The 112331-nt window shown below is 59.5% G+C and carries 111 protein-coding genes and 2 tRNA genes (2 of these 113 cut by a window edge); 52 read left to right on the top strand and 61 right to left on the bottom strand.

Going from position 1 to position 112331, the window contains the following annotated elements; genetic code table 11:
- Positions 1 to 1028 carry the 5' portion of a 4-hydroxybenzoate 3-monooxygenase gene (pobA, locus tag ICY20_RS03875; RefSeq protein WP_194937100.1) on the bottom strand. Its footprint begins 157 nt before the window's first position, so 1028 of the gene's 1185 nt are visible here — the first part of the coding sequence; its start codon is at positions 1026 to 1028; its stop codon lies beyond the left edge, outside the window.
- A gap of 189 nt (positions 1029 to 1217) precedes the next feature.
- On the opposite strand from pobA, the gene ICY20_RS03870 reads away from it, so the two are divergent.
- Entirely contained in the window at positions 1218 to 2096 is an 879-nt protein-coding gene (locus ICY20_RS03870) for a helix-turn-helix domain-containing protein (protein WP_159962119.1), read from the top strand.
- 129 nt (positions 2097 to 2225) lie between these two features.
- Here ICY20_RS03870 and ICY20_RS03865 read toward each other — a convergent pair whose 3' ends face one another.
- Both ICY20_RS03865 and ICY20_RS03860 read right to left on the bottom strand, forming a co-directional pair.
- Positions 2226 to 2405 carry a hypothetical protein gene (locus tag ICY20_RS03865; RefSeq protein ID WP_159962120.1) on the bottom strand — a complete coding sequence of 60 codons (180 nt, stop codon included), beginning with the start codon at positions 2403 to 2405 and terminating at the stop codon, positions 2226 to 2228.
- A 100-nt stretch (positions 2406 to 2505) separates the two neighbouring features.
- Complete coding sequence (locus ICY20_RS03860) at positions 2506 to 3411, bottom strand: LysR family transcriptional regulator (RefSeq protein WP_194936966.1); 906 nt, start codon at positions 3409 to 3411, stop codon at positions 2506 to 2508.
- Between the two features lie 107 nt (positions 3412 to 3518).
- On the opposite strand from ICY20_RS03860, the gene ICY20_RS03855 reads away from it, so the two are divergent.
- Together ICY20_RS03855 and ICY20_RS03850 are read left to right on the top strand one after the other, a co-directional pair.
- Positions 3519 to 4385, top strand: a complete 867-nt coding sequence (locus ICY20_RS03855) for an MBL fold metallo-hydrolase (RefSeq protein WP_159962122.1) — start codon at positions 3519 to 3521, stop codon at positions 4383 to 4385.
- Between the two features lie 34 nt (positions 4386 to 4419).
- Positions 4420 to 5034 carry an NAD(P)-dependent oxidoreductase gene (locus ICY20_RS03850; protein ID WP_159962123.1) on the top strand — a complete coding sequence of 205 codons (615 nt, stop codon included), beginning with the start codon at positions 4420 to 4422 and terminating at the stop codon, positions 5032 to 5034.
- Positions 5035 to 5185: 151 nt separating this feature from the next.
- On the opposite strand, the gene ICY20_RS03845 is transcribed toward ICY20_RS03850, so the two are convergent.
- Positions 5186 to 6058, bottom strand: a complete 873-nt coding sequence (locus ICY20_RS03845) for a LysR substrate-binding domain-containing protein (protein ID WP_194936965.1) — start codon at positions 6056 to 6058, stop codon at positions 5186 to 5188.
- Positions 6059 to 6170: 112 nt separating this feature from the next.
- Here ICY20_RS03845 and ICY20_RS03840 point away from each other — a divergent pair, with 112 nt between their 5' ends.
- The 4 genes from ICY20_RS03840 to ICY20_RS03825 all read left to right on the top strand — a co-directional run bounded on the left by ICY20_RS03840 (position 6171) and on the right by ICY20_RS03825 (position 11611).
- Positions 6171 to 7796, top strand: coding sequence for a 5-guanidino-2-oxopentanoate decarboxylase (locus tag ICY20_RS03840; RefSeq protein WP_194936964.1), 1626 nt, complete (start codon positions 6171 to 6173; stop codon positions 7794 to 7796).
- Positions 7793 to 9235 (top strand): aldehyde dehydrogenase family protein, encoded by a 1443-nt coding sequence (locus ICY20_RS03835; RefSeq protein ID WP_194936963.1) that lies wholly within the window; start codon positions 7793 to 7795, stop codon positions 9233 to 9235. Before ICY20_RS03840 ends, ICY20_RS03835 begins: the two co-directional genes overlap by 4 nt.
- A gap of 176 nt (positions 9236 to 9411) precedes the next feature.
- Positions 9412 to 10599: a cyanate transporter gene (locus tag ICY20_RS03830; RefSeq protein ID WP_194936962.1), complete on the top strand. Its 1188-nt coding sequence runs from the start codon at positions 9412 to 9414 to the stop codon at positions 10597 to 10599.
- Positions 10600 to 10675: 76 nt separating this feature from the next.
- Complete coding sequence (locus ICY20_RS03825; protein WP_194936961.1) at positions 10676 to 11611, top strand: LysR family transcriptional regulator; 936 nt, start codon at positions 10676 to 10678, stop codon at positions 11609 to 11611.
- A gap of 4 nt (positions 11612 to 11615) precedes the next feature.
- Here ICY20_RS03825 and ICY20_RS03820 read toward each other — a convergent pair whose 3' ends face one another.
- Positions 11616 to 11978: a 5-carboxymethyl-2-hydroxymuconate Delta-isomerase gene (locus ICY20_RS03820; protein ID WP_194936960.1), complete on the bottom strand. Its 363-nt coding sequence runs from the start codon at positions 11976 to 11978 to the stop codon at positions 11616 to 11618.
- Between the two features lie 54 nt (positions 11979 to 12032).
- Positions 12033 to 12956 carry a LysR substrate-binding domain-containing protein gene (locus ICY20_RS03815; RefSeq protein WP_159962130.1) on the bottom strand — a complete coding sequence of 308 codons (924 nt, stop codon included), beginning with the start codon at positions 12954 to 12956 and terminating at the stop codon, positions 12033 to 12035.
- Positions 12957 to 13083: 127 nt separating this feature from the next.
- Between ICY20_RS03815 and ICY20_RS03810 the strand changes: the two genes are divergently transcribed.
- Entirely contained in the window at positions 13084 to 13476 is a 393-nt protein-coding gene (locus tag ICY20_RS03810; protein WP_194936959.1) for a VOC family protein, read from the top strand.
- Between the two features lie 125 nt (positions 13477 to 13601).
- On the opposite strand, the gene ICY20_RS03805 is transcribed toward ICY20_RS03810, so the two are convergent.
- A complete protein-coding gene (locus ICY20_RS03805; RefSeq protein WP_194936958.1) occupies positions 13602 to 13745 on the bottom strand; it encodes a hypothetical protein in 144 nt (47 codons plus the stop codon).
- A 197-nt stretch (positions 13746 to 13942) separates the two neighbouring features.
- Here ICY20_RS03805 and tcuC point away from each other — a divergent pair, with 197 nt between their 5' ends.
- Positions 13943 to 15247 (top strand): MFS transporter, encoded by a 1305-nt coding sequence (gene tcuC, locus ICY20_RS03800; RefSeq protein ID WP_159962132.1) that lies wholly within the window; start codon positions 13943 to 13945, stop codon positions 15245 to 15247.
- Positions 15247 to 16005, top strand: coding sequence for a substrate-binding domain-containing protein (locus tag ICY20_RS03795; protein WP_194936957.1), 759 nt, complete (start codon positions 15247 to 15249; stop codon positions 16003 to 16005). Before tcuC ends, ICY20_RS03795 begins: the two co-directional genes overlap by 1 nt.
- Here ICY20_RS03795 and ICY20_RS03790 read toward each other — a convergent pair.
- Positions 15997 to 16899: a LysR family transcriptional regulator gene (locus ICY20_RS03790; protein ID WP_122487099.1), complete on the bottom strand. Its 903-nt coding sequence runs from the start codon at positions 16897 to 16899 to the stop codon at positions 15997 to 15999. The two genes, ICY20_RS03795 and ICY20_RS03790, sit on opposite strands and share 9 nt — an antisense overlap.
- A gap of 127 nt (positions 16900 to 17026) precedes the next feature.
- Here ICY20_RS03790 and ICY20_RS03785 point away from each other — a divergent pair, with 127 nt between their 5' ends.
- Positions 17027 to 17902 (top strand): SMP-30/gluconolactonase/LRE family protein, encoded by an 876-nt coding sequence (locus ICY20_RS03785; protein WP_228758265.1) that lies wholly within the window; start codon positions 17027 to 17029, stop codon positions 17900 to 17902.
- Between the two features lie 90 nt (positions 17903 to 17992).
- Here ICY20_RS03785 and ICY20_RS03780 read toward each other — a convergent pair whose 3' ends face one another.
- The 10 genes from ICY20_RS03780 to ICY20_RS03735 are packed head-to-tail and all read right to left on the bottom strand — an operon-like array spanning position 17993 to position 27531.
- Positions 17993 to 18682, bottom strand: a complete 690-nt coding sequence (locus ICY20_RS03780; protein WP_194936956.1) for an acylneuraminate cytidylyltransferase family protein — start codon at positions 18680 to 18682, stop codon at positions 17993 to 17995.
- Positions 18679 to 19329: an imidazole glycerol phosphate synthase subunit HisH gene (hisH, locus tag ICY20_RS03775; protein WP_159962136.1), complete on the bottom strand. Its 651-nt coding sequence runs from the start codon at positions 19327 to 19329 to the stop codon at positions 18679 to 18681. Before hisH ends, ICY20_RS03780 begins: the two co-directional genes overlap by 4 nt.
- A complete protein-coding gene (gene hisF / locus ICY20_RS03770; protein ID WP_159962137.1) occupies positions 19322 to 20083 on the bottom strand; it encodes an imidazole glycerol phosphate synthase subunit HisF in 762 nt (253 codons plus the stop codon). Before hisF ends, hisH begins: the two co-directional genes overlap by 8 nt.
- Entirely contained in the window at positions 20080 to 21393 is a 1314-nt protein-coding gene (locus tag ICY20_RS03765) for an N-acetyl sugar amidotransferase (protein ID WP_194936955.1), read from the bottom strand. Before ICY20_RS03765 ends, hisF begins: the two co-directional genes overlap by 4 nt.
- Positions 21394 to 21421: 28 nt before the next feature.
- Positions 21422 to 22477, bottom strand: a complete 1056-nt coding sequence (locus ICY20_RS03760; RefSeq protein ID WP_159962139.1) for a nucleotidyltransferase family protein — start codon at positions 22475 to 22477, stop codon at positions 21422 to 21424.
- A gap of 20 nt (positions 22478 to 22497) precedes the next feature.
- A complete protein-coding gene (locus tag ICY20_RS03755) occupies positions 22498 to 23151 on the bottom strand; it encodes an acetyltransferase (protein WP_159962140.1) in 654 nt (217 codons plus the stop codon).
- Positions 23151 to 24236: an N-acetylneuraminate synthase gene (neuB, locus tag ICY20_RS03750; protein ID WP_194936954.1), complete on the bottom strand. Its 1086-nt coding sequence runs from the start codon at positions 24234 to 24236 to the stop codon at positions 23151 to 23153. The genes ICY20_RS03755 and neuB overlap by 1 nt, the downstream gene beginning before the upstream one ends.
- Positions 24237 to 24239: 3 nt before the next feature.
- Positions 24240 to 25394 carry a UDP-N-acetylglucosamine 2-epimerase gene (gene neuC / locus ICY20_RS03745; RefSeq protein WP_159962142.1) on the bottom strand — a complete coding sequence of 385 codons (1155 nt, stop codon included), beginning with the start codon at positions 25392 to 25394 and terminating at the stop codon, positions 24240 to 24242.
- Positions 25391 to 26542 carry a LegC family aminotransferase gene (locus tag ICY20_RS03740; RefSeq protein WP_159962143.1) on the bottom strand — a complete coding sequence of 384 codons (1152 nt, stop codon included), beginning with the start codon at positions 26540 to 26542 and terminating at the stop codon, positions 25391 to 25393. Before ICY20_RS03740 ends, neuC begins: the two co-directional genes overlap by 4 nt.
- A gap of 8 nt (positions 26543 to 26550) precedes the next feature.
- Positions 26551 to 27531 carry an NAD-dependent 4,6-dehydratase LegB gene (locus ICY20_RS03735; RefSeq protein ID WP_159962144.1) on the bottom strand — a complete coding sequence of 327 codons (981 nt, stop codon included), beginning with the start codon at positions 27529 to 27531 and terminating at the stop codon, positions 26551 to 26553.
- 816 nt (positions 27532 to 28347) lie between these two features.
- On the opposite strand from ICY20_RS03735, the gene ICY20_RS03730 reads away from it, so the two are divergent.
- The 7 genes from ICY20_RS03730 (at position 28348) to ICY20_RS03700 (ending at position 36903) form a co-directional block, all read left to right on the top strand.
- Entirely contained in the window at positions 28348 to 29181 is an 834-nt protein-coding gene (locus ICY20_RS03730) for an aldolase/citrate lyase family protein (RefSeq protein WP_159962145.1), read from the top strand.
- The gene (locus ICY20_RS03725) at positions 29182 to 30705 is read left to right on the top strand and encodes a lipid II flippase MurJ (protein WP_159962146.1); all 1524 of its coding nucleotides are present in this window, start codon (positions 29182 to 29184) and stop codon (positions 30703 to 30705) included.
- 1 nt (position 30706) lies between these two features.
- Positions 30707 to 31261 carry a sugar transferase gene (locus tag ICY20_RS03720; RefSeq protein ID WP_159962147.1) on the top strand — a complete coding sequence of 185 codons (555 nt, stop codon included), beginning with the start codon at positions 30707 to 30709 and terminating at the stop codon, positions 31259 to 31261.
- Position 31262: 1 nt separating this feature from the next.
- Positions 31263 to 33017, top strand: a complete 1755-nt coding sequence (asnB, locus tag ICY20_RS03715) for an asparagine synthase (glutamine-hydrolyzing) (protein WP_194936953.1) — start codon at positions 31263 to 31265, stop codon at positions 33015 to 33017.
- 9 nt (positions 33018 to 33026) lie between these two features.
- The gene (locus ICY20_RS03710; RefSeq protein ID WP_159962149.1) at positions 33027 to 34016 is read left to right on the top strand and encodes a hypothetical protein; all 990 of its coding nucleotides are present in this window, start codon (positions 33027 to 33029) and stop codon (positions 34014 to 34016) included.
- Between the two features lie 142 nt (positions 34017 to 34158).
- Positions 34159 to 35427: a UDP-glycosyltransferase gene (locus ICY20_RS03705; RefSeq protein WP_194936952.1), complete on the top strand. Its 1269-nt coding sequence runs from the start codon at positions 34159 to 34161 to the stop codon at positions 35425 to 35427.
- Between the two features lie 249 nt (positions 35428 to 35676).
- Complete coding sequence (locus ICY20_RS03700; protein ID WP_159962151.1) at positions 35677 to 36903, top strand: MFS transporter; 1227 nt, start codon at positions 35677 to 35679, stop codon at positions 36901 to 36903.
- 557 nt (positions 36904 to 37460) lie between these two features.
- Here ICY20_RS03700 and ICY20_RS03695 read toward each other — a convergent pair.
- The 10 genes from ICY20_RS03695 to dapA form a co-directional block, all read right to left on the bottom strand.
- The gene (locus tag ICY20_RS03695; protein WP_194936951.1) at positions 37461 to 39467 is read right to left on the bottom strand and encodes a DUF3732 domain-containing protein; all 2007 of its coding nucleotides are present in this window, start codon (positions 39465 to 39467) and stop codon (positions 37461 to 37463) included.
- Entirely contained in the window at positions 39464 to 39925 is a 462-nt protein-coding gene (locus tag ICY20_RS03690) for a three component ABC system middle component (protein ID WP_194936950.1), read from the bottom strand. The genes ICY20_RS03695 and ICY20_RS03690 overlap by 4 nt, the downstream gene beginning before the upstream one ends.
- Entirely contained in the window at positions 39918 to 41144 is a 1227-nt protein-coding gene (locus ICY20_RS03685) for a hypothetical protein (RefSeq protein WP_194936949.1), read from the bottom strand. The genes ICY20_RS03690 and ICY20_RS03685 overlap by 8 nt, the downstream gene beginning before the upstream one ends.
- A 272-nt stretch (positions 41145 to 41416) precedes the next feature.
- On the bottom strand, positions 41417 to 42211 hold the full coding sequence (locus ICY20_RS03680) for a retron system putative HNH endonuclease (RefSeq protein ID WP_324187948.1): 795 nt from the start codon (positions 42209 to 42211) through the stop codon (positions 41417 to 41419).
- Between the two features lie 5 nt (positions 42212 to 42216).
- Entirely contained in the window at positions 42217 to 43584 is a 1368-nt protein-coding gene (locus ICY20_RS28300) for an AAA family ATPase (RefSeq protein ID WP_194936947.1), read from the bottom strand.
- A 269-nt stretch (positions 43585 to 43853) separates the two neighbouring features.
- Positions 43854 to 43943, bottom strand: a tRNA-Ser gene (locus tag ICY20_RS03670).
- 84 nt (positions 43944 to 44027) lie between these two features.
- The gene (purC, locus tag ICY20_RS03665) at positions 44028 to 44741 is read right to left on the bottom strand and encodes a phosphoribosylaminoimidazolesuccinocarboxamide synthase (protein WP_017736329.1); all 714 of its coding nucleotides are present in this window, start codon (positions 44739 to 44741) and stop codon (positions 44028 to 44030) included.
- Between the two features lie 27 nt (positions 44742 to 44768).
- A complete protein-coding gene (locus tag ICY20_RS03660) occupies positions 44769 to 45527 on the bottom strand; it encodes an MBL fold metallo-hydrolase (protein ID WP_159962152.1) in 759 nt (252 codons plus the stop codon).
- A 4-nt stretch (positions 45528 to 45531) separates the two neighbouring features.
- Complete coding sequence (bamC, locus tag ICY20_RS03655) at positions 45532 to 46647, bottom strand: outer membrane protein assembly factor BamC (protein ID WP_159962153.1); 1116 nt, start codon at positions 46645 to 46647, stop codon at positions 45532 to 45534.
- A gap of 17 nt (positions 46648 to 46664) precedes the next feature.
- Positions 46665 to 47543, bottom strand: a complete 879-nt coding sequence (gene dapA / locus ICY20_RS03650) for a 4-hydroxy-tetrahydrodipicolinate synthase (RefSeq protein WP_124525838.1) — start codon at positions 47541 to 47543, stop codon at positions 46665 to 46667.
- Between the two features lie 273 nt (positions 47544 to 47816).
- Here dapA and ICY20_RS03645 point away from each other — a divergent pair, with 273 nt between their 5' ends.
- Positions 47817 to 48377: a glycine cleavage system protein R gene (locus tag ICY20_RS03645; protein WP_003172487.1), complete on the top strand. Its 561-nt coding sequence runs from the start codon at positions 47817 to 47819 to the stop codon at positions 48375 to 48377.
- A 10-nt stretch (positions 48378 to 48387) separates the two neighbouring features.
- The gene (locus ICY20_RS03640; RefSeq protein WP_159962154.1) at positions 48388 to 48861 is read left to right on the top strand and encodes a peroxiredoxin; all 474 of its coding nucleotides are present in this window, start codon (positions 48388 to 48390) and stop codon (positions 48859 to 48861) included.
- Positions 48862 to 48921: 60 nt separating this feature from the next.
- Here the strand turns inward: ICY20_RS03640 and ICY20_RS03635 are convergent, their stop codons facing one another.
- Positions 48922 to 49992, bottom strand: a complete 1071-nt coding sequence (locus ICY20_RS03635; protein ID WP_159962155.1) for an AI-2E family transporter — start codon at positions 49990 to 49992, stop codon at positions 48922 to 48924.
- A gap of 31 nt (positions 49993 to 50023) precedes the next feature.
- Positions 50024 to 50263 carry a sulfurtransferase TusA family protein gene (locus ICY20_RS03630; RefSeq protein WP_010212198.1) on the bottom strand — a complete coding sequence of 80 codons (240 nt, stop codon included), beginning with the start codon at positions 50261 to 50263 and terminating at the stop codon, positions 50024 to 50026.
- 94 nt (positions 50264 to 50357) lie between these two features.
- Between ICY20_RS03630 and ICY20_RS03625 the strand changes: the two genes are divergently transcribed.
- The gene (locus ICY20_RS03625) at positions 50358 to 51791 is read left to right on the top strand and encodes a M48 family metalloprotease (protein ID WP_159962156.1); all 1434 of its coding nucleotides are present in this window, start codon (positions 50358 to 50360) and stop codon (positions 51789 to 51791) included.
- Between the two features lie 70 nt (positions 51792 to 51861).
- On the opposite strand, the gene ICY20_RS03620 is transcribed toward ICY20_RS03625, so the two are convergent.
- The 4 genes from ICY20_RS03620 to rpoE all read right to left on the bottom strand — a co-directional run bounded on the left by ICY20_RS03620 (position 51862) and on the right by rpoE (position 55723).
- On the bottom strand, positions 51862 to 53298 hold the full coding sequence (locus tag ICY20_RS03620; RefSeq protein ID WP_159962157.1) for a DegQ family serine endoprotease: 1437 nt from the start codon (positions 53296 to 53298) through the stop codon (positions 51862 to 51864).
- A 245-nt stretch (positions 53299 to 53543) separates the two neighbouring features.
- Entirely contained in the window at positions 53544 to 54506 is a 963-nt protein-coding gene (locus ICY20_RS03615) for a MucB/RseB C-terminal domain-containing protein (protein ID WP_194936946.1), read from the bottom strand.
- A gap of 15 nt (positions 54507 to 54521) precedes the next feature.
- Positions 54522 to 55109, bottom strand: coding sequence for a sigma-E factor negative regulatory protein (locus ICY20_RS03610; protein ID WP_034096393.1), 588 nt, complete (start codon positions 55107 to 55109; stop codon positions 54522 to 54524).
- 32 nt (positions 55110 to 55141) lie between these two features.
- The gene (gene rpoE, locus ICY20_RS03605; RefSeq protein WP_003172477.1) at positions 55142 to 55723 is read right to left on the bottom strand and encodes an RNA polymerase sigma factor RpoE; all 582 of its coding nucleotides are present in this window, start codon (positions 55721 to 55723) and stop codon (positions 55142 to 55144) included.
- Between the two features lie 463 nt (positions 55724 to 56186).
- Here rpoE and nadB point away from each other — a divergent pair, with 463 nt between their 5' ends.
- A complete protein-coding gene (nadB, locus tag ICY20_RS03600; protein WP_194936945.1) occupies positions 56187 to 57803 on the top strand; it encodes an L-aspartate oxidase in 1617 nt (538 codons plus the stop codon).
- Here nadB and ICY20_RS03595 read toward each other — a convergent pair.
- Both ICY20_RS03595 and ICY20_RS03590 read right to left on the bottom strand, forming a co-directional pair.
- Positions 57772 to 58221: a protein YgfX gene (locus tag ICY20_RS03595; RefSeq protein ID WP_194936944.1), complete on the bottom strand. Its 450-nt coding sequence runs from the start codon at positions 58219 to 58221 to the stop codon at positions 57772 to 57774. The genes nadB and ICY20_RS03595 overlap by 32 nt on opposite strands.
- Positions 58205 to 58459 carry an FAD assembly factor SdhE gene (locus tag ICY20_RS03590; protein ID WP_014717362.1) on the bottom strand — a complete coding sequence of 85 codons (255 nt, stop codon included), beginning with the start codon at positions 58457 to 58459 and terminating at the stop codon, positions 58205 to 58207. The genes ICY20_RS03595 and ICY20_RS03590 overlap by 17 nt, the downstream gene beginning before the upstream one ends.
- A 140-nt stretch (positions 58460 to 58599) precedes the next feature.
- On the opposite strand from ICY20_RS03590, the gene ygfZ reads away from it, so the two are divergent.
- Positions 58600 to 59535, top strand: coding sequence for a CAF17-like 4Fe-4S cluster assembly/insertion protein YgfZ (ygfZ, locus tag ICY20_RS03585; RefSeq protein WP_159962161.1), 936 nt, complete (start codon positions 58600 to 58602; stop codon positions 59533 to 59535).
- A 36-nt stretch (positions 59536 to 59571) separates the two neighbouring features.
- Positions 59572 to 60393: an HDOD domain-containing protein gene (locus ICY20_RS03580; protein WP_159962162.1), complete on the top strand. Its 822-nt coding sequence runs from the start codon at positions 59572 to 59574 to the stop codon at positions 60391 to 60393.
- On the opposite strand, the gene ICY20_RS03575 is transcribed toward ICY20_RS03580, so the two are convergent.
- Positions 60394 to 61779: a sensor histidine kinase gene (locus ICY20_RS03575; protein ID WP_159962163.1), complete on the bottom strand. Its 1386-nt coding sequence runs from the start codon at positions 61777 to 61779 to the stop codon at positions 60394 to 60396.
- Positions 61772 to 62443, bottom strand: coding sequence for a response regulator (locus ICY20_RS03570; RefSeq protein WP_017736361.1), 672 nt, complete (start codon positions 62441 to 62443; stop codon positions 61772 to 61774). The genes ICY20_RS03575 and ICY20_RS03570 overlap by 8 nt, the downstream gene beginning before the upstream one ends.
- A 235-nt stretch (positions 62444 to 62678) precedes the next feature.
- Between ICY20_RS03570 and ICY20_RS03565 the strand changes: the two genes are divergently transcribed.
- The 5 genes from ICY20_RS03565 to ICY20_RS03545 all read left to right on the top strand — a co-directional run bounded on the left by ICY20_RS03565 (position 62679) and on the right by ICY20_RS03545 (position 68229).
- Positions 62679 to 63971, top strand: a complete 1293-nt coding sequence (locus tag ICY20_RS03565; protein WP_194936943.1) for an OprD family porin — start codon at positions 62679 to 62681, stop codon at positions 63969 to 63971.
- Positions 63972 to 64005: 34 nt separating this feature from the next.
- Positions 64006 to 64989 (top strand): Bug family tripartite tricarboxylate transporter substrate binding protein, encoded by a 984-nt coding sequence (locus ICY20_RS03560; RefSeq protein WP_159962165.1) that lies wholly within the window; start codon positions 64006 to 64008, stop codon positions 64987 to 64989.
- Between the two features lie 235 nt (positions 64990 to 65224).
- A complete protein-coding gene (locus ICY20_RS03555) occupies positions 65225 to 65683 on the top strand; it encodes a tripartite tricarboxylate transporter TctB family protein (protein WP_124525853.1) in 459 nt (152 codons plus the stop codon).
- Position 65684: 1 nt separating this feature from the next.
- Positions 65685 to 67199 carry a tripartite tricarboxylate transporter permease gene (locus ICY20_RS03550; protein ID WP_159962166.1) on the top strand — a complete coding sequence of 505 codons (1515 nt, stop codon included), beginning with the start codon at positions 65685 to 65687 and terminating at the stop codon, positions 67197 to 67199.
- Positions 67192 to 68229 carry an AbrB family transcriptional regulator gene (locus ICY20_RS03545; protein WP_159962167.1) on the top strand — a complete coding sequence of 346 codons (1038 nt, stop codon included), beginning with the start codon at positions 67192 to 67194 and terminating at the stop codon, positions 68227 to 68229. The genes ICY20_RS03550 and ICY20_RS03545 overlap by 8 nt, the downstream gene beginning before the upstream one ends.
- A 126-nt stretch (positions 68230 to 68355) precedes the next feature.
- Here ICY20_RS03545 and ung read toward each other — a convergent pair whose 3' ends face one another.
- Positions 68356 to 69048 carry a uracil-DNA glycosylase gene (gene ung / locus ICY20_RS03540; RefSeq protein WP_194936942.1) on the bottom strand — a complete coding sequence of 231 codons (693 nt, stop codon included), beginning with the start codon at positions 69046 to 69048 and terminating at the stop codon, positions 68356 to 68358.
- 136 nt (positions 69049 to 69184) lie between these two features.
- Here ung and ICY20_RS03535 point away from each other — a divergent pair, with 136 nt between their 5' ends.
- Positions 69185 to 70297, top strand: a complete 1113-nt coding sequence (locus ICY20_RS03535; protein ID WP_194936941.1) for an enoyl-CoA hydratase/isomerase family protein — start codon at positions 69185 to 69187, stop codon at positions 70295 to 70297.
- Positions 70298 to 70351: 54 nt separating this feature from the next.
- Here ICY20_RS03535 and ICY20_RS28135 read toward each other — a convergent pair whose 3' ends face one another.
- The gene (locus ICY20_RS28135) at positions 70352 to 70723 is read right to left on the bottom strand and encodes a hypothetical protein (RefSeq protein WP_159962170.1); all 372 of its coding nucleotides are present in this window, start codon (positions 70721 to 70723) and stop codon (positions 70352 to 70354) included.
- Between the two features lie 317 nt (positions 70724 to 71040).
- On the opposite strand from ICY20_RS28135, the gene ICY20_RS03530 reads away from it, so the two are divergent.
- The 9 genes from ICY20_RS03530 to ICY20_RS03490 all read left to right on the top strand — a co-directional run bounded on the left by ICY20_RS03530 (position 71041) and on the right by ICY20_RS03490 (position 77411).
- Positions 71041 to 72663: a methyl-accepting chemotaxis protein gene (locus ICY20_RS03530; RefSeq protein ID WP_159962171.1), complete on the top strand. Its 1623-nt coding sequence runs from the start codon at positions 71041 to 71043 to the stop codon at positions 72661 to 72663.
- An 85-nt stretch (positions 72664 to 72748) separates the two neighbouring features.
- A complete protein-coding gene (locus ICY20_RS03525) occupies positions 72749 to 72961 on the top strand; it encodes a cysteine-rich CWC family protein (RefSeq protein WP_194936940.1) in 213 nt (70 codons plus the stop codon).
- The gene (locus ICY20_RS03520; protein ID WP_194936939.1) at positions 72951 to 73643 is read left to right on the top strand and encodes a pseudouridine synthase; all 693 of its coding nucleotides are present in this window, start codon (positions 72951 to 72953) and stop codon (positions 73641 to 73643) included. Before ICY20_RS03525 ends, ICY20_RS03520 begins: the two co-directional genes overlap by 11 nt.
- Positions 73644 to 73949: 306 nt before the next feature.
- A complete protein-coding gene (locus ICY20_RS03515) occupies positions 73950 to 74834 on the top strand; it encodes an alpha/beta fold hydrolase (RefSeq protein ID WP_159962174.1) in 885 nt (294 codons plus the stop codon).
- A gap of 204 nt (positions 74835 to 75038) precedes the next feature.
- A tRNA-Gly gene (locus ICY20_RS03510) sits at positions 75039 to 75112 on the top strand.
- A gap of 196 nt (positions 75113 to 75308) precedes the next feature.
- Entirely contained in the window at positions 75309 to 75833 is a 525-nt protein-coding gene (locus tag ICY20_RS03505; protein ID WP_159962175.1) for a DUF3833 domain-containing protein, read from the top strand.
- A 23-nt stretch (positions 75834 to 75856) separates the two neighbouring features.
- Positions 75857 to 76162: a DUF6482 family protein gene (locus tag ICY20_RS03500; RefSeq protein ID WP_194936938.1), complete on the top strand. Its 306-nt coding sequence runs from the start codon at positions 75857 to 75859 to the stop codon at positions 76160 to 76162.
- A 218-nt stretch (positions 76163 to 76380) separates the two neighbouring features.
- Positions 76381 to 76881, top strand: coding sequence for a methylated-DNA--[protein]-cysteine S-methyltransferase (locus ICY20_RS03495; RefSeq protein WP_194936937.1), 501 nt, complete (start codon positions 76381 to 76383; stop codon positions 76879 to 76881).
- Between the two features lie 104 nt (positions 76882 to 76985).
- On the top strand, positions 76986 to 77411 hold the full coding sequence (locus ICY20_RS03490; protein ID WP_194936936.1) for a low affinity iron permease family protein: 426 nt from the start codon (positions 76986 to 76988) through the stop codon (positions 77409 to 77411).
- 53 nt (positions 77412 to 77464) lie between these two features.
- On the opposite strand, the gene ICY20_RS03485 is transcribed toward ICY20_RS03490, so the two are convergent.
- From ICY20_RS03485 to ICY20_RS03475, 3 genes are all read right to left on the bottom strand, one after another.
- Positions 77465 to 77992 carry a DUF4142 domain-containing protein gene (locus ICY20_RS03485; protein ID WP_010563634.1) on the bottom strand — a complete coding sequence of 176 codons (528 nt, stop codon included), beginning with the start codon at positions 77990 to 77992 and terminating at the stop codon, positions 77465 to 77467.
- Between the two features lie 167 nt (positions 77993 to 78159).
- Positions 78160 to 78570, bottom strand: a complete 411-nt coding sequence (gene fos, locus ICY20_RS03480) for a fosfomycin resistance glutathione transferase (protein ID WP_194936935.1) — start codon at positions 78568 to 78570, stop codon at positions 78160 to 78162.
- Between the two features lie 12 nt (positions 78571 to 78582).
- Complete coding sequence (locus ICY20_RS03475) at positions 78583 to 79500, bottom strand: LysR substrate-binding domain-containing protein (RefSeq protein ID WP_228758263.1); 918 nt, start codon at positions 79498 to 79500, stop codon at positions 78583 to 78585.
- Positions 79501 to 79578: 78 nt separating this feature from the next.
- Here ICY20_RS03475 and ICY20_RS03470 point away from each other — a divergent pair, with 78 nt between their 5' ends.
- Positions 79579 to 80067, top strand: coding sequence for a DMT family transporter (locus tag ICY20_RS03470; protein ID WP_159962182.1), 489 nt, complete (start codon positions 79579 to 79581; stop codon positions 80065 to 80067).
- An 81-nt stretch (positions 80068 to 80148) separates the two neighbouring features.
- Here ICY20_RS03470 and ICY20_RS03465 read toward each other — a convergent pair whose 3' ends face one another.
- The 3 genes from ICY20_RS03465 to yiaY form a co-directional block, all read right to left on the bottom strand.
- Positions 80149 to 81090: a hydroxymethylglutaryl-CoA lyase gene (locus ICY20_RS03465; RefSeq protein WP_194936933.1), complete on the bottom strand. Its 942-nt coding sequence runs from the start codon at positions 81088 to 81090 to the stop codon at positions 80149 to 80151.
- Positions 81091 to 81172: 82 nt separating this feature from the next.
- Positions 81173 to 81847, bottom strand: a complete 675-nt coding sequence (locus tag ICY20_RS03460) for an NAD(P)H-binding protein (RefSeq protein WP_194936932.1) — start codon at positions 81845 to 81847, stop codon at positions 81173 to 81175.
- A 92-nt stretch (positions 81848 to 81939) separates the two neighbouring features.
- On the bottom strand, positions 81940 to 83088 hold the full coding sequence (gene yiaY, locus ICY20_RS03455) for an L-threonine dehydrogenase (protein WP_194936931.1): 1149 nt from the start codon (positions 83086 to 83088) through the stop codon (positions 81940 to 81942).
- 125 nt (positions 83089 to 83213) lie between these two features.
- On the opposite strand from yiaY, the gene ICY20_RS03450 reads away from it, so the two are divergent.
- Positions 83214 to 84230, top strand: coding sequence for a DUF4917 family protein (locus tag ICY20_RS03450; protein WP_194936930.1), 1017 nt, complete (start codon positions 83214 to 83216; stop codon positions 84228 to 84230).
- 141 nt (positions 84231 to 84371) lie between these two features.
- Here the strand turns inward: ICY20_RS03450 and ICY20_RS03445 are convergent, their stop codons facing one another.
- Complete coding sequence (locus ICY20_RS03445; protein ID WP_194936929.1) at positions 84372 to 84899, bottom strand: helix-turn-helix domain-containing protein; 528 nt, start codon at positions 84897 to 84899, stop codon at positions 84372 to 84374.
- Positions 84900 to 85004: 105 nt separating this feature from the next.
- On the opposite strand from ICY20_RS03445, the gene ICY20_RS03440 reads away from it, so the two are divergent.
- The 3 genes from ICY20_RS03440 to ICY20_RS03430 all read left to right on the top strand — a co-directional run bounded on the left by ICY20_RS03440 (position 85005) and on the right by ICY20_RS03430 (position 87811).
- Positions 85005 to 85787: an aldolase gene (locus tag ICY20_RS03440; protein WP_159963449.1), complete on the top strand. Its 783-nt coding sequence runs from the start codon at positions 85005 to 85007 to the stop codon at positions 85785 to 85787.
- Positions 85788 to 85814: 27 nt separating this feature from the next.
- Entirely contained in the window at positions 85815 to 86687 is an 873-nt protein-coding gene (locus ICY20_RS03435; RefSeq protein WP_194936928.1) for a dihydrodipicolinate synthase family protein, read from the top strand.
- A gap of 224 nt (positions 86688 to 86911) precedes the next feature.
- On the top strand, positions 86912 to 87811 hold the full coding sequence (locus tag ICY20_RS03430) for a DMT family transporter (protein WP_159963447.1): 900 nt from the start codon (positions 86912 to 86914) through the stop codon (positions 87809 to 87811).
- Positions 87812 to 87913: 102 nt separating this feature from the next.
- Here ICY20_RS03430 and ICY20_RS03425 read toward each other — a convergent pair whose 3' ends face one another.
- From ICY20_RS03425 to ICY20_RS03410, 4 genes are all read right to left on the bottom strand, one after another.
- Positions 87914 to 89122 (bottom strand): class I SAM-dependent methyltransferase, encoded by a 1209-nt coding sequence (locus ICY20_RS03425; protein WP_194936927.1) that lies wholly within the window; start codon positions 89120 to 89122, stop codon positions 87914 to 87916.
- Positions 89123 to 89367: 245 nt separating this feature from the next.
- Positions 89368 to 89985, bottom strand: coding sequence for a TPM domain-containing protein (locus ICY20_RS03420; protein ID WP_185709495.1), 618 nt, complete (start codon positions 89983 to 89985; stop codon positions 89368 to 89370).
- Between the two features lie 28 nt (positions 89986 to 90013).
- Positions 90014 to 90742, bottom strand: a complete 729-nt coding sequence (locus tag ICY20_RS28245; protein WP_194936926.1) for a TPM domain-containing protein — start codon at positions 90740 to 90742, stop codon at positions 90014 to 90016.
- A gap of 18 nt (positions 90743 to 90760) precedes the next feature.
- A complete protein-coding gene (locus ICY20_RS03410; RefSeq protein ID WP_159963397.1) occupies positions 90761 to 91372 on the bottom strand; it encodes a LemA family protein in 612 nt (203 codons plus the stop codon).
- 225 nt (positions 91373 to 91597) lie between these two features.
- Here ICY20_RS03410 and bglX point away from each other — a divergent pair, with 225 nt between their 5' ends.
- Positions 91598 to 93889 carry a beta-glucosidase BglX gene (bglX, locus tag ICY20_RS03405; RefSeq protein WP_159963396.1) on the top strand — a complete coding sequence of 764 codons (2292 nt, stop codon included), beginning with the start codon at positions 91598 to 91600 and terminating at the stop codon, positions 93887 to 93889.
- Positions 93890 to 94050: 161 nt separating this feature from the next.
- A complete protein-coding gene (locus tag ICY20_RS03400; protein WP_194936925.1) occupies positions 94051 to 97104 on the top strand; it encodes a S8 family serine peptidase in 3054 nt (1017 codons plus the stop codon).
- A gap of 18 nt (positions 97105 to 97122) precedes the next feature.
- Here the strand turns inward: ICY20_RS03400 and ICY20_RS03395 are convergent, their stop codons facing one another.
- From ICY20_RS03395 to ICY20_RS03360, 8 genes are all read right to left on the bottom strand, one after another.
- Complete coding sequence (locus ICY20_RS03395; RefSeq protein ID WP_159963394.1) at positions 97123 to 98280, bottom strand: phospholipase D-like domain-containing protein; 1158 nt, start codon at positions 98278 to 98280, stop codon at positions 97123 to 97125.
- 2 nt (positions 98281 to 98282) lie between these two features.
- The gene (locus ICY20_RS03390) at positions 98283 to 98873 is read right to left on the bottom strand and encodes a YceI family protein (RefSeq protein WP_194936924.1); all 591 of its coding nucleotides are present in this window, start codon (positions 98871 to 98873) and stop codon (positions 98283 to 98285) included.
- Between the two features lie 88 nt (positions 98874 to 98961).
- On the bottom strand, positions 98962 to 99723 hold the full coding sequence (locus ICY20_RS03385) for an IclR family transcriptional regulator (protein ID WP_194936923.1): 762 nt from the start codon (positions 99721 to 99723) through the stop codon (positions 98962 to 98964).
- 64 nt (positions 99724 to 99787) lie between these two features.
- A complete protein-coding gene (locus ICY20_RS03380) occupies positions 99788 to 101230 on the bottom strand; it encodes an amidase (RefSeq protein WP_194936922.1) in 1443 nt (480 codons plus the stop codon).
- Positions 101227 to 102537, bottom strand: a complete 1311-nt coding sequence (locus ICY20_RS03375) for a citrate-proton symporter (protein ID WP_122487965.1) — start codon at positions 102535 to 102537, stop codon at positions 101227 to 101229. The genes ICY20_RS03380 and ICY20_RS03375 overlap by 4 nt, the downstream gene beginning before the upstream one ends.
- Before the next feature lie 60 nt (positions 102538 to 102597).
- Positions 102598 to 103773: a M20 aminoacylase family protein gene (locus ICY20_RS03370; RefSeq protein ID WP_194936921.1), complete on the bottom strand. Its 1176-nt coding sequence runs from the start codon at positions 103771 to 103773 to the stop codon at positions 102598 to 102600.
- Positions 103774 to 103926: 153 nt separating this feature from the next.
- Positions 103927 to 104241 (bottom strand): amidase, encoded by a 315-nt coding sequence (locus tag ICY20_RS03365; RefSeq protein WP_194936920.1) that lies wholly within the window; start codon positions 104239 to 104241, stop codon positions 103927 to 103929.
- Positions 104238 to 105311, bottom strand: a complete 1074-nt coding sequence (locus tag ICY20_RS03360; protein WP_194936919.1) for a serine hydrolase domain-containing protein — start codon at positions 105309 to 105311, stop codon at positions 104238 to 104240. Before ICY20_RS03360 ends, ICY20_RS03365 begins: the two co-directional genes overlap by 4 nt.
- A gap of 185 nt (positions 105312 to 105496) precedes the next feature.
- Between ICY20_RS03360 and olsB the strand changes: the two genes are divergently transcribed.
- Positions 105497 to 106252 carry an L-ornithine N(alpha)-acyltransferase gene (gene olsB, locus ICY20_RS03355; protein ID WP_122487961.1) on the top strand — a complete coding sequence of 252 codons (756 nt, stop codon included), beginning with the start codon at positions 105497 to 105499 and terminating at the stop codon, positions 106250 to 106252.
- Complete coding sequence (locus tag ICY20_RS03350) at positions 106252 to 107043, top strand: lysophospholipid acyltransferase family protein (protein ID WP_194936918.1); 792 nt, start codon at positions 106252 to 106254, stop codon at positions 107041 to 107043. The genes olsB and ICY20_RS03350 overlap by 1 nt, the downstream gene beginning before the upstream one ends.
- A gap of 131 nt (positions 107044 to 107174) precedes the next feature.
- On the opposite strand, the gene ICY20_RS03345 is transcribed toward ICY20_RS03350, so the two are convergent.
- On the bottom strand, positions 107175 to 107759 hold the full coding sequence (locus tag ICY20_RS03345; protein WP_194936917.1) for an acyl carrier protein phosphodiesterase: 585 nt from the start codon (positions 107757 to 107759) through the stop codon (positions 107175 to 107177).
- Positions 107760 to 107912: 153 nt separating this feature from the next.
- On the opposite strand from ICY20_RS03345, the gene ICY20_RS03340 reads away from it, so the two are divergent.
- Genes ICY20_RS03340 through ICY20_RS03330 form a run of 3 tightly spaced genes read left to right on the top strand, consistent with a single transcriptional unit; the run spans position 107913 to position 110500 of the window.
- The gene (locus ICY20_RS03340) at positions 107913 to 108239 is read left to right on the top strand and encodes an ArsR/SmtB family transcription factor (protein WP_159963237.1); all 327 of its coding nucleotides are present in this window, start codon (positions 107913 to 107915) and stop codon (positions 108237 to 108239) included.
- 11 nt (positions 108240 to 108250) lie between these two features.
- On the top strand, positions 108251 to 109417 hold the full coding sequence (locus tag ICY20_RS03335) for an MFS transporter (protein WP_159963238.1): 1167 nt from the start codon (positions 108251 to 108253) through the stop codon (positions 109415 to 109417).
- A 27-nt stretch (positions 109418 to 109444) separates the two neighbouring features.
- On the top strand, positions 109445 to 110500 hold the full coding sequence (locus ICY20_RS03330; RefSeq protein ID WP_194936916.1) for an alkene reductase: 1056 nt from the start codon (positions 109445 to 109447) through the stop codon (positions 110498 to 110500).
- A gap of 321 nt (positions 110501 to 110821) precedes the next feature.
- Here ICY20_RS03330 and ICY20_RS03325 read toward each other — a convergent pair whose 3' ends face one another.
- Positions 110822 to 111454 carry a TetR family transcriptional regulator gene (locus ICY20_RS03325; RefSeq protein ID WP_159963240.1) on the bottom strand — a complete coding sequence of 211 codons (633 nt, stop codon included), beginning with the start codon at positions 111452 to 111454 and terminating at the stop codon, positions 110822 to 110824.
- A gap of 287 nt (positions 111455 to 111741) precedes the next feature.
- Between ICY20_RS03325 and ICY20_RS03320 the strand changes: the two genes are divergently transcribed.
- A protein-coding gene (locus tag ICY20_RS03320) for an efflux RND transporter periplasmic adaptor subunit (RefSeq protein ID WP_159963241.1) crosses the window boundary here: on the top strand, positions 111742 to 112331 show its 5' portion. The gene runs 562 nt beyond the window's last position; only the first 590 of its 1152 coding nucleotides appear in the window; its start codon is at positions 111742 to 111744; its stop codon lies off the right edge, out of view.

Here is a 112331-nt window from a genome sequence, read left to right as displayed (position 1 = left end):
GAAAACCGCTCGGCCTTCCAAACGCGACGCAGGCAGATCGCCGAGTAGCGCTGGAGCAAGTCCACCCGCCCCTCGCCGTACACCTTGAGCAGGATACGGTACAAGGTGCTCACATCACTGGCGGCCAGGTTCAGGCCCTTGGCGCCAGTGGGCGGCACGATGTGCGCCGCATCCCCGAGCAAGAACAGGCGCCCGTACTGCATCGGCTCCACCACAAAGCTGCGCAGTGGCGCGATGCTTTTTTCGATCGAAGGCCCGGTGACCAACTGCTCGGCCAATTCGCTGGGCAGGCGGGTTTTAAGCTCGCCCCAGAACCGCTCATCCGGCCATTCATCCAGGGGTTCTTCCACCGGCACTTGCAGGTAGTAACGGCTGCGGGTGGGCGAGCGCATGCTGCACAGCGCAAAGCCACGCGCATGCTTGGCATACACCAACTCGGCGTGCACCGGCGGCGTATCGGCGAGGATGCCCAGCCAGCCGAACGGGTAAACCCTTTCGAAAATTTTCAGCGAATCGGCCGGGATCGATTGGCGGGCAACGCCGTGGAAGCCATCGCACCCGGCGATGTAGTCACACTCCAGTCGAAAGGCTTCGCCCTGATGCTCGAAGCTGAGCCAGGGGCGATCACTTTTAAGATCATGGGGCTGCACATGACGCGCTTCGTACAGCGTGGTGGCGCCTGCTGCGGCGCGGGCGGCCATCAGGTCACGGGTGACCTCGGTCTGACCATAGATCATCACCGATTGGCCGCCGGTCAACGCCTTGAGGTCGATGTGGGTTAGTCGGCCATTGAGGGCCAGCTCGAACCCGTCATGCACCAGGCCTTCGGCATCCATACGCTGGCTGACACCCGCCTGGCGCAACAGATCGACCATGCCTTGCTCCAACACCCCGGCACGGATGCGGCCTTGCACATAGTCGCCCGTCTGGCGCTCCAGGATAACGGTCTGGATACCAGCGTTGTGCAGCAGTTGGCCGAGCAACAGCCCGGAGGGGCCGGCGCCAATAATGGCGACTTGGGTTTTCAGGGTTTTCATTATTTTTATCGCCTGCAAGTTCCACCCGAACGGTTAGGGTGAAAGCGTTGTCATCTGTCTTGTCGCTGACATTTTTCACTTGAGTGGCCGGCATAAGAAGGTGAAAACTGAGCCAAAGCCTGCGCTTTTTGCCAATCGGGGCGATTACCGCACCACTCTCCTGGGTATCGGATTGAAACCATGACCAACACCGCAATTCCGGTCTTCAAGCTTTACGGGGAAGACCAGCAATGGCCAACCCCCGATTTGTTGCACTGCGAAACCATTTCCCGGCGCAGTCGGGAATACCAGTGGGAAATCCAGCCCCACCGGCACGCGGATCTGTGTCAATTGCTTTACGTGCACAAAGGCCAGGCGCAGCTTGAAATCGAAGGTCAGCGCACCACCTTGAACGAGGCGACACTGCAAGTCTTGCCGCCGTTGTGCGTGCACGGCTTCCGGTTTTCCGAAGACGTTGAAGGCTATGTGGTGACGTTATCGGCGCCCTTGGTGAGCCATTTACAGGCGCAATTGGGGTCAACGCTGGACGGTTTGCAGGCACTGGGCAGTTACCCGGCAGGCAAGGACAGCGACTACCTAAACAGCCAATTCGCCCGCCTGCAGGACGAATACGCCGACGAGCAACCCGCACGGGACATGATGATGCACGCCCTGGTCAGCGTGCTGCTGGTGTGGATCAGCCGCCAGGCCATCCAGCGCCGCCATTCGCGGGCACCCCGAGGGCGTGAGTATTTCCGCCGGTTCACCCAATTGGTCGAGCAGCATTACCGCGAACACCCCAAGATCGAGGATTTGGCCCACAAGCTGGGTATCTCAGTCTCACACCTGAACGGTACATGTCGCGAATTGGGCGGGCAGCCTGCGTTGCAGATCATGCATGACCGCCAGTTGCTGGAAGCCAAACGGCTGCTGACCTACACCAGCATGACCATCAATGAAATGTCGGAAGTATTGGGGTTTTCAGACCCGACCAACTTCTCCCGGCTGTTTCGTCGACGGGTGGGGTTTTCGCCTAAGGCGTTTCGTGAGCAAATCAAAGCCGATGCACCCAATAACTAACGGTGGAAAGCGGCTTCTGTGGGAGCTGGCTTGCCTGCGATAGCGATGCACCAGCCACTGATTCAGTAGCCTGAAACACCGCCATCGCAGGCAAGCCAGCTCCCACATTGGTCTTTTGTCGCGGCGGGTTTAGCGCAACGCGCTGAAACTGCCGGTGCGTGGAACGCACTGATCCTGATGGCAACTGATCGCGAACGCCGACGGCTGCATTCGCGTCTGCTCAACCCGGTAGGCGGCGGTGCCATACAGCGCAGTCGCCAAGGCGCACAGGACGAAAATCATCAGGTACTTTCTAATTTTTAGAGTCATGGCACAGACCTCCGCACGAATCCAAACAGTGCTGCTTAAAGCATAGGTCAGCCCGGCCGAGTTGCCATTATTGGACGTCATTCAACAGGTTTATGTCGGCTTACAGACCGATGTCCCACGCGGGTTCTTGGGGAAACCGCAGCACCAGGAAATCCAGCAGGCTGCGCAGTGCCGACGGCATGTGCTTGCGCGAAGCATAGACCGCGTAGATGTTCATCTGCCGGGGCTCGGCCTGGGGCAGCAGGCGCACCAGTTCGCCACGGCGAATGTAGTCGCCCGCCTGGTAGCTGGGCAGCATCGACACCCCGGCCCCGGCCAGGGTCACGCGCAATAACGTACTGGCCTCGTTGGAGGTGATATTGCCGTTGACCGGCACCGCGACGTGCTCACCGCGCTCTTCGAAATGCCACAGGCTTTTGCCGAAGTAGGAGTGGGTCAGGCAATTGTGCCGGGCCAGGTCTTCAACCTTCAACGGGCGTGGGTGTTCCAGCAGATAACCCGGCGAGGCGCACACCACCGAGCGGCACACCGTAAGCCGCCGGGCGATCAGGCTGGGGTCTACATCGCTGCTGGTGCGGATGGCCAGGTCGATGCGCTCGTCCACCAGGTTCACCGTGCGGTCGAGCATTTGCAGGTCGACCGTCACCAGCGGGTAGCGCTTGACGTAGTCGGCAATGGCTTGGGCCAGTTGCGACTGCCCGAACGAGGTGCTGACGCTCAGGCGCAACAGGCCCCGGGGGGTGTCATCCGGCTCGCTGACGGCAGCCTGCATGTCGCCGCACAGTTCCAGCATTTGCCGGCACCTTGGCAGCGTTTCGCTACCAGCGGCCGTGAGGCTGAGCTTGCGCGTGGTGCGGTGCAGCAAGCGGGCGCCAACCCAGTCTTCCAGCTCGGCCAGGTAGCGCGACACCACCGGTCGGGACAGGTCCAGGTGATCGGCCGCCGCTGACTGGCTGCCCAGGTCCACCACGCTGACAAACACGCGCATTGCTTGAAGACGGTCCATGATCTGCTCGATTTTAGAAACAAACTATGTTCCAGCATCGCATTTTTAGTTGCGTTTAGTGCAACTAAGCTCTGTGCATCTTCTAATGCGATGGCAGGAGCTGCCCGATGTTCTCGACTCTCAAACGTTTGACCCTGGCGACCGCCGCGCTAGCCTTTGCCGCCCACGCGGCGGCAGCCGAGCTGACCCTCGACGTGTATAACCCAGGCGAAGCGGCGATCTTCCCGGTCAGCTCGGTGCTGGTCAGCGGTGCCAAAGACGCGATCCTGGTGGACGCGCAATTCGGCAAGGGCCAGGCCGAGCAACTGGTGCAGAAAATCCGTGCCAGCGGCAAAAACCTGACCACCATCTACATCAGCCATGGCGACCCGGACTACTACTTCGGCCTCGACACACTGACCGCCGCGTTTCCCAATGCCAAAGTGCTCGCACCGCAGCCGGTGGTCGATCACATCAAAGCAACCGTGGCCGGCAAACTGGAGTTCTGGGGCCCGAAAATGGGCGCCGACAAGCCCGCTAAAACCATAGTGCCAAACGTACTCGACGGCCACAGCCTGACGCTTGAAGGCCAGCAACTGGAAATCATCGGCCTCGACGGCCCACAGCCCGATCGCAGTTTTGTGTGGGTCCCGTCCATCAAGGCCGTGGTCGGTGGCGTGGTCGTCGCCGAAAACATTCACCTGTGGATGGCCGACACCCAGAGCGCTCAATCCCATAAAGACTGGCTGGCCACTTTGCAGCGTATCCAGCAATTGAAACCGCGTACGGTGATTCCAGGCCACTACCTGGGCACGCCGACGCTGGCCTCGGTGGCGTTTACTGCTGACTACATCAAGGCCTTCGACACTGAGACGGCTAAAGCCAAGGATTCCGCCGCCCTGATCGCGGCCATGAAAAAACGTTACCCCACCCTCGCCGACGAAAGCTCGCTGGAACTGAGCGCCAAAGTCGCCAAGGGCGAAATGAAGTGGTGAATGCTTTTACAACCCTGACAGACTGGAGAACGACATGAGCAAGATTGCAATCATTGGGGCCAGTGGCCGTGCGGGTAGCCAACTGTTGGAAGAGGCCTTGCGTCGCGGGCATAGCGTGGTGGCGATTGCACGTAATGTTGAGTCCATCGATGTGAAACCTGGGGTGACCGTTAAACAAGCTGATGCGCTGAATGCTGAGGAGCTGCAAAAGGCTCTTAGCGGCAGTGATGTGGTGATCAGTGCCGCACATTTTGCGACCGTGCCAGCAGAAGCCGTGATCGGGCCGGTGAAAAAATCCGGTGTTAAACGCCTGTTGGTGGTGGGCGGTGCAGGGTCATTGCTGCTGCCAAGCGGTGAGCGCGTGATCGACAGCGCTGGGTTCCCTGAGGAGTACCGTAAAGAGGCAAGCGCTGGCAGCGTGTTCCTCGACAAACTGCGCCAAGAGCAGGAATTGGATTGGTCCTTCCTGTCGCCATCGGCTGAGTTCGTTGAGGATGTGCGCACCGAAGACTTCCGCTTGGGCCAAGACCACCTCCTCATCAGTAGCAAAGGCAGAAGCTGGATCAGCTTCTCTGACTATGCCATCGCGTTGATCGACGAAGTGGAATCACCCAAGCACTCTCGGCAACGCTTCACCGTAGGTTACTGACGTAACGCGGTAAAAACTGTGGGAGGGGCGGTGCGACGATTCGACTTGCTCCCGATAGCGGTGTATCAGTCACTAAGATATTGACTGACACACCGCTATCGGGAGCAAGTCGAATCGTCGCACCGCCCCTCCCACATTTGGACCTCTGGAGTCAGGGGTGTTGCGCCTGGCTCACCAGCCAATCCATCAGGACTTCAAGCCCTTCGGACGGCGCGGTGCTCGGCGGATACACCAGGTAATACCCCATCCCCGTCGGCACCCGCAGCTCAAACGGCATCACCAACCGCCCTGCCTTCACATCCTCGCCAATCAACGCACTGTCGCCAATCGCCACGCCCGAGCCTTGGGACGCCACCGTCATCGCCAAATCCAGGGTTTCGAAATGATGCCCCTGCGCAAGGTTGCTCAACTGCGTACTCGCCGCCGTCAGCCACAACGCCCAATCCCGCTCATCCCGCGTAGGGTGCAAGAGCACGTGTTGCTGCAAATCCGCAGGCTGGTTCAAACCAGCCAACAACGCGGGCGCACAGACCGGTGTGAGTTGCTCATCAAACAAGTGCCGCGCCTCGGCCGACTGCTCAGCGATGGGCGCATAGATCACCGCCGCGTCGAACTGCTCACGGCGAAAGTCCACGGTGTAGGCCACGGTGGTGGTGAGTTCCACCGGCACGTCCGGGCGTTCTTTTTGCCATTGCATCAAGCGCGGCAGCAACCAGCGCATCACGCAGGTGGAGGCCTTGAGTTGCAGGGTGTGGCGACGGCTGCCGATCTGCTCCACCGCATCACCGATCAGGCCGAAAACCTGCTGCGCGCGCAGGGACCATTCGCGGCCTTCTTCGGTCAGGCTCAAGCCCCGCGACTGACGCTGGAACAGCGCATAGCCCAAATGGTTTTCCAACCCGGCAATCTGGCGGCTCACGGCGCCTTGGGTGATGTGCAACTGCTCGGCGGCACGGGTGAAGTTGCAACATTGGGCGCAGACCCAGAACGTGTGCAACGCAGGCAGCGGTGGGAGGCGTTTCATAAGGGCGCAGCCATGACGTGGAGACATGGCTAGTATGACTTTTTATCGATTGTTGCCGCTACCGGCCAGCCGGTCCAATACCGCCTCGAATCAATAACAAGAGCGACATCACATGGCGACCTGCGGCGAAGTATTGGTCAAGCTCCTGGAAGGCTACGGCGTAGACCAGGTGTTCGGCATCCCCGGCGTGCACACCGTAGAGCTGTATCGCGGCCTGGCCCGTTCCAGCATCCGCCACGTCACGCCGCGCCACGAACAGGGCGCCGGCTTTATGGCTGACGGTTATGCGCGCACCAGCGGCAAGCCCGGCGTGTGCTTCATCATCACCGGCCCCGGCATGACCAATATCACCACGGCCATGGGCCAGGCCTATGCCGACTCGATCCCGATGCTGGTGATTTCCAGCGTGCAGTCGCGCAGCCAATTGGGCGGCGGGCGCGGCAAGCTGCATGAGCTGCCGAACCAGGGCGCGATGATGGCCGGGGTGGCGGCGTTTTCCCATACCTTGATGTCGGCGGCGGAGTTGCCGGGGGTGTTGGCGCGGGCGTTTGCGCTGTTCCAGGCCGGGCGGCCGCGGCCGGTGCATATTGAGATTCCACTGGACGTGCTGGTGGAAAACGCTGACGCGCTGCTGGGCTGTGAGCCAGTGAGCGTGGCCCGCGCCGGTGCAGCGCCGTCAGCGATCAAACAGATGAGCCAGTTGCTGGCAGCGGCCAAGCGGCCGTTGATCCTGGCCGGTGGTGGCGCCATCGATGCGGCGCCCGAACTAACCCGTCTCGCCGAAACCCTTGGCGCGCCGGTGGCGCTGACCATCAACGCCAAAGGCATGCTGCCAGGGGCTCACCCGTTGCTGATCGGCTCGACCCAAACCCTGGTCGCCACCCGCGCCTTGGTGGCCGAAGCGGACGTGGTGCTGGCCATCGGCACCGAGCTGGCCGAGACCGACTATGACGTGACCTTCGCCGGCGGTTTCGAGATCCCCGGCGCGTTGCTGCGCATCGATATCGACCCCGACCAGAGCGTGCGCAACTACCCGCCACAGGTGGCGTTGGTGGCTGATGCACAGATCGCCGCCGAGGCCTTGCTGGCAGAGTTGAACAGTTCGCCCCTGCCCGCGCGCAACGCCGACTGGGGGGCCTTGCGCGTCGCTCGGTTGTGGGCCGAATTGGATCCCTCATGGGACGCCGCCACCCGCGCGCAAACCCTGTTCCTCAACACCGTGCTACAGGAGCTGCCCGGCGCCGTGCTGGTAGGCGACTCCACCCAACCGGTGTACAGCGGCAACCTGACGCTGAACCTCGACCACCCGCGTCGCTGGTTCAACTCGTCCACCGGCTACGGCACCTTGGGCTATGCCCTGCCCGCCGCCATCGGCGCCTGGCTGGGGCGTGGCGACGGGCAACCGGTGGTGTGCCTGATCGGCGACGGCGGGCTGCAATTCACCTTGCCGGAACTGGCCAGCGCCGTGGAAGCGCGCACGCCGATCATCGTGCTGCTGTGGAATAACCAAGGCTATGAAGAGATCAAGAAATACATGCTCAACCGCGCCATCGAACCCGTTGGCGTAGACATCTACACCCCGGACTTCATCGGTGTAGCCAAGGCACTGGGTTGCGCCGCCGAGCGCATCGAGGGCATCGCGTCGTTGCGCACGGCATTACGCGCCGCCGCTGATCGCCAGGGCCCGACGCTGATTGAAATCGACCAGGCACTTTGGATGAAGGAGGTCGCGGTATGAGCGCAGTGTTGAACGGTGTGTATATCAACGGTGCATGGCGTGCAGGCCATGCCGTGTTGGAGGTGATCAACCCGGCCACCGAGACCACATTGGCCGAGGTCAGCGTGGGCGATGCCTCGGCGGTCAACCAGGCGGTAGAGGCCGCAAGCGCAGCGTTCGCCGACTGGTCGAAAAGCACCGGCCGTGATCGTGGTGCGTTGTTACGCAAGATCGCCCAGGGCGTCAGCGAACACCGTGAACACCTGATGCATTTACAGTCGAGCAACAACGGCAAACCGCTGTTTGAAGCCGGCGTCGATGTAGACGACGTGATCGCCACCTTCGAGTACTACGCCGGTATCGCCGAGCAACTGGACGCAGGGCAAGACCACTCAGTGGCACTGCCGAGCGCGGACTTCAGCGCGCGCCTGCGCCATGAACCGTGCGGCGTGGTGGGGCTGATCGTGCCGTGGAATTTCCCGATGGTCACCACCGCCTGGAAACTCGCCCCGGCCCTCGCCGCCGGTTGTTGCGTGGTGCTCAAGCCCTCGGAAGTCACGCCGTTGGCCGAGCTGCAATTGGCACGAATCATTGCCCAAGCCGGTTTGCCCGCCGGCGTGTTCAACCTCGTGTGCGGCACCGGCCTGGAGGTGGGCGCACCACTGGCAGCAGACCGCCGCGTGGCGAAGATTTCCTTCACCGGCAGCAACGCCGTCGGCGTGCAAGTGATGCAACGGGCCGCCGAAACCATCAAGGGCGTGAGCCTGGAGTTGGGCGGTAAATCTTCAATGCTGGTGATGGCCGATGCCGACCTCGACCGGGCGGTGGAGCTGACGTGCGGCGGTGGTTTTTTCAATGCCGGGCAGATGTGTTCCGCCACCAGTCGTGTGCTGGTGGCCGACAACCTGGCGGATGAATTCCTGCGGCGCTTGCAGGCGCGGGCGAATGGCATCCGTGTTGCTGATCCGTTTGCCGATGAAGTGGAAATGGGCGCACTGATCAACCGGGCGCAGTATCAGCGGGTGCTGGGGCATATTCAGCGTGGCATCGAGGGTGGCGCACGGTTGCTCTGCGGTGGCGAACGCCCGGCCGATCTGCCCCACGGTTTTTTCATTCGCCCAACAGTGTTTACCGATGTGCCGCTGGACAGCGCGTTGTGGAATGAAGAAATCTTTGGGCCGGTGCTGTGTGTAAGGCGTTTTACCACTGAGGACGAGGCCATTGCCCTGGCCAACGCCAGTGATTTCGGCTTGGTGGCCAGTGTGGTCAGTGGCAATGCCGAAACGGCCGAGCGTGTGGCGAATGCCTTGCAGGCCGGGCTGGTGTGGATCAATGCGCCGCAGGTGATCTTCCCGCAGACGGCGTGGGGTGGTTACAAGCAGAGCAGTCTGGGTCGTGAACTGGGACCGTGGGGGTTGGCGGCGTTTCAGGAGATCAAGCATGTGATCCGCGCCAACTGACACCAAAAATCCCCCTGTGAATTAGGGGCTAATGTGGGAGGGGGCAAGCCCCCTCCCACATTTTGATTTGTGCTGTGTCAGTTGAATGTATTTTTTAGATAGCGCCTGCGACTTTCTGATTTGCCCCAGCTCCCCGCCCATGGCCTGATTCGCACTTGCTCACTCAAGGCTTGCCCATGGAAACCGTTCACACAAAACCCACCACCGCCCTTTGGCTGATGCTCAGCGTCGTGCTGGTCGCCCTCAACCTGCGCCCGTCGATGGCGGCCGTAGGCCCGTTGTTGTCGTCGATTCGCAGCGACGTGCCGTTGAGTTTCAGCAGCGCGGCATTGCTGACCATGTTGCCGGTGATGGCCATGGGCTTGGCGATGTTCTTTGGCATGGGCTTGGCCAAACGCGTTGGCGAACACCGCAGCATTGTGCTGTCGCTGCTGGTGATTGGCGCGGCCACGTTGTCGCGTTTGTTCCTGGATTCGGCGCTGGAGTTGATCGTCAGCGCCATCGCGGCCGGGGTGGGCATTGCGATGATCCAGGCGGTAATGCCGGCGCTGATCAAGTCGCGCTTTAGCGATAACGTCTCGCTGTTTATGGGGCTGTATGTCACGGCCATCATGGGCGGCGCGGCGCTGGCGGCGTCGTTCGCGCCGTTTGTGCAGGTGCAGACCGGCAGTTGGCGCGTGGGCCTGGCGATCTGGGCCGTGTTGGCGGTGCTGGCGCTGGTGTTTTGGTACGCGCAGCGCTCGGCATTACCGCCCTTACCGCAAGCCGGTTCCGGCACTCAAGAGTCGTTTTTCGGCAACTGTCGCGCTTGGTTACTGGCGATTTTCTTTGGCCTGGGTACGGCGTCCTACACCTGTGTACTCGCGTGGTTGGCGCCGTACTACGTAGAGCAAGGCTGGAGCGAACAGAATGCCGGTTTGCTGCTGGGTTTTCTGACGGCCATGGAGGTAATATCCGGCCTGGTCACGCCGGCCATCGCCAACCGTCGCCAGGATAAACGCGCGGTAGTCGCGGTGTTGCTGGTGCTGATCATCATTGGCTTCTGCGGCCTGATTCTGAGCCCGCAACACCTGAGCCTGCTGTGGCCCTGCTTGCTGGGCCTGGGCATTGGCGGGTTGTTTCCGATGAGCCTGATCCTGTCCCTCGACCACGTGGACAACCCCCGTCGCGCCGGTGGCCTGACGGCCTTTGTACAAGGCATTGGCTACCTGATTGCCGGGCTCTCACCGCTGATCGCCGGCATGATCCGCGACCAATTGGGCAGCTTCGAATGGGCCTGGTGGTCGCTGACAGCCGTTGTGGTGGTGATGCTGTTGATGGTCACGCGCTTCAACCCCTCGCAGTACGCCCGACATATCCGCTGACGTCGTGTTGCCGTTCCGTTAAGCTTTTGCGCTGCCTTGTACTGCGTTCGGTACAACGGGTTTACGGACGAAACCGATGCTAAACAGTAACTTGCTCAGAAAGCTCGATATGCAGGACTTGATGGTGTTTATCGCCGTCTATGACCAGAGCAGCGTTACCGAGGTGTCCGAAACGCTGTGCGTCAGCCAGTCCACCGTGAGCTATAGCCTGAAAAAGCTGCGCACCAGCTTTGAAGACGAGCTGTTTATCAACACACGGGCGGGCATGCGGCCGACCAACAAGGCCACGCACATGTATGACCATGTGCAGAAGATCCTCGACAGCATCAATCTCTGCCATGCCGGCGGCCCGGCGTTTGACCCCACGCAGAAGGCCGTGACCTTCAACGTCTGCGCCCCGGAATACTTCGAGCAACTGATCTTGCCGCGCCTGCTGAAGCACTTCGTGCTTGATGACCTGCCGGTGATCGTCAATGTGCACAAACTGGGCACCGACATCCCTGCCGACGACCTGCGCGAGGGCCGCCTCGATCTGGTGATCTGCTTCGGCCCGCACTTTCATCGCGCCCACAAAGGCTTCAAGACCCAGATGCTGCTGGAGGACGATTTGGTCTGCGTGTTCGACAAGCGCTCGGCGCCCCGTGAACCGGCCTTCAGCCTGCGATCATTCGTAGAGCGGCGCCACGTGTTCCCTACCCCGTGGACATCCGACACCAACATGATCGACGGCTGGCTCACGCGCCAGGCCCACAAACGCCAGGTCGTCGCGCGCGCCAACAGCTACAGCGCGGCACTCAAGATGATCACCGGCACCGACTTTATCGTCACCCTGCCCCGCCGCGTGCAAAAACTGCTGGCGCCCGCGACGGTGTTTGGCCATTGCGAAGCGCCCAACGGTTTGCCGAGCTTTACGTTGGATATGCAGTGGAATGAAACCAGTGAACAGGAGAGCGCCAATAGCTGGTTTCGGGAGCAGGTGGTGAAGGTGTGTGCCGATCAGGGGTTGTTGTAACCCGTCAGCCGATGGCGACTTTGCTGTAGGTGTCACGATCCATGTCGCGCACCTCGACGCTCAATTGCACCTGCACACCTTCAGGCCAGTCGCCGATATCTTGCAGCACCGCCAACAGGCTCTCCGACAGTTGCTTCTTGATCTGCGCCGAACGCCCGCTGAGCAACGCCAAGCGTACCGCAACAAACCCACGTTCATTCAGGCCGGTGCCCACGCGAAAACTCTCGACCTGGAGAGCACGGCTCTTGATATCGAACTCGGCGCCGAACTGACCGGAGGCCACCAGCGCATGGTTCAGGCGCAACAGGGCCTTGTCGGTGTCCAGTTGCGTCAGGTTGGCGGTGTATTCCAGGTGCAGGTGCGGCATGGGTAGCTCCGAGGCTTTCGTAGGAAGGTTCGTAGATATATCACGGAAAAAGCATCAAGCCTTGTTCGCCAGCCCTCTGTCGCTCATAAACGCCTCCAACCGTGAACGCACCCAGCGCTCTGCCGGGTCGGTGTCTACGTGGCTGAGCCAGACCATGGACAAATCCAGGGTCGGCGTCTCGAACGGGAACGGCTCACAGAACAGGTGGCCCGACACGGCCATGGCTTCGGCCGTGTAGTCCGGCAGGCTGGCGATCAGGTCGGTGCCGGCCAGCAGCGCTGGCAACGCGCTGTACTGCGGCACCGACAACACCACGTGGCGCTTGCGGCCGATTTCTGCCAGCCACTCATCGGCAAACCCGGACACATTGGCGGTATGGGACACCAGCACATGGGGCCGCGCGCAGTATTCATCGAGGGTCAGCGGTGTATCAGAGGCATCGGCACGCAGGATGCGCGGACGAATATGGCGCAGCAACTTGCGCTTGGCATTGGCCGGCAGGCCGCGGGTCTGGGTGATGCCAACGGTGATATCACCGGACGCCAGCAGATCAGGAATGCGCCAGTAATCCACATGCTGCACCACAAATACCACTTGCGGTGCTTCCTGACGCAGGCTGCGCAACAGAGGTGGCAACAGGCCGAACTCGACGTCATCGGACAAACCAATACGGAAGGTCATGGTGCTGATGGACGGGTCAAAATCGTGGGTCAGGCTCAGGGCTGACGACAGCGAATCCAGGGCGGGCGACAAGTGCTGGATGATTTCTTCGGCACGCGCCGTAGGCTCCATGCGGTGGCCGACGCGAATAAACAGCGGGTCGTTGAACAACGTACGCAGACGGTTGAGGGCCGAACTGATGGTCGGCTGGCCCAAAAACAACTTCTCCGCCACCCGCGTCACATTGCGCTCAAGCATCAGCGCTTCGAACACCACCATCAGGTTGATGTCGGCTTTGCGTAATTCATTGCGATTCATCGGCGCCTGCCCCTTCCCCTCAAGACAAGCCGCAGTGTAGAAAGCCCTGTAAGCCGCGTCTATGCGCCGATAGTTGTGTCGGGGTTTGACGACAGGCCATTCAATGTTGAGCAAGGAACGCCAAACCATGAAATTTGCCTACACCATTATCTATGTGCCGGACGTTGCGGCCTCCCTCGACTTCTTTGAAAAAGCCTTCGGTTTGAGTCGCCGTTTCCTGCATGAATCAGGCACGTACGGCGAGCTGGAAACCGGCGACACCACGTTGTCGTTTGCCGCACATGAGTTGGGTGAGATGAATTTCAAGGGCGGGCATGTGCAGGCCCACGCCTCACGGCAGCCGTTGGGAATGGAGGTGGGGTTTGTGACTGAGGATGTACTGGTCGCCCACGCAAAAGCGCTGGCCCACGGCGCGACTGAGTTGGCAGCGCCAAGCGCCAAGCCTTGGGGCCAGGTGGTGTCTTATGTGCGCTGCCCGGACGGCACCCTCGTCGAGCTGTGCACGCCCATCCAAGGCTGAACATAGAACCCCTGCGGGAGCGGGCTTGCTCGCGAATGGGGTGAATCAGTCAGTAAATCAGGTGACTGACACTGCGCTTTCGCGAGCAAGCCCGCTCCCACATTTGATCCGTGTTGTCTTGCGGATCAGGGTTTGAGCGGGCGCTCCTGGTCCCGTTCGGACAGCTCGGTTCCGTCATCTGGATGTTTCCAGGTCTGCGGTTTTTCTTCCTCGCGCCGCCGGGGTTGCTCCCGCTCAGGCTCATCCCGCCGTTTCTGTTGGTCCGCCATTGCCACCTCCCATCCGTAAGAATTGCTCACACCTTCAAGCATAGAACAGGGTCGGGCGTTTCGACGCCCTCTCGATTGATAGTCAGTACGCATCAATCAATCCAAATTTGTCACTTATCATTTCTAAATGTGTCAGCCACTATCCTCGGTCTTAGGCGAAACAAGCACTTTAAAAAGAACGCTGGAGACACAAAACCATGACTAGCCCTACCCGGCCCGACTCTGCCCGCTCAAAAGTTGGCGCGGTATTCCGCGTTACTTCGGGCAACTTCCTCGAACAATTCGACTTCTTCCTGTTCGGTTTCTACGCCACCTACATCGCTGCCGCGTTCTTCCCTGCCGCTAATGAGTTTGCGTCATTAATGATGACCTTCGCCGTGTTCGGCGCGGGCTTTTTGATGCGGCCGTTGGGCGCGATTATCTTGGGTGCCTATATCGATGACGTCGGTCGTCGCAAAGGCCTGATCGTGACCTTGTCGATCATGGCCAGCGGCACGCTGCTGATCGTGCTGGTTCCGGGCTATCACACCATTGGCCTGTGGGCGCCGGCGCTGGTATTGCTGGGCCGTTTGCTGCAAGGCTTCTCGGCTGGCGCAGAGCTGGGCGGTGTGTCGGTTTACCTGTCGGAAATGGCCACGCCTGGCCGCAAAGGTTTCTACACCAGCTGGCAATCGGGCAGCCAACAGATCTCCATCGTGGTCGCCGCCGCGCTGGGCTATGGCCTGAACGTGTGGATGGACCCTGCAGTGGTGGCCGATTGGGGCTGGCGCATTCCGTTCGCCATTGGCTGCGTGATCATCCCGTTCATTTTCATCCTGCGTCGCAACCTGCAGGAAACCGAAGAGTTCGCCAACCGCAAGCATCGCCCGACCATGCGCGAAGTGCTGGCCACGCTGGTCAAGAACTGGACCGTGGTCATCGGTGGCATGCTGATGGTGGCCATGACCACCACCGCGTTCTACCTGATCACCGTGTACGCACCGACCTTCGGCAAGACCGTGCTGCAACTGAGCACTTCCGACGCATTGCTGGTGACCTTGCTGGTGGCCGTGTCGAACTTTGTCTGGCTGCCCATCGGCGGCACATTGAGTGACCGCTTCGGCCGCAAGCCGGTGCTGATCGCCATGACCGTACTCACAGTGCTGACCGCCTACCCGGCGCTGTCCTACGTGGTTAACGCACCCAGCTTCGCCCATATGCTGGAGACGCTGCTGTGGTTCTCCTTCCTCTATGGCATGTACAACGGGGCGATGATCCCGGCCCTCACCGAGATCATGCCGGTGGAAGTGCGCGTGGCGGGTTTCTCCCTGGCCTACAGCCTGGCAACCGCGATCTTCGGCGGTTTCACCCCGGCGATTTCCACCTGGTTCATTCACATCACCGCAGACAAGGCTTCGCCGGCCTATTGGATGATGTTTGCGGCGGCGTGCGCGCTGTGCTCGACCCTGGCGCTGTATCGCCGCGCCAATACCCGCGGCCAGGTCATGCAGGAGGCGGCGTGATGCAGGCTCTGCTCAAGACCCTGACGGCCCTGGCCCTTGGCGCCCTGGCGCTGACGGCCCAGGCTGAACAGCTCAAGGTGATGACTTCTGGCGGCTTCACTGCCGCTTATAAACTACTGGGCCCGCAATACGCCCAGCACAGCGGTGACACCCTGGACACTATCCTCGGCCCGTCCATGGGCAAGGCGCCGGAAGCGATTCCCAACCGCCTGGCCCGTGGCGAACACGCCGATGTGGTGATCATGGTCGGCTACGCCCTGGATGACTTGATCAAACAAGGCAAGGTCGACCCGGCGTCCCGCGTGGAGCTGGCAGATTCGCGCATCGGCCTGGTGGTCAAAGCAGGCGCGGCCAAACCCGCCATCGGCACCGATGCCGAACTCAGGACGGTGCTGAGCCAGGCCAAATCCGTGGCGTATTCGGACAGTGCCAGCGGTGTGTATGTGCAGAAGGAGCTGTTCAAGAAACTCGGCATGCCGGCCAAGGGCACCATGATCGAACGCATCCCGGTGGCCGAACAGGTCGCCAAGGGCGATTACGAAGTGGGCTTGCAGCAGGTGGCCGAATTGCTGCCGGTGCCTGGGGTGACCTACGTCGGCAAGATCCCGGAAGACGTGCAATCGGTGACGCGCTTCGCGGCAGGTATTACGGTGAATGCCGAGCACCCGGCCCAGGCCAAGGCACTGTTGCAGTACCTGGCCTCGCCCGAAGCGCAACCGGTGGTGCAATCCACCGGCCTGGACTCGGTGTCACGCTGACCGGAACGGCATCTCGCGCACCAACCGCTCCAACTCCAGCGCCGCTGGCGGCAATGTTCGCCCGCGGCGTTTTATCAAGCCCACATTGCGCATCACTTGCGGCTCTACCAGCGGCACGCTGACCAGGATCGGGTGTTCGATGGCCGGCATTGCAATCGACGGCACCATCGCTACGCCCAGCCCTGCTTCTACCAGCCCGATCATCGTGGTCACGTGGTGCGTCTCGCAGATGCTCGGCTTTTTCACCCGCACGCCGCGCAAGGCCTGGTCCAGCAGGAAGCGGTTGCCCGAGGTTTTGTCCACGGTGATGTAGTCGTGTTCATAGGCTTCGGCCCAAGGCACGCTCTCGCGCCCGGCCAGCGGATGATCACGGCGACAGGCCAGCACATAGCGCTCTTGCAGCAGCAACTCAAACTCCACTTCATCGGCCAGGCTGCCGCTGAAACTCACGCCGAAATCCGCCTCGCCACTTTCCACCGCGTTGCACACCTCGCCAGCGCTGGCATCCAACACCCGCAAGCGAATTTTCGGATACAGCTTGTGGAATTCCGAGATCACGTGGGGCATGAAGTAGTACGCCGTGGACGGCACGCAGGCGATGGTGACGTTGCCCATGCGCGTGGACGCGACGTTGCTGATGCCCATCAGTGCGACGTCCAGATCGTCGAGCATGCGCTCCACTTGCGGCAGGAAGGCGCGACCGACCATGGTCAGGCTGACGCGCCGCGTGGTGCGCTCGAACAGCTTCACGTCGAGGGCCGACTCAAGCTTTTCGATACGCCGGCTGAGGGCCGGTTGCGAAATACGGATGGCCTCGGCGGCGCCGCGAAAACTGCCCTTGTCTACCACGGCGCGAAAGGCCTGGAGGTCGTTGAGGTCGAAATTGATGATCACGGGAGGTGGCCAGGGTGGTCGAGGTGGGTGGCATTATCGTATGAAAGCGCTAGCGACTGGCCCGTGCGCATTGAAAAAAACACCCACCTGCGTAGTCTGCATGCCAAACCCACCGACCGAGCGATCAATGCCCAAGACCTCCAACAATAAAACGCCCTACCCTGCGCTACGACTCAGCGCGGCAGTGACGGCTGCGCTCTGCCTCGCCACCCTCGGTTTCTTCGCCTGGCAAAGCTTCTATCCCGTGAGCGCAACCAGCGGCTGGAATGTCCAAGTGGTGCACCGCGATGTACCCAAGGCGGCCTCGTTGATGCCCCTGCCGGACGGCTCGCTGATGGTCAGCCAGGAGCTCGACGACGCAAAAGGCAGCATCGTGCGCATCCACCCCGATGGCACGCGCGAAGTGGTGGTCGCTAACCTGTCCAAACCTGACGGCCTGTTCGCCACCCGAGGCGGTTGGGTATTCAGTCAGGAGTCTGCCGACCTGCCCGTTAGTTTCTACAAGGACGGCGTGGTCACCGAGCTGTTTAAAGGCGAAAGCGTACAAGGGCTGTGGGACGACGGCGACTACCTCTACGCCATCGAAGACCGCAAGCCAGTCGGACGCTTGCTGCGTTATCGCTGGAGCGACAAGTCTCTGACTGTACTGCGCGACCAGCTTCAGGAAGGCGAGTCCATCGTGCGCTGCACCGATGGGCGCATGCTCTACACCGAAAAGCAAAAAGGCGTGGTGCGTGAGCTGACCGACGACGGCAGCGACCCGGTGGTGCTGAGTCACCTGAACCAGCCGACATTCCTGATGTGCGACGAGCGCGGGCTGTGGATCAACGAAGATGCCACGCACCGGGCGCGGCTGTTACTGATTGATAAGCAGGGGCGCCAGCAGACGATTCTTTCATTCTTGAAGGCGCCCCAGTCGATTGTGCCGACGGGGCGTGGCACCTATCTGTTGGCCGAGGGTGGCAGAGATCGGGTGTTGGAACTGACGCCCGAAGGACATTAGCGGCGAACCAAAAGACATCAGGTAAAACGATGGTTTTGAGCCGGGGACGAGTATCTCTGTAAATGCGCCCCCTGTATTCAGGGGGCACGTTTAAGGGCGGGACTCCACGGCAAGCAGTGCAGCGCTCCAATCCTCAGGCGTATCGATATCCAGCGATTCAACACTGTCAGCCACCAACATCGGCACTGTGCCAGGGAACACGAAACGCTTGTGCTCGCGCAACACGTCGGGCGCGATCAGGTAGATCGAGCCGCTTAGCGTACACGCGGGCTCCAGGTCCTGAGAGCGCTTGGTGAGGTGTTCCCACCCCAGAAAAGGCTCCATCGAGTCGCCTTCAAGCCTGAAGCACCAAGCAGGATGGCTACTGGCCGCGCACACGCTGACAACGGGCCGCGAGGGGTCCGCCTTGAAAAGCGCCACCGCCCGACAAATCGACTGCGCACTGCGAAACGGCGACGTCGGCTGCAAGAGCATCACGCCGTCTACCGGCCCGTGAGCCGATTCGTACTCATCGAGCGCATGCAGCACCACATCGACGCTGGTCGCCGTATCGGTGGCCAGGTGCGCGGGCCTCATGCCCGGAACGCTGGCACCGTAGGTTTGTGCGACAACACCGATCTGCGGATCATCGGTAGTGACGACAACCGCACACGCCGTGCCGCTCTGCAATGCGGCCTCTATCGTCCAGGCAATCAACGGGCGGTCGCCCAGCAGCTTGATGTTCTTGCCGGGCAGGCGCTTTGAGCCACCTCGCGCTGGCACCACCGCCAGGATCTTCATTTCATTGCCACAAAACTGGACAGGATCGAAAGACCGATCTCGCCACTTTTTTCGGGATGAAACTGGGCGCCCCAGACGTTGTTGTGCCCGATCACCGCAGCCACGACCGTATCGTCGTGCATGCAGTTGGCGATCCGGTGAGCCGGATCTGCAGGCACGGCCATGTACGAGTGCACGAAGTAAACCGCGCTGTTCGCCGGGTCGACGGAGGCGAGCGGTGTGCCCTCCCACGTCGTGCGCCCCTCGGGAAATACCAGACTGGACCAACCGATGTGCGGCACTTTCGAGCGTTGCCCGTGGTTATCGACTGTCGGAACCGGCTCAACGGAGCCGGGGATCAAGCCCAACCCACGGGTGTGGCCGTGTTCGGCACTGCTGTCGAGCAGCATCTGCATCCCCAGGCAAATCCCCAGAAGCGGACGCCCTGAGCGTGCAAACTCGATGATGGCCTGGTCCATTCCGCCGGCCGACAGGTTCTGCATGGCATCGGCAAAAGCCCCGACACCTGGAAGTAAAACCTTGCTGGCGCCCTTCAGCAAGCTCGGGTCAGAGACCATCTCGACCTTGGCGCCGCAATGCTCCAACGCCCGACGGACACTGAAGAGGTTGCCGACACCGTAATCAATAACTGTAATGACATCACTCATAGGATCGAACCCGTACACCCGCAGCAGAAACATCGCGCCGAATATCAGCAAGAGAAACGCGCTGGTAGTGCAGGATGTCAGCCATTGCCACGGCATCCGCCCCCGCCTTGACCGCGCTGATGGCATGTTCGGAGCTGCCCATGCCGCCACTGGCGATCACAGGAATATCCACAGCCTCAGTCACCGCATTGACCAACTCAAGGTCAAAGCCCTTGCGCGTACCTTCACGGTCGACCGAGGTCAGCAGGATCTCGCCAGCGCCGAGCTGGGCGGCTTGCTTGACCCACTCCAGCAGGTCTTTGCCCGTGGACTCACGCCCATTGTCGGTAAACACTTCCCAACGCTGTGGGCCAACTGTCTTGGCCTCGACCGAAAGGACCATGCACTGGCTGCCGAAACGCCGGGCAATCTCGGTAATCAAACCGGGGTTGCCCACAGCGGCGGTATTGACCGCCACTTTGTCTGCCCCGCAGCGCAGCAGATGCGCTACGTCATCCACTGAGCGCACGCCGCCGCCGACGGTCAAGGGAATGAACACATTTCTGGCTGTGTTCTCGATCAACTCACTCAGACTGTTGCGGCCATACAGGCTGGCCACGCAGTCCATGTAGATAAGCTCATCGATCCCTTGCTCGTAATAGCGCATGGCAAAATCGTTAGGCACACCGATTTTGCGCAGGCCTTCGAGGTGAATGCCTTTGATGAGGTCCTTGCCCTTTACGTCGAGGCGGGCAATCAGTCGGGTGTTACTCATTCAGCGCTGCCCTGAGCAGACCAAGGCGTGTAACGCAGTTTCCACTCACCATCCACGACATGCCACAAGTGCGGGGAGCGGAACTCGTCGCACGTCGCCAGAAACTCTTCGCGGGTCATGCTGATGTAATCGAGGAACTCTTTTTCATAACGCGAAGGGTATTCGCCTTCATAACGCTGCATCAGCGCAATCGCTTCGTCCTTGTCGATATGGTGATTACGGATTTCCTGAGCGGAGTCCATCATCGTGCGACCGACACCAAACTTGATCCAGCGCGTGAAGTAGAAGAAGCCGTCGACTTTATCATCGAGGCTGTTGTACTTGGAGTAGGTACCTTCGGTACGCACTGGGTTGGCCTCGAAGCCGGTGTTTTCCACTGCGTAGTAGTAGGCTTCCTGAGGTACCCACTTGGTGTAGTAGCCCAGGTACTTGAAGTCGATACCCTTCTTCTCGAGCACGTCCGGCGCCATAGGCAGGTAGCCTTTGAGGTCGACCAGTGGAACGCCTTCGTCGAGGTACTCGCCAATCGCCTTGCCGCCCAGGAATACATCGCGGATGTCTGTTTTGCCCAGGTAATCGAGCGAAAAGCCTTCGCTTTCCACTTCCTGGCCCTGGGTTGCATAGCCGGTAGTCTTGTGAGAAATCTTCTCACCGTACTCACCCGGCATCTCTCCGTAGAAAATCAGCGGGATGTTGAACTGTGCAGCCATTTTCGCAACGTAGGTCTTCTGACCCAGGATGAACGGCTGGAACGGGTGCAACAGGTTGATCGTCGCGTTGCGTGTCAGCAGGCGATGGATCTTGCCGTTGGGGGTATAGAGGAAGTTGTCGAAACCACCGACATGCAGCCAGTTCTGGAAGTTTTTCCAGCCGATATCGGTGTACAAGTGCGGGGACCAGGTCACCGTCAGCGGGTTCATGCCGTACTTGTACTTGAGCAAGTGGGACTGCATCGCGCTGTCCTTGCCACCACTACCGCCGACGATGCAGTCATACGAACCGTCGTTCTTGCGATAACGGTTGCACAGCTCGACCAGCTCGCGCTCGCGCTCTTCCCAATCGATTTCACCGGTTTCCTTGAGCTTGTTGAAGTTACAGGCATGGCATACGCCGTGCTCATCAAAGCTCAGGGTTGTCTTGGTCGAACTGTGACTGTGTGCATACTCGTTACTGGACATCGGCTGCTGGTTGGACATGTTGCAGATTTTGCAGAACTGAACGTCACGTGGCAGGCCGTAAAATACTTCCAGCTCACCTTTGGGTTGCGCAAACTTTGAAAGATCAAACGACGCGCTAGGGGAAATTTTCAAAATTGGTCTCCGATTGCAAAATCAATAATCAAACAGGATATTTATTGCGAGCCCGCTGCAGGTCGTCAGGGCGGCCTACATCCAGCCAAGGCTCATGCATGGGATAAGCAATCGTGCTTTCACCCTTGTGCTGAAGACGCTCGAACAGCGTTGGCATGTCGCATGAGCTTCCCACAACCAGCTCGTCAAGCGCTGCCGGGTCCAGGACATAAATACCTGCGTTCACGTAGGTTCTGTGGATAGGCTTCTCGTCGAAACCGACAATATTGATGCCTTCGGTACGAACCACGCCAAAAGGGTTCTGCCACTCATGGAGCCTGACCGCCATAGTGGCCGATGCGTCATGGCGCAGGTGGAAATCGAGCATTTCACCGTAGCGCACGTCGCTCAGGACATCACCGTTGGTGACCACAAACGGCGCCGTAGGCCGTGGGTTGAACAAGCTGATGGCGCCTGCGGTGCCCAGTGGGGAGTCTTCATGCAGGTAGCTGATGTTCACGCCCCATTTGTGGCCGTCACCGAAATACTCTTCGATCATGTGGCCAAGGTAATGTACCGATACGATGAAGTTGGTAAACCCATCCATCTTGGCCCGATCGATGATCAATTCGAGCATCGGCTTGCCACCGACTGGCAGCATCGGCTTGGGGCAGTCTTCGGTGAATGGCAACAAACGTTTGCCAACACCACCGGCCATGATAACCATGGTATTGGGACGATCTGCCGCTTCGACGACTTCATCCCACAAATGCAACCCCACCACATGGCGGTCCGCGTCAACGATCGGAAGCTGGTGGATCTTGTTGGCGTGCATGAGGTGCAGCACCATTTCACGCCCCATCTCAGGCGGAACAACCAACGGGTTGGCAGACATGATCTGCTCCACGGGGCCATCCAGTTCAAGGCCCCTCAGCAGGCCACGCCGAACATCGCCATCAGTGACGCTACCCTGCAGACGCCCTTGCGCACAAATCACAAGCACGATCTGCATCCCGGACTCGTCCAGGTTGCTGATGGCCTGTTGAATGGTCGCGCCCTGCGACAGTAACGCTTTGCGCCATATTTGGTGGTCAACTGTATTCATGATGTCTTCGGTTGAACTCTCTATTTCGATTCGTTGATGCGCACGGGTGAACCCACCACCCGATGCCCCGCCTGCAAATTCCTGACTAACACGGCCCCGGCCCCCACGACACAGGATTCGCCGATCGAGACGCCTTGTATCGTGGTCGAGCCTGCACCGATGAAGGCGCCACGTGCAACCTGAACAGCTCCGCAGAGCACTGCGCCGGGCGCGATATGTACGTGGTCGCCAATTGTACAGTCGTGGTCAATCCTGGCCCCGGTATTCACGATTGTATTGGCCCCAATCGTCGCGTCTGGCTGAATGACCGCCCCGGCCATGACCTGCACGCCGGCGTGCAGCACGACGCTGGGGTCGACCCAGGCCGCTGGATGAACAAGCGCCGGAAAGCCAAAGCCTCTGGCACACAGCGCGTCAAACAAACCTTGCCTGCGCAAGGAGCCCACTGTCTGCCCCATGCCATTAACCAAGCCAACGCTGGCGGGGTCTAGCTGATCAAGGGCTTCGTCGCCCCCCAACACCGCGATGCCCCGCCACATCGTCACCGACTGCGCTGCCAAACCAGGATCACAGACCCCACGCACATCCGCGCCGATTGCCTGCAGCAGGGACAGCAGGACTTTTGCATGCCCTCCCGCGCCGAGCATGACGACCGCCGGGGCGATTGCCGGCATCACTCGATGGCCTCGCCAGCACGGTAGGCTTTTGAAGCTGTCGTGCCAACGCGTTCCCAAAGCGATACCGCAGGCAATCCGCCACCACAGCGTGCGGTGCTGAGGTCTTCGCGTGCAAAGCGCTCACCTTGCGCAATGTCGCGCACAGTGATGACTTGCTGGCGAGCAGCCTTTCGCGTGTCCCACTCGCTCGGTTGAGGCGACTTGGCCGCGACCCCGAACGCCTGCTCCACACCGCGAATCTGCACAATCATCTGCGCCAGCTCATCCGGCTCCAAGGAAGCCTTGTGATCAGGGCCTGGCATGGTGCGGTCCAGGGTGAAGTGCTTTTCGATCACCCGAGCGCCCCGCGCAACCGCTGCCACGGGCACAAGCAAACCTTCGGTGTGGTCCGAATACCCCACCTCAAGCCCGAAAGCACGGCGCAGCGTGTCCATCGCCAGCAAGTTGACCTCCGACAAGGGGGTCGGGTACTGCGACGTGCAATGCAACAGCGTGACATGCCCCTGCAGCTTGCGCCGGACACTCTCATCACTCCAGCACCGCCACACTTCATCCATGCCGGCCGGCTCACGCTCGTTGACCAGGCCGTGGGCCACGATCGCCAGCCCCTGCTCCACTTCACTCAGGGTGGCCATGCCGGTCGAGAGAATCAGTGGCTTGCCGGTCCTGGCGAATTGCCACAACAACGGGCCATTGGTCAGCTCGCCAGAGGGCACCTTGAAAAAGGGAATACCCAGCGAAACCAGGAACGCCAGGCTGTCAGTGTCGAAAGCCGTGCTGATGAACTCGATGCCGCACGCCGCTGCATGGGCCTGCAACTCGGCATGCCATTCCCTGGGCAACTCCAACTGTTTGAGCATCGCCAACTGGCTTTGCGCAGCGTCGGTGGTCTGCTGCTGGTACAACGCCTTGGGTGCACTGACCGACGCCAACTTGCGGGCATCGAAGGTCTGGAACTTTACCGCGTCTGCACCGGCCTGGGCCGCCAGCTCCACGAGCTTGAAAGCCAGGTCTCGCTGCCCGTTGTGATTCACACCGGCCTCGGCAATAACGTATACGGCGTCTTTATTTGGCTTTGTCATACGTCAACTCAAATCATGAAAAGACTTGTGACCCGAGACGTCACAGGTTTCGAGGATCTGCACAATCTGCCTGGCGGCATCACCTTGCCCGTAGGGGTTCTCGACTCCCTTGCAAGCATCGGCAAAAGGCTGGCTTAGCGCGGTCTCAATGGCCGCCACAATCGACGCGGTTTCAGGCTCGCAGTGCACGACGGAGGCCGCGCACAACCTACCCGCCTGGCGCGCGCCGATATCGACCGTCGGCACACCGAAAGACGGCACCTCGATAAGCCCGCTGGAAGAGTTGCCCACGACAACCGCAGCCTTGCCCACGACACTGAGATAACGCCGAAAGCCCAAGGACGCAATGGCCAGCACGCGTGCGCCGTTGCGTGCAGCGTAGTCCTCGATCATCGGGATAATCGCGCGTCCACCATTGTCGGCATTGGGATACGTGAGCACCACGCCATACTGACCAAATGCATCCAGCGCCGCCAACAGTGCGCCAAAACTGGCAACCGGGTCTTCTTCCTGCATCGTCACCGGGTGGTAGGTCACCAGGAAAAAAGGCGTGCTGAAGTCAAAGTCCAGGGTCTGCGCCAGCTCACTGGCAGACAGCGCGGGGGTCAGCTTGAGATGGTCCAGCCCCACCGCGCCCACGTTGAACACGCGCTCCGGGGCCTCGCCCATTTGGATGACGCGCTGGCGATACGGTTGCGCCGCGACAAAGTGCAGGTAGGACATTTTGCTGATGGCATGCCGAATCGCGTCATCATAGGCGCCTTCGGTCAGTTCACCGCCGTGCAGGTGGGCAACCGGGATCCGCATGATCAAGGCCGCTTGAACGATGCTCAGCGCCTCGAATCGGTCACCCAGCACTACCAGCATGTCAGGGCGCAGGCGATCGAGTGCGTCGGCAAAACCCAACGTCCCCAACCCCATGGATTTGACCGTGCCAACATCGGTATCGGAAGACAGCAGCATCTCTACCTTGGCATCGATAGCGAAGCCATCACTCTGAATCTGGCGCCACGTTTCGCCGAACTCGGGAGATAAGTGCATGCAACTGACGATGACCTGCAGCTCCAGTAATTCACTGGATTGTATGCCTTTCATCAGCCAGTAAAGCAGGCCGTACTCTGCCCGGGTGCCGGTAAAGACGGCGATCCGACGACTCATGGGCGCTCCGGTGCCTTCACGCTGCTTGGCAGGTTGACCACACGCGCTTCCAGCCACTGCGCGTTGCTCAGGTCACCCGTGATGCAGTCGCGATAGGCGGGCAAGTGGTTCATCAAGCGCCAGATCGGGCGGGTCATCACGCCCTGATCGTTGGTGGCCTTGAGCAGTGCATCGCGCTGTGCCAGGTCTTGGCAGATCACGGCGTTCAACCAGTAGTTGGAGCGGCAGCCTTCAGGCTCAAGCACAAACTGCAGATCGCCGCCGGCCAACTCTTCGGCGTAGCGCATCGCCAGGCCGCGCTTGGCCTCAAGGAACGAATCGAGCTGTTCCAATTGAGCACAGCCCAGGGCCGCGTTGATATTCGGCAGACGATAGTTGTAACCCACTTCATCATGCACATATTCGTACGGGTGCGGCTGCTTGGCTGTGGTGGTCAGGTGCTTGGCCTTGGCGCCCAGCGCCTCCCCCGTCAGCAGCATGCCGCCGCCGCCGGTTGTGATCACCTTGTTGCCATTGAAGCTCAGCGTACCAATCAGGCCGAACGTGCCGGTGTGCTGCCCCTTGTACGTACTGCCCAGCGACTCGGCGGCATCTTCCACCAGCGCAAGCCCCCAACGACGGCACACCTCAACCAACTCATCCAGCGCTACCGGGTGGCCAAAGGTGTGCATCGGCAAACAGGCGCGCAGAATGCGGTCATCTTTTTTGAGGCGACACTGGCCCTCTGCATCGACAAACGCTTGCGCCTCAAGCCACGTTGCGAGCGCCGACGGCGAAAGCCCAAGCGTATGGCGATCCACGTCCACGAACACCGGTTGCGCGCCGCAATAGGCGATGGCGTTACAGGTGGCCACGAATGTCAGCGACTGAGTAATGACCAGATCGCCAGGCTTGACGCCGGCGAGCAGCAAGGCGACGTGAAGCGCAGCGGTACCATTGACGGTCGCCACTGCCCGTGGGCTGCCGGTATAGGCCTGCATGTCCCGCTCGAAGCGATCGACAAAGGCACCTACGCTCGAAACGAACGTAGAGGTGATGGTATCGGCGACATACTGCTGCTCATTGCCGGCAAATACCGGCGCGTGCAGCGGGATGAATTCATTGGTGCCGTAGTGTTCGCGTACAAACCTGACAAGCGAGTCAAACATGGCGAACCTCAAACGTTATAGATATTGGCTTTGTATTTGGCCAGGTTCTGAGGGTGCGAGAACCACTCCACGGTCTTCTCCAAACCTTCACGAATGGAAAATTCGGGTTTGAAGCCTGTCAGGCCGTGAATCTTGGTGTTATCACACCACAAACGGAAGACTTCGGATTTCTCAGGGCGGATACGCTGATCGTCGGTCAGGAACTCGACATCACTGCCCATCAAATCACGGATCAGGTTAAGCGTGTCACCGACTGAAATCTCAAAGTTCGAACCGATATTGACGGTCTCGCCAATTGCCTGGTCGCAGCGCGCAAGCTCAAGGAAGCCACGGCAAGTGTCTGCAACATAGTTGAAGTCACGGGTTGGCGTCACATCACCGAGTTTGATCTGTTTCTGCCCGGCAGCAATCTGGCTGATGATGGTCGGAATCACTGCCCGCGCAGACTGGCGAGGCCCGTAGGTATTGAACGGGCGTGCGATGGTCAGCGGCAGGTCAAAAGCGTTGAAAAAGCTCATGGCCATCGCGTCCGCACCGATTTTCGACGCGCTGTAGGGCGACTGCGCCTGCAGCGGATGTTTTTCGTCGATAGGCACATACTGCGCGGTGCCATACACCTCGCTGGTCGAGGTATGGATGACGCGCTTGACGCCATTCTCGAGCGCCGCCTGGCAGATGTTCAGCGTGCCCTTGACGTTGGTGTCGACGTAACTGTCTGGCGCTACATAGGAGTAGGGGATGGCGATCAGCGCGGCGAGGTGAAAGACGACATCCACGCCCTTTGTAATGTGTTTGCAATAATGGGGGTCGCGCACATCACCGTTGAGGACCTCGATCTGCGAGAGGCAATCCACGTCCTCCAGCCAACCCCAATAGTTAAACGAGTTATATTGCGAAAGTGCCTTAACCTTATAACCCTCGCGTACCAACAACTCGGTCAAATGCGAGCCAATAAAGCCGTCAGCGCCGGTCACCAAAACTGTAGTCATCGTTTAACCCTTAACGTGCCTGCACCTGACATTTACTCAGGAACAGAAGACATATAAATAACTACCGGGGCCAGTCGAACGACCTCGGCCCTACTACTCATTTCGCCGTAAAGCGCTGCTTGATCAACGTTGTTGCAACCCGCCGACTTCAGGTCGGACTAGTAGGCACTGCGCACAACAACGAGGACTCCCTTGTCGCCTGCCAGGTTCGCCGGATGACAATGATGCCTGGTTCCAGCAACCACACTGCAGGGCGTGCGTAAAGTTAGGCAGCGCCAAATCTTCGCTGCACTATACACAAAGAAAGGACGCGTCTCCATGCCGCCGGCGCGCCCCACAAAGGCAAAGCCCAGCAGGCCTTGCCTGACAACCCCAAGAAGACTTCAGGTGACGCGAGCAGAATGGAATGCCCCAACCACCACAGATGACACCCACCCCTGGTCGACGGCTCGATATTTGCGTGACGCAAACTGTGATTGCCAGTGCCCCACCTTCAGCACATCATTTCCTCTATAATGCCGGCGCGCTCGCATCCGGCCACTTCAAAACGGAGTGGGCGTGAATACATGCCGTTCTTTACCACTGCGTTAAACACAGAAAAGTACGTGAGTTTCTTGGAATACCGGATAATAAAATCGAAACAGTGTTCCTACGGCCAACTCTTGACCTTCATGATTTCCGGACTTAAGCGTAATTATTTCCTACAGCCAAATGCACCTGGACTGTTAATTCACCCGAAAGACCCGCGATTCCAATCACACCCTCTATTTTTCAATAGAGTGAGCCGTCCCCACTAACTGCACGAGAAAGCGCTAAATGAAGCTTCTCCTGATCACCAACTGCCCGACGATGGCAAGCTTTGCTGTCGAGAACGGCGTCGATCGTATCTTTGTTGATACAGAAATCAACGGCAAGCAGGCGCGCCAAGGCCACCTGAACACCGTCATCAGCAAGCACACGCTCGATGATGTGCGCCGTGTGAGGCCCGCCGTGCCTGCCGGGCGATTACTGGTGCGCATTAATCCGATCCATGAACACAGCCAGGCCGAGATCGACCAAGCGATCGATGCCGGCGCCGATATCCTGATGCTTCCCATGTTCAGGGGGGCCGCTGAGGTTCGTGCCTTTACTCAAGCAGTGAACGGCCGGGCACGGTGCAATCTGCTGGTCGAAACGGTGGGCGCTGCCAACTCGCTGGCTGAATGCGTGCAGGTGCCGGGTGTTGATGAGGTACATATCGGCCTTAACGACCTGCACTTGGAACAAGGCCTGGACTTCATGTTCGAGCTGGTGGCCAATGGCACGGTAGATGGGCTGGCCGCAGTGCTGCGCGAGGCTGAAGTGCCCTTCGGTATCGGCGGTTTGGCGCGTGTCGGCGACGGCATGCTGCCCGCAGAACTGCTGATCGCTGAACATGCGCGACTTGGCTCCAGTGCTGCGATTCTGTCCAGGGCGTTCCACCGCAACGCGTCGTCTGTTGCGCAGATTGAGGCCGAAATGGATTTTGCCGGCGAAGTGCAAAAACTTCGCGACGTCTATGAGCACTTTCTGCACGCGACGCCGGAGCAGCTCCAGACTGCCCACACGAGCGTGCAGGCCGGCGTGCAAGCCATTGTCACGTCCATTCGTGCACGCAGGGCGAACGGCTGAATGATGACGCAGGGACAGCGCAGTTTACTCAGTGCCGGTTTGTTTCTGAGCCTGGCATTGATGGCCGGCCGCTTGGCCGGTTTCGGCCGAGAGATATTGCTGGCATCGTCGCTGGGTTTGTCTGAACAAGCGGACATCGCAATCGTGTTATTGACGGTGCCTGACTTGCTGGTCAACCTCCTCCTTTCCGGCGGCATCGGTGTCGCCCTGGTGCCCGCGCTGCGTGCGGCGAACCCCGCACAGGCCGCAGCGCTTTTCAAGCAGGCTTCATTCGCGTTCGGCGCAGTATTTGCGCTGCTGGGGCTGTGTTTTGCGTTGGCGCCATCGGTGTGGTTATGGCTGTTTGCCCCGGGCCTTCAAGGTGCGACGCATTGGCTGGACGGCTGGATGATCTACGCCATTGCATTGGCCATTCCACTCGCCGCACTGTCCGGGGTCAGCACCGCTGCACTTAATGCTCGGGACCGTTTCTTCATCGCCGGGTGCGGCACGCTGCTTTTCAATCTTTGCGTCATCGCCGCGCTACTACTGGCAATGTTTTGGGGCCATGGCTACCTGGCCTTGCTGTGTGCAGGCATTCTGACCGGGGCTTTGCTGCGCTGGACCAGCCAGTGGATGGCCCTGCGCACAGGTGCTCCCCAGGTACTGCATGCCCATCAAGGCCTGCTGCTGGATCGGCGCCTGGTACACGGCTTCATAGCCGGGCTGGCCTCCGCATCCCTGCTAATCCTCGTACCGGTCGCCCTGCGTGCCGGCGCGAGCTGGTTGGGCAAGGGCGAGTTGGCGGCATTCAACTATGCGATAAAACTTGTCGAACTGCCGCTGGGCATTCTGATTACAACACTCGCTACCGTGGCGTTTCCGCGACTCAGCGAAGCCCACGAGCAGAACGACGTCGCGACGTTCGATGCCATCCTGCGCTCGGGGCTCAATCGCTCATGGGTACTGTCCGTTGCGGTGGTGCTGTGCGGCTTTCCATTTGTGGATGCGGTGGTGGCCATCCTGTTCGGAGCGGGCCGTGTCGGCGCGCAAGGGCAAGCTCACATCACCGCACTGACTCAGATCGCATTGCTGAGCGTCCCATGGGTAGGCATCGCCAGCCTCGCAGCCGCTGCACTCAATGCACGCCGGTTGCCGGCATTGGTACTGCGCCGCACGGTCGTGATCATGCTGATACTTCCGCTGCTGTGCCTGCCCGGGCTGCTGACGGGCAAGCCTGCCCTGCTGATGGGAGCACTCCCGGTATTTCACTTCATCCTCGCTATCAGCCTTATGCAGGCGGCAAGCCGGGGCGGCATACGACCCGATCGCGCGCAGTCGTGTAGAATTTTGCTGTGTTTGGCCACCATCGGCTGCGTGGCGCTGGTTGGCTGGCTGTGTGATGTACTGGCGTTGAAACCACTCGCCCAGCTATTGCCTGGCCCCCTTGTTTTTTGGCGTACCCTGCTCGCAGGCGCAGTCTTTGCGTGCGCGGTGGCTGCTGGTTTATTGGTATTGCGTTCCGCTGACAGGATTAGGAGATAACGTGAAAAGGCTTTTTGACTTGCTCTGCGCTACCGGGGCGATTGTGGCGTTATCGCCTGTCTTGCTTGGAGTTGCAGCAGCCATCTATATCTCCGACTCCGGTCACGTGCTGTTCAAACAGCGGCGAGTCGGGCGTGGGGGCCGAGAGTTTTTCATCTATAAGTTCCGCAGCATGGTACTCAATGCCGAAAGCCTTGGCGGCTACTCCACTGCCGACGGCGACCCACGCATCACCCGAATAGGCCGATTCATCCGGCGCACCAGCCTGGATGAGCTGCCACAGTTGTTCAATGTGCTGCTGGGAGACATGAGCCTGGTCGGGCCGCGCCCGGATGTGCCAGCGCAACGACCGCTGTACACCGATGAAGAATGGCGCATCCGGCACAGCGTCAGACCCGGCATCACGGGGCTTGCGCAAGCAACCCTGCGCTCGGCCGCCACCGACCAACAGCGCAAGCAATTGGATCTGCAATATGTCCAAGAGGCGTCGCTGATGAAGGATATTGAAATCATCGCACTGACGTTCAAACAAGTTTTTGGAAAGGGCGGCAACTGAAATGTGCGGAATTTTTGGCTATTTTAATCGCCGTGGCGAGTCGCTGGCTCCAGACACCGTGCGTGCCATGGGCGACTCCATTCGTCATCGCGGCCCCGATGACCAGGGCATATTCAGCGCGCCGGGCGTGGCACTGGGTAATCAGCGCCTGTCTATCATCGACCTGGCAGGCGGCAACCAGCCGTTCATTTCCGACGACGCAAACATCGTCGTTGTGCAAAATGGTGAAATATTCAACCACCTTGAGCTGGCTGAAGAACTGGCCGGCACGGCTTACGCCTGTCGCTCGCACTCGGACACCGAGGTATTGCTGCGCCTCTATGAGCGCGACGGCATATCGTTTGTAGACAAGCTCAATGGCATGTTCGCCATTGCCATCTACGATGCCCGCGAGCAGGCGGTGTATCTGGTGCGCGATCGAATCGGCGTCAAACCGCTGTATGTCCACGATGATGGCGTGCAAATCACCTTCGCCTCAGAGATCAAATCGATACTGAAGTCCGGCATGCCCCGCCCCGCCATGGATGAAGAGGCGCTGCACCACTACCTCACATTCAACTACGTGCCAGCCCCCTTCACGCTGTATCAAGGCGTGCGTCACCTGATGCCGGGGCATCTGATGAAGATCACTGCGAATGAAACCCAGGTTTCACGCTGGTGGGACCTGGCCGCCATTCAACCCGTTCACGGGCGTAGCGAAGAGGAATGGATCGAAGAGTTCAACACCATTCTGGATGATGCCGTACGTTTGCGACTGCGTTGCGACGTGCCGTTTGGCGCATTCCTGTCCGGCGGCGTGGATTCGAGCACCATCGTCGGCTTGATGGCCCGGCATATGAGCGAGCCGGTAAAGACCTTCTGCATTGGCTTCGACGACCCACGCTTCGATGAGTCGGCCTATGCCCAGGAAGCTGCTGAGCGGTTTGGCGCCCAACATGTCATGGAACGAGTGGAGCCGGACATGCTGGACCTGTGGCCGATGGCAACTTATCACTGCGACCAACCCCACGGTGATGTGTCCTTCCTGCCAACCTATCGTGTATCCGCACTGGCAGCCGAGCATGTGAAAGTCGTGCTGACCGGCGATGGCGGCGACGAATTGTTCGCCGGTTATGACAAGCACCGTGATTTTTTTGCGCAGCCTGAAGCAGCGACATGGTCTGACGAAGAATTCCAGCGCAACTATTTCGACAGCATTTCGCTACTCAATCACCAAGGTAAGCAGGCGCTGTACACGCCAGAACTGGCGGCCCGACTGGACGGCGTCGACTCCTTTGACGTAGCAGCGCCGTATTTCAAGGCCGTCGCGCACCAGGATCGCATCAACCAGGCCCTGTACCTGGACATGCAACTGCTGCTGTCCGGCAACAATCTGGTCAAACCCGACCGCATGGGCATGGCCGTGTCGCTTGAAGCGCGCACGCCCTTTCTGGACTACCGCATGATGGAGTTCGCCTTCCGCATGCCCGGCTCACTCAAGCTCAAGGATGGCATTACCAAATATCTGTACAAAAAAGCGGTAGCCCCTTTAATTGGTGACAATTTGGCCTATCGTAAAAAACAGATGTTCACAGTGCCGGTGGGTGAGTGGTTCAAAACAACAAAGGCTGACTACTGCCGGGAAAACATGCCAGTCGGCGTGTTTGACGAAGCAGCCATGGCCCGGATGAATGAAGCCCACATTTGCGGTGAGCAAAACAACACACGGGAGATTCGCGCGCTCATTGCCCTGAATCACTGGCAGAAAAACTGTTAGGCCTGCTGAATGAAAGTACGCGTCTCAACGCTGGTCATCCTGTCAGTCATGGCGGCCCTTACACTGTCCGGCGTAAAGGAGTTCTCGGCCTGGCCGCAGGTTTTGGACCTGTGGAAGGAACGAGCTACGCTCGAGTCGCTGGTGGGACACCCGCACCTGTTCCGCTACTTAGTGGCCTATCCGGGCTTGCTGCTTGAGAATGCCTATCCGGGGCTGGGGTTTTCGCTGTACTGCTGCCTGTACATGGTGCTCAACGCATCGGTATGGTCTGCCATCGTGCGTAAAACCCAGCTTGCCAGCCCGCCTTACCTGATATGGGGCGCCTTCTTTCTCGCCCACATGCTCATGAATGGCCGCGGCGTGATCGCCTGGAGCGCTTGGCTGCTTTGCGTGTCGTTATGCATTGATTTGAGCAAAGCCACACTGCGAGTCAAATGGCCTGTACTGCGGGGCGCAATCGCGTGCCTGCTGGGGGCGGTGAGCACAGGGGTGTTTGTAATCGTGCTTTTTGCGATCTTCGTGTTCTTTCTCGACCGCTGGAGAAACGGAGGGGTCAAGCTCAAGAACCTCAGGAGCCTGCTGGTCCTCTTGATGCTGGCACCCTGCTGCTACGTGTTCATGTCGTATTTTCTTCTCGCGATCGATAAGAACCTGGACTACTTCGGGGGCGGCCTGCATGGCCTGGTTCAAATGCTGGGGCACGGGATGGGCAAGATCTTCCTTTCCCACGATGGCCTGGATACAGGCCTGAGGCCAGGCATGACGATTGCGCTGCTACTGGCTATTCCAATCGGCAGCCTTGCAGGCATGCTGTTTTTCTTCGGCCCTCCCATACGGCCGATCCGCAAACTGCTGGTCATTTCAATTGCAGGGGGCCTCTTCGGTTTCACGGTGTTGACGCTTGCCATCCCACTGCTCCTTTGTGAGGCTGGCAACGCTACACGATGGACACTTAGATTTCTGGGGCTGCGACACCATCCTGCGCCGCAGGACCAATGATCACGCCCCTTTAAGGCTTTTATCTGACGCCCTGGAGCGTTCGCGCCCTTGAGCAACCCGTTACTCAAATGGGGGTGGCAGCTAAACGCAATGAAAACTGGGTCGGCGCGTGCCAGGCCTGCTGAATTTGAGAGCGCCATTGATGACTGCTAATGATGTTGTATCCGCTACGGGCTCACCAGTAGCGGCCAAAAAGCCCATTTTGCTGGTTGCGTATGGCGGCGGACATGTCGCAATGCTGGCACCGGTGGCCCGCAGCTTGATAGCGCGTGGACACACGCTGGTTTTTCTCGCACTGACCACCGCCGGGGCTTACCTGGAGCGTGCCGGGATTCCATTCATTGGCTACCAGGACTTCCCTGAAGCAGGCAATTGCGACGCCGTCGCCTGGGGGCAAGAACTGACACGAGAAATGCCCTCCGGTGGCAGCGTGCCACTGAGCGAATCAATCGCCTATATGGGCCTTAACTACCGGGAACTGGTCGCCGAACATGGCCCGCAAGGCGCAGCGCAGCTGTTCGCTGAAAAAGGCCGCCAAGCCTTTTGCCCGGTCGGGCTGTTCAAACGATGGCTGCACGAGCTGAACCCTTCGCTGGTGATCGCGACCAATTCGCCGCGCAGCGAACAGGCGGTGCTTGAGGCCGCCAGCGCGCTTGGGATCGCATCGATCTGTGCCGTGGATATTTTCGGGCTGCAAGAGATTCAGTGGATAAAAAAACCTGGCTACGCGAGTCGGATCTGCGTTCTCAACGAACAGATCAGAGACATGTTCGTGTCCGAAGGCTGCCGTGCCGAAACCGTGTTGGTGACCGGCAATCCGGCGTTCGAGCGGTTGCAACAGCCCCAAGCGCGCGAAGCCGGCCGCGCCATGCGCAACACCAAAGGCTGGGCGCAAGATGAAACCGTTATTCTCTGGGCCTCACAGGTGGAGCCCGAGCGACACCCATTTGTGCCGCGTACCGGTGACCCGACGCTGCCCCGTCGAATCGAGACAAGCCTGCGCGACTTTGTTAAAGGCAATGGAAGTTACCGACTGGTGGTGCGCTATCACCCAAGCGAGCGCGTCCAGTTCCAGCCAGGACAAGCACGTGTTGATTTAAGCCCATCCAGCGAAGACCTTGCCACGCTGCTGCACGCCGTCGACATCGTCGTCGTAACCTGCTCCACCGTAGGGCTTGAGGCACACCTGGCGGGCCGGCCAGTGCTTGCGGTGGCGGGCTCCGTGTTCTCACAGGACTCTCCGTACGCACAAATGGGCATTGCGGTCGAAGTCGCATTGCCAGACCAATTGGCCGAGGCGCTCGCCAACGTGTCGCCACAGGCATTGCCCGTTGCGACTCACAAGCGCAGCACCAGCGCGACAAACAACCTGGTTGCAGTGGCCGAATCATTGCTGGGCTCGCACGTTTAAGCAGGCCGAGCAAAAGAGCCCCCCCTTGAAGCGCCTGCCAAACATTGCGATCGGCAGGCGCTTCAGACATCACGTTACCCCGTCCTACTGATACGACCCTGCGCCCCCCCCCATCAGCGCCGCATTGATTGCACTGATGATTACTATCGAGAGGAGCGCCTGCTCGATTGCGACAACCGATTTATATAATCGCCTGCAGATTTCCCCGCACAGCTTCTGGCTACACGCCCCCTCTTGGAACCGAACACCATGCCAACCGCCTCCCAGCGCCCTCGCGGCCGCCCCGAACACAATCAACAAAGCGTCAAACAACAGTGGCTGGCCATACTCTCGGTCGCTGTGGGCGCCTTCGCCTTGGTGACCAGTGAATTCCTGCCGGTGGGCGTACTCAACGACGTCGCCAGTGACCTGGGCATCAGTGCCGGTCACGCAGGCCTGATGGTGACCCTGCCCGGCATCATGGCCGCCCTCGCCGCGCCGTTGCTGTCGGTTTTCATTGGCACCATGGACCGTCGCTATCTGCTGATCAGCCTGACGCTGATCATGATCATCGCCAACTCGGTCGTGGCCTATGCCAGCGACTTCAGCCTGCTGCTGTTCGGCCGCGTACTGCTGGGTATCAGTATTGGCGGGTTCTGGGCAACGGCGATCGCCCTCAGCGGCCGCCTGGCACCCAAGGGCGTGGGCGTAGCGAAGGCCACGTCCATCATCATGATGGGAGTGACCCTGGCCACCGTGCTGGGCGTGCCCGTAGGCACTTGGCTCAGCGGCCTGATGGGCTGGCGCATGACCTTCCTGGTCACCGCGCTGGTGGGCGTGCCGGTGCTGCTGGCGCAGGTCTTGCTGCTACCCCGGCTCACCCCCGAAAAGGCCATTCGCGTCAGCGACCTGCCGGCCCTGTTTATCAACCCACAAGCCCGGGTTGGTTTGATCGCCGTGTTGCTGATCGGCTTGGCGCACTTTGCCGCCTACACCTATGTCGCGCCGTTCTTCAAACAGAGCGCCGGCTTCGACGGGCCGACCATTGGCTCATTGCTACTCCTCTACGGCGCAGCAGGCGTGATGGGTAACGTCTTCGCCGGCTTCGCCGCCAACCGCAGCGTGCGCCACACCTTACTGCTGGTGGCGCTGATGATCGGCACCAGCACCGCCCTGTTCCCCCACTTCGCCACCGGCATGACCGGCGCCGCGATGCTGATCGCACTCTGGGGCTTCGCTTTCGGCGCCTTCCCGGCCTGCGCCAGCATCTGGATGTTTGTCGTAGCGCCCAAGGATGTCGAACGCGGCATGCCCCTGTTCGTGGCCTTGTTCCAGGTGATCATCGCACTGGGCTCATTCTTCGGTGGGCAGATCGTCGATCAGATGGGCAGCGCAGTGCTGTTGAGCCTGGCCACGGCATTGGTGGGCGCGGGGTTTGTGACGGTGTTGGTGTTGGGGCGTAAGGTGAGTAATAGCTTGGTGGCTCAACCCGCCTAGTTAGACAGCGCCGACTAAAAAGCCTGCTGATCATTGAGTTCAGCAGGCTTTTTCAGTTTTGGGGCTGGGCCATTTAAGCAGCAATCGCGATTGGGCCAAGCCTCGTAATAAGCGCTCGCACATTGAAGCTTGTGCACTTATACCTCTGAGCTAGCATCGAGAGAGTCGCCGACGTGGCGACGTGACAAGGAGGCTATATGCCAACCAAGTATCGTGATGCGGTTACAGGAGAGTACGTGACAGAGGCTGAGGCGAAGAAAAGGCCGAGGGAAACGGTGAAAGAAACGGATAAAAAAACACCGTCGAAGCCCAAGGGCAAAAAGTAGGGTTGTCTGCACCCATAACGAGTAAAACGCTTGCGACGAGGTTGCACAATCAACTAAAAACGAAAAAGCCCCGTAGCTTATTCAGCTACGGGGCTTTTTCTATGTAATGGCGGAGAGATAGGGACGCTCTGCGAAATACTCTGCAGCACCCGAAACACCAGCACTACGAGGGCTACCGCTGAGTTTTGGTACAAAATACTGGTACAAAAAGTACTATTTCCGCTGGGTAGGTCAATCGGCGATCAGGCCTCTAGTCCTCCAGCGTGCGCGAACAAATCTCTCAAACACATACCCATTATCAAGAGTCAGCCTGTCGGCGTGGTCGCAGACAATGACCTGTGGCATCACACCGGTTTCCTTAAGCGTCTCATCACAGAACCGAGCAAGCTCGGTGAACATTTCCGAGACCGCGCTCACATCGTCGTCGAGCGTCTTTCCGGTCTTTCTGTCCCCACGAAGGTCAGCAGCCTTGAAATCTTCGGCATCATCGGTTGACGGGAAATACACCTGCGTGGGCTGATCTAGGAACAGAATGGGCGGAATCTTGCACTTTGCGTCATGAGCTGCGAATTGATAATGCAATGCCATGAACAGTGTCAAATGGGAATACAACCAGTTTGCGCCGCTCCCCATTGAGCGCAGGAATATTTTCTTGGGGAACCCACCGTCACTAGGCTTCTCATGCCAAAGATCAAATGTATCAACATCAAATTTTAAAGATCCTGTCCTATACGTTTCTTCGAAATCAAATCTGCTCCCAAACAACTTCATTTTCTTGTTGATATCATTTGTGAGGGCCCATAGTTTTGATTCGACATCAAACTTGGCCATCAGCCCTTCGAGTTCCTCAACCCGCTTCTGCCAGTGCTCAACCATACCTGCCATCTGGGAAGGCGGCTGCTCGATACAACGTTCAATAGCCAGCTCCAACTTGAGCTTGGCCTTTTGAGCCGAGGCGTCAACGGATTTGGATTTATCCAGCCGTTCGGCCTCCTCATCCAGCGGTTTCAGGGCCTTCTGAACGACATCCAACTGCTGACGCAGCTCTTTGATTTCACCGTCTACCACCCGGCGCTCTTCACCAAATCCTTCGCGCGCGTATGTGGAAAGCTTCAGTTCCTCATTAAGCCAGTGGATGGCAGCAGAAAGCTTATTGGCCTCATCTTCCGCAACATCGGATTGTGAGGCACAGACTGGGCATACCGTCTCCTCTAGACTGGCAGACTTAGGGATCGCAAGTGAGGTCAAGGACTCCCCAAATCCCGATGCCTGCTCCGTGGACACCTTCAATAGATAACGTTTGTTCAAGGCTTTCTGGATGCAGGCCATCAGATCGGCTTTCTTGACCTGCAGCTCTGCCCGTTTGGTTTCAAACGCATTTGACAGGCCATCAACCCTAACAGCTATACCAGTCAGATGAGTAAGCGCCGCTTTGGGTTTGCGCCAGATATCATCAGGAGTCAGATCCGTTAGTTTCTGGCCAGCCAGTGCCTCGTATTCTGCGAGGTAACGGGCGAATTCTGCGAGGAAATCTGCCTCGATCTTTTCCTGCTTGGGTACCTGGGCGAGCGCCCTTTTCAACTCGTAGTAGGCCTCCGTATGCTCCTTGGCAAGGTCAAAATAGTCCTCACCGACGATCCCCATAAATATCTTGAAATGCTCGATCGCTTGGTCGCGCTTTCGCTTTTCCTCGAATCGATAGAAGATCGCATGCTTGTTTGCGACCAGGTTTTGATGCTGCAGCATGAAGGACGAAAAGCTACGAACCGAAGGTGTGGCGCTTTTTTTGCCCGTGATGTCTTTGAGCAATGGGTCAACGTCGATGTTTTCGAGCGTCACCTGAAAATACCGACCCAGGCTCTTGAGAAACTCATCCCGGTGCTGGAAAAACGACGGGGCGAAAAACGCGCTTGCGTCCTCTATAAGCGTATGTACATCGTCAATGGCTGGCCCATAAACCTCGCGAATGAAGCAACGTTTCGTCCCTAGTAGCCGTCCAATGACTACGACAACGGTCTGGAACCGCAGGGCTGTAAAAAACAGCTTGGCCCGCTCGGTGATGACGCCTTCTGGTATCGTATCTTCGGAGCTGCCCATGCAGAAATCGAAAATATCAAGAATGGCACTCTTACCCTTGGATGACTTTCCGGTAATGATATTCAGTCCCGGCTCAAAAGGCACAGAATGAACCACGTCATCTTGGTCAACCACCCCGATGTATCTTACATAGCACTTCATAACGACTTGAGCCCCAACATCCTGTAAATAGAGACGACGCTTTCGTCAGAAAACACCATTGCCAATTTCTTGCTGTATCTAAGCAAATTTTTATCAGCGTTCCCCAACCGAAGCTTGTTGATGGAAAGCACCGACATCTCTGGTGTGACTTCCAGACTCTTTTCGGCTGTCAATATCAGCAACGCAGCATTGGTGATGGGTTTGAGCTCTTGAACGCGCAGTGCTAACCCGAGCAGCCTGCCAGTGTCGGAAGTCATCGTCCTGACGGAGCTACTACGTTTGGCAAGGTGCAGAAATGACTGCATCGGTTTGTAAGTCACTAATGGGAGGACCAAGTAGCTCAGTAGTATGTCTTTTTCTCTCGACTCCCACTCATCGTAAAAGCTCTGAATTACTGGCGCCAAAGCGTACGGCGTCCTATGCAATGTGTAGAGATGATCCGAGGCCAAATTACTCATTCCATAGCCTCCAGTGAAACTCCTCGTCCTCATCGCCAGGCACATCGTCGGCTAGCATATGGTAAATACCATTGCGAAACTCGGTCATCGTGCTTTCCAAGCCACAGAACTGTTCAACATCCGTGGCATGCTGATCCAGATAAAATTTCATGGACTGGGTCTTGAGTTGCGTCGCGCAAGAGATCCCGAAGCACTCAAGCATCGCACTTTCCCGGCCATATAAATGACGCTCCAGATGATTATTGATGTATCGATCAACATCGCTCTTGAATAGCTCGCCGTCCGCATAGAGGTCAGAAATCGTTGTCTCAGCAACAAGACGGTGCAAAGCTGCCCTCTTAAGGAAATGTTCCCCACCAATCCCAACTATTTTTCTAGCAAACAACTTAGGTTTGATCTGCTCAATATCGATCGATTTCTTGAGCGCAGCCACATCCACCGGTGGGAAGGTGGTCGGGTGCTTCATGTGGAGCTTGGTGAGCTCGGTCAACTTGTTGGTAAAAGCTTCATGGGTGATTTTCCACCCCTTCTGCACGAGCTCGGTGCTGCTCATGAAGCCAAGGAGGTCATCGATAAACCTTTGGTGCTTAGAAAGGCGAATGATCTTGAGGTTGGTTGTCACGAATTTTTCTAGACGGTGTGCCAGTGAATCTGCGCCCGTTGTTATCCGCATCCGCTCAAGAATATCCATCAGATCAGCGCGACGCTCGGCGGCCATCACATACTGCTGCAGAGATTGAACCTTGGAGAGTTTCACAGCATCAGGATCATGATTTTTTGCAGTCGGCGTCACCACTTTCTTGACCGGCTGCGAGGCTGCGAAAATGGTCTCCAAAACCTCAAGCCTCGCGGTTGGAGATATCTCATTCCATCCCTTCAGCAGAGTCTGATCACCAAATTCCTGGGTAGTGAGCAATACCAAGCTCTGGTAGGAAGTGCGGTCAAAGTTCTCATGCAGCCAGTTCTTAAGGGTGTTCCAGAGGTTGGTGTGGCTATCGGTCAACTTGCCCGTGTACAGCTTGACCTCTGTCTGATTGACACCTGGGACGGTCACATCACCAAAGACCTCAAGCCAAAGACACTGCCCTGGTTGCAAGGCATAGCAATAGTCAACCGCAACTAATAGCTGATATTGGAGTGCTTTGAAGAGAAGTGTGGCATCGAAAGGCAGCTGAGAATCACTAGTTGCAGCTGACGGGAAAGGTTGCGTCGTATCCATACATTTTCCACATTATGGCTTCTTCCTTGACCACCGATCCGTCTGACATAAAGGGCGCAGCCATAGCTTGGTCTGAGCCTCAAGGTCCCCTAGGAACCTGTGAGCCGGTGGGATAAGGCATGGAGCCCGCTATGCTATAACTGTATAAAAATACAGCACTAATCACTCGATCAGATATATAGTATCAGCTTGGAAAACATGCGGTATCAAAAAGCCATTCCGGCTGATTGGCACTGATACTCAGCGAAGCGTTAGCGGGACGGTTATCGCCATCACCCACGATACTGGTTGTTTTGTAGATATCGCTCCGCTGCGGCCCCTAGACAGAAACGGATAGTAGTAAAAAAGCCTGGCCACCGCTGCTGTAAAAAACGGCCCGCCAACTCATCCATACCTTGTTGTGGTGTTTTCGCAGCATCACGCAGTCGCTTTTTGTTACGCTCAATATTCCAAAGTACGCTCTTCCGAGCCTCACACAAACGGTCACAGTTTAGATTCAGCATGTTGATCGTGTGCTCTACCAGCGCCTGAGTAGTAGGATGTTTGTTTCCCTCCATGCTGACTTCCGAGCAACATTGCCCATCTGGCAACAATTCCCCAGTGCTTTTTTCTAGGAAAAATAGCCTGGGGAAAGCGGGCAAAGCCACCGGATTGATAATCCACCCCTCGCAGCATTCCTCCAGCCGATGGCTCTGAATCATTTTATCCTTGTGCGCATCGCAACTAAGGTTTTCAGGTAAAGGCTCTTTCGTATAAGGCAAGACGTGATGTCGTTGTGAACCGCCCATGCAGACAGCAATCATGTTCTGCCAGTCCAGTGCCCAGTTGTGAGGTGTTGCCCTGTCTGATTTGGGATGAAAGTGCTCGACGCGGCAGTGCGTCGGATCGAGACTTATGATCTCAATTTCACAGAATGCGCAGATGCCGCCTTGACCTTCAATCAGGCGTGGGCGAATAACGTCATAGACCGCACGCCCTTCTGCATCCTGACGCATCTCGTCCCAGCCAAACGTCGGATTGGCTTCTCGATAGGCTTTCAATTCATCAGGCTCGGCAGTTCTTGCCACCCGCTTCAATCGCCCAACTCCCATTTACGATTATCAATTTGCAAGTCAGCATCCAACAAAGCAGGTTCCTGCCCTTGATAGCGCCGATCCAATCGCTCGCGAAGCGTTTTTGCACGCTCACTGCTCCATTGGTCTCGATCAACTAACGCTAGGTACTCTTTTAATTCTTGTGTGGCAGCATTACCAGGCGGACGTACCTCTTCCAGCCCCAACACCTGCTTCAGCATTCGCTCCGGTTCCGAACCCTCCGTACCGGGCGGCGCCGAATAAACCTTATTACCCCGAAGAATACGAATAGACTCCGAAGGTACAGTCGTCAATACCTGTGGGCTGTGAGTGGTCACGATGAATTGAAGTCTGGGAAATGCATCTCTAAGCTGCGAAAGAATCGTCTGCTGCCATCGAGGATGAAGATGCATATCCACCTCATCAATGAGCACGATTCCTGGCGTAGACTTCGCGGCGTGGGCCCCTAGTTGGCCATTGAGCTTAGTTGCTCGAAATCCGATATCCGCAACCATGCCAATCATATTGCGAATACCATCACTCAATAACTCAACAGGAAGCTCACCGAAATCATCGTGATGGGCAACCAACGCATCCCGCGAGAACGAGTACTCGATATTCTTCCAACCGGCGGGTTCGAGGCATGCATTGACGGCAGCACTGACTGATTCGATATACCCGTCAAATTCGCTTACGACAGCCGTTTCTCTCAGCTCCAAGGCCTTGATACGCAGTTCTTTGGCATTAAAGTTCCAGTACCGGAACCACTCCACGAACGCTTTGTACTTGGATGCAGGGTCCAAGCAGTCGGTATACCCGACAGTGCGAGACGTCCGAACAATTTTCTCGGACCATGACTGCCTTTTCTGATTTTTCTGTTGCCACAATCGACCAGTGCCATAATAAGCGAGCAGAGGCAAGACCACATCGCTGCCTGGCGTACGAACAGCTTCCTGCATACGCTTGCCGTAATCTCTCAACTCCTTTGCGTCCTTGACCGACGTCTTGGTTTTAGTCGGGCCAGTGAGGCTCCGCCGCCATATTGATGGCAAATCATCTAGTCGCTCTGCGACGCTACCAGGGATCATACCTCTCGCTTCGAGTCTTACTCCCTTGGCGGAATACTCCATCTCATGGGTAACCGTGGTTCGCGCTCGGAGCTGACGAATGTCACTAGGCTCAAAATGTTTGCCAACAGCCTCATCGAAGGCCCCAACATAAGGCCCAAATGCTATTGCGATAGCGTCGAGAATCGATGTTTTACCTGCACCATTGCTCGCAACCAAAACGGTAAGTTCCGGATGAAAATCAATTTCGAGCGCATCAAAACAGCGGTAATCCCGCAAAGATAGCTGATTGAGTTTCACGGATTCTCCTGCAAAGTTAGGACGTTGAGCACGTGCAATCTAAGAGTTTACTCCGTTGGAGTGGGCATGGGGTGCCTGACGCTTATTAAACAAACGAAACGGATACCTCGCGGGATTTGACCAAGACTTCATACTAGATTCGTCAGATAAAATTAAGCAAAAAAAAGCCCCGATCCAAAAGATCAGGGCAATTTTCTTGGTACAAAGCGCTGGTACAAGATCGCCTTACCAAACCCTCATAACTTATTGATATATAAGGGCTTTTAATATGGCGGAGAGATAGGGATTCGAACCCTAGGTACCGGTGAAGGTACAACGGATTTCGAATCCGTCCCATTCGGCCACTCTGGCATCTCTCCAACGGCGCGCATCATAACAGCGTAGTTCAGGAAAGCAAAGCTCGAAGAGAGATTTTTTTCCGTGCTATCAGATGCTTGCGTCGATTAAAGCGGTACGCCGAGACGATTGGCGACTTCTTCGTAGGCTTCGATAACGTCACCGAGGCCTTGACGGAAGCGGTCTTTGTCCATCTTCTTCTTGGTGTCCTTGTCCCACAGGCGGCAGCCGTCCGGGCTGAATTCGTCGCCAAGGACGATGGAGCCGTCGTGGAATACGCCGAATTCGAGCTTGAAGTCCACCAGCAGCAGGCCGGCGTCGTCGAACAGCTTGTTCAGCACGTCGTTGACCTTGAGGGACAACTCCTTCATGCGCGCCAGCTGCTCAGCAGTGCCCCAGCCGAACGCCACGACGTGGGATTCGTTGATGAACGGGTCGCCCTTGGCGTCGTCCTTCAGGAACAGTTCGAAGGTGTAAGGGTTGAGCTTGAGGCCCTCTTCAACGCCCAGACGCTTGACCAGGCTGCCGGCGGCGTAGTTACGCACGACGCACTCGACAGGGATCATGTCCAGTTTCTTGACCAGGCACTCGTTGTCGCCCAGCAGTTTGTCGAATTGGGTCGGAATGCCGGCCTCTTCGAGTTTCTGCATGATGAAGGCGTTGAACTTGTTGTTCACCATGCCCTTGCGATCAAGTTGTTCGATGCGCTTGCCGTCGAACGCCGAGGTGTCGTTGCGAAACAGCAGGATCAGGCGGTTGGCGTCGTCGGTCTTGTAAACCGATTTGGCCTTGCCGCGGTAGAGTTCTTCACGTTTTTCCATGATGGGCTCCGCTTTGAGTGAGGTGGGCTAGGCGATATGTCGCCAGTCGAGCCCTGAATCTTGATCGGCCAGTTGCAGCCAGTCCGGGTCGCACCCTAGGGTGTCGACAAAACATTGCCGGGCAAGCGTCGGCAGGTTGTTCTTGCTGCTCAAGTGGGCCAGGACCAGGTGTTGCAGGTCTTGCCAGCCCAACTCATACACCAGGTACGCCGCCTGGTGGTTATTCAAATGTCCCAGTTCGCCGCCCACCCGCTGCTTGAGAAAGTAGGGGTAATGACCGCGAGCCAGCAGGTCTCGGCAGTGGTTGGACTCGATCATCAATGCATCGAGGTCGCGGTAACCATCCAGCACCCTGGAGCAGTAGGAACCCAGGTCGGTGAGCACGCCGAAGCGTCGCTCGCCATCACTGAAAACATACTGCGTAGGCTCTTGGGCGTCATGCGCCACGGCAATCACATCGATGCTCAAGGCACCGATTTGCAGTTGCTCGCCACCGGCCAGGAAACCTGCGGGTTCAATGGGTTTGCGCATCCCGCGCAAGGTGCCTCGACTGAGGTACACCGGAAGATTGTAGCGCCGAGACAGCAAACCCACGCCATGCACGTGGTCGGCATGTTCGTGGGTCACCAGAATCGCGCTCAGCTGCGAGGGGTGAACCCCCAGGCGCAGCAGGCGCCGCTCGGTTTCTTTTAACGAGAAACCACAATCCACCAGTACATACGTGTCGTCGTGGGCGACCAGCGTGCCGTTCCCTTGGCTACCGCTACCGAGAACAGCAAAACGCATTGGCTCAGCCCAGGTTGTCCTGAATCACGCCCAACACTTTGCGCGCTGTTTCAGCTGGCGCAACGGTGTTGATGTTCTTCTCGACGGTGACTTGAACGCTTTCGCCAACCTTGCTCAAACGAACCTGGTAACGCTCGGCACGGGTTTCGATTTCTTCCTTGGTCGGCGTGCTGCCGAACAGCTTGCCGAAGAAACCTGGCTCGTCATCTTTACGCTCGGCTTTTTCAGCCACGTTGATGTAGTACAGGCCCAGGCTGCGGTTGATGTCTTCAACACGCCAAGGGCCTTGCTCCAACGCGCGACCAACGCTGGCCCAGGCACGGTCCAGGTCTTCGCCGAGGTTCAGCACCACGTTGCCGCTGCCGTCTTCGGTGAGGCTGACGCGGCTCGGTGTGTCGTAATCACGTGCAGCGAGGAGGGAAACCGAACCGCCCTTCTCGGAGATACGGCTCATGCTGGCCAGCATCTCGTCAACCAATGCCGAATCGACACCGGTGTTGACCGAACGGTTGGTGAAATCGACGTTGGCGGTGCTGCCGGCAGGACGCTCGGCGCTTACCACATAGACTTCGCTGGTATTGCGTTGCACGCCTGGCTCAATGCGCACACGCACACGAGCTTCGCTGTCGGCGGCTACACCACCGGCTTGCAGGCGCTTGGCCATGGTGGCGGACAGCTCGCTGCCTTGCTGCCATGCAGTGGTGAATTCACCGGTCTGCGGGCGCTGCTCATCAATGCGAAAACCGTTGTCCTGGAAGAACTGAACCGCAACCGGCCAGACTTCGGCAGGTGGACGCTGAGCTACGATCCAGCGTGAATCACCGCTCTTTTGCAGGCTGTAGTCGCTTGCATCGGCCACGGCCGAGACCGGCTGTGGACGAGGCACTACGTACTCGCCCTTGGTGGTGTCGTCGGCAACGTTACGCGGGATCGGCAGCAGCGGGTCAAGGCGCTTGGCGACGTTGACGTCCGGTGGCAATTGCATCGGTTTGGTTGCTTGGGCTTCCAGGTAATCGCTACCGCGGTCACGGAAGTAGCCTTCCGGGCCCCAGATCCAACCGCAGCCACTGGTGCTGGAGATAATCAAGGCAAGTGCGGAAAGTCCGGCCAATCGCTTCATGCGTAGTGCTTCCTCAATTAAACCAGGACGCCGGACTGGCGCAGGGCCTGTCGCAGCGGTTCGTGACAGGCTTCGCTGAGACGGGTGAGCGGCAGACGGATACCGTCCGGCATCATGCCCATTTCAGTCAGCGCCCACTTCACGGGAATAGGGTTGGATTCGATAAACAGTGTCTTGTTGAGCGGCATCAGCTTCTCGTGGATCGCACGCGCGGTCACGGCATCGCCAGCGATGGCGGCGGCGCACATTTCGCTCATGGCACGCGGGGCCACGTTGGCGGTCACGGAGATATTGCCTTTGCCACCCAGCAGGATCAGCTCGACAGCGGTGGCGTCATCGCCGGAATACAGCAGGAAATCACTGCTGACGCCCGCCAGGATGTCTTTGGCGCGCTGCAGGTCGCCGGTGGCTTCCTTGATACCGATGATGTTCGGCACGGTGGACAGGCGGATCACGGTCGCGGCCTGCATGTCGCAAGCGGTGCGGCCCGGCACGTTGTAGAGGATCTGCGGGATGTCGACAGCTTCGGCGATGGTGCGAAAGTGCTGGTACAAGCCTTCCTGGGTCGGCTTGTTGTAGTACGGGGTCACCAGCAGGCACGCATCGGCACCGGCTTTCTTGGCGTTTTTGGTCAGTTCGATCGCTTCACGCGTCGAGTTGGCGCCCGTACCGGCGATGACGGCAATGCGGCCCGCAACGCGCTTGACCACGAATTCGATGACCTGGATGTGTTCTTCCACGTCGAGGGTGGCCGACTCACCTGTGGTGCCGACCGCCACGATGGCGTTGGTGCCTTCTTGCAGGTGGAAGTCCACCAGTTTGCCTAGGCTGTCCCAGTCGAGATGACCTTGTGCATCCATGGGTGTGACCAGTGCCACCATACTGCCCGCAATCATGCAACCGCTCCTGCCGGAAAAAGAGAGCCGTAATGGTACTGGCGCCAAGATGCTTGCACAAGCGAAGTACCGCCTGAGGATGCCTTATGGCGCAACTAAACGACGGGCAATGCCATCATTGGGCCAAAGCATGGCATGAAGCAGGATGAAATAAGCTCGATCACGTAATGAAAACGCCACCTCCTATCCCTTGGCGGCGCTTTTCGCTACCCTTCATGCTTTGATCGATACAGCCCTCACAGTATCGACCGCTCATCGTTTTAGGAAGGCTGCATGTCCACCCCCACAGTTCGCGAACAATTCCTTGTTATCAGTGCCCTCGGCGCCAACCCCATGGAGCTGACCAACGTCCTGTGCCGCGCCAGCCATGAAAACCGCTGCGCTGTCGTGACCTCCCGCCTGACCCGCCACGGCGAGTGCAGCGCACTGGTGTTGCAGATCTCTGGCACCTGGGACGCTCTGGCGCGCCTGGAAACCGGCTTGCCCGGCCTGGCCAAGAAGCACGACTTCACTGTCAACGTGGTGCGCAGCGCCGCCCTCGAAAACCGCCCGCAGGCCCTGCCTTATGTAGCCTACGTCAGCTCGGCCTACCGCTCGGACATCGTCAATGAGCTGTGCCAGTTCTTTATCGACCATAACGTCGAGCTGGAGAACCTGACCTGCGACACCTACCAGGCCCCGCAAACCGGCGGCACCATGCTCAATGCCACGTTCACCGTGACCCTGCCGGCCGGCGTACAGATCAGCTGGCTGCGCGACCAGTTCCTGGACTTTGCCGACGCCCTGAACCTTGACGCCCTGATCGAACCTTGGCGCCCACAGAACCCAATGTAAGGAAGTACCCATGGCGGTTGTCATCGACCAACCTGTAGCGGATTTCGAAGCCCAAGCCACCAGCGGCCAAACTTTCAACCTTGCCGCCCTGAAGGGCAAGCAAGTGGTGATCTACTTCTACCCGAAGGACAGCACCCCGGGCTGCACCACCGAAGGCCAGGGCTTTCGTGATCAGTACGCCGCGTTCAAGGCCGCCAATACCGAAGTGTTTGGCGTGTCGCGCGACAGCGTGAAGTCCCACGAAAACTTCAAGGGCAAGCAGGAATTCCCCTTCGAGCTGATCAGCGACAAGGACGAAGCGGTTTGCCAGCTGTTCGATGTGATCAAGCTGAAGAAGCTGTACGGCAAGGAATACCTGGGCGTGGATCGCAGCACGTTCCTGATCGACAAGGAGGGTGTGTTGCGCCAGGAATGGCGTGGCGTGAAAGTGCCAGGGCATGTGGATGCAGTTTTAGCGGCGGCGCAGGCGCTGAACAAGGCCTGAAACGCTGACGGGCTTGGTGCGGTGAGCGGGCTCACCCCACCAAGCCCGCTCACCGCAAAGTCACAACAGTGGTGCGACTACCGGCTCTTGCCGCGGCCACGCATCCAGCACCGCCTTGAACAATGTTGCCAGGGGGATCGCAAAGAACACGCCCCAGAACCCCCACAGCCCGCCAAACAACAACACTGCACAAATAATCGCCACCGGGTGCAGGTTCACTGCTTCCGAGAACAGCAGCGGCACCAGCACGTTGCCATCCAGGGTCTGGATAATCCCGTACACCGCCATCAGGTAGATGAACTGATCACTCCAGCCCCACTGGAACAGTGCGATCAGCGTCACCGGCACCGTCACCACCACCGCGCCCACATACGGCACCACCACCGATACACCCACCAACAATGCCAGCAATGCCGCGTAGTTCAGGTCCAGGGCAATAAAGGCGATATAGGTCACGCCGCCGCAAATGATGATCTCAATCACCTTGCCACGGATGTAATTGGCGATCTGCCGGTTCATTTCCTCGGCCACCCGGGTGATCAACGCCCGTTCGCGCGGCAAATAGCCCCGCACCCAGCGACCGATCATGGCGCGGTCTTTGAGAAAGAAGAACACCAGAATCGGCACCAGCACCAGGTAGATCATGATGTTGACCAACAGCGGAAGACTGGACAGGGAAAAGGTCAGCGCCCACTGCCCGAACTTTCCGATCTCGCCACGCGCCACGTCGATGGCCTGCAACACCTGCTCATCCGACACCAGGTGCGGGTAGCGCTCCGGCAACAGCAGCAGCAACGATTGCCACTTGGCGAGCATGCCCGGCAACTCGTTGAACAACGTAATCAGTTGGTGCCACAACAACGGCAACACCACCACGATAAACAGCACCAGCACGCCCATGAACAAGGCAAACACCAACCCCACCGCCGCCCCGCCCGGCAGGCGCAGACGCTCAAGGGTGGTGACCAGGCCTTGCATCAAGTACGCCAGCACCATCCCCGCCAGTACCGGCGCCAGCATGCCGCCCAAGGTGAGCACGGCCGTAAAGGCCAGGAACAGCAACACCGCCAACACCACGGCCTCTTCATCGGAGAAGTAGCGCTGAATCCAGTCTCGTAACACTTTGAACATCAATCAACCTCGGGTGGTGGGAGCAAACGATTCAGGCCTTGCGCAACCAGTAACGGTACACACCGGCGGCGTCTTCTTCATGCAACAGGGTATGCCCGGCCAACTTGGCAAAAGTGCGGAAATCGCGCTGGGAGCCTGCATCGGTAGCGATCACCTTGAGCACTGCACCACTGGCCAGCCGATTGAGCTCCAGCTTTGCCTTGAGCAAAGGCAGCGGGCAATTGAGGCCGCTGGCATCGAGTTCGGCATCGAAGGCTACAGCGTCGGTCATGGTTTTACTCCGGGCAAGGGTTGGGCTGCTTAGAATATCTGGTCCGAAGCTCAGTGTCCGGCTACAGTAAGCTCTTTGTCGAAAGGCTTTGTGCATGACTTTTTTGCGCCCTACCCTGCTGACGCTGGCTTGCCTGCTGGCCTCCCCGGGCTTCGCTGACGACCTGCCGTCACTTGGCGACGCCAGTTCTGCCATTGTCTCGCCACAACAGGAATACCAATTGGGCCGCGCATGGCTGGCCTACCTGCGGGGCCAGGTCTCGCAGCTTAACGATCCGCAGCTCAAGGATTACGTCGAAACCAGCGTGTACAAGCTGGTAGAGACTAGCCAGGTGAATGACCGGCGCCTCGAGTTCATCCTGATCAACAGCCCGCAATTGAACGCCTTTGCGGCACCCGGCGGGATTGTCGGGGTCAACGGCGGCCTGTTCCTCAACGCTCAGACCGAAGGGGAATACGCTTCGGTACTGGCCCACGAATTGGCGCACTTGTCCCAGCGCCACTTCGCCCGTGGCGTGGAGGCGCAGCAGCGCATGCAGATCCCGATGATGGCCGCCTTGCTCGGCGGCATCATTGCCGCGGCGGCCGGCGCAGGCGACGCAGGCATTGCCGCGATTGCCGGCACCCAGGCAGCGGCGATCCAGGAACAACGACGCTTCTCACGCCAGAATGAACAGGAAGCCGACCGTATCGGCATCCTCAACCTGGAAAAAGCCGGCTACGACCCGCGCTCCATGCCGTCCATGTTCGAACGCCTGGGGCGCCAATACCGCTTTGATGCCAAACCGCCAGAATTCCTGCTTACGCACCCGGTGACCGAATCTCGAATCGCCGACACCCGCAACCGTGCCGAGCAAGCCAAGGCTGGCGGCAAGGAAGACAGCCTGCGCTATCAATTGATTCGCGCACGGGTGCAGTTGCAATACGAAGATACCTCAGGCCTCGCCGCCAAACGCTTCCAGGCACAACTCGACGAAAACCCGAAAAACGACGTCGCGCGCTACGGGCTGGCCATTGCGCAAATCAAAGGCTCGCAGTTCAAGCAAGCACGGGAGAACCTGACGGCACTGCTTGCCAAGGCGCCGAACGACATCACTTACAATCTGGCGCTGATCCAGTTGGAGATGGACAACAACCACCTGCCCGATGCCCAGCAGCGTACTGATCGAATGCTGACCCAGTATCCCGGCAACTACCCGCTGAACCAGATTCGGGTAGACCTGCTGCTCAAGCAAAACCGCACCGCCGAGGCGGAAAAGGCCTTGGACGGCCTGCTCAAATCCCGCCCTGATGATCCCGATGTCTGGTACCAGGTCGCCGAGACACGCGGCTTGTCCGGCAACATCATCGGCCTGCATCAAGCGCGTGCCGAGTACTTTGCCTTGGTCGGCGACTTCCAGCAGGCCATTCAGCAACTGGACTTTGCCAAGCGCCGTGCCGGCAGCAACTTCCCACTGTCGTCACGCATCGACGCTCGCCAGCGTGAGCTGATCGAACAAGAGCGCTTGGTGAAAGGGATGATGAGCTAAATCCATCGCCCACAAAAAAGCCCCGCCCTCGTTAAACGAAGGCGGGGCTTTTTGTTATGTCGCTAGCAGATTACTCGGCCAGCTTGAACGTAATGAAGCTGGCACGGCCCTGACGCAACACGCGCATCGATACCGAACGGTTCTTCGGCAGCGCCTTGGCGATGTCGGTGAACTGCTTGGTGCTGTCGATCGCCTGGTTGTTCAGGTGGGTGATGACATCCCCTGGCTGCAGGCCGATCAGCGATGCGGGGCCATCCTGCACTTCTTTGATAACTACGCCGCTTTTAAGGTCGAAGCTCTTCTTCTGCTCATCGGTCAGCTCAGCAACGGCGATACCCAAGCGATTGCTGCTGCGCTCGGCACCCGGTTTGGCGTTGCCCAGGGCATCCAGAGTGGCGCCTTCTTCCGGGATTGCGCCTACGGTCAGCTCAACGTTCTGGCGCTTGCCTTCGCGGATCACCTCCAGCTTGGCCTTGCTGCCCGCCTTCAGTGCACCCACCAGGTGCGGCAGGTCAGCCGACATGACGATAGGCTGGCCGTTCATGCTCAGGATCACATCGCCGACTTGCAAGCCACCTTTGGCCGCCGGGCCATCGTCTTGGATTTGCGCGACCAGGGCACCGGCCGGCTTGTCGAGGCCGAAGGATTCAGCCAGGTCTTTGTTCACTTCCTGAATAACAACGCCCAACCAGCCACGGCTGACTTTGCCACCGCTTTTCAGTTGGTTGGAAACGTCCATCGCCACATCGATTGGAATGGCGAACGACACACCCATAAAACCACCGGAGCGGGTGTAGATCTGCGAGTTGATCCCCACTACTTCGCCCGCCAGGTTGAACAGCGGGCCACCGGAGTTACCCGGGTTGATCGGCACGTCGGTCTGGATGAACGGTACGTAGTTTTCGTTAGGCAGGCTGCGGCCAATGGCACTGACGATACCTTGGGTCACGGTGTGGTCAAAGCCAAACGGCGAACCGATGGCAACAACCCACTGGCCGGCTTTCAAGTCTTGGGATTTACCCAACTTCAGGACGGGTAGATCTTTACCTTCGATCTTGAGCAAAGCCACATCGGAACGCGGATCAGTGCCCACCAGCTTGGCTTTCAATTCACTGCGATCGGCCAGGCGTACGAGAATCTCGTCGGCATCGGCAATCACGTGGTTGTTGGTCAGGATGTAGCCATCCGGCGAAATGATAAAGCCCGAGCCCAGTGACTGCGCTTCACGCTGGCCACCACCGCTACGAGGAGAGCGCTGTTGCGGCATGCCGCGCTCGAAGAACTCGCGCAGCATCGGCGGCAGGCCTTCGAGGTCTGGCATCTGCTGGTTGGAGACTTTGCGGTCCGGCAGTTTTTGCGTGGTACTGATGTTGACCACAGCCGGCGAGGCCTGCTCGACCAGTTGGGTAAAGTCAGGTAGATCGGCCGCTTGCGCAGGCAAGGCCTGGCCCAGCACCAACACCGTGGCGACTATGGATAGGTACGACTTCAAACGTGGTATCGACATACAGCTCCCGTTACGACGAGCAGGGTTGAGCGACAGGGTTCAAGAAACGCCGGAAACTGCCACCGACATCTTTGTTCCGCGAACAAGAGAAGGCCAGAGCTGACAAGCCCTGACCTTTAAAAAATCTATAAAAAACATGCGAGTTTTTTGCAAGTGAAAATACTGATCCGAACATTTCATGCTCACTATGAATCACAGGGCATGAAAGTAGCGTGAAAGGACGAGATGAACGCAGCATTAACAGCTCACGGCTTGGCGGCAGTCTTTTTTTTACCACGCACCGACAGTGCAATGCGCTCAGCAGTGCCGATGGGAATCTCGCCAACGACGGTGACCATCATTTCGCCATCCGCCGTATTCAAGCGGCGGGAAACAGCAACGGTGGGGCCCAATTGAGTACGGGTTTCCGTAACACTCGCATCACTGATTGGCTCAAGAAACACCGAGAAACGTGCCAGCCCATCTTCAAACATCAGACTGTCGACCGTCGCCTTGGTCTGGGTGTCTTTGTGAGCACTGTTGTTAGTCAATTGGAAACCCGGCGGCAGCCATTCCAGATGCCAAGACTCAGTAGACTCCACCTGCGGCGCATTGCTGTTAGCGACTGCGATAGGCGTGCATTCGCTGCTAGGCGCCAGATCGCGATCATCCGGCGCGACAGCAGTATTCAAGCGCGTGAATTGAAACCGCTCCAGCAACTGCGCCTGATCATTGAGCAACAGTGATTTAAGCGGCAGCGCGGTTTCACGGTCCAAATGCAGCTCAAATCCATAACGATACTGATCACGCGGCGTGATTGCGATAATCACCGCATTACGACCGGCCACGCGAGATTTGCCGATAACGGCCAGTTCATAAAATTGATTGAGTTTTTGCGGATCAAGCGCGCGTGAAGGAGCGTCACGGGAATTACCGATGCCGGCGACAAGGGTGCCGCTGACACATTGAGTACGACCATCTACACGCACAACTTCCTGAGCCGAGCCGTCGAGCTGCAAGAGCCGCTCGCGAACTTGACCATCCTGGACACGATGCCAGATGTCGTGGGTAGAAAAACTGCCGTTACGCTCGTAGACGAACGTACCTTGAAAGCTTTGCTGCTGCTCTGCACGCCCAAGTCGAGTCAGCCAATCTTGGGCCTCATCGGCGTGGGCGGGTAGTGCAAGCCAACTACTGAGCAAAAGCGTAAGGAGCGGTATGGCGCGCATAAAGCTCCTTACGAATCAGCGGTTTTCCAGGCTTGCGGCGCGAGCGTAAGGCAGAGCGCTTTCAGTGCCTTTCAGGGCCGATTCCTGTGCGTGTTGGCGCAAGTAGCCTGGAAGACGCTGGTCCTGCCAGCCGGATTGCCCTTGCAGCACACCGTTGGCCATTGGGCCGGTGGCGTCCGAGCTTTCCTTGTAGCCGGCCAATACCGCTGGGCCTTTGACTTGCGGGCCGGCCATGACCGGTTGCTGGGTCTGCTGGGCCAATTCGGCACCGGCGATTTCGTCCTGGTTGTACAGGCGAACACCGGCCAGCACGGCAACAGTCACCGAGGCAGCCACTGCCAGGCGACCCAGGCTACGCCATGGACCACGAGCAGCCTTAGCCGGAACGGCTTCATCAGCCAGTGCAGCAGAAACGGCCGCAGCAATATCCAGACGAGGGATTAGAAGATCCTTGTGCATCACCGCCCGAGCGACTTGGTAACGAGACCAGGTATCACGGGTTTCGGCATCATCAAATGCGTTGAGCACTCGACGAAGTTCCAGTTCATCCGCTTCGTTATCCATCACTGCGGACAGCGATTCCTGCAGGGCATCACGACTCATGGCGGTTCCTCTCTTGGCTGTCGCCGCTGTCTTTAGTTCTCTTGCAACAACGGTTGCAAGGCTTTATCGATGGCTTCCCGGGCCCGGAAAATCCGTGACCTTACAGTCCCCACCGGACACTGCATGACGCTCGCAATGTCTTCGTAACTCAGACCATCGAATTCACGTAAAGTTAACGCCGTACGTAAATCTTCTGGCAGTTGCTGAATTGTGCGATGAACGGTTCCTTCGATCTCGTCGCGCAGCAATGCTCGCTCCGGCGACTCGAGATCTTTGAGGCCGTGATCACCATCGTAAAACTCAGCATCTTCTGAACTTACATCGCTATCTGGTGGGCGGCGTCCGCGAGACACCAGATAGTTCTTCGCCGTGTTGATGGCGATACGGTATAGCCACGTGTAAAACGCACTATCACCGCGAAAGTTGCCTAGTGCACGGTAGGCCTTGATAAAGGCTTCCTGTGCAACGTCCTGCGCTTCATGGGTGTCGTGCACAAACCGCACGATCAACCCGAGAATTTTGTGCTGGTATTTCAGCACTAGCAGATCAAAAGCTCGCTTGTCGCCGCGTTGAACGCGCTCGACCAGCTGCTGATCCTCTTCCTGGGTTAGCATGAACACTCCTCGTTGTACTTGAAGGAGGCTTGCATAACTAAACGATCAGGCTTGCAAACATAGACTCGGTCTTTTCGCAAAAGTTCTCCCCCTTCAAGCAAGTTTCCGGCACGCACTGATTTGGCACACACGAAAAACGCAGCACGGGCAACGCCGGCTGCGCGAATAATCTTGTCGCCGGTTTTCTGACGCGTCCAATGCTCCCGACGGGCCAATAAACTCAACGTTTTCCCAGCTTTCGGGCAACCTGCTATTGAGTCGGGGCTTATGCAAAAAGTTCCCGCTTCAATAACTGGCTGATTTTACCCTAGCCGTGCACCGTAATCTCACATTGCCACGAATGCCCGGCTATTGTGCCGCTCAGCCCCTCTATATACTAGTGGCCCGTGTGACCCTTTGATTCGCCGATCCAGGCGTCCTGTTTGCGCCACCTCTTCGGATCGCTTTTTGCGGAATCCTTCAAATGAGCCAACAGTTTCAACACGATGTCCTGGTGATCGGTAGCGGCGCGGCCGGCTTGAGTCTTGCGCTGACCCTCCCTAGCCACCTGCGGATTGCGGTACTGAGCAAGGGCGACCTGGCCAACGGCTCGACATTTTGGGCCCAGGGCGGTGTCGCCGCGGTATTGGACGACACCGACACGGTGCAGTCCCATGTCGAAGACACCCTCAACGCTGGCGGCGGCCTGTGCAATGAAGAGGCGGTGCGCTTTACCGTCGAGCACAGTCGTGAGGCGATCCAGTGGTTGATCGACCAAGGCGTGCCGTTTACGCGCGACGAACACGCGGGCAATGACGACGGTGGTTTCGAATTCCACCTGACCCGCGAAGGCGGCCACAGCCATCGCCGTATCATCCACGCCGCCGACGCAACGGGCGCTGCGATCTTCAAGACTTTGCTAGAGCAAGCCCGCCAACGCCCCAACATTGAATTGCTGGAACAGCGAGTTGCCGTCGACCTGATCACCGAAAAACGCCTGGGCCTTGAAGGCGAGCGCTGCCTCGGTGCCTACGTACTCAACCGCGCCAGCGGTGAGGTGGACACCTACGGTGCACGCTTCACCATTCTCGCCTCGGGCGGCGCGGCCAAGGTCTACCTCTACACCAGCAACCCCGACGGTGCCTGCGGCGACGGCATCGCCATGGCCTGGCGCTCGGGCTGCCGGGTGGCCAACCTGGAATTCAACCAGTTCCACCCCACTTGCCTGTATCACCCCCAGGCCAAGAGCTTCCTGATCACCGAAGCCCTGCGCGGCGAAGGTGCGCACTTGAAACTGCCCAACGGCGAACGCTTTATGCAGCGCTTCGACCCACGTGCCGAACTGGCCCCACGGGACATCGTCGCCCGCGCCATCGACCACGAAATGAAGCGCCTGGGCATCGACTGCGTGTACCTGGACATCAGCCACAAGCCCGAAGCCTTTATCAAGACCCACTTCCCCACCGTCTACGAACGCTGCCTGGCATTCAATATCGACATCACCAAAGGCCCGATTCCGGTGGTGCCCGCCGCCCACTACACCTGCGGCGGCGTGATGGTCGATCAGCATGGGCGCACCGACGTGCCCGGCCTGTATGCAATTGGCGAAACCAGCTTTACCGGCTTGCACGGCGCCAACCGCATGGCCAGCAACTCGCTGCTCGAATGCTTTGTGTATGCGCGTTCGGCAGCAGAAGACATTCTCGACCAACTGCCGACCATCCCCGTGCCCGATGCCCTGCCCCGCTGGGATGCCAGCCAGGTTACCGATTCGGACGAAGACGTGATCATCGCCCACAACTGGGATGAGCTGCGGCGCTTCATGTGGGACTACGTGGGGATCGTGCGCACCACCAAGCGCCTGCAACGGGCCCAGCACCGGGTGCGTATGCTGTTGGATGAGATCGACGAGTTCTATAGCAACTACAAAGTCAGCCGCGACCTGATCGAGCTGCGCAACCTGGCCCAGGTAGCGGAGCTGATGATTCGCTCAGCCATGGAACGCAAAGAGAGCCGAGGCCTGCATTACACCCTCGACTACCCCGAGATGCTGCCCGAAGCCCGCGACACTATTCTGGTGCCAACCACCTACGGCGACTGAACTTCAAGCGTACCCGCAGGCGTCGATGCACATCGGCGACCTGCGAATCCGCTGGCACGCAAACAGAACGCACCCACCATTGGCCCGGTAACCGATAACGCAGCACCACAATAAGTGGCAATGCCACGCTATCGGGACGCAACTGCACAACGTGCCAACCCCGCTCGTCACTGAACAACTGCCAGCCATCCGCGTCACGGCGCAAGCCACGAATCGACGAACGGTGAGTCAACAATAGATGACGCGGCAAGGCCCAGACGGCATGCGTCAGACACAACAACACGCCAAGGCTTGAATAAGGCAGATCGAGAGACAACAGCGCGCCCAACGCGAACAACTGGGCGAGGAGATACGCCGCCAGCAACAGCCGTGAGGCCTGCCAGCGGCATTCGAAAGCGGGGTTACTTGGGCTGGACACGATCCAGGATCATCCGAACCATGCGTTGCAGCTCTGGGTCTTCAGATTCGGCGCGCTCCATGAACCAGCCGAACATGTCCTGGTCTTCGCAGGTCAGCAGCCTGACGTAGAGGTCGCGGTCCACCTGGTTGAGCGTTGCGTACACCTCTTTGGTGAAAGGCACCAACAACACATCCAACTCAAGCATGCCGCGACGGCTGTGCCAGTAGAGGCGATTGATTTCTACATCTTCGACCATGGAGCGCTCCTCAAATAGGCGGCAAGTATACAGGCCCGACGACAGTGGGACACTCGGCTTTGGTCGCCCCATACGGAAACTATCCATTTGCCGGGCGCCCCTCTATGATGCACCCATGACTTTTTGACCTGCGATGACCCATGGCTGACTCTGCTTTCTTCTGCCCCCTGTCCCACGAAGGCGTTCTCGCCGTCCGCGGCGCCGACGCTGCCAAGTTCCTGCAAGGGCAACTGACCTGCAACCTCAATTACCTGAGCGACACCCAGGCCAGTCTTGGCGCGCGCTGCACGCAAAAGGGGCGCATGCAATCGAGCTTTCGCATCCTGCTGCAAGGTGACGGCGTGTTGCTGGCAATGGCTACTGAACTGCTGGAGCCACAACTGGCAGACCTGAAGAAATACGCGGTCTTCTCCAAATCCAAGCTCACCGACGAAAGCGCCGCTTGGGTGCGTTTTGGCCTGGTGAACGCAGAACCGGCACTCGCCAAGCTCGGCCTTGAGCTACCGGCCGAGACCGACAGCGTCGCACGCACCGAAACCCTGATCGCTATCCGCGTATCCCCAGGCCGTGCCGAACTCTGGGTACCCGCCGAGCAAGCAGACGCTGTGCGCGGCCAATTGCAGCTCGACGAAAAACCGTTGAATGATTGGCTGCTGGGCCAGGTCCGCGCGGGTATCGGCCAGGTCATGGCGCAAACCCGCGAGCTGTTCATCCCGCAGATGCTTAACCTGCAAGCCGTGGGCGGCGTGAGTTTCAAGAAAGGTTGCTACACCGGCCAGGAAATCGTCGCGCGCATGCAGTACCTGGGCAAACTCAAGCGCCGCCTGTATCGCCTGAGCCTCAATTCGGCCGAGATGCCCGAGCCAGGCACCCCGCTGTTTTGCCCCAGCCATAACAGCGCGATCGGCGAAGTGGTGATTGCCGCAAAAGCTGACCAAGTGATTGAACTTCTGGCCGTGTTGCAAGCCGAAGCTGCCGATAGTGGCGATGTGCACTTAGGCACACTGGAAGGCCCCGGTCTGCAACTGCTTGACCTGCCCTACACACTCGACCGTGATCGAGAGATCCAGCGTTAGTCGCCGTACCCTTTTGCAACACCCTAGAGAGCATGAATGAACAAGCTGGCGGAAAAAGTCCAACAGGCTTTGGTTACGGCCATCGGCAACGATGACCTGGTTCTGCCGACTTTGCCGGAAGTGGCCCTGAACATTCGTCAGGCCGCTGAAGACCCGGAAATCAGCATCAGCCACTTGAGCAAAGTGATCGGTCGCGATACCGCGCTGTCGGCACGCCTGATCAAAGTGGTCAACAGCCCGCTGTTGCGCGCCACCCAGGAAGTCACCGACCTGCACACCGCTATCACTCGGCTGGGCACCAACTACAGCAGTAACCTGGCCATCGGCCTGGTGATGGAGCAAATCTTCCACGCCCGCTCCGATGCGGTGGATCAGAAGATGCGTGATGTATGGCGTCGCAGCCTGGAAGTGGCCGGTGTGAGTTATGTGCTGTGCCGCAGCCACAGTCAGCTCAAGCCAGACCAGGCAGCCCTGGGCGGCCTGGTGCATCAGATCGGCGTGCTGCCGATCCTCACGTACGCCGAAGACCACTACGAGTTGCTCTCCGACCCGGTCAGCCTCAACCATGTCATCGACAGCATCCACCCACTGCTGGGGGACAAATTGCTCAGCGGTTGGGACTTCCCGGAAATGCTGGCGAAACTGCCAGGCCAATACCTGAACCTGGAACGAGACTCTGCCAGCCTCGACTACATCGACCTGGTGCAAATCGCCGTACTGTATTGCCATCGCGGCACCGATCATCCGCTGGCGGACTTTCCGGTGTCTACCCTGCCGGCCCTCAAGAAGCTGCGGGTCGACCCTTACAGTGAAGCCCTGCGGGCCGAGCTGGATGAAGCGCGCTCGATGTTCTACTGATCAACCGGCGATAAAACTGACCCGCACCTTAAGCCCGGCGCGCTCGCCATCGTGCAGGCTGATCTGCGCCAGGTGCGCCCGGCAGATCTCACCCACAATCGCCAGACCCAAGCCAGACCCCATGCCCTGCTGGCTGCGGCGGTAGAAACGCTCGAACACCCGGTCGCGCTCATCCGAAGGAATGCCGGGGCCGTCATCCTCCACTTCCAGCACCGCTGGCGCCGTCACCCGCAGAATCACGTTGCCGCCCGGTGGCGTGTGGGCCAAGGCGTTGTCCACCAGGTTGCTCAATAACTCGTTCAACAGTGTCGGCTCGCCGCGCAGCCATACCGGTTCGTCAGCTTCCAACGCCAACGCAACGCCCCGTGCATGCGCCAGCGGTGCCATGGCCATGCCCAGTTCACGGGCCAATTGGCTCAGGTCCAACAGCTGCGCGCCACCCTCGGCAATCGCTCGGGCGCCGTTTTCGATGCGGGCCAGGGACAGCAATTGGTTGGCCAGATGGGTCAGACGATCAGTGCCTTGGGCGGCGGTTTCCAGGGTGCTGCGCCAGGTGTCTGGGGCGTCGCTGCGCAGGCCCAGTTCCAAGCGAGCCTTGAGCGCCGCAAGTGGAGTGCGCAACTCGTGGGCCGCGTCGGCAATAAACTGCGCCTGGCGCTCGAACTGGCCGCGCAGCCGTTCAGTGAAGTGATTGAGGGAGCGCACCAGCGGGCCGAACTCATGTTGCACTTCCACCAGCGGCAGTGGGCGCAGGTCATCCGGCTGGCGCTCTTCTACCGCCGTGCGCAGGCGCTCCAGCGGGCGCAACGCAGCACTCACGGCAAACCACACCAGCAACAAGGCCCCCACTGCGAGCATGCCCAGCCGCAGCAAGGTGTCGGCCATCAGGCTGCGGGCCATGCTCACGCGGGCTTCATCGGTTTCGGCCACGCGGATTTCGGCCATGCCATTCATATTCGGTTCAGAAACTGCTTTGAGCAGGCTCACCACCCGCACGGGCTGGCCCTGATAAACGGCGTCGTAAAAGCGTGCCAAGGCTGGATAATCATCGGTGCGCGGCGTACCGGGCGGCGGGCCGGGAAGGTTTTCGTAACCCGAAATCAACTTCTGATCGATGTCATTGACCTGGTAGTAAATACGCCCGGCGCTGTCGTAAGCGAAGGTGTCCAGGGCCACGTACGGCACGTTGGCGCTCAGGGTGCCGTCGACTTGGGTCAAGCCAGCGGCGATAGTGCGGGCAGACGCCAGCAGCGTGCGGTCGTAGGCCGTGTCGGCCGCCTCGCGACCGTTCCAGTAGGCACTCATGCCGCTGGCCAGCATCAGCAGCACCAGCAACAGCGCCAGGTTCCACAGCAGCCGCCAGCGCAGGCTGCTGGGCTTATGCATCGCGGGCTTCCAGCAGGTAGCCGAGGCCGCGGAAAGTCACGATGGCGATGGGCTGGCCGTCGAGTTTCTTGCGCAGGCGGTGCACGTAGATTTCGATGGCATCGGGGCTGGCTTCTTCGTCCAGGCCAAACACCTGGGAAGCGAGTTGCTCCTTGCTCATCACCCGGCCCGGGCGGGCGATCAGTGCCTCAAGCACCGCTTGCTCGCGGGAGGTCAACGTCATCAACTCGCCGCCAACCGTGAAGCGCCGCGTGTCGAGGTCATAAACAAGAACGCCGCAAGTTTGTTGGCGCTCGCCGCCCAACACACTGCGGCGCAATAGCGCTTTGACCCGTGCTTCTAACTCGGTCAACTCGAACGGTTTGGCCAGATAGTCGTCAGCACCGAGATTCAGGCCATGCACGCGGTCTTTCACATCGCTGCGCGCCGTCAGCATCAGCACCGGCAGATTTTTCCCACGAGCCCTCAAACGCGCAAGCACCTCGAAACCATCCATGCGCGGCAGCCCTACATCGAGGATCGCGGCGGCGTACTCCTCACTGCTCAAGGCCAGGTCCGCCGCCACGCCGTCGTGCAATACGTCGACGGTCAAACCCGTGCTCTTGAGCGCCTGGGCGACACTTTCGGCAAGCTGCAGATGGTCTTCAACCAGGAGGACACGCATGGATTTCTACCTCGTTCAGGAGTGGTCAACGCCACACTTTGCCGGGCAGTTTACAGGCGCGGCCTGCCCTGTGAAGCCCGAAAACATTGAAAGGCCGCTGAAAGGTTAGTGAAAGCTTCGCCCTTTAGCATCCAGACACGGTAGCTCATGCCTGCCCAGCGACCTGAGCCGTCGCGCCCGAAAAACGCCTCGAAGCGTTTTCGCCAAAATAAGAACAATAACGGAGTACACCACGATGCTGTCGACACAGCCCCAGGCTTGCCCGCCTGTACGTTTTTCCCGCCTTACCCAGACCGCCCTTGCCAGTGCCACTGCCCTTGCCGGCTTTTCGCCGCTTAGCCAGGCTGCCTTCTTCGAAGACAGTAGCGCGACACTGGAAACCCGCAACATGTACTTCAACCGCGACTTCCGCGACGGCACCAGCGCCCAGCAATCCAAGCGCGACGAATGGGCCCAGGGCTTTATGCTCAACCTGCAATCAGGCTACACCGATGGCACCGTCGGTTTTGGCGTGGATGCGCTGGGCATGCTCGGGGTCAAGCTCGACTCCAGCCCCGACCGCACCGGCACCGGCCTGCTGCCCACCCACGACGATGGCCGCGCCGCCGACTCGTACTCCAAGCTGGGCCTGACCGGCAAAGTGAAAATCTCTGCCACCGAGTTGAAAGTCGGTTCGCTGATTCCCGAGCTGCCAATCCTCAAGCCCAACGACGGTCGCATCCTGCCGCAAACCTTCAACGGTGGCCTGATCACTTCCAAGGAATTCAAAAACCTGGTGTTCACCGGTGGCCGCCTGGACAAAGCCAAGGACCGCGACGACAGCAACTACGAAGACATCGCCCTCAACAACAAAAACAGCCGCTTCCTCAGCGGCGCCACCGGCAAGCACTTCAACTTCGGCGGCGCCGACTATAAGTTCGCCGACAAGATCACCGGCAGCTATCACTTCGCCCAGCTCGACGACGTGTACCGCCAGCACTTCCTCGGCCTGGTGGCCGCCCGCCCGATGGGCCCCGGCACCTTCGCCACCGACCTGCGCCTGGCCATCAGTGATGACACCGGCTCAGCCCGTGGCGGCAAGATCGACAACACCTCCCTCAACGGCCTGTTCAGCTATGCCCTCAATGGCCATAAGCTCAGCGCCGGTTACCAGCACATGTCCGGTGACAGCGCGTTCCCGTATGTGGATGGCAGCGACCCGTACCTGGTCAACTTCGTGCAGATCAACGACTTTGCCGGCGCCGAAGAACGCTCCTGGCAGGCACGCTACGACTACGACTTCGCCAAACTGGGTATTCCGGGTTTGAGTTTTATGAGCCGTTACCTCTCGGGTGACAATATCAAGCTCAAGAACGGCGACACCGGCAAAGAGTGGGAGCGCAACAGCGAGATCAAGTACGTGGTGCAAAGCGGCACGTTCAAGGATGTGGCCGTGCGTCTGCGTAATGCCACGTACCGCTCCAATTATTCAGCCCGTGATGCGGATGAAATGCGCTTGCTGGTGAGTTACAGCATTGCTCTTTGGTAGTCGCCACTTATAACAACAAAGACGGAGATAACACATGACCCTCTCACTGCGTAAATTGGCCCTCGCCGCCGGCTGCATGCTGTTCGCCGGCCAACTGCTGGCCGCCGACGAACCCAAGCGCCCGGAATGCATCGCACCAGCCTCCCCCGGCGGTGGTTTTGACCTGACCTGCAAACTGGCGCAGAGCGCGCTGGTGAACGAGAAGCTGCTGAGCAAACCAATGCGTGTGACCTACATGCCCGGCGGCGTCGGCGCGGTGGCCTACAACGCCGTGGTCGCCCAGCGCCCGGCAGACGCTGGCACCCTGGTAGCGTGGTCCAGCGGCTCGCTGTTGAACCTGGCCCAAGGTAAGTTCGGCCGCTTCGATGAAAGCGCCGTGCGCTGGTTGGCAGCGGTGGGTACCAGCTACGGTGCCATCGCGGTGAAAGCCGATTCGCCCTACAAGACCCTCGATGATCTCGTCAAAGCCCTGAAGAAAGATCCGGGCAGCGTGGTCATCGGTTCCGGCGGCACCGTCGGCAGCCAGGACTGGATGCAAACCGCGTTGATCGCCAAGGCCGCCGGGATCAACCCGCGTGAGCTGCGTTACGTGGCCCTCGAAGGCGGCGGCGAAATCGCCACGGCCTTGCTTGGCGGTCACATCCAAGTGGGCAGCACCGACATCTCCGACTCCATGCCGCACATCCTGAGCGGTGACATGCGCCTGCTGGCGGTGTTCTCCGAAGAGCGCCTGGACGAGCCGGAAATGAAGAACATTCCGACCGCCAAAGAGCAAGGCTACGACATCGTCTGGCCAGTGGTGCGTGGTTTCTACCTCGGGCCAAAAGTCAGCGATGCCGACTACGCCTGGTGGAAAGAAGCCTTCGACAAACTGCTGGCCTCCGACGAGTTCGCCAAGCTGCGTGACCAGCGCGAGCTGTTCCCGTTTGCCATGACCGGCCCGGAGCTGGACACCTACGTGAAGAAACAAGTGGCTGACTACAAAGTGCTGGCCAAAGAGTTTGGCCTGATCCAGTAATCGCCCCTCTGTGGGAGCAGGCGTGCCCAAATGCCAGTCAGTTAAGAACTAGAAAGAGTCAACAGTAACCTGTGGCGAGGGAGCTTGCTCCCGCTGGGTCGCGAAGCGGCCCCAACAATGGGCCTGCTACGCAGTCCAGCGGGAGCAAGCTCCCTCGCCACAGGTACTGCGCTCGCCCTTGATTGACTGGCATTCGGGCTTGCCCGCTCCCACAAAAGCGGCCTAGGAGTTTCCTATGCTTTTACAACGCATTTTCGCCAGCATCATGCTGCTGGTCTGCGCCGGCCTCGCGCTGATGGCGTGGCCGTATCAGGCTGCATTTTCCTACGAACCGGTGGGGCCACGGGCCTACCCGCTGTTGATGCTCGGGCTGATGAGCCTGGGCTTGATCTACATGATCATTCGCCCACAGCCGACCAAGCACACTGAAGAAGAACCCGCGCTAGACCGCGAAACCCTGATCAAGATCGGCATTTGCGTCGGCCTGCTGATCGTGTTCGCCGGCACCTTCGAACCTCTGGGTTTCATCCTCAGCAGCATGTTGATCGGCATCCCCATGGCACGCCTGTATGGCGGCCGCTGGTTGCCGAGCGTGGTGATCGTCAGCCTCATGGCCATCGGCCTTTATCTGCTGTTCGATAAAGCCATGGATGTGCCGTTGCCCCTTGGCCTGCTCGACGTTCTGGAGAACTGATATGGATACTTTTGGCTATTTGGGCCAAGGCTTCGGCGTCGCGCTGAGCCCTTACAACCTGGTGACCGCGCTGTGCGGCACCTTGATCGGCACCGTGGTCGGCCTGCTGCCGGGCCTGGGCCCGATCAACGGCGTGGCGTTGTTGATCCCCATCGCATTCGCCCTGGGCCTGCCGCCGGAATCGGCGCTGATCCTGCTGGCAGCGGTGTACCTGGGCTGCGAATACGGCGGCCGTATCAGCTCGATCCTGCTCAACATCCCAGGCGAAGCCTCCACCGTAATGACCACCCTCGACGGCTACCCAATGGCCCGCAAAGGCCTGGCCGGCGTGGCGCTGTCGTTGTCGGCATGGAGTTCGTTCATCGGTGCGTTTATCGCCACCTGCGGCATGGTGCTGTTTGCGCCCCTATTGGCCAAATGGGCAATTGCCTTCGGCCCGGCGGAATATTTCGTACTGATGGTGTTTGCGATTGTGTGCCTGGGCGGCATGGCCGGTGACAAGCCGCTGAAGACGTTTGTGGCGGCGCTGATCGGCCTGTTCCTGTCAGCAGTTGGCATCGATGCCAACAGCGGGGTTTACCGCTTCACTGGCGACAATATCCACCTTACCGACGGCATCCAGTTCGTGGTGTTGGTGCTGGGGCTGTTCTCCATCAGCGAAATCCTGTTGCTGCTGGAAAAAACCCACCGTGGCCAGGAAGCCGTAAAAGCTACCGGACGCATGATGTTCAACCTGAAGGAAGCGTCCTCCGTCTTTGTAGTTAACATCCGTTGCGGCCTGCTGGGTTTCATCATGGGCGTATTGCCAGGTGCAGGCGCCACGTTGGCCTCGGCCGTTGCCTACATGACCGAAAAACGCCTGGCCGGTGCCAGCGGCAAGTTCGGCCAAGGCGACATGCGTGGCCTGGCTGCACCAGAAACTGCGATCGGCGCGTCTGCTTGTGGTGCCCTGGTGCCCATGCTGACCCTCGGCGTACCCGGCTCGGGCACCACGGCGGTGATGATCGGCGCGCTGTCGCTGTACAACATCACCCCTGGCCCGCTGCTGTTCCAACAGCAACCGGACATCGTCTGGGGCCTGATCGCTTCGTTGTTTATCGCCAACATCATGCTGGTGATCCTCAACATCCCGATGATCCGCATCTTTACCCGCATCCTCGCCGTGCCGAACTGGGCGCTGGTGCCAGTGATCGCCATCATCACTGCGATTGGTGTATACGCGGTTCACGCCACCACCTTCGACCTGTTCCTGATGGTGGGCATCGGCATCTTCGGTTACATCCTGCGCAAGCTCGACTTCCCCCTCTCGCCGGTGCTGCTGGGCTTTATTCTCGGCGGTTTGATGGAGCAGAACCTGCGCCGTGCGCTGTCGATCTCCAACGGTGCGCTGGACATCCTCTGGTCGAGCCCAATCACCTTTGGGGTGTGGGTGCTGACCGCGCTGATGCTGATGTTCCCGCTGGTGCGTATCTACCGTAAACGTGCCCAGCAGCGTCGTGCCGTGGCCGATGTCTGAGGTCACCTTTAAACAATGGTGGGCAACACCGCTGGTCGGCTTGGCCGGCGGTTACCTGGCCAGCCTCGTCGGCTGGCCTTTGCCGTACATGGTCGGCTCGTTGCTGGCGATCATCCTGGTGCGCTGCCTCACGCCGTGGCAGTTGGCCGAAATACCCGGAGGGCGCAAATGCGGCCAATGGGTGGTCGGGATAGGTATCGGGCTGCACTTCACCCCGGTGGTGATCGAGCAGGTGATGAGTCACTTCGGGCTGATCTTCTTTGGCGCGCTGGTCACCAGCCTGTCGAGCGTGGTGGGCGTGTGGTTGATGCGCCGCAGCGGTGAAGACCGTGCCACGGCGTTTTTCTCCAGCATGCCGGGCGGTTCCGGTGAGATGGTCAACCTCGGTGCACGTAACGGCGCGGTGCTTAGCCGTGTCGCGGCGGGGCAGAGTTTGCGGGTGTTGGTGGTGGTGCTGTGTGTGCCAGCGATCTTCAAGTACCTGCTTGACGGCGGCGCACCGCAGTTTCATCCGGCGCCGGTGAGTTGGCCTTGGCTGTTCGCGTTGTTTCCGATAGGCGCGTTGGTGGCTTGGGGTTGGCAGCGTTTGCGCCAGCCAAACCCGTGGCTGTTTGGGCCGCTGTTGGTCAGTGCAACCGCCAGTGTTGTGTGGGATTTGCATATCGGCTTGCCCGATGGCGGCAGCCAGATTGGCCAATGGTTGATCGGCAGCGGGCTGGGGTGTCACTTCAACCGACAGTTCTTTCGCCGTGCGCCTTCGTTTATGGCCCGTACCTTGGTGGGCACGGCCTTGACCATGGCGCTGGCCACATTGGCGGCGGTGGGTTTGAGCGCCCTGACCCATCTGGACCTGCGCTCGCTGACGCTGGGCATGATGCCCGGCGGGATTGCCGAGATGAGTTTGACGGCGGAGACCTTGCAACTGTCGGTGCCGCTGGTGACGGCGATGCAGGTGATGCGTTTGTTGTTTGTGCTGTTTTTGGCAGAGCCGTTGTTCAGACGCTGGAATAGCCAGCCCGACAAGATCTGACGCCGAACACTGTTCAAAATGTGGGAGGGGGCTTGCTCCCGATTGCAGTGTGTCAGTCAATCAATGAGTGACAGACACACCGCAATCGGGAGCAAGCCCCCTCGCACATTTGTAATGCATTGGGCATTAGAGTGGCGGCAACCGCCACTCAATCGGCGTCTCGCCATTCTGCTCAAGAAACTTGTTGGTGCGGCTGAAATGCCCGCAGCCCAAGAACCCCCGATACGCCGACAACGGCGACGGATGCACCGAGGTCAGCACCAGGTGCTTGGTGGCATCAATCAGCTTCTGCTTGCCTTGGGCATGCGCGCCCCACAGCAAAAATACCAAGTGCGGCTGATGCTCGCTGACCACTTCGATAATCCGATCAGTAAAGAACTGCCAGCCCTTGCCCGCGTGGGCGTTGGCATTGGCGCGCTCGACTGTCATCGTGGTGTTGAGCATCAGCACGCCTTGGTCGGCCCAACTTTGCAGGTAGCCGTGGTTGGGGATGTCGATGTTCAGGTCGCGCTTGAGTTCTTTGTAGATGTTGACCAGCGATGGCGGCGCCGGCACGCCCGGCTGCACCGAGAAGCATAGGCCGTGGGCTTGCCCTGGGCCGTGGTAAGGGTCTTGGCCGAGGATCACCACCTTGACCTTGTCCAGCGGCGTTGAGTTGAGCGCGTTGAAAATCAGCGGGCCAGGCGGGTAGATCTCTTTACCGGCCGCATGTTCCTGACGCAGGAACTCGCGCAATTGGGCCATGTACGGCTGCTCGAACTCATCCCGCAGGGCATGTTTCCAGCTGGGTTCGAGTTTGATACGGTCGTCTTCGGTCATGGTTCAATGGTCTTGTAAAAAAGAATGACGCGAACCCTAGGAAAGCCAACCCCGCTTGTCAATTGATCTGACACACATCCGGCACTTTCCTACCAAGAGATCATACTGATCTCTCACTCCCCCGAATGAGGTCATGATGAACCTGCACTTCGAAGAGCTGACCGGCAGCGACGGTGCCCGCATCGGCATCGCCAGCCTCGACGCTGAAAAGTCCCTCAACGCCCTCTCCTTGCCGATGATCCTGGCCCTGGGCGAACGCCTGGACGCCTGGGCCAAAGACCCGAACATCGTTTGCGTACTGTTGCGCGGCAACGGCCCCAAGGCTTTTTGCGTCGGCGGCGAGGTACGCAGCCTGGCCATCGCGTGCCTTGAGCAGCCGGGTGTCGTGCCCGACCTGGCCGCACAGTTTTTTGCTGCGGAATACCGCCTGGACTACCGCCTGCACACCTACCCCAAGCCGCTGATCTGCTGGGGCCATGGCTACGTGCTGGGGGGCGGCATGGGCCTTTTGCAAAGTGCGGCGGTGCGCATCGTGACGCCGAGCAGCCGCTTGGCCATGCCCGAGATCAGCATTGGCCTGTATCCGGATGTCGGCGCCAGTTGGTTCCTGTCGCGCCTGCCCGGCAAGCTCGGTTTATTTCTGGGCCTTACCGGTGCCCATATCAATGGGCGTGACGCGCTGGACCTGGGCCTGGCCGACCGCTTCCTGCGCGACGACCAACAGGACGAACTGCTCGATGGCCTGCTGCAACTGAACTGGCAAGAACAGACCGAGATACAGCTCAACAGCCTGTTCAAAGCCCTGGCCCAGGAAGCCATCGACCAGCAGCCCGAAGCGCAGTGGCTACCGCGCCGCGCGCAGATCGATGAATGGTTGGACGTGGGCGATGTGCGCAGTGCCTGGCGCGCCTTGAGCCAACTGCGTGATCACAGTGACCCGCTGCTCAGCCGTGCCGGCAAAACCCTGAGCGAAGGCTGCCCGCTGACGGCTCATCTGGTGTGGGAGCAGATTCAGCGTGCACGCCATCTGTCCCTGGCCCAAGTGTTCCAGATGGAATACACCCTAAGTCTCAACTGCTGCTGCCATCCCGAGTTCAGCGAAGGGGTGCGCGCACGCTTGATCGACAAGGACCAGACGCCGCACTGGCATTGGCCCGACATCAACACTGTGCCACAAGCGGTGGTGCAAGCGCACTTCCACAAGGCGTGGGAGGGTCGGCACCCACTGGCGGATTTATCCGACTACTGAAGTGTTTGCCCGCAAAAAAGCGGCGCATCATGCGCCGCTTGCCGTTCAGGCCCGTCAACGGTGACCGCCGCGGCCACCTCCATGATCAGAACCGCGACCGTGCCCACGACCGCCATTCCCGCCGTGATCCCCCCAGCCCTGGTTCGGATACGGACGGTATCCGGCACGAGGTCCGGCCGGATAGTAACGGGGTGCCGGCTGATAATAGCGCGGCGCCGAGTAGTAACGCGGCTGAGGCGCGTAGTAGCGCGGTGCCGGGTAGTAATCGCGGCGGTATTGATACGCCGTGCCGCCGCCGTAGTAGTACGCCGGCGCCGGAGAGGTATAGACCTCGGATCGATAGTAGCTTTGGCCTCCATCATAGTAGGGCACGCAAGCGGAAAGGGTCAGACCGAGTAAAACACTGAGCAGCAGTCGTCGATACATGGCGGCCTCCTGGACCGCGAAAGAGCACCTCCAGCGACGCTGGGGAGCGGCATTCAGCTTTCACCAAATGACGAAATATCTGACATCAAAAACCGAATCTGGTGCGCTTTAGTAACAGATTGATACACCTAAGTAGACGGGTGGATACAACCTTGTGATGCCACGCCTGAATAGACCTTATCCTTCAAAAAGCTTTATCGATTCAGTAAATTTATCTGGCCGGAAACTTTGCGCATTGCGATGATGTCACTATGATATCGCACCTTGCCAGGGAGGCTCTAGCGTGCGCCCTTCGCTAACCTCGCCGGATTCGATCCATGAAAATCTCAAGTAAGCTGCTGCTTTCATTTCTTCTGTGTGCACTGGTCACCCTCGGAGTTGGCCTGCTGGGCATCAAAGGCGTCGTTCGACTCGCTACAGCCCTGGAACTGACCTTCTCCAACAACCTGGTCTCCGTCAGCAACACCGCCGCCACCCTCAATGGCCTGGTCGCCCACAACCGCGGCCTGTACCGCTTGATGGACGCCAGCAAAGGCGACGTCGCGCCCCAGGACCGCGACCGCGTGCGCCAGGATATCGCCAGCGAACTCAAACGCAGCCAGGCCGCCTACGCCACCTACCGCGCAACACCGCTGGAAGACGACGAGCGGGCAGCCGGCGATAAGCTCGACCAGATCTGGCCAACCTACGTCAGCAGCTCCGAACGCATCATCTCGATGCTGGATGGCGGCCAGGTCGAGCAGGCACGCAGTCAGCTCAACTCCACCAACAATGAGCTGTTTCGTCAGGCGCGCGAGCTGATTCGCGTGATGATCGAGTCCAACAATCGCCAGATCAAGGAAGGTTCCATCGCCGCCGATGACCTGCGCAACAGCGCGTTGACCTGGATGATCAGCGGCATCGTATTGGCCTTCATCATTGCGATCATTATTGGCGTACTGATCACCCGTCTGATCACCCGCCCTATCGCCCAGGCGGTGCAAAGCGCCCAGCGCATCGCCAATGGCGATCTGACTCAGGCCATCGTCACCGACCGCACCGACGAAGCCGGGCAATTGCTGATGGCGCTGTCGGACATGCAAGGCGGGCTGAAGAGCACCCTGGTGGAAATCGCCAACGCCTCCGACCAACTCGCATCGGCCGCCGAAGAACTGAGCGCGGTCACCGATGAAAGCAGCCGGGGCTTGACCCGCCAAAATGACGAAATCCAACAAGCGGCCACTGCCGTCAACCAGATGACAGCTGCGGTAGACGAAGTGGCGAGCAACGCGGTCTCCACCTCGCAAGCCTCGCTCCAGGCCACCACTGAAGCTGAAGACGGTCGCCAGCAAGTGGCACAGGCGGTGTCCGGCATGAGTTCGATGGTGGGCGAGATCAACGACTCCACGCAGTCGGTGGCCGACCTCGCTGGCCAGGTACGCGAAATCGGCAAGGTGATCGATGTGATCCGTGGCATCGCCGACCAGACCAACCTGCTGGCCCTCAACGCGGCCATCGAAGCAGCGCGGGCCGGTGAGCAAGGTCGCGGTTTTGCCGTGGTGGCCGATGAAGTGCGAGCCCTGGCCCATCGCACCCAAACCTCCACCGTCGACATCGAAAAAATGATCGGCGAAGTGCAAGTCGGCGCCGACGCCGCCGTGGCCGCCATGAACAAGAGCCTGACCTGGGCCAATAACACCCAGACCCTCGCGCAGAACGCCGGTGAAGCCTTGCAACGGATCACCACCAGCGTGGCAAAGATCAACGAGCGCAATCTGGTGATCGCTTCCGCCTCTGAAGAGCAGGCTCAGGTGGCCCGTGAAGTGGACCGCAACCTGCTGAACATCCAGGACCTGTCTACCCAAACCGCCGCCGGCGCCCACCAGACCAACGCCTCCAGCCAAGACCTGTCGCGCCTGGCCACTTCGTTCAACGTGTTGGTGAGCAAGTTCCAGCTGTAAGTAGCCTGCATCGGGGCAGCGCTGTATCGTGCAAGGCACACCGGGCATCACCCGCAACCTTGCACCCTCCAGCCTGAACCGAACAATGACCACGCCAACCCTCTGCCCCGCCTGTGGCGCCCGCAACGACTGCACCCTGGCTGACCCGCGTACCGCCGATCAAGCGTGCTGGTGCTTCAGCGTCACCATCGACCCGGCGGTGCTTGAAGCCCTGCCCGATGAGCTGCGCAACAAGGCCTGCCTGTGCCCGCGCTGCGCCCAGGTCGATGAACAGTTGAAGCACTGCGATGCGCGTTGATCGGTTCCTCAGCAACCTCCCTCGTTTCAATCGCAAGCAAGTGCGCCTGTTGCTGGTAGAACGTCGGGTGACCGTCGATGGTATGGCAGTCAGCGATCCTCACCACGAGGTGCGGGAATTCAGCCAAGTATGTGTTGATGCTGAGGTGCTTCAAGCAGGCAAACCGGCACGGTATTTCATGCTGCATAAACCCCAAGGTTGTGTGAGTGCAACCTCAGACCCGCAGCACCCTACGGTTCTCGATCTGCTGGATGAGCCAAACAAAGACCAACTGCACATCGCCGGTCGCCTGGATTTCAACACTACAGGGCTCATGCTGATCACCAATGACGGCCAGTGGTCTCGGCGCCTGACGCAACCGCAGACCAAACTGCCCAAGATTTACCTCGTTGAGACTGAGCAAGTGATCGGCCCGGAGTACGCGGCCACCTTTGCAGCCGGCCTGTATTTCGCCTTTGAAGACCTCACCACCCAACCCGCCGAGCTGCGACTGCTCGGGCCGACGACGGCGCGGCTGAGCATTATCGAAGGGCGTTACCACCAGGTGAAACGCATGTTCGGGCATTTCGATAACAAGGTGATCGGGCTGCATCGCGAGCGCATGGGGCCTCTGGTGCTGGATGCCGCCCTCGCGCCAGGTGAGTACCGGACGCTGACAGACGACGAAATTCGACAGGTCTGACGACCGTTCAGCCGGTGAACGCAAAAAACCGCCGGCTCGCCTTGCGGGGTGACACCTGTGCTGCTTGAATCAAAATCACCAGCCAATATATGACTGGCGAGTCGCCTATACCTCCAAGAAACACTTTGCCCGCCCGCAACGCTTGATCTGCGGGCATCTTCGGCAAAATGCCCGCCATAACAACACCCGTCGGCCAGCCTTCACCGGATCGACATGGGCCTTCAATTTCCAGGCGTATGCCTACCTGTCACAAAGCTCGTGCAGTGTTACCTGCGCGCCCTACCCGCTTGCCAGGAGTCTTACGACATGAGGCCAGAAATCGCTGTGTTGGATATACAGGGTCAGTATCGGGTTTACACGGAGTTCTATCGCGCGGAGAAGGCTGAAAAGACCATCATCCTGGTCAACGGCTCGATGGCCACCACGGCATCCTTCGCCCAAACCGTCAAAAGCCTGCACCCGCAATTCAATGTGGTTTTGTACGATCAGCCCTACGCGGGTCGGTCCAAAATCCATAACCGCCATGAGCAGATGCTGACGAAGGAAGTCGAAGGCCAGATCCTCCTGGAACTCATCGACCACTTCGCCGCCGAACACGTGCTCTCGTTCTCATGGGGCGGCGCCGCCACCCTGGTCGCCCTCGCCCACCGCCCTCGCCGCGTCGAGAAGGCTGTGATCAGCTCGTTCTCTCCGGTCATCAACGCCCCCATGCGTGACTATCTGGAGCGGGGCGTCGACTACCTCGGCAACCTCGACCGCGACCGTGTCGGCCACCTGGTCAACAGCACCATCGGCAAACACCTGCCGTCGCTGTTCAAGCGCTTCAACTACAAACATGTGAGCAGCCTGGCCGAACATGAATATGGGCAGATGCACTTCCATATCAGCCAAGTCCTTTATAGCGATCGGCTGTGCTACCTCAAGGCCGCCAAGCAGATCGACATTCCGGTGCTGTTTTTAAACGGCGAATGGGACGAATACACCAGCGCCCAGGACGCCAAGCTGTTTGGCCAGCACGTGGCCAACAGCAGCTTCAGCACCGTGCAGGCCACCGGACACTTCCTGGACATGGAGCACAAAGCGGCGTGCCGCGATAGCAGGGAGGCGGTGGTGGGGTTCCTGAAACCCGAGCGACAGGCCAACCGATTGCGGTATCACCAGGGCCAGACACACCATGCCTTTGCGATCTGAAATGAACAACCCGGCAAACGCCCGCTTGTGTGGGAGCCGGGCTTGCCCGCGATGCAGGCACCTCGGTGTGGCAGGCATACCAAGGTGAAGCTATCGCAGGCAAGCCAGCTCCCACACACGCTTGTTTGATGCACGTAACCCACACATTTTTGAAGAAAAACTTCAAATCCCGGCGAACATCTGGTACAAAGTCAGCCGCTCTGAGCGGGTATAGTTTAATGGTAGAACAGTAGCTTCCCAAGCTTCCGACGAGGGTTCGATTCCCTCTACCCGCTCCACTCAGATTTTGGTCTCGCGTCAGGTTGTTCTTTGACGGGGGATGCACAAAAACCGGTCCTTTGAGGCCGGTTTTTTTATGGCTGAAATTTGAGGCGTTTGGCGTTGGCGCAGCACATACCTGTACAAATTTATTATTTTGTATAAGTATCACTCACAGCGCTGAAGCGTCGCCGCGCGCAATCACGGAGCCGAGCAATGACACGTCTACTGATTTCATTGTTGCTGGTATTGAGTGTGAGTAGTTGCGCCAATGTAGGCGTCGAGCACTACGCCAGTCAGCAGCCGCAACTGGACCTGGAGCGTTTCTTCAGCAAGCCCGTCAAGGCCTGGGGGATTTTCCAAAAGCGCTCTGGGGAGGTGGCCAAGCGCTTTGAAGTGAATATCGCCAGTCGGCGTGAGGGTAACGCCTTGATTCTCGACGAGCGCTTCCTGTACAGCGATGGCACACGTCAACAGCGAGTGTGGACGCTGACACCCGATGGCCCCGGGCGCTGGCGCGGTCGGGCGGGTGATGTGGTCGGCGAGGCGATCGGTGAAGTGGCGGGTAACGCACTGCGCTGGCGTTATCGACTAAACCTGCCGGTGGACGGCTCTGTCTACGAGGTGAGTTTCGATGACTGGATGTACCTGATGGACGAGGACACGCTGATCAACCGCTCCAGCATGACCAAGTTTGGCGTCGAATGGGGCCAGGTCACGCTGTTCTTTCGTCGCCAATGAACACGCCAATGTGAGAGGCAAGCATGAATATCCGCAAGCTGACCGAATTGGCCGCGAAGGGTGAAGTGCGCGAGTTGGAACTGCTGTCGTTGGAGGGTGGAGTCTACCTGGCGAGAATCCGGCTGAATCACGCTCAGGTGACGCTGCTGGGCGATGATCAGCAGCCGCTGCGTATTCGCTCGACAACACACCTGCGCGACCTGTTGCGAGAGGTGGTGCCGTTTCCCTGTGTGCTGGTGCAGCACAGCGTCCACGATGAAATGTGCGGCGTTCGGGAAGGCCCCATTGGCGCATTGCGCATACCATTTACGCTGGTTTCATCCGTTTAAAGTGCGCCGCCTCAACCCGGGCCTCGGTGGACGTTAATATCACCCAGTAGCTGCGCAAGGCGCTTTACTATCTTTCGCTGTTTTACTGGTATGCGCCGCTCGCCAACGGGGCGTATTGGAACGTCTGAATCGGTGCGTAATTCGATCGCAAGAAACGTAGTTCACCGATAGCTCCGTCGTTCTAGACTTGCCCTACCCCATAGTCAGGAGCCCGCCCCATGCCCTATGAATATAAGCTCATGCTCTCCCCCGTCGGCCAGCTCACTCTGGTAGCGCGCGATGGAAAACTCAGCGCGATACTGTGGGAAACAGAACGCGCCAACCGCGTGCGCCTGGGCGAGCTGCATGAAGCGCCTGAGAGCCCGGTACTGCTGAAAACCGAGCAGCAGTTGAAAGAGTACTTTGCTGGCACGCGCAACCGCTTTGAGCTGGAATTGGATTTCACCGGCACCGATTTCCAGAAGCAGGTCTGGCAAGCGTTGCTCACCATCCCTTTTGGCGAAACCCGCAGCTACAGCCAGATCGCCCAGCAGATCGGCAACCCGAAGGCCGTGCGCGCTGTGGGTGCGGCCAATGGGCGTAACCCCATCTCCATCATTGCACCGTGTCACCGGGTGATTGGAGCCTCGGGCGGGTTGACCGGATTTGCCGGTGGCCTTGAAGCCAAGCAGTACCTGCTCGCGCTGGAAGGTACGGGCCAGGCAGAACTGGCCTTCTAATTAAAAACGTACAAATGTGTTCACCCTGAAATTTGTAAAAAGAAATTTCAGAGAATCGCTGCGGTCCATAATTTCACCACCCACCCCTTTTAAGGAAAACGGTCATGAAATTCTCCGCAGTCTCTCAATCCCTGTCTCGCTGGGCCGGCAGCCCTCGGACCTTTTATGCGGCAGTGGCGTTGATCCTGGCGTGGAGCCTGAGCGGGCCGTATTTCCACTACAACGATACCTGGCAATTGATCATCAACACCTCGACCACCATCATCACTTTCCTGATGGTGTTTCTGATCCAGAACACGCAAAACCGCGACAACGACATCCTGCATATCAAGATCGACGAGCTACTGCGTGTCAGCAAGGACGCGCAAAACGCCGTACTCAGCCTAGACGGCCTCGACCGCAAAGAATTGGAAAAACTGCGCCAGGAATACCGCAGCATCGGCAACACTGGCACCGTCAGTCTCAATAGCAGCTGCGGGCATGCAGCCGACGACGCAGCGCCCAGCAAGACCGATTTGAACCAGGCATAAAAAACGGCGATGGGAGAAGATCCAACCGCCGTTTGTCATGTACAGCAACGCACTCAACCGTCGCCTTGATGGCCTTTTCCGTAGGTGGAGGCCAGGGCACGCGCCTTTTGCAGACGCTCTTGCAACTTGGGCAGCGTCTCGTCCACCAGAGCTTTTATTTCCGGCACATCGGACGCCGCGCCTTCCTGTTTGAACAGCGCGATGGCGTCTTCGTTTTCCTTGACCTGCTGCGCGGTGTAGGCGGCGTCAAACGAGTCGCCGTCCTTGAGCTCAGGCATCAGGGTTTCGGCTTTGTCGACGATCTTTTCCCGCGGCGCCACTGGCAGGTCGAGTTTCTTGGCAATGGCCGCCAAATGTTGGTTGGCCAGGGTACGCTCGTTGATCACCTCGATGGTGTAGTCCTTGATTTCCTGGGACGAGGTTTTGGCGTGGGCCATGCGACTGGTTTCGATATCGGCCATACCTTTGGCCGAAGCCTGCTCGATAAATTCAGCGGGCGACTGGGCGAAAGCATTGCTGGCGCCGAGGCCCAGCAGCATCGCGAAACTGGCGGTGCGTAACCGGATAGCCATGCGGCTCATGATGGGTTCCTCCAGGGCAAAAAATAAGTGCGGGGGAACACGCCCCGCCTAGAGTTCGAATTTTCAAGGCGGCAAAGGTTTAGAAAAAACTTGTTAGTGCGACGAACGGTTGTCGGGTTCGCCTGTTTCCAGCCAGGCCCGACGCGAGGATTAAGCACTTTCGGGGATCACGGATAAAACTTCATTCCCGCATAGGGCTTAGCGCGGCAGGCGCGCAGACGTGACTCCAGGTCGCCGACGTGGGCCTCAAGTTTGTGACCATCCGGGTCAAGAAAATAGAACGACGCGCCTTCGCTGCGGTTATCGCGCCATTCACGTACCGCTGTAGCTCGCAGCCGCTCGACCAGCGCGGCGAAATCCCCCTCACCGACGGTAAACGCATAGTGGGTGTAGTCGGCGGCTGGCGTCGCGTCCCGCAGCGGGTCAACGGACAAGCACAGCCACAGGCCTGGCAATGAAAGGTAGGCGCCGTTGTCCCAAGTGGCATCAAGCTTGAACTGCAACAAGGCATGGTAGAAGTTGAGGCTGCGACTTAGATCAGTGACAGCCAAGGTCAGGTGGTTAAGCCCTGAAAGCATGGGGTTTTCCTGTTATTGATGATCTTGCGACAATACACCCTGCACCCGCCCAACCAACCACTGCAACCCCAAATCCCCACCCCGGCGCGCATGCCACGCCAGCTCTACCGCAAACGACGGAATATGAAACGGCGGTGGCACGCTCACCAGATCCGGGTGATCGATGTTGAGCAACCCTCGGGACGACACCGTCAGAATTAAATCCGTGCCCTGGATCAACTGCGGCGCCACGCCCCAATGCGGCAGGCTGATGGCCACATGTCGCCGCTGACGAATTGCAGTGAGCGCACGTTCGATTTCCGGAGTGCCGCTGCCGCGCATTTCCAGAAGCACATGGGGACGCGACAGGTATGTGGCCAAGTCCAGAGAACCATCAGCCGCCAGGCTGTTGCGGTCCAGCAGGCAGGTGTAGTGTTCTTCAAACAAGGGCGTGGTGCGCAGTTCGCCGGGCATATCGGGGAATACGCCAGCGGCCAGGTCGAGGTCGCCGTTAAGCACACCGTCCACCATGCCTTCGCGGCTGGCCTGGACAATTTGCAGGTCGATACCGGGCGCCTCTCGACGCAAAGCGCGCACCAACGCCGGTAGGAAAATCGCGGCACTGTAGTCAGACATCGCCACCCTAAACCGCCGCTTGGCCGATGCCGGATCAAATCGGTTCGGTGCCAGCAACGCCTGCACGTGGGCCAAGGCTTCGGCCAGCGGCGTTGCCAACTCCAGCGCACGAGCAGTCGGGACCAACGTGCTGCCCTGGCGCACCAACAAGGGGTCACCCAACAGATCCCTCAAGCGCGCCAATGCATGGCTGACCGCCGGCTGGCTCAGATGCAAACGCTCAGCCGCACGGGTGACATGTTGCTCAGTGAGCAAGGCGTCGAGGATCACCAGCAGGTTGAGGTCGATACGACGCAGATCATTCATCGGCTGCATATCCGGCATACGAACTTGGAATTTAAATTTGCGCGACGAATACCCTAGAGTCCAGCAAAACCTCTGGGAGATTTCGATATGACTTCATTGCACTGGGCTGGCTTATTAGCGTTGGCAGTCATTGCCGGGGCCGTCGTGCCGTTTCAAAGTGCGATCAACGCTAATCTGGGGCGCGGGCTTGGGCACCCTTTGTGGGCCACCCTCGCGTCACTGCTGGTGAGCATCATCGTATTACTACCGGTGATTGTCGCGCTGCGGTTGCCATTGCCGAGCCTGGCCTTTATCAGCAAGGCACCATTGTGGATGTGGGCCGGGGGCGCGTTTGGTGTTTGCTTTATTTCCCTGGCGTTGATGCTGCTGCCCAAGCTGGGAGCGTCGGGGTTTATTGCCTTGGCCATGGCCGGGCAAATTCTCGCTTCGCTGCTGCTGGACCACTTTGGCCTGTTCGGCCTAGTGGAGCGCCAACTGACAACGCCCCGCGTGTTGGGGGCGTTATTGTTGATCGGCGGCGTGGCGTTGATTCAGTTCAGCGCCGCACCGCACCCCGCCCTGGCGACGACGGGTTGATCAACCCTTATCGAGGGTGCGCAGTTTTTGCGGCAGGCCCACAGCAACAACGCCGCGCCCAAGCCATAGTCTGGTGTCGTGTTACAGCGTGGCGATGTACGCCGGCGGTGGATGCAGGTCGCAATTACGCCCGGCCTTGGCGACTTGGCCGGGCAAATCATGGCCCAGCAACGCCGGCAAACGCCGGGACATTTGCAACAAGTGCGGCAGGTCGATGCCGGTAGGAATGCCGATTTCTTCGCACAGGTTCACCAAGTCTTCGGTGCAGATATTGCCCGACGCCCCAGGCGCAAACGGGCAGCCGCCCAGGCCACCGAGTGCCGCATCAAAACGTCGGGCGCCCGCTTCATAAGCGGCCAGCACGTTGCACAAACCCAAACCACGGGTGTTATGAAAATGCAGGGTCAGATCGCTGGCGGATACGCGTTCCAACACCCGCTTGACCAGGCGCCCCACTTGACGCGGGTTGGCCATGCCGGTGGTGTCGGCCAAGCTGATGCCTTGAATGCCCAGCGCTTGATAAGCCTCAACGATTTGCAGCACACGGTCTTCATCGACCTTGCCCTCGAACGGGCAGCCGAAGGTGGTGGCGATGCTGGCGTTGAGGCGCACGGGATGGTCGGTGGCAAAGCTGACGATATCGCCAAACGCCGCCAACGACGCCTCGCACCGCATGCGCATATTGGCCAGGTTGTGGGTCTGGCTGGCCGACATCACCAGGTTCAATTCATCGGCGCGAGACTCGATGGCGCGCTGGGCGCCCTTGAGGTTGGGGATCAGCGCCACGTAGATCACACCCGGCTTGCGCTGGATGCCCTGGAAGACTTGTTCGCCATCGCGCAAGGCCGGGATAGCCTTGGGCGAGACGAACGAACCGGCTTCGATCCGCGAAAAACCGGCGAGGGAAAGCTGGTCGATCAGTGCGATCTTATCGACGGTTTCGACCCACGTCGGTTCGATCTGCAGGCCGTCGCGCGGGGACACTTCCTGCACGATCAAGGCATCGCAATAATCGTTGATCACTGCACCACTCCCGAGGTTTTCAAGCGTTGAATGTCGGCGCCGGTGAGGCCAAGGCTGCCGAGGATGTCGTCCGTGTGCAGCATCAGTGACGCTCGCTGGCCAAGCGGTTGATCTCAGCCTGCTCCACCACCGGCTGTGGTGCGCCATGGCTGACCGCCTGCAACATCGCCCGGCCCACGGTCTCGGTACTCACCACCCAGCTTGGTTTAACCCGACGCACGAATGACAGCAAAGGCCCCAGCGTCGAATAAAACGCCTGATACACCGGCGTCTTCGAGCGCACGCCATGCAATGGCTGAATCACCCCCGGCCGAAACAGATACACCGCCTTGAACGGCAGGCGCAACAAGGCGTTCTCGGTCTTGCCCTTGACCCGCGCCCACATCGACTTGCCCGCCTCGGAACTGTCGGTACCGGCGCCGGACACATAGATAAACGTCATCTGCGGATTGAGCCGCGCCAGGGTGCTGGCGGCCACCAGAGTGAGGTCGTAGGTGAGGTGGATGTACTTGGTTTCGCTCATGCCCGCCGACGAAACGCCGAGGCAGAAGAAGCAGGCGTCGAAGCCTTGCAGCAGGTTTTCCAGGGGTTGGAAATCCAGCATGTCGCTGTGCAATACCTGATGCAGCTTGCCATGCTCCTGGGTCAACGGCGTGCGGCCGACGGCGACCACTTCCTGCACGTCGGCGGCCCGCAGGCACTCACGCAGCACGCCTTGGCCGACCATGCCGGTGGCGCCGAATAACAGAACTCTCATAAGGGGACCTCAGCGGCAAGCCGCACACTTCAAGCTCAAGTTGAACGCAGTTCGCCTTGTAGCTTAACGCTTGCCGCTGGTGACTGCCCCTTTTAGAAAGCGTTACGAAAAATCTCCTCAATCTGACGCTGATCCGCCCGCCGTGGGTTAGTCAGCCCACACGCATCCTTCAGCGCATTGGTGGCCAGCAACGGAATGTCCTGCAACTTGGCCCCCAGCTCACGCAACCCCGCCGGGATTTCAACGTCGTGGGCCAGGCTGCGAATGGCAGCGATGGCCGCTTGGGCCCCCTCCTCGTCGGTGCTGCCCTTGATCTCGGCGCCCAGCGCGCGGGCTACGTCGCTCAGGCGTTTGGCGCTGACGCTGGCATTGAAGCTTTGCACATGGGGCAGCAACACCGCGTTGCATACGCCGTGAGGCAGGTCGTAAAAACCGCCAAGCTGGTGGGCCATGGCGTGCACAAAACCCAGGGAGGCATTGTTGAACGCCATGCCGGCGAGGAACTGCGCGTAAGCCATGTTTTCCCGCGCGATCTTGTCGCTGCCATCGCGCACGGCCAGGCGCAGGTTGGCGCTGATCAATTCTATGGCCTTGATAGCGCAGGCGTCGGTAATCGGCGTGGCGGCGGTGGACACGTACGCTTCGATGGCGTGGGTCAGGGCGTCCATGCCGGTGGCAGCGGTCAGGCCCTTAGGCATGCCAACCATCAACGAGGGGTCGTTGACCGACAGCAGCGGCGTAACGTTACGGTCGACGATGGCCATTTTCACGTGGCGGGTTTCGTCGGTGATGATGCAGAAGCGGGTCATCTCGCTGGCGGTACCGGCGGTGGTGTTAATAGCCACCAAGGGCAATTGCGGTTTGCTGGACTGGTCGACGCCTTCATAGTCGCCGATACGCCCGCCGTTGGTGGCACACAGGGCGATGCCCTTGGCGCAGTCATGGGGCGAGCCGCCACCCAGGGACACTACGAAATCACAGGCGCTTTGCTGCAATAACGCCAGGCCTTTCTCCACATTGTCCACATTGGGGTTGGGCTTGGCGCCGTCGTAGATCACCGAATCGATGTCTTGCATCGCGAGTTTCTCGGCGACCATGCCGGCCACGCCTACCTTGGCCAACCCGGCGTCGGTGACGATCAGCGCCTTGCGAAAACCGTAGTTACGAATGGCGGTCATGGCTTCGTCGAGGCAATCGGTGCCCATGATGTTGACGGCGGGAATGAAGAAAGTGCTGCTCATGGCGAATCCTCGGATAACGTTTATGCCTACAGCATCGCCCTCGCCTGCCTACGCCATCTTGATCAGGATCAACGCCTACCCGTGATAAAGTCACCGACCAGCCGATTTCGAGTAGACCCACCGCGATGAAGGATTTCCAGGATATTGACGCCCACCTTGAAGACTGGAGCGCACTGCGCAGTGCCATCGACTTCAGCGGGATTCTGATCGGCAACGGCGCCAGCCGTACGATCTGGGAAGACTTTGCCTACGACTCGCTGTTCGAAAACGCCCGCACCGTCGAAGAAAAGCCCCTGAGCCAATCCGAACTCAGCGTGTTCGACGCCCTGCAAACCCGTAGTTTCGAGCAGGCCTTGGGCGCGCTGAAAACCACCAGCCGGGTCAACAAGGCCCTGGCCGTCAGCTCAGCCGCACCGCGCAATCGCTACTACGCAATCAAGGAGGCATTGATCAACACCATCCACGGCGTGCATATCCCGTGGCGCCTGGTGCAACCGTCGACCCTGGCAACGATCAACGCTGAACTGGCGAGCTACCCCACCGTCTTCACCAGCAACTACGATTTGCTCAACTATTGGGCGATCCTGCACGTGCCTGGCATCGACGACCTGTTCCGCAGCGCCGACGCCAGTTTTGACCTGCGCAACACCCATACCCAAGCGTCGCGCATCCTCTACCTGCATGGCGGCCTGCACCTGGTGCGTAACCTGGACGGCACCGCACGCAAACTGCCGTCCACCGACAGCACCTTGCTCAGCAGCTTTGCCATCAACAACACGATCAAGACCTTGGACGATGTGCCGCTGTTCGTCAGCGAGGGCAAGGTTGAAGAGAAGCTCAAGACCATCCGCAGTTCGGATTACTTGTCGTTTTGTTATGAGCAGTTGCTGAGTCATGAAGGGGCCTTGTGCGTGTTCGGCCATGACTTGGGGACGCAGGATAAACATCTGGTGGACGCCATTCGCCAGGCCAAACTGACCACCCTAGCGATCTCGGTGTCGGGGCGCAGTGATGGGTTTATACGCCAGCAGAAGCGGCGGTATTCGCAGTTGTTCGACGGCACGGGAGTTGAGCTGAGGTTCTTTGCGGCGCGTACTCATGCGCTGGGCAACCCTGCACTGTCCGTCCCGGTCGAACGCTAATCTGCAGAACAAAGCAGATCAACTGTGGGAGCTGGCTTGCCTGCGAAAGCGGTGGGTCAGTGGCAAATGAGCAAGCTGACCCACCGCTTTCGCAGGCAAGCCAGCTCCCACATTAAATAGCATTTCAAATAGCTATCGCGGTCACTCTTCAGTGCTGTGCACCACCACCAACAACTGCGCCTGCACCGGCCCTACCGACCGCAGCCGATGGGGCTTCTGCGCATTGAAGTGCAGTGCATCACCGCGCTCCAGAATCACCCGCTCATTCATGAAATCCACTTCCACCTGGCCTTCATGCACGAACAAAAACTCTTCCCCAACGTGCTCCTTGAAGGTCTTGTCGGTGAACTCCGCCGGCGGGTAAATGATGAATGGCAGCAGGCTGCGTTCACTGACCTGATGGGCCAGCACCGCGTAACCCGGTGAGGTGTCCGGCCGCTCGTGGCTGCGCACCAGGCTGTAGCTGTCGAGGCTGACGCTGTCTTCGCTGAACAACTCTTCGACCTTCACATTCAACGCCTTCGCCAATTTCAGCGCGGCAGCAATCGACGGCGTGTTGAGCCCGCGCTCGACCTTGGACAGGTAACTCTTGGTCATCCCGGATTTTTCAGCCAGGGCCTCAAGCGTCACGCCAAGTTTTTTTCTTAGTAATTTCAAACGGATAGACATGTGCAGCGGTTAATCCATGCAGAAAACGATGGGCTGTGCTTGCTAATGACACTTTGTGTCATATAGCATCTTTAGTGTCATCTGAAGTCACCAAGGGCACCCGATATGGCCAAGACATTAGCACTCCCCAAAGACCAACTGGTCAAGCAAGCACTGAGCCAGATGCAAAACACCCTGGCGGATAATACGTGGACCGACCGCCAAAAGCTGGCGCTCACATGCCGCATCCTGTTCGAAAAGGGTCACGACTCCGGCCTGGCCGGGCAAATCACCGCACGCGGGCCTGAACAGGGTACTTACTACACCCAGCAATTGGGCCTGGGCTTTGACGAGATCACTGCCAGCAACCTGCTGCTGGTGAACGAGGATCTTGAAGTGCTGGAAGGCCATGGCATTCCCAACCCGGCCAACCGTTTTCACAGTTGGGTGTACCGTGGGCGACCAGATGTGAACTGCATCATTCACACGCACCCGACGCACATCGCCGCGCTGTCGATGCTCGAAGTGCCGCTGCAGGTGTCCCATATGGACCTGTGCCCGCTGTACGAAGACTGTGCATTCCTGGAGGCCTGGCCGGGGGTACCGGTGGGCAATGAAGAAGGCGAAATCATCACCGAAGCCTTGGGGGCCAAGCGCGCGATCCTGCTTTCGCACCACGGCCAACTGAGCACCGGGGCAAGCATCGAGGAAGCCTGCGTGATCGCGCAATTGATTGAGCGCGCCGCCAAGTTGCAGTTGCTGGCGATGGCGGCCGGCACCATCAAGCCGATCCTGCCGGAACTGGGGCGCGAGGCCCATGACTGGATCTCCCGGCCCAAGCGCCATGGCGCCGCGTTCAACTACTACGCCCGGCAGAACCTGCGTAAACACGCCGACTGCCTGAACTGATTGCCCTTTTTCGAGCGGAGAATTCCCATGTCCAGCCCCACCATTCACGGCATCATCGGCTACACCATTACCCCATTCAGCGCCGACGGCTCGCGCATTGACCTCGACGCCCTGGGCCGCTCCATCGACCGCTTGATCGCCAGCGGCGTACACGCCATCGCGCCCCTGGGCAGCACCGGCGAAGGCGCGTATTTGAGCGATGCAGAGTGGGATGAAGTCAGCGCCTACAGCCTGGCCAAGATCGCCCGGCGCGTGCCGACCATCGTCAGCGTGTCAGACCTCACCACCACCAAAGCCGTGCGCCGCGCACGCTATGCCGAGGCCAACGGCGCCGATGCGGTGATGGTGCTGCCGGCCTCTTACTGGAAGCTCAGCGAAGCGGAAATCCTCGCCCACTATGCCGCAATCGGTGACAGCATCGGTGTGCCGATCATGCTCTACAACAACCCGGCCACCAGTGGCACGGACATGTCGGTGGACTTGATCCTGCGCATCATCAAGCACGTCGCCAACGTGACCATGGTCAAGGAAAGCACCGGGGATATTCAGCGCATGCACCGGCTGCATCACCAGACCGACGTACCGTTCTACAACGGCTGCAACCCTCTGGCGCTGGAAGCATTTGCAGCGGGTGCCAAGGGCTGGTGCACGGCGGCGCCGAACTTGATCCCACAGCTCAACCTGGCGCTGTACGACGCAGTTTTGGCCAATGACCTGACAGAGGCTCGGGCATTGTTTTATCGCCAATTACCGTTGCTGGAGTTCATTCTCAAGGGCGGGTTGCCGGCGACGATCAAGGCGGGTTTGCGTTTGACCGGGTTGGAGGTGGGTGACCCTCGGCTACCGGTATTCCCACTGAGCGAAGCGGGGATAGAGCAGCTGAAAACATTACTGCGATAAATCCACAATCCTCAGTGGGAGCTGGCTTGCCTGCGATGCAGGCACCTCGGTACATCCGTAAAACCGAGGTGATGCTATCGCGGGCAAGCCCGGCGCCCACACAAACCCGCGCCCACCGGAGTCAACTGTACGGATAAATCCGCACTCAGCTGTAGGCCCGCAATCTAAGGGGGTTGTGGCTAGATGGGCTTTCCTTGAAGCCCTCTGAATTTCGGTCCACCTCCATGAGCTCGCGCGAAAACACCGGCATGGCCCTCGGCCTGTTGGGCGTCATCATCTTCAGCCTGACCCTGCCCTTCACCCGCATCGTGGTGCAGGAAATCCACCCATTGCTCAACGGCCTGGGCCGTGCGTTGTTCGCGGCGGTTCCGGCAGCGCTGCTGTTGCTGTGGCGCCGTGAGCAATGGCCGACCTGGCGTCAGGTACGCGGGCTGTGCCTGGTGATCGCGGGCGTGATCCTCGGTTTTCCGGTGTTATCGGCCTGGGCCATGCAGACCTTGCCGGCGTCCCATGGCGCGCTGGTCAACGGCCTGCAACCGCTGTGCGTGGCGCTGTATGCGGCGTGGTTGTCCCATGAGCGGCCATCGAAAGCCTTTTGGGCCTGCGCGGCGTTGGGCAGCGGGTTGGTGTTGAGTTATGCGTTGATCACTGGCGCCGGCAGTATCCAGGCGGGCGATTTGTTGATGCTCGGCGCGATTGCCGTGGGTGGCCTGGGGTATGCCGAAGGCGGCCGCTTGGCCAAGGAAATGGGCGGCTGGCAAGTGATCTGCTGGGCGCTGGTGCTGTCGACGCCGCTGCTGATCGGCCCGGTGTGGTACCTGGCGGCGCAGCATCAGGGCGCGGTTTCGATGCGCGCCTGGTGGGCGTTTGGCTATGTGTCGCTGTTCTCGCAGTTTTTGGGGTTCTTCGCCTGGTATGCAGGGTTGGCCATGGGCGGGATTGCGCGGGTCAGTCAGATTCAGCTGTTGCAGATCTTTTTCACCATCGCGTTTTCGGCGTTGTTCTTTGGGGAACATATCGAGCCGATTACTTGGGTGTTTGCGTGTGGGGTGATTGGGACAGTGATGTTGGGGCGCAAGACGGCGGTGCAGCCTGCGCCCGCTCCCAAGCCGAACACAGTCTAAATGTGGGAGGGGGCTTGCTCCCGATGGCGGTGAATCAGTCTATGAATCTGGTGACTGGCACACCGCTATCGGGAGCAAGCCCCCTCCCACATTGACCTATGTTCAGTTTAAGAAACCATCCGCCCGCAACAGAGTTTCCAGGCAGTGCTCGGTGATGCGGTAGAACGCCTTCAATTCCTGGATCTTCTCCAGCAACTGCGCGTTATCCACCGGCTCCGCCCGCTTCACCGCCAAAATCATCTTGTTCTTGTTGGTGTGGTCCAACGAGATGAACTCAAACACCTTGGTTTCATAACCACAGGCTTCCAGGTACAACGCACGCAAGCTGTCGGTGACCATCTCGGCCTGCTGCCCCAGGTGCAAGCCGTATTGCAGCATCGGCTTCAACAGCGCCGGGCTTTGGATTTGCAGGCGAATCTGCTTATGGCAGCACGGCGAACACATGATGATCGACGCGCCCGAACGAATGCCGGTGTGTATCGCATAGTCGGTGGCGATGTCGCAGGCATGCAGGGCGATCATCACGTCCAGCTCACTGGGTGCCACGCTGCGCACATCACCACATTTGAACACCAGCCCCGGGTGCTCCAGGCGCGCGGCGGCGGTGTTGCAAAGGGTCACCATGTCTTCGCGCAATTCAACGCCCGTCACTTCACCCTCGGCCTTGAGGGTGTTGCGCAGGTAATCGTGGATGGCGAAGGTCAGGTAGCCCTTGCCCGAGCCGAAATCGGCGACGCGCACGGGTTGGTCCAGCTTCAAGGGTGAGGTGGTGAGCGCGTGGCTGAACACTTCGATGAACTTGTTGATCTGCTTCCACTTGCGCGACATCGACGGGATCAGCGCCTGCTTGGCGTCGGTCACGCCCAGGTCGGCGAGGAACGGCCGGCTGAGGTCGAGGAAGCGATTTTTCTCGCGATTATGCTCGGCAGACGGCGCCTCACGTAGTTGCTGTGGTTTGCTTTTAAACAGCGAGCTTTTGTTCTTCTTGCTGTATTCCAGCTGGGCTTCGTCGGTCAGCGACAACAAGTGGGCGTTCTTGAACTGTGTGGGCAACAGCTCGGCAATTGCCGCCACACCGTCGGCCTGGGGGAAGTTCTTGGTGATGTCGCGGGTCTTGTAGCGATAGACGAAGGACAGGCAGGGCTGTTCCTTGACCGTCACAGGCTTGATGATCAGCCGCTGCAACTCGGCCTCGTCACCGACGTACTTGGCCAGTACCAGCTTGATAAAGGCGGTCTGCGCGAGGCTGTCGCTCAGCAATTCGATGAACTGGGCGTGATGATCGCTGACAGGTTGAGCGGTAACAGACATGAACAAAAACGCCTCGGGCAGGGAATGCCGGGCATTTTAGGGGGGATGGGGCTTCAGGGCACGGGGTTATTTGATCAACGGTCAGTGAGCAGCCACAACTCAAATGTGAAAACAGGCTTGTGTGGGAGCTGGCTTGCCTGCGATGCAGACACCTCGGTGAGTCAGATATACCGAGGTGATGCTATCGCAGGCAAGCCAGCTCCCACATGAAACAGTGCCCACATTTGGATTCGGTATTGAATGGGCTATTCGAGTACGACCAGGCGATTGGGCAGCTCATTACGCGTCTGGGTCACCGGCACATGCACCTTCAACAACTCGCCACAGGCTTCAATGCAACTGATAAACCCCGCCAACGTCTGCCCCTGCTTCACCTGTTGGGTAAACGCCTTGACGATCACATCCCAACTGCCGTCATCCAACCGCTTGGAAATCCCGTCATCCACCAGAATCTCTACATACCGCTCGGCCTCGCTGACAAAAATCAGCACCCCGGTGCTGCCCACCGTGTGGTGCAGGTTCTGCTCCAGGAACTGGCGTCGCGCCAGGTTGGACGCACGCCAGTGGCGTACCGATCGGGGGATCAGCCGCGTGGTGACCTTGGGCAGGCGAAACACCAGGCACAACACGATGAACGTCGCCCACTGCGCCAGCAACAAGGTGTACATGGTCAGGTAGCCCGACAGGTAATGCACCACGCCCGGCACCACCAGCGCGATCAAACTGGCCCATAGCAGCGGGATGTAGGCGTAGTCGTCGGCGCGGGCCGCGAGTACCGTCACCAGTTCGGCGTCGGTGGTTTTCTCGACGCGGGCAATCGCTTCGGCGACTTGGCGCTGCTCGTGTTCAGTCAGTAATGCCATGGTTGTGCTTGCTCTCTCATTATTATCATCACCAGCCACCCGAAGCGCCGCCGCCGCCGAAGCCGCCACCGCCGCCGCGAAAACCACCACCACCGCCTCCCCCACCGCCGCCGCGTCCGCTGCTGCTCAGAATCGCCAGCAAGATCGCGCCCACCGGCAGCCCCATACGATTGCACAGCCACAACACGCCGATCAGCAGGATAAACAGGCCGATGGAAAACCCGGGATTATCCTTGGCAAAGTTGGCATCCGCCACATGCGCAGGCACCGCCAGCGGCTCACCGCCCACTACCTGCACCATCGCCGCCACACCATCACTGATGCCTTGGCTGAAATTGCCGGCCTTGAACTTCGGCGCAATCACCTGGTTGATGATCACCCACGACTGCGCATCGGTGAGCACGCCTTCGAGGCCATAGCCGACTTCGATGCGCAACTTGCGCTCATCGCGGGCCACGATCAACAACGCGCCGTTGTCCTTGCCCTTCTGGCCAATGCCCCAGTGGCGGCCCAATTGATAACCGAAGTCCTCAATGGGCACGCCCTGCAAGTCAGGCACGGTGACCACCACGATCTGGTCACCGGAGGTCTGTTCCAGCGCCTGCAATTGCTGCGTCAACTGCTCGCGTGTAGCCGGGTCGATCATCTGGGCGGTGTCCACCACCCGCCCCGTCAGCGCCGGGAAGGTCAGCGCCGCCTGGGCCGCGCCCACGCAGGCCAACAGCCACAGCGCCAGGCCTATCCTTAATAAACGCATCGACACCTCAATGCAGCGTTATTTGAACTTCACTTGCGGTGCTTTATCGGCATCGGCGCTGGTGGCTTCAAACGTGGCGCGGATCGGCAAGTCGCTGTACATCACGCTGTGCCACAGGCGGCCAGGGAAGGTGCGGATCTCAGTGTTATAGGCCTGCACAGCCTGGATAAAGTCGCGGCGGGCCACGGCAATGCGGTTTTCGGTGCCTTCAAGCTGGGATTGCAGGGCCAGGAAGTTCTGGTTGGCCTTCAGGTCCGGGTAACGCTCGGACACCACCATCAAACGGCTCAACGCACCGCTCAAACCATCCTGCGCTTGCTGGAACTGCTTGAGTTTTTCCGGGTTGTCGAGAGTACTGGCATCCACCTGGATCGACGTAGCCTTGGCCCGCGCTTCGATCACGGCAGTCAGCGTGTCTTGCTCATGGGCGGCGTAGCCCTTGACCACTTCCACCAAGTTGGGGATCAGGTCGGCGCGGCGTTGGTACTGGTTCTGCACCTGACCCCAGGCCGCCTTGGCCTGTTCGTCCAGGGTTGGGATGTTATTGATGCCGCAACCGCTGAGTACGGTACTAATTAGTAACAAAACTGCGGCTTTCAGGCCCCAGCGGTAACCTTGTGCTACTTGCATGGTGTTTCTCCTGGCGAACCTTGATGGAATTTGGCAACGGTAAGGCATAATCCGCTGCCGCGACTGGATTGCATCAGATCAATCAGCTAAAAAGATGCCCAGCACAAATAAGAGTTCAGAAGTGTGGTGCATTTTCTGCAATAACACTCGAACAACAACATATGTTCCCCACATTTTGGCAGAACAGCGCATTTTTGCTGTGCAGTGTGCCGAAAAAGGATATTCATGAAAAAGCTGTGTTTGCTCGGCCTTGTTGCCACTCTGGCCAGTCACCCCGTATGGGCAGAAACAAAGCCTGCTGCGCTTAAAGACAAGGACGCCTTCGTCAGCGACCTGCTCAAGCAAATGACCCTCGATGAAAAGATCGGCCAACTGCGCCTGATCAGCATCGGCCCCGAAATGCCCCGCGAGCTGATCCGCCAGGAAATCGCCGCCGGCCGTATCGGTGGCACCTTCAACTCCATCACCCGCCCGGAAAACCGCCCGATGCAGGACGCGGCCATGCGCAGCCGCTTGAAGATCCCAATGTTCTTCGCCTACGACGTGATCCACGGCCACCGCACGATTTTCCCGATCAGCATTGCGCTGGCCTCCAGCTGGGACATGGACGCCATCGGCCGCTCCGGGCGCATCGCTGCCCAGGAAGCCGCCGCCGACAGCCTCGACATCACCTTTGCGCCGATGGTCGACATCTCCCGTGACCCGCGCTGGGGCCGTACCTCCGAAGGTTTCGGCGAAGACACCTACCTGGTCTCGCGCATTGCCGAAGTGATGGTCAAGGCGTTCCAGGGCGTGAGCCCGGCCAATGCCGACAGCATCATGGCCAGCGTCAAGCACTTCGCCCTGTATGGTGCGGTGGAAGGCGGGCGCGACTACAACGTGGTCGACATGAGCCCGGTCAAGATGTACCAGGACTACCTGCCGCCGTACCACGCGGCGATCAAGGCCGGCTCCGGCGGCGTGATGGTGGCGCTGAACTCCATCAACGGCGTGCCTGCCACTGCCAACACCTGGCTGATGAATGACCTGTTGCGCCGCGACTGGGGCTTCAAGGGCCTGACCGTGAGCGACCACGGCGCGATCTTCGAGCTGATCAAGCACGGCGTGGCCAAGGACGGGCGTGAAGCCGCCAAGCTGGCGATCAAGGCCGGCATCGACATGAGCATGAACGACTCGCTGTATGGCAAGGAATTGCCCGGTCTGCTCAAATCCGGCGAAATCGAACAAAGCGACATCGATAACGCCGTGCGCGAAGTGCTCGGCGCCAAGTACGACATGGGCCTGTTCAAAGACCCGTACCTGCGCATCGGCAAGGCCGAGGATGACCCGGCCGACACCTACGCCGACAGCCGCCTGCACCGTGCCGAGGCCCGCGATATCGCCCGCCGCAGCCTGGTGTTGCTGAAAAACCAGAACAACACCCTGCCGCTGAAAAAATCCGCGACCATTGCCCTGGTCGGCCCACTGGCCAAGGCACCGATCGACATGATGGGCAGTTGGGCCGCCGCCGGTAAGCCCGAGCAATCGGTCACCCTGCTGGACGGCCTGAACGCAGTGATCGGCGAAAAGGGCAAGATCATCTACGCCCGTGGCGCCAATATCACCGGCGACAAAGCCGTGGTGGACTACCTCAACTTCCTCAACTTCGATGCCCCGGAGGTGGTGGATGACACCCGCGCGCCCCAGGTGCTGATCGACGAGGCCGTCAAGGCGGCTAAGGATGCGGATGTCATCGTGGCCGCTGTGGGCGAGTCCCGTGGCATGTCCCACGAGTCTTCAAGCCGTACCGACCTGAACATCCCCCAGAGCCAGCGCGACCTGATCAAGGCCCTCAAGGCCACCGGCAAGCCGCTGGTGTTGGTATTGATGAACGGCCGCCCGCTGTCGATTCTTGAAGAGAACCAACAGGCCGACGCGATCCTGGAAACCTGGTTTGCCGGTACCGAAGGCGGCAACGCCATTGCCGACGTGCTGTTTGGCGACTACAACCCGTCGGGCAAACTGCCGATCACCTTCCCACGCTCGGTGGGGCAGATTCCGACCTACTACAACCACCTGACCATCGGCCGCCCATTCACTCCAGGCAAACCGGGTAACTACACCTCGCAATACTTCGATGACACCACAGGGCCACTATTCCCGTTTGGTTATGGCCTGAGCTACACCACCTTCACCCTGTCGGATATGGCGTTGTCGTCCACTACCCTGAACAAGACCGGCAAGCTCGACGCCAGCGTGACCGTGGCCAACACCGGTAAGGTCGATGGCGAAACCGTGGTGCAGTTGTATATCCAGGACGTGGCCGGCTCGATGATCCGCCCGATCAAAGAGCTGAAGAACTTCCAGAAAGTCATGCTCAAGGCCGGCGAAGAGCGCACGTTGCACTTCACCATCACCGAGGAAGACTTGAAGTTCTACAACACCCAGCTCAAGTTTGCGGCAGAACCGGGTGAGTTCAATGTGCAGATTGGGTTGGACTCCCAGGATGTGCAGCAGCAGACGTTCGAGTTGTTGTAACACCTGCAGCCCCCTCTTTTTAAAGAGGGGGCTTGTGTACTGGCCCGCCTCTGTCAGCAAAAAGTAAGATTTCATCTCCCCGTCCCATCCAGGCCCTACATCCCTCCTACTGCTCAATTGCGCACCCTGTAGCTCCATTTTCATGTGCAGGTGTGTGGATTATGTCACCCACAAAAATCGCCCGGTCGGCAACCCGAACATCGCCTGCTGAATCATCGTTCAATCAAAACGCTATCGCTCTCTTGGTGCTCGCCTGTCTGTCGAGCACCACCGTTGATGCGGCGAACTACATCGAGCAAGGCCGATTGCATGACGCTGCCAGTTGGCACAGTGACGAGTTCAAGAATAATTGGGGGTTGGCGGCAATCGGTGCAGATTTCGCTTATGCACGGGGATTGAGTGGCCCAGGAGTGCAAGTGGGGGTTTACGATTCGGGAACCGACTTGCGCCACAGTGAGTTCGCCGGGAAGTCAAACGCCAGTGTCCTTATGGCTGACGCCGGTTGTATGAGTGGAACCTTGCTGGAGAATGGCTGCTTTTACACTGAGGGTGACCGCGCGGCAGTAAGAGTGATCGACTCATTGCCACCTGAAGCATTGGCCAGCCTTGAAAACCTTATAGCCGATGGAGCAATTACCAGAGAGCAACTTGATCAATACCTCAAATTTGTAGGGACAACCTATAACGCTCATGGCACTCACGTTGCCGGCACCGTGCTCGCCAGTCGTGATGGTTCCGCAGTTCACGGTGTCGCTTATGCGGCCAACTTGAGTGCAGTGCGTAAGTACGGCAATACCTACTTGGGAGGCCCAATTGAAATAACCGACCTATTGAAGGCTCCCGAACCGACAGTTGCAGCGGTAGACGCCACCTATGCCGAGTTGCACAAGCAGAATATACGTGTGGTCAATCAAAGTTGGGGAAGCTCATTTTCGCCTACGACTGAAACCGAGCTCGATAGCGCATTAAGCCAAACCGATTCCCCCATTTATGCAGAACTCAAGGCCATAGCAGACAACGCTATCAAGTATGGAATGTTGCATGTGTGGTCAGCGGGCAACTCGCCCATAGCGCACGTCTCTCCTCAAACAGCGTCGAACGCCGGGCTGCACCCCAACCTGCCACGCGCCATGGCAGAGCTGGAGCCCTATTGGTTGACCGTCGTCAACGTGAATAAAGAGCTGGCTCTGGGCGACTTTTCCAGGCGCTGCGGCTTTGCGGAAAATTGGTGCCTTGCCGCGCCAGGGACAGACATCAACTCGTCCTGGGTCACAGGTTCCATACAGACTGAGTACCACTATGACCAAGACGGTAATATCAACGGCTTTGCAGTGACTGGCGATAAGCCAGAGCTCGGTTATGCATTAAGTACCGGAACCTCCATGGCCGCCCCTCACGCCACCGGCGCACTGGCCCTGCTGATGGAACGTTTCCCCTACCTCGACAACCCGCAAATCCGCGACGTCCTCCTGACCACCGCCACCGATCTCGGCGAACCGGGCGTTGACGATATCTACGGCTGGGGCCTGATCAACCTGAAAAAAGCCATCGACGGCCCCGGCCAATTGCGCGTCGATACCGCAGTAAACATGGACCGCGCCGCCGGCGGCGCGATTGTCTGGCAAGGCGGTGCCTGGGATGATTGGCGCAACGACATCAGCGGCCCCGGCCGCCTGGAAAAAACCGGTATCGGCTGGCTGCGCCTGAGCGGCAATAACAGCTTCGCCGGGGCCACGCTCAAGGACGGCATTCTGGAGCTGGACGGCACCAGTCACCTCCAGGGGGACGTTAACGTCGACGGCGGCGTTCTGCGCCTGAACGGCTCATTGGCTGTCGAGGGCGACTACCAACAAACCGCAGGCTCAACCCTGATGACCAGCCTGAGTCCCCAGGCACATCCGGCGAAGCTGCAAGTCAGCAGCAGGGCCTCCATCGACGGCGGCACGCTGTACCTGAGTGCGCAACCCAACAGCTACCCCTTGGGCCAGCGCTACACCATCCTCCAGTCCAAAGGTGCGTTGAGCGGAGCCTTTTCCTCGATCAACCATCGCGAACTCTCGCCCTTCCTCAGCGTTTCCCAGTTCAGGCAGGGGAATGATTTGCGGGTGGAGTTCGGCCGTGGCCAATCACTGGCTTCGGCGGCGAGCACTGCCAACCAACGCGCCGTCGCCGCCGCGGCAGATGCTCAAGCCGAACCCACCCCTTTGCTGCAACGCCTGACAGCACTGTTTCCCGAACAGGCGCCCTCTGCCCTGGACCAGTTGAGCGGTGAACTGCATGCCAGCACCCAAGCGGTGTTGCTCGAAAACAGCCGCGTGTTGCGTCAGGCAGTACTCGCTCGTCAACGCCTTGTGCAGGGCAGCCACTCTGCCGGACCAAACATCACGGATAAGGGCGCGTGGGTGCAACTGCCTCGCCAGTCCGGGCAATTGGCTGGCGATGACGGCACTGCGCGTACGTCCCACAGCAGCGCAGGCCTGCTGATCGGCTTCGATCACCCGTTGGAACAAGGCACACGATTGGGTGTGGTGGCAGGCAGCGGCAGCAGCGAAGTGAAGACTGGATCTCGCGGTAAAGCGACTGTTGATACCCGCCAACTGGGCCTGCACGCTGGTCATAATTGGGGCGCTTTTGGCCTCTATGGCGGCATTGCCTACGCGCAACACGAGGTGCAGACCAAACGCCGTGTCAGCTTCCCCGGCGCAGAAAGCCGCCTGGCCGCCAAATACACCAGCACTACTGTGCAGACGTTTGCCGAGGCCAATTATCAGTTCAGCCATGACTTCTGGGATTGGCAGCCCTACCTGCAACTGGCCAACGTGCAACAGCGCAGCGAAGGCTTCAACGAAAGCGGCGGCATGGCCGCACTGCGCGGCAAACGCTCCAATGAGAACGTCAACCTGACCACCGGCGGTGTGCGGGTCAACCTTGACTTGGGCAAGGCGCAGATCGGCCCATCGTGGTTGAGCGTGCGCGGCGGCCTGGCACACACCCGTGCCAGCGGCGACCTGCAACCCACCGCTCAGGCGGCGTGGGAAGGAGGCCGTGTGATGAGCGTCAGCGGCGCGCCGTTGGATCGCCTCAGCACCCACCTGGATCTGGGCGCCACCGCACGCCTGTCCCGCGACAGCGCAATCGAGCTGGGCTTCAGCCAACAACGCGGCGAGCGCACGCGGGACCACAGCATCAGCGCGCAGTACTCATTGCAGTTTTGAGCCAACGGCGGGGGTGCGCTACCCCCGCCGATCCAACAGGTTCACCACCAACCGATCGATCCACCCCCACACCCGCTGCTTCACCCGCCGCCACAGCGGCCGCGACTGCCATGTCTCCAGGCTCACTGCCAGGCTCTGCGCAAAATCCCGCTCGAAGCTGCCCACCACTGCCTGCGTTAAATCCGGGTCCAGCGCCTCAAGATTGGCGTCCAGATTGAAGCGCAAATTCCAATGGTCGAAATTGCACGACCCCACGCTCACCCAGTCATCCACCAGCACCATTTTCAGGTGCAGGAAACACGGCTGGTATTCAAAGATCTGCACCCCCGAACGCAGCAAGCGCGGGTAGTAACGGTGCCCGGCGTAACGCACGGAGGGGTGGTCGGTGCGCGGGCCGGTGAGCAGCAAACGCACATCCACTCCCCTTCCCGCTGCACGGCGCAACGCACGACGTACGCCCCAAGTCGGTAAAAAATACGGCGTGGCCAGCCAGATACGCTGCTGGCCGCTGTTCAACGCACGAATCAACGATTGCAGGATGTCGCGGTGTTGACGGGCGTCGGCATAGGCAACGCGGCCAAGCCCAGGCCCGGTGGCGGGCATCTTGGGCAAGCGTGGCAGGCCGAAGCGGGTGGCGGGTTTCCATTCGCGGCGGGCGGCGTTGGCGTGCCATTGGCGGTCGAACAGTGCCTGCCAGTCCAGCACCAGCGGGCCGCTGATTTGCACCATCACTTCGTGCCAGTCGGCGCTATTGCTGCCCGGCGTCCAGAATTCATCGGTCACGCCGGTGCCGCCGACAAAAGCGATGCCTTGGTCGATCAGCAGCAGTTTGCGGTGATCGCGGTACAAGTTGCGCATCCAGCGGCGCCAACTCAGGCGATTGTAGAAGCGCAACTCCACGCCCGCATCGGTCAGGCGTTTACGCAGCCCGAGGGTAAACGCCAGGCTGCCGTAGTCATCAAACAGGCAACGCACTTGCACGCCTCGTTCGGCCGCCAGCACCAGCGCCTGCACCAAGGCGTCGGCGCACGCACCGGCCTCCACCAGGTACAACTCCAGATCGACTTGCCGCTCGGCGCGGGCAATGTCCACCAGCATCTGCGGGAAAAAAGCCGGGCCGTCGATCAACAACTCGAAGCGGTTGGCGCTGCGCCACGGGAACACTGCGCCCGCCATGGTCAACGCGCCGTAAAGATCAGCACCGCACCCACCGGCACCGACAAACTGATGGAGGCCAACCCGGCCGCCTTGCGCAACGCGGCGACACCGGGCATCAGGTCAAAGTCCTCGGCATGCAGCACCACCGGCTCCAGGGTCACCACTTGGAAACGCCGGTCATCTAAACGCGTCGCGAGCAATTCGGCGCTGTAGGTCTGGGTCTTGCCATGCAGGGTGACGCTCAGCGGCAGGCGCAATTCCAACTGCGCGCCAGGCGCCAAATCGTTGATGGGTTGCAGGTTGATTTGCGCGTTGATCAGCGCGTCGGGGAAAGTCTTGATCTCGAACAGCTCATTGCGCATGCGCTCGTCACGCATGGGGATGCCGCTATTGACCGACTCCAACTCCACTTCCAGCTGCGCAGCACCTTTGCCGTCGACCTTGCCGTGCAACACCAGGAAGCGATGGACTTCGGCAATCTCGGTGTTCTTGGTGGTGACGAACGACAAGCGAGAGGACTCGTTATCCAGGTACCAGTCGGCATGGGCAGGCATGGCAGCGGCGGCCAGCAGGGCGAGGGCCAGGGGTTTGATGACAGAAGCGTTGAACATTAAAGACTCGTGGGAAAAAAACCTGAACGAACCTTAAGCGCAATGTCACAAGCGGCGCAAATCCAATGTGGCAGCGGCGATGCTTCCGTCAGGCTAATGCCCGCTGCACTTCACCCACGGCCTGCTCCAAACTGGCCATATGCAGATTCAACACCCGCTCCACCGGTGCCTGATGCATCGGCCAGTGCAGCGCCATGCTCCCCACCAAGCGCCCATTCGCACGCACCGGCAATGCAACCGCACGAATCAAAAACGGCAACCGCACCGGGTACTCCCAATACCCTTCGGTACGCTGACCAAAGCCCTGATGCTGGCTTTGCTCGCAAGCGTGGTATTGCTCATCCGCCGCCACCTGTTCGCGGCCTGCCAAACGCAGCACCTCTTCGGCTGGCAATTGGGTGAGGCACGCCTTGCCCATCGCCGAATGGAACAGGCTGGCATGCTGGCCGACGATCTGGCAGTTGTTGGGATAAAGCTTGCGCAGCACGCCAGGGATCGCGCTTTCCATGACTTCCAGGCGCTCGCCATCAAAGCAGGACAAGTCCACCACCAAGCCGGTGCGTTCGCTGAGTTCCAGCAGCCAGGGTGCGGCGCTTTCTACCACTTGGCGCTTGAAACGTTGCTGAGTGTCGCCAAACAGACGCTGGGCGCGCAGACGGTAACGCCGGTCGCTCAGGCCACGGTAAACCCAGCCCTGATCCTGCAGGGTCAGCAACATGCGTGACACGGTGGCCTTGGGCAAACCCGTGAGGTAGTGCAACTCCTCAAGCCCCAAGGCCTGGTGCTTGCCCAGTAATTCGACGATAGCCAATGCGCGCTCAACCGAGCGTACGGTGCCTGTCTCGGCCATGTTCGATCTCCCTGATGCCGGTGGATGATCATTTTTCACAGCAAGATACAGGCCCGGTTGCCCCTCAACCCATCGATTCAAGGCACGCCGGCGGGCGACGCTGCACCCATTGCGTCAACTGTTCATGGGCGTAAGCCAATTGCAGCACCGCCCGGTCCGCCTGGGCTGGACCGATGATCTGCACGCCCATCGGCAGGCCCTGGGGGTTAAAGCCCACCGGAATGCTCATGCTTGGCAAACCGGCCAGGGTCGGGCCGATCACGACTTCCATCCAGCGATGATAAGTGTCCATTTCTCGCCCGCCCACGAGGCGTGGCCACGGCTGTTGTGCATCGAAAGGGAACACTTGGGCCGTGGGCAACAACAGGAAATGGTAACGTTCGAACAATTTGGCCAAGGCGCGATACCACTCACTGCGGTCCACCGATGCCTGGTACACCTGCTGCGCGCTCAGGCCCAGACCGCCCTCCACCTCCCATTGTGCTTCGGGCTTGAGCAACGCTCGTTTTTGCGGGTTGGCGTACGCCGCACCCAAGTTGCCGTGCACCAGCCAATGGCGATGCACCAGCCAACTGCGCCACAGCCGCGCCATGGAAAAATCCGGCTGGCAGCTTTCCACGTCACAACCCAGTGTCGCGAAATCGCCGAGGGCCGATTCGCACAGGCTCAGCACGCCATCGTCCATCGGCAGGTAGCCGTTGTAGTCGCCCAGCCAGCCCAGGCGTATGCCTTTGAAATCCCGTTGCAACGGTTGGCCCAGCACCGCCGGATCATCCTTCGACGACAGCGGCACCCGAGGGTCGTAACCTGCCTGGATGCTCAGCAAGCGCGCCACATCCGTTACGCTGCGGCCCATCGGGCCTTCGGTGCCCAACTGCTGCACGAACAGTTCTGGCGTCGGCCCGTAAGGCACTCGACCTTGGGACGGTCGTAGGCCAAACACATTGTTGAACGCCGCCGGGTTGCGCAGCGAGCCCATCATATCGCTGCCATCCGCCACCGGCAGCATACGCAGCGCCAGTGCCACCGCCGCCCCGCCGCTGCTGCCGCCTGCTACCAGGCTTGAGTCGTAGGCATTGCCGGTGGTGCCAAACAAGGTGTTGTAGGTTTGCGAGCCCAGGCCGAATTCCGGCACGTTGGTCTTGCCGATAATGATCGCGCCACTGGCCCGCACCCGCGCCACGCTGATGGCGTCTTCGGTGGGCACATGCTCGGCGTACAGTGGCGAACCCAAGGTGGTACGCACGCCCTTGGTGGCCGCCAGGTCCTTGATCGCCTGGGGCATGCCATGCATCCAGCCGCGTGACTGGCCTTGGTCCAACTCACGATCACAAGCCCGCGCTTCGGCCAGTACCTCATCGGCATTGCGCAGTGAAACCAGCGCATTCACGCCTGGGTTGAAGCGTTGGATCTGCGCCAGGTACGCCTGCATCACCTCTTCGCACGAGACCTGCCGCGCATGGATCGAGCGCGACAATTGCGTGGCATCCCAGTCAACAATACTCAAGGCTTCACCTCACTCGAAAACGGCTGCGGCCGCTTGGCCCGCGGTGCCTCGTGCATGCAATAAGTGCCCATCAGCGTCAACACGCAGGCGAACAACACATAGAACGATGGCGCTACCGGCGTGCCCAACACTTTGGTCAGCCAAGTCACGATCAACGGCGCGAAACCACCGAACACCATGACTGCCACGTTATAGGCCACTGACACACCCGTCGAGCGCACTTCGATGGGGAACTGCTCGGCCAAAGCAGTCGGGGCCGGGCCGAAGAACCCGCCGATGGCGGTGCATAGCATCACCTGCATCACCAGTAAACGCTCGATCGACGGCGCTGCGGCAACCCACACATACAGCGGGTAGACCATCACGAAAAACGCCAGGGTGAACGCCATCAATACCGGGCGCCGCCCCAGGCGATCGGAGAGCATGCCCGACAGTGGAATCACCACGGTCATCAGCGCCACCGCCAACATCTGTACCATCAATACCTGATCCAGCGGCAGCCCGAGGCTTTTGTGCGCGAAGGTCGGCATGTTAACCAGCACCACGTAAAACGACACCGTCGCGCCACACGCCAGCCCCATGGACACCAGGATGCTGCGCCGATACTCACGCACCACCTGCATCAGGCTCGGCGCCGGGCCGGTCGCGTGTTTGCGCGCCTCGATAAATTCCTCGGGGTCTTCCATATGCCGGCGAATCCACAGCCCCACCGGGCCGATCAGCAAGCCAAACACAAACGGCAAGCGCCAGCCCCACAGGTCGAGGGTTTCCGGCGAGAAGAAGTGGGTGACCATCGCCACCATCGCCGCCCCGCCAAACACCGCCAGGCACTGCCCCACCAATTGCCAGGAGCCATACAATCCCTTGCGATGGGCCGGTGCGCTTTCCACCAGGAACGCCGTGGCACTGGCGTATTCACCACCGGTGGCAAAGCCTTGGAGCATGCGCGCCACCACGATCAGCAACGGCGCGCCCATGCCGATGGCGGCATAGTTCGGCGCGAAGGCGATCAGCGCGATGGACACGGTCATCAGCCGGATAATCAACTGCATCGCCGCCTTGCGGCCTTTGCGGTCCGAATACATTCCCAACAGGATGCCCCCCACCGGGCGCATGAAAAAGCCCACGCCGAAGGTTGCCAAGGCCATCAGCAGCGAGGCGTATTCATCGTCTGAGGGGAAAAACTGCCGGGCGATGATGCTCGCCAGAAAGCCGTAAACGATGAAGTCATACCATTCCAACGCATTGCCGATTACCGCCGCCACCACCTGGCGGGTGCGGGATACGCCTGTGTGTGAAGTCTGCATGAGGAACACTCCATTCAACCGAAAGTAGGAAAGGGTCCAGCGGCAGAAAAAGTCGAGTCGTCAGGCAGGCTTGAGCCAGCTCTCGGCCAGCGCGCCCCAATAGGCGGAGCCGGTCAGCAGGATGTCATCGTTGAAGTCATAGGCGGGGTTATGCACCATCGGCCGCGACACGCCGTTGCCGATAAACAGGTAGCTGCCGGGGCAGCGCTGCAGCATCCAGGCGAAGTCTTCACTGCCCATCAGGGTGCGGGTGTTACCGTCCACGGCGTCGGTGCCAAGCAAGGCGACACCAACCTGGCGGGCGAACTCGGTTTCTTCGGGGTGGTTGACCAGCACCGGGTACGCCGGGCGATGCTCGATCTGCACAGTACAGCCGAAGCTGGCGGCCTGGGTTTGGATGATGGCGAACACCCGCTCCAGCATCTGCTCGCGCACTTTGGGGTTGAGCGCGCGCAAGCTCAAGCGCAGCAATGCTTCTTGCGGAATTACATTGGCAGCCTGGCCCGCTTGAAGGGCGCCGACCGTGACCACGGCAGCTTCCTGGGTGTCGATATTGCGCGCCACTACCGTCTGCAATGCCATGACCATGCTCGCCGCCGCCACGAGCGGGTCCACCGTCAGGTGCGGCATGGAGCCGTGACCGCCGACGCCTTCCAACGTGACGGTGAGCAAGTCCTGGGACGCCATCATCGGCCCCACTCGCAGGCCCAGATGCCCCGCTGGCAAGCCCGGCATATTGTGCATGCCGAACAGGCCATCGCAAGGGAAGCGCTCCAGCAAACCGTCGGCGAGCATGGCTTCGGCGCCGCCCTGGCCTTCTTCAGCGGGTTGGAAAATCAGGTTCAGCGTACCGTCGAATTGCCGCGTGGCCGCCAGGTAGCGCGCGGCACCCAGCAGCATGGTGGTGTGACCGTCATGCCCACAGGCGTGCATGCACCCGGCGTGTTGGCTGGTGTAGGCCGCGCCGGTATTTTCGATGATGGGCAAGGCGTCCATGTCGGCGCGGATGCCCAGGGTGCGTGAGCTGCCGCCGTTACGCAGTACGCCGACTACGCCGGTCTTGCCGATGCCGGTATGAACCTCATAGCCCCAATCCCTCAGCGATTTGGCCACCAGCGCACTGGTGCGGTTTTCCTCAAAGCCGAGTTCGGGATGGGCGTGAATATCCTGACGCACGGCGTGCAAGTCGCTGGCGACGTCGCTGAGCCAATCCAGGATGTGCTGGTGTGGGCGCATGGGTGATTCTCCTCACAGTCGGGTGTTCCCGTTCTTGTTTGCTGCACACCGCCAGCTAACCGCGATGCGCGCGCGAGGACAATCAAAGGTGGTTCCACCCTGTGGAACCTTAGGGCCCCCTGCCCATCACTTCCACAGGAGATGTGTGGTGCGTCAGGGGTTCAGGCGGCAGCCCTGGCGGTCACCGAGCCAGCGGGCGGTGTGCGTGCGGCCCAGCCCGCTGGCGGTGACTTCGCTGCGCTCCGGGTTATCGCTGAATGCGCTGGTGGGCACGTATTGCTTCACATAGCCCTGGCAATACTCGGCGGGGTTATTGGCGACATAGCGGCACGAGCAATATTCCTTGGCGGTGTAGGCCGCGATGATGTCGGGGAAGGCTTGCAGGTTGACGCGCTCGTGCCAGACCCAGCCGAGCAACGCCAACAGCAGCAGGAGAAACAGACTGGTAAACGGCCGACGACGGATCATGGCTGCACCGCCGCAAGTACGCGTTTGAGCAGTTCATTGTGACGGTAGCTCCCGTCGCGGTCATCGCCGTAGCGCACGATCACCAGGCGCTTTTCTGGCATCACATACAGCGCCTGGCCCCAATGACCGAGGGCGGCGAAGGTGTCGCTGGGCGCATCGGGCCAGGGCCGTGGCTCGCCTCTGTTGAGCCACCAATGACCACCCGGCACCGCTTCATCCTGGCCGGCCTTGTAGTAAGCGAAGGGTTGGCGATTGAAGGCGATCCAATCGTTGGGCAGCAACTGTTGATCACCCCAGCGACCGTCCCGCGCCATCAGCAGACCCACTCGCGCCAGGTCGCGAGCCGTGAGATAGGCGTAGGAAGAAGCAACGAAGGTTTCATCCGCATCGGTTTCCCACGTCGCATTGCGAATGCCCAGCGGCTTGAACAGCGCGTCCCACGGGTAGCTCATGTAAGCCTTGTGGCCGAGCATCCCTTTAAGCGTGGCGGAGAGGATGTTGGTGTCGCCACTGGAGTAACAGAAGGTTTGACCCGGCGCGCTGGCGGCTTCGCTTTGCGCGGCGAACTCGGCCATATCGCTGCGGCCACGGGTGTAGAGCATCGCCACCACTGAGGACTTGAGCGGGGCGTACTCATAATCTTCCTGCCAGCCCAGGCCCGAGGCCCAGTGCAGCAAATCGGCCATCGTCACCTTGGGGTGCTGCTTCATCGGCGGGTAGAAACGCGCAGCCGGGTCGGTGAGTTTGAAACGGTTTTCGCCGTAGGCCACGCCCAGCACGGTGGCCATCAAGCTTTTGCTGATGGACCAGGTCAGGTGCGGGGTAGTGGCCGTGGTCGGCGCGGCGTAGCGCTCGTACACAACAACGCCGTCGCGGATCACCAACAGCGCGTCGGTGCGCAGGCCTTGGCGGGTGGTGTCGTCTCGCGCAGGGAAGGCGTAGGCATTCAAGGCATCGACGGCAGGGCCTTCGATTTGGGTGCCCTTGGCCCACTCCTTGTCAGGCCAGACTTCGGCGTGGGCGGTAACGGTGACGAACAGCAGGGCAACGCACAACAAGCCTCTGACCATGGACGCAAACTCAAGGGGGCACTCAAGCCCGCGAGCCTAGCCGAGGCGGATGACAGATTTGCGACATAGAGGGCTGTCATCCAAGCGTCACCATAACTTCATGGAGATGACACCGGGCCTGCCTAGCCTGAGTTTGGACAACAAAGTCGACCGGCCGAAACGTGGCCGGCACTCGGAGACTCGCCATGACTCAGATCGCCCGCATCAGCGACACCGGCAATGAACGCCGTCTGCAAGCCGAACGCCTGGTTGGCGCACAGGCGTTGCAGGAAGCCCAGGCCCTGCGGTTCAACGTATTCAGCGGCGAGTTCAACGCCAAGCTGAAAGGCGCGGAGCTGGGTCTGGACATGGATGACTATGATGTTCACTGCAGCCACATCGGCGTGCGGGACTTGAATACCGGTCGCCTGGTGGCCACCACCCGCTTGCTCGACCACGCGGCCGCCAGCACCCTGGGTCGGTTCTACAGCGAAGAAGAATTCAGCCTGCATGGCTTGCTCCACTTGCAAGGCCCGATCCTGGAAATCGGCCGCACCTGCGTCGACCCGGCCTACCGCAACGGCGGCACCATCGCCGTGTTGTGGGGCGAACTGGCCGAAGTGCTCAACCAGGGCGGCTACAGCTACCTGATGGGTTGCGCGAGCATCCCGATGCACGACGGCGGCATCCAGGCCCACGCGATCATGCAGCGCCTGCGTGAACGCTACCTGTGCAACGAACACCTGCGCGCCGAACCGAAAAAACCGCTGCCGGCTCTGGATTTGCCGTCCAACGTCATCGCCGAAATGCCGCCGCTGCTCAAGGCGTATATGCGCCTGGGGGCGAAGATCTGCGGCGAGCCATGCTGGGATGAAGACTTCCAGGTCGCCGACGTGTTTATCCTGCTCAAGCGCGACAACCTCTGCCCGCGTTATGCCCGCCACTTCAAGGCTGCAATGTGATGAGCCGCCTGCGGGTGTACGGGCGCATTGCCCGCGTGCTGGTGGTGGTGGCGCTGGGTTTGAGCATGGCCAGTGTGTTTGGTGTGTTCGAGCGTCTGGGCATTGCCAACTCGATGGTGCGGCGTCAGCGCTGGTCGCGGTTTTTCATGGCGCGACTGACCAATGCCCTGCCCTTTCGCGTGACCGTGCACGGTGAGTTGCCGACGCAGCCAATGCTGTGGGTGAGCAATCACGTGTCGTGGACCGATATTCCGCTGCTGGGCGCCGTAGCGCCGATGTCGTTTTTGTCCAAGGCCGAAGTACGCACCTGGCCGGTGGCCGGTTGGTTGGCGGCCAAGGCTGGCAGTTTGTTTATTCGCCGAGGGTCAGGCGACAGCCAGTTGATCCGCAAGCAGATGACCCGTCATCTGGAGCAACAGCACCCGCTGCTGATGTTCCCCGAAGGCACCACCACTGACGGGCGCAGCCTGCGCACCTTCCACGGGCGCTTGCTGGCCAGTGCGATTGATGCGGATGTGGCGCTGCAACCGGTGGCGATCCGTTACCTGCGCGATGGGCAAGTGGACCCGTTGGCACCGTTTATTGGCGATGATGATTTGCTCTCGCACCTGATGCGCTTGTTTGGCAATGACCAGGGCGATGTGGAGATTCATGTGCTCAAGCCAATTGCCTGTGCCGGGCAGGAACGTGCGGCGCTGGCGTATCAGGCGCAACAGGCCGTGCAGAAGGTGTTGTTTGGGCCGGTGCCGGAGGCTGAGCAGGTTGATGTTCGGCCGGCATTTGCCGCCTGAGCTTAAGTGAACACAGAACCCACTTTATGTGGGATCTAAATGTGGGAGGGGGCTTGCTCCCGATAGCAGAGTGTCAGTCACTACATACATTGACTGAACCACTGCCATCGGGAGCAAGCCCCCTCCCACATTTAGACCTCAGTGGCCAGTTGGATTTGGGCGAAGGCTTGCAGTTCGGGGTAGAACACCCGGAAGTCTTCACTCAACGGCTCATACAACTCACGCAACTCCTGCATCGCAAACCCCAACTCCTGCGGCTGCGTCAACCGCCGCGAAATCCCCCGCAACACCTGCTCCATCACCGTAAACTCGCGATAAGACCCCAACCAATCATCCGCCGCCATCCACGGCGCAATCTGCGCCAACCGCCCCGGCAACTGTGGCTCGGCGGCGAGCACGCGGTACACCTGCGAGGTGAAGCGCTCCAGCGGTTGGTCGGCATACAACGCCCAATCCCGCGCCAGGCAGTGGTCGAAAAATACATCGAGGACAATCCCCGCATAGCGCCTGCGGGTCAGGCTGAAGCGCGACAACGCCTCCCCCACCAACGGGTGGCTGTCGGTGAAACGGTCGATCGAGCGATGCAGCTGGATCGCCGCTTCGATTTGCGGGCTGAACTGGCCCTGCAGGCGGCCTTTGACGAAATCGCCATAGAGGCTGCCCAGCAGTTGCGCAGGAAGTTGGCCGCCCAGATGCAGATGTGCGAGATAATTCATGGCGCGCAGTCTATCACTGCTGCCAACGTATCGTTATAACCCGATATACCGATTTGGCCTGTCCTCAGAGCAAAATCATATTGGTATATCGGGATATAACGATTTAAGGTTCGCTTCATCGCGATATAACGCTTTAAAAACCGAGCACCTGCCATGTCCATTGACCTCGACGAAATAATAAAAGCCCTGGCGCACCCAGTACGGCGAGACATTCTCAACTGGCTCAAAGACCCGAAAGTGCAATTCCCCGAACAACTGCACAACCACGAATACGGCATCTGTGCCGGGCAGATCGACCAGCGCTGCGGCTTGTCCCAGTCGACCGTGTCGGCCCACCTGGCTACCTTGCAACGGGCGGGTTTGATCAGCAGCCAGAAGGCCGGGCAGTGGCACTTTTTCAAACGCAACGAGGAAACGATCCAAGCGTTCCTCGACGCGCTCATCACAGAGCTCAGCTCTGAAATCAGCGAACCGCTGTAAAGGAAACGAAAATGCCCCTCTCGCTACTCATACTGGCCCTGAGCGCCTTCGCCATCGGCACCACCGAGTTCGTCATCATGGGCCTGTTGCCCGATGTGGCCGCAGACCTCGGCGTGTCGATCCCCGGCGCCGGCTGGCTGGTGACCGGCTACGCCTTGGGCGTGGCCATCGGCGCGCCCTTCATGGCACTGGCCACCGCCAAGCTGCCGCGCAAGGCTGCCCTGGTAGCGTTGATGGGCATCTTTATTATCGGCAACCTGCTCTGCGCCCTGGCCAGTGACTACAACGTGCTGATGTTTGCCCGTGTGGTCACCGCGTTGTGCCACGGCGCGTTCTTCGGGATCGGCTCAGTGGTCGCCGCCAACCTGGTGCCCGCCAACAAACGTGCGTCGGCCGTGGCCTTGATGTTCACCGGCTTGACCCTGGCCAACGTGCTCGGCGTGCCACTGGGCACCGCACTGGGGCAGGCCGCCGGTTGGCGCTCGACCTTCTGGGCGGTGACGGTGATTGGCGTGGTGGCGTTGATCGGCCTGATCCGCTTCCTGCCGGCCAAGCGTGACGAAGAAAAACTCGACATGCGCGCCGAACTGGCAGCCCTCAAGGGTGCCGGTATCTGGTTGTCGCTGAGCATGACCGCGCTGTTTTCTGCGTCGATGTTCACCCTCTTCACCTACGTCGCGCCGCTGCTGGGCGATGTCACCGGCGTATCGCCAAAAGGCGTGACCTGGACCCTGCTGCTGATCGGCCTGGGCCTGACCCTGGGCAATATCATCGGCGGCAAGCTGGCGGACAAACGCCTGGCGGCCACCTTGATCGGCGTGTTTATCAGCATGGCAGTGATCTCGACGGCGCTGAGCTGGACCAGCGTGGCGCTGATCCCGACCGAAATCACCCTGTTCCTGTGGGCCACCGCTGCGTTTGCCGCCGTGCCGGCGCTGCAAATCAACGTGGTGACCTTCGGCAAGGCCGCACCAAACCTGGTGTCCACCCTGAACATCGGCGCCTTCAACATCGGCAACGCCCTCGGCGCCTGGGTCGGCGGCAGCGTGATTGCCCATGGTTTCGGCCTGACCAGCGTGCCGCTGGCAGCCGGCGCGCTGGCGATTCTGGCGCTGCTGGTGACCTTGATTACTTTCCGTCAGGGCGGCGACGCCGACCTGGCCCCCGCGACTCACTGATCAACTTCAAAGAGAAGGTGTTTACCGATGACGACTATTTTCGATCCGATCAAACTGGGCGACCTGGAACTGTCGAACCGCATCATCATGGCGCCGCTGACCCGCTGCCGCGCCGACGCGGGCCGCGTACCCAACGCGCTGATGGCCGAGTACTACGTGCAACGTGCCTCCGCCGGGCTGATCCTCAGCGAAGCCACCTCCGTAACACCGCTGGGCGTGGGTTACCCGGACACCCCGGGCATCTGGTCCAACGACCAGGTGCGCGGCTGGGCCAACGTGACCAAGGCGATTCACGGCGCGGGCGGCAAGATTTTCCTGCAACTGTGGCATGTGGGGCGTATTTCCCATGAGTCCTACCTGAACGGTGAAACCCCGGTGGCGCCGAGCGCGATCCAGCCTAAAGGCCACGTCAGCCTGGTGCGCCCTTTGGCCGACTACCCGACCCCGCGCGCCCTGGAAACAGCAGAAATCGCCGACATCATCGACGCTTACCGCACCGGTGCCGAAAACGCCAAGGCTGCGGGTTTTGACGGCGTGGAAATCCACGGTGCCAACGGCTACCTGCTCGACCAGTTCTTGCAAAGCAGCACCAACCAGCGCACCGACAACTACGGCGGTTCCCTGGAAAACCGTGCGCGCCTGTTGCTGGAAGTGACCGACGCGGCCATCGAAATCTGGGGCGCCGGGCGTGTGGGTGTGCATTTGGCACCGCGTGCCGATTCCCATGACATGGGCGACGATAACCTGGCTGAGACCTTTACCTACGTCGCCAGTGAATTAGGCAAGCGTGGCATTGCGTTTATCTGCTCGCGTGAGAAGGAAGGCGCTGACAGTCTCGGCCCGCAGCTGAAGAAGGCTTTCGGCGGCGTGTATATCGCCAACGAGCGCTTTACCAAGGACAGCGCCAATGCGTGGTTGGCTGAAGGTAAGGCGGATGCGGTGGCCTGGGGTGTGCCGTTTATTGCCAATCCGGATTTGCCGGCTCGATTGAAGGCGGATGCGCCGCTGAATGATGCGCGTCCGGATACTTTCTATAGCAAGGGACCGGTGGGTTACATCGACTATCCGACTTTGGCGATCTGATCGCCTATCTGAAGTAGTACAGTGATCCAATATGGGAGGGGGCTTGCTCCCGATAGCGGTGGTTCAGTCAGCACATGTATTGACTGACACACCGCTATCGGGAGCAAGCCCCCTCCCACATTTGAAATCGGTGCACTCCAGAAGCGGGAAGAAACACTCCTTCACACCCCTGCAACAAAATCCCTACAAAATACTTAGCCGGCTACCTATCAACCGGCTACCCGCCCGTATATAAAGTCAGCCCACAGATCAGCCAGAAGGACGATTGACCATCCTTAGGCTTTACTGTTGACACAACCGGATGCAATTACGCATTTTGTCTCAATTGCGCAGGCTGGGGCTCAGGCGCAGCATGTCCAGCCCTGCATCCACCCAGCGCTCGGCGTCCTGGTGCAACTGGAAGCTGTCAGGTATCAGCAGCCACTGGCCGATCAGCCCGTTGATGTAGGCATGAATGCACACCGCGCCACGGGAGGTGTCGAGGTTTTCCGGCAGTTGCCCGCGATGCACCGCGTTACGCAGGGTCAGGCCGATGCGCAGGTTGCATTCCAGCGTATGAGTCTGGCGTTGGCGGCGCATGTCGCACATTTCATCGGTGAATTCGCACTTATGAAACAGGATCTCGTTGATGCGTCGGGTTTTCGGGTCCAGGGCCACTTGATGAAACAAACGAATCAGCAGTTTGCGCATGCAGCCCAGCGGGTCGAGTTCGTCCTCGCTTTCACCGGCCCGGGCCAAGTCGTCCAGTGGCTCGTGCAGCGTATCGAGCAAGGCCTGGAGCAAGTCGGATTTGTTACTGAAATGCCAGTAGATGGCGCCCCGCGTCACGCCCGCCAGCGCGGCGATGTCCGCCAGCGTGGTGCGCGCAACGCCGCGCTCATAAAAGGCTTGCTCGGCGGCGTCGAGAATTTGGCTGCGCGTTTCCTGAGCTTCCTCTTTGGTACGACGAACCATGGCAGTAAAACCTCAATCAGGACACTTGAGACGATTGTTAACGCAGAATTAATAGCCGTTGACGATCATCTGAATATTTTGTGGGACGACACCGTCATGGGTGCCGAACGTAATGGAATCGAGGCTTTTGGCGTTGCTTTGTCAACATTGCGCGAAGCCTGTCAAGAGTTTACAAACAACCATGAACGTAAGTATATTGCGTAGCAAGCTACTTATCTACATGCCGTTTATTTTTAAACCTTCCACCCTTCTTGTGCGCACCCTGCGCGCCTGACCCGAGGATCTTCATGCAACTTAAGCCAGCTGTTACCGCCCTGGTCACTGCCGTCGCCCTGGCATCGCTGCTCAGCGGATGTAAAAAGGAAGAAGCGGCTCCGCCCGCTCAAGCCCCTCAGGTCGGCGTGGTCACTATTCAACCGCAAGCCTTTACCTTGACCTCCGAACTGCCGGGCCGCACCACGGCCTTTCGCATTGCGGAAGTTCGCCCTCAGGTCAACGGCATCATTCTCAAGCGCTTGTTTAAAGAAGGCGGCGACGTGAAGGAAGGGCAACAGCTCTACCAGATCGACCCGTCGGTGTACGAGGCAACCCTCAAGAGCGCACAGGCCAGCCTGACCCAGACCAAGTCCATCTCCGACCGCTATAAGCAGTTGGTCGATGAACAAGCCGTCAGCCGTCAGGAATACGACACCGCCGTCGCCAACCGCATGACTGCCGAAGCCAACGTGCAAACCGCCCAGATCAACGTGCGCTACACCAAGGTGTATGCGCCGATCTCCGGGCGTATCGGCCGCTCTTCGGTCACCGAAGGCGCGCTGGTCAGCAATGGCCAGACCGACTCCATGGCCGTTATCCAGCAACTGGACCCGATCTACGT

The organism is Pseudomonas pisciculturae (assembly GCF_015461805.1).
In the GTDB taxonomy this organism is placed as follows: Bacteria; Pseudomonadota; Gammaproteobacteria; order Pseudomonadales; family Pseudomonadaceae; genus Aquipseudomonas; species Aquipseudomonas pisciculturae.
Note: the sequence above shows the minus strand (reverse complement) of the source record. Positions and strands in the feature narration are given on the sequence as shown.

Excerpts from the sequence above, each read along its gene's own strand:
- tcuC (WP_159962132.1), top strand. The coding sequence starts at position 13,943 with ATGACTAGCCCTACCCGGCCCGACTCTGCCCGCTCAAAAGTTGGCGCG.
- ICY20_RS03325 (WP_159963240.1), bottom strand. The coding sequence starts at position 111,454 with ATGGTTCGTCGTACCAAAGAGGAAGCTCAGGAAACGCGCAGCCAAATT.
- ICY20_RS03520 (WP_194936939.1), top strand. The coding sequence starts at position 72,951 with ATGCGCGTTGATCGGTTCCTCAGCAACCTCCCTCGTTTCAATCGCAAG.
- ICY20_RS03850 (WP_159962123.1), top strand. The coding sequence starts at position 4,420 with ATGAGCAAGATTGCAATCATTGGGGCCAGTGGCCGTGCGGGTAGCCAA.
- ICY20_RS03495 (WP_194936937.1), top strand. The coding sequence starts at position 76,381 with ATGCCCTATGAATATAAGCTCATGCTCTCCCCCGTCGGCCAGCTCACT.
- ICY20_RS03835 (WP_194936963.1), top strand. The coding sequence starts at position 7,793 with ATGAGCGCAGTGTTGAACGGTGTGTATATCAACGGTGCATGGCGTGCA.
- ICY20_RS03345 (WP_194936917.1), bottom strand. The coding sequence starts at position 107,759 with ATGAATTATCTCGCACATCTGCATCTGGGCGGCCAACTTCCTGCGCAA.
- ICY20_RS03590 (WP_014717362.1), bottom strand. The coding sequence starts at position 58,459 with ATGGTCGAAGATGTAGAAATCAATCGCCTCTACTGGCACAGCCGTCGC.
- yiaY (WP_194936931.1), bottom strand. The coding sequence starts at position 83,088 with ATGAGCAGCACTTTCTTCATTCCCGCCGTCAACATCATGGGCACCGAT.
- ICY20_RS28135 (WP_159962170.1), bottom strand. The coding sequence starts at position 70,723 with ATGTATCGACGACTGCTGCTCAGTGTTTTACTCGGTCTGACCCTTTCC.
- ICY20_RS03780 (WP_194936956.1), bottom strand. The coding sequence starts at position 18,682 with ATGAAGATCCTGGCGGTGGTGCCAGCGCGAGGTGGCTCAAAGCGCCTG.
- ICY20_RS03445 (WP_194936929.1), bottom strand. The coding sequence starts at position 84,899 with ATGTCTATCCGTTTGAAATTACTAAGAAAAAAACTTGGCGTGACGCTT.
- ICY20_RS03550 (WP_159962166.1), top strand. The coding sequence starts at position 65,685 with ATGGATACTTTTGGCTATTTGGGCCAAGGCTTCGGCGTCGCGCTGAGC.
- ICY20_RS03385 (WP_194936923.1), bottom strand. The coding sequence starts at position 99,723 with ATGGCCGAGACAGGCACCGTACGCTCGGTTGAGCGCGCATTGGCTATC.
- ICY20_RS03530 (WP_159962171.1), top strand. The coding sequence starts at position 71,041 with ATGAAAATCTCAAGTAAGCTGCTGCTTTCATTTCTTCTGTGTGCACTG.
- ICY20_RS03625 (WP_159962156.1), top strand. The coding sequence starts at position 50,358 with ATGACTTTTTTGCGCCCTACCCTGCTGACGCTGGCTTGCCTGCTGGCC.
- ICY20_RS03810 (WP_194936959.1), top strand. The coding sequence starts at position 13,084 with ATGAAATTTGCCTACACCATTATCTATGTGCCGGACGTTGCGGCCTCC.
- ICY20_RS03500 (WP_194936938.1), top strand. The coding sequence starts at position 75,857 with ATGAATATCCGCAAGCTGACCGAATTGGCCGCGAAGGGTGAAGTGCGC.
- ICY20_RS03660 (WP_159962152.1), bottom strand. The coding sequence starts at position 45,527 with ATGCGTTTTGCTGTTCTCGGTAGCGGTAGCCAAGGGAACGGCACGCTG.
- bglX (WP_159963396.1), top strand. The coding sequence starts at position 91,598 with ATGAAAAAGCTGTGTTTGCTCGGCCTTGTTGCCACTCTGGCCAGTCAC.
- ICY20_RS03565 (WP_194936943.1), top strand. The coding sequence starts at position 62,679 with ATGCTGTCGACACAGCCCCAGGCTTGCCCGCCTGTACGTTTTTCCCGC.
- ICY20_RS03390 (WP_194936924.1), bottom strand. The coding sequence starts at position 98,873 with ATGTTCAACGCTTCTGTCATCAAACCCCTGGCCCTCGCCCTGCTGGCC.
- ICY20_RS03705 (WP_194936952.1), top strand. The coding sequence starts at position 34,159 with ATGACTGCTAATGATGTTGTATCCGCTACGGGCTCACCAGTAGCGGCC.
- ICY20_RS03610 (WP_034096393.1), bottom strand. The coding sequence starts at position 55,109 with ATGAGTCGTGATGCCCTGCAGGAATCGCTGTCCGCAGTGATGGATAAC.
- ICY20_RS03815 (WP_159962130.1), bottom strand. The coding sequence starts at position 12,956 with ATGAATCGCAATGAATTACGCAAAGCCGACATCAACCTGATGGTGGTG.
- ICY20_RS03375 (WP_122487965.1), bottom strand. The coding sequence starts at position 102,537 with ATGCAGACTTCACACACAGGCGTATCCCGCACCCGCCAGGTGGTGGCG.
- ICY20_RS03855 (WP_159962122.1), top strand. The coding sequence starts at position 3,519 with ATGTTCTCGACTCTCAAACGTTTGACCCTGGCGACCGCCGCGCTAGCC.
- ICY20_RS03440 (WP_159963449.1), top strand. The coding sequence starts at position 85,005 with ATGGCCAAGACATTAGCACTCCCCAAAGACCAACTGGTCAAGCAAGCA.
- ICY20_RS03870 (WP_159962119.1), top strand. The coding sequence starts at position 1,218 with ATGACCAACACCGCAATTCCGGTCTTCAAGCTTTACGGGGAAGACCAG.
- olsB (WP_122487961.1), top strand. The coding sequence starts at position 105,497 with ATGACTCAGATCGCCCGCATCAGCGACACCGGCAATGAACGCCGTCTG.
- ICY20_RS03825 (WP_194936961.1), top strand. The coding sequence starts at position 10,676 with ATGCTAAACAGTAACTTGCTCAGAAAGCTCGATATGCAGGACTTGATG.
- ICY20_RS03340 (WP_159963237.1), top strand. The coding sequence starts at position 107,913 with ATGTCCATTGACCTCGACGAAATAATAAAAGCCCTGGCGCACCCAGTA.
- neuC (WP_159962142.1), bottom strand. The coding sequence starts at position 25,394 with ATGAGTCGTCGGATCGCCGTCTTTACCGGCACCCGGGCAGAGTACGGC.
- ICY20_RS03430 (WP_159963447.1), top strand. The coding sequence starts at position 86,912 with ATGAGCTCGCGCGAAAACACCGGCATGGCCCTCGGCCTGTTGGGCGTC.
- ICY20_RS03630 (WP_010212198.1), bottom strand. The coding sequence starts at position 50,263 with ATGACCGACGCTGTAGCCTTCGATGCCGAACTCGATGCCAGCGGCCTC.
- ICY20_RS03695 (WP_194936951.1), bottom strand. The coding sequence starts at position 39,467 with ATGAAGTGCTATGTAAGATACATCGGGGTGGTTGACCAAGATGACGTG.
- ICY20_RS03395 (WP_159963394.1), bottom strand. The coding sequence starts at position 98,280 with ATGGCGGGCGCAGTGTTCCCGTGGCGCAGCGCCAACCGCTTCGAGTTG.
- hisH (WP_159962136.1), bottom strand. The coding sequence starts at position 19,329 with ATGAGTGATGTCATTACAGTTATTGATTACGGTGTCGGCAACCTCTTC.
- ICY20_RS03755 (WP_159962140.1), bottom strand. The coding sequence starts at position 23,151 with ATGCCGGCAATCGCCCCGGCGGTCGTCATGCTCGGCGCGGGAGGGCAT.
- purC (WP_017736329.1), bottom strand. The coding sequence starts at position 44,741 with ATGGAAAAACGTGAAGAACTCTACCGCGGCAAGGCCAAATCGGTTTAC.
- ICY20_RS03410 (WP_159963397.1), bottom strand. The coding sequence starts at position 91,372 with ATGCAAGTAGCACAAGGTTACCGCTGGGGCCTGAAAGCCGCAGTTTTG.
- ICY20_RS03370 (WP_194936921.1), bottom strand. The coding sequence starts at position 103,773 with ATGCGCCCACACCAGCACATCCTGGATTGGCTCAGCGACGTCGCCAGC.
- ICY20_RS03535 (WP_194936941.1), top strand. The coding sequence starts at position 69,185 with ATGAACCTGCACTTCGAAGAGCTGACCGGCAGCGACGGTGCCCGCATC.
- ICY20_RS03740 (WP_159962143.1), bottom strand. The coding sequence starts at position 26,542 with ATGTTTGACTCGCTTGTCAGGTTTGTACGCGAACACTACGGCACCAAT.
- ICY20_RS03580 (WP_159962162.1), top strand. The coding sequence starts at position 59,572 with ATGAACAAGCTGGCGGAAAAAGTCCAACAGGCTTTGGTTACGGCCATC.
- ICY20_RS03450 (WP_194936930.1), top strand. The coding sequence starts at position 83,214 with ATGAAGGATTTCCAGGATATTGACGCCCACCTTGAAGACTGGAGCGCA.
- neuB (WP_194936954.1), bottom strand. The coding sequence starts at position 24,236 with ATGACAAAGCCAAATAAAGACGCCGTATACGTTATTGCCGAGGCCGGT.
- ICY20_RS03365 (WP_194936920.1), bottom strand. The coding sequence starts at position 104,241 with ATGATCCGTCGTCGGCCGTTTACCAGTCTGTTTCTCCTGCTGCTGTTG.
- bamC (WP_159962153.1), bottom strand. The coding sequence starts at position 46,647 with ATGAAGCGATTGGCCGGACTTTCCGCACTTGCCTTGATTATCTCCAGC.
- ICY20_RS03360 (WP_194936919.1), bottom strand. The coding sequence starts at position 105,311 with ATGGTCAGAGGCTTGTTGTGCGTTGCCCTGCTGTTCGTCACCGTTACC.
- ICY20_RS03515 (WP_159962174.1), top strand. The coding sequence starts at position 73,950 with ATGAGGCCAGAAATCGCTGTGTTGGATATACAGGGTCAGTATCGGGTT.
- ICY20_RS03435 (WP_194936928.1), top strand. The coding sequence starts at position 85,815 with ATGTCCAGCCCCACCATTCACGGCATCATCGGCTACACCATTACCCCA.
- hisF (WP_159962137.1), bottom strand. The coding sequence starts at position 20,083 with ATGAGTAACACCCGACTGATTGCCCGCCTCGACGTAAAGGGCAAGGAC.
- ICY20_RS03620 (WP_159962157.1), bottom strand. The coding sequence starts at position 53,298 with ATGTCGATACCACGTTTGAAGTCGTACCTATCCATAGTCGCCACGGTG.
- ICY20_RS03505 (WP_159962175.1), top strand. The coding sequence starts at position 75,309 with ATGACACGTCTACTGATTTCATTGTTGCTGGTATTGAGTGTGAGTAGT.
- ICY20_RS03735 (WP_159962144.1), bottom strand. The coding sequence starts at position 27,531 with ATGACTACAGTTTTGGTGACCGGCGCTGACGGCTTTATTGGCTCGCAT.
- ICY20_RS28245 (WP_194936926.1), bottom strand. The coding sequence starts at position 90,742 with ATGCGTTTATTAAGGATAGGCCTGGCGCTGTGGCTGTTGGCCTGCGTG.
- ICY20_RS03525 (WP_194936940.1), top strand. The coding sequence starts at position 72,749 with ATGACCACGCCAACCCTCTGCCCCGCCTGTGGCGCCCGCAACGACTGC.
- ICY20_RS03760 (WP_159962139.1), bottom strand. The coding sequence starts at position 22,477 with ATGAATACAGTTGACCACCAAATATGGCGCAAAGCGTTACTGTCGCAG.
- ICY20_RS03635 (WP_159962155.1), bottom strand. The coding sequence starts at position 49,992 with ATGTTCAAAGTGTTACGAGACTGGATTCAGCGCTACTTCTCCGATGAA.
- ygfZ (WP_159962161.1), top strand. The coding sequence starts at position 58,600 with ATGGCTGACTCTGCTTTCTTCTGCCCCCTGTCCCACGAAGGCGTTCTC.
- ung (WP_194936942.1), bottom strand. The coding sequence starts at position 69,048 with ATGACCGAAGACGACCGTATCAAACTCGAACCCAGCTGGAAACATGCC.
- ICY20_RS03860 (WP_194936966.1), bottom strand. The coding sequence starts at position 3,411 with ATGGACCGTCTTCAAGCAATGCGCGTGTTTGTCAGCGTGGTGGACCTG.
- ICY20_RS03725 (WP_159962146.1), top strand. The coding sequence starts at position 29,182 with ATGATGACGCAGGGACAGCGCAGTTTACTCAGTGCCGGTTTGTTTCTG.
- ICY20_RS03730 (WP_159962145.1), top strand. The coding sequence starts at position 28,348 with ATGAAGCTTCTCCTGATCACCAACTGCCCGACGATGGCAAGCTTTGCT.
- ICY20_RS03700 (WP_159962151.1), top strand. The coding sequence starts at position 35,677 with ATGCCAACCGCCTCCCAGCGCCCTCGCGGCCGCCCCGAACACAATCAA.
- ICY20_RS03330 (WP_194936916.1), top strand. The coding sequence starts at position 109,445 with ATGACGACTATTTTCGATCCGATCAAACTGGGCGACCTGGAACTGTCG.
- ICY20_RS03470 (WP_159962182.1), top strand. The coding sequence starts at position 79,579 with ATGACTTCATTGCACTGGGCTGGCTTATTAGCGTTGGCAGTCATTGCC.
- ICY20_RS03640 (WP_159962154.1), top strand. The coding sequence starts at position 48,388 with ATGGCGGTTGTCATCGACCAACCTGTAGCGGATTTCGAAGCCCAAGCC.
- ICY20_RS03710 (WP_159962149.1), top strand. The coding sequence starts at position 33,027 with ATGAAAGTACGCGTCTCAACGCTGGTCATCCTGTCAGTCATGGCGGCC.
- nadB (WP_194936945.1), top strand. The coding sequence starts at position 56,187 with ATGAGCCAACAGTTTCAACACGATGTCCTGGTGATCGGTAGCGGCGCG.
- ICY20_RS03785 (WP_228758265.1), top strand. The coding sequence starts at position 17,027 with ATGCCCAAGACCTCCAACAATAAAACGCCCTACCCTGCGCTACGACTC.
- ICY20_RS03805 (WP_194936958.1), bottom strand. The coding sequence starts at position 13,745 with ATGGCGGACCAACAGAAACGGCGGGATGAGCCTGAGCGGGAGCAACCC.
- ICY20_RS03575 (WP_159962163.1), bottom strand. The coding sequence starts at position 61,779 with ATGCATAAGCCCAGCAGCCTGCGCTGGCGGCTGCTGTGGAACCTGGCG.
- dapA (WP_124525838.1), bottom strand. The coding sequence starts at position 47,543 with ATGATTGCGGGCAGTATGGTGGCACTGGTCACACCCATGGATGCACAA.
- ICY20_RS03685 (WP_194936949.1), bottom strand. The coding sequence starts at position 41,144 with ATGGATACGACGCAACCTTTCCCGTCAGCTGCAACTAGTGATTCTCAG.
- ICY20_RS03845 (WP_194936965.1), bottom strand. The coding sequence starts at position 6,058 with ATGAAACGCCTCCCACCGCTGCCTGCGTTGCACACGTTCTGGGTCTGC.
- ICY20_RS03615 (WP_194936946.1), bottom strand. The coding sequence starts at position 54,506 with ATGCGCGCCATACCGCTCCTTACGCTTTTGCTCAGTAGTTGGCTTGCA.
- ICY20_RS03490 (WP_194936936.1), top strand. The coding sequence starts at position 76,986 with ATGAAATTCTCCGCAGTCTCTCAATCCCTGTCTCGCTGGGCCGGCAGC.
- ICY20_RS03560 (WP_159962165.1), top strand. The coding sequence starts at position 64,006 with ATGACCCTCTCACTGCGTAAATTGGCCCTCGCCGCCGGCTGCATGCTG.
- ICY20_RS03570 (WP_017736361.1), bottom strand. The coding sequence starts at position 62,443 with ATGCGTGTCCTCCTGGTTGAAGACCATCTGCAGCTTGCCGAAAGTGTC.
- ICY20_RS03420 (WP_185709495.1), bottom strand. The coding sequence starts at position 89,985 with ATGGCATTACTGACTGAACACGAGCAGCGCCAAGTCGCCGAAGCGATT.
- ICY20_RS03400 (WP_194936925.1), top strand. The coding sequence starts at position 94,051 with ATGTCACCCACAAAAATCGCCCGGTCGGCAACCCGAACATCGCCTGCT.
- ICY20_RS03545 (WP_159962167.1), top strand. The coding sequence starts at position 67,192 with ATGTCTGAGGTCACCTTTAAACAATGGTGGGCAACACCGCTGGTCGGC.
- ICY20_RS03335 (WP_159963238.1), top strand. The coding sequence starts at position 108,251 with ATGCCCCTCTCGCTACTCATACTGGCCCTGAGCGCCTTCGCCATCGGC.
- rpoE (WP_003172477.1), bottom strand. The coding sequence starts at position 55,723 with ATGCTAACCCAGGAAGAGGATCAGCAGCTGGTCGAGCGCGTTCAACGC.
- ICY20_RS03485 (WP_010563634.1), bottom strand. The coding sequence starts at position 77,992 with ATGAGCCGCATGGCTATCCGGTTACGCACCGCCAGTTTCGCGATGCTG.
- ICY20_RS03690 (WP_194936950.1), bottom strand. The coding sequence starts at position 39,925 with ATGAGTAATTTGGCCTCGGATCATCTCTACACATTGCATAGGACGCCG.
- ICY20_RS03820 (WP_194936960.1), bottom strand. The coding sequence starts at position 11,978 with ATGCCGCACCTGCACCTGGAATACACCGCCAACCTGACGCAACTGGAC.
- ICY20_RS03555 (WP_124525853.1), top strand. The coding sequence starts at position 65,225 with ATGCTTTTACAACGCATTTTCGCCAGCATCATGCTGCTGGTCTGCGCC.
- ICY20_RS03840 (WP_194936964.1), top strand. The coding sequence starts at position 6,171 with ATGGCGACCTGCGGCGAAGTATTGGTCAAGCTCCTGGAAGGCTACGGC.
- ICY20_RS03475 (WP_228758263.1), bottom strand. The coding sequence starts at position 79,500 with ATGCAGCCGATGAATGATCTGCGTCGTATCGACCTCAACCTGCTGGTG.
- ICY20_RS03350 (WP_194936918.1), top strand. The coding sequence starts at position 106,252 with ATGAGCCGCCTGCGGGTGTACGGGCGCATTGCCCGCGTGCTGGTGGTG.
- ICY20_RS03830 (WP_194936962.1), top strand. The coding sequence starts at position 9,412 with ATGGAAACCGTTCACACAAAACCCACCACCGCCCTTTGGCTGATGCTC.
- ICY20_RS03645 (WP_003172487.1), top strand. The coding sequence starts at position 47,817 with ATGTCCACCCCCACAGTTCGCGAACAATTCCTTGTTATCAGTGCCCTC.
- asnB (WP_194936953.1), top strand. The coding sequence starts at position 31,263 with ATGTGCGGAATTTTTGGCTATTTTAATCGCCGTGGCGAGTCGCTGGCT.
- ICY20_RS03865 (WP_159962120.1), bottom strand. The coding sequence starts at position 2,405 with ATGACTCTAAAAATTAGAAAGTACCTGATGATTTTCGTCCTGTGCGCC.
- ICY20_RS03425 (WP_194936927.1), bottom strand. The coding sequence starts at position 89,122 with ATGTCTGTTACCGCTCAACCTGTCAGCGATCATCACGCCCAGTTCATC.
- fos (WP_194936935.1), bottom strand. The coding sequence starts at position 78,570 with ATGCTTTCAGGGCTTAACCACCTGACCTTGGCTGTCACTGATCTAAGT.
- ICY20_RS03460 (WP_194936932.1), bottom strand. The coding sequence starts at position 81,847 with ATGAGAGTTCTGTTATTCGGCGCCACCGGCATGGTCGGCCAAGGCGTG.
- ICY20_RS03795 (WP_194936957.1), top strand. The coding sequence starts at position 15,247 with ATGCAGGCTCTGCTCAAGACCCTGACGGCCCTGGCCCTTGGCGCCCTG.